The organism is Pseudomonas sp. GW456-E7, assembly GCF_059424105.1.
The window spans coordinates 1-83,284 of sequence record NZ_JBWKZB010000031.1; the positions used below are offsets into that span (position 1 = coordinate 1).

Here is an 83,284-nt window from a genome sequence, read left to right on the forward strand (position 1 = left end):
AGGCTCGCTCCCACAAAGGATCTGAGTCGTAAACAGATCAAATGTGGGAGCGAGCCTGCTCGCGAATAGCCGTACCGCGGTGTTATGCCTTAAGCGATCTGGCTCACTTCCCGCACCGGCTTGCCCTTCACCGGCGCTTCACCGGCCACATAGTAAGTGGCTGTGCTGCGCGGCAATGGCTTGCGACCACGGATCTTGTCGGCGATTTTCTCGGCCATCATGATCGTTGGTGCGTTCAGGTTGCCGGTGGTGATGATCGGCATGATCGAGGCATCGACCACGCGCAGGCCTTGCATGCCATGCACGCGACCTTCGCCATCGACCACGGCCATCTCGTCGGTGCCCATCTTGCACGAGCAGGACGGGTGGAACGCGGTTTCGGCGTGTTCGCGGATGAACTTGTCCAGTTGCTCGTCGGTTTGCACCTCGATGCCCGGACTGATCTCGCGACCACGGAAGGCGTCCAGCGCCGGCTGTTGCATGATTTCACGGGTCAGGCGGATGCCGTCGCGAAATTCCTGCCAGTCCTGCTCGGTGGCCATGTAGTTGAACAGGATGCTTGGGTGCTGGCGTGGGTCCTTGGACTTGGCCTGGATGCGCCCACGGCTTGGCGAACGCATGGAGCCCATGTGCGCCTGGAAGCCGTGCTCTTTCACGCCGTTGCTGCCGTTGTAGTTAATCGCTACCGGCAGGAAGTGGTACTGGATGTTCGGCCATTCGAATTCCGGACGGGTGCGGATGAAACCGCCGGCTTCGAACTGGTTGCTGGCGCCGATGCCGGTGCCGTTGAACAGCCACTCGGCGCCGATGGCCGGCTGGTTGTGCAAGAGCAGCGACGGGTACAGCGAGACCGGTTGGGTACAAGCGTATTGCAGGTACAGCTCAAGGTGGTCCTGCAGGTTTTCACCGACGCCCGGCAGGTCGTGGACCACTGGAATGTCGAGCTTGTTCAGCAGTTCGGCCGGGCCGACGCCGGAGCGTTGCAGGATCTGCGGCGAAGCGATGGCGCCGGAGCACAGCAGTACTTCCTTGCGTGCTTTGACTTCAACGCGCTCTTCAGCGTCGCCCACCAGGTAACGCACGCCGACCGCACGCTTGCCTTCGAACAGGATCTTGTCGGTCAGGGCGTGGGTGACGATGGTCAGGGTCGAACGCTTCTTGGCCACGTCCAGGTAACCACGGGCGGTGGAGGCACGACGACCTTTCGGTGTCACGGTGCGGTCCATCGGGCCGAAGCCTTCCTGCTGGTAGCCGTTCAAGTCTTCGGTGCGCGGGTAGCCGGCCTGCACGCCGGCTTCAACCATGGCGTGGAACAGCGGGTTGTTGCCGGCTTTCGGCGTGGTCACGCTGACCGGGCCTTCGCCACCGTGGTAGTCGTTAGGGCCGATGTCACGGGTTTCCGCCTTGCGGAAATAGGGCAGGCAGTCCAGGTACGACCAGTCTTCCAGGCCTGGCAGTTTCGCCCAGCCGTCGTAGTCCATGGCGTTGCCGCGGATGTAGCACATGCCGTTGATCAGCGAAGAACCGCCCAGGCCCTTGCCGCGACCGCACTCCATGCGACGACCGTCCATGTGTGGCTCAGGATCGGTTTCGTAGGCCCAGTTGTAGCGACGGCCTTGTAGCGGGAACGCCAGGGCGGCCGGCATTTGCGTGCGGAAGTCGAAACGGTAGTCCGGGCCGCCCGCTTCGAGCAGCAGGACGGTGACGCCGGCGTCTTCGGTCAGACGGGTCGCCAGGGTGTTACCGGCCGAGCCGGCACCGATGATGATGTAGTCGAATTCTTGGGACATTGAATGCACCCTCTTTGAAGTTGGTTCAGGTCGCCTGTCGCCTGGACGCCGCGCAACCTGTGGCGAGGGGGCTTGCCCCCGTTCGGCTGCGCAGCAGTCGTAAAATCTGCGACTGCTTTCTATCTGAAGACTTGCGGTGTCTGGAGAGGGGGCTGCTTCGCAGCCCAACGGGGGCAAGCCCCCTCGCCACAGAGACCTCGCAGTGCTTAGAACACCGAGACGTAATCGCCCAGCTCGACCTGTACCGATTTGATGCGGGTGAAGTTGTTCAGCGAGCTGATGCCGTTCTCACGGCCGACACCCGACTGCTTGTAGCCGCCAACCGGCATCTTCGCGTCGGACTCGCCCCAGGCGTTGATCCAGCAGATACCGGCTTCCAGTTGGTGAATCACGCGGTGCGCGCGGTTCAGGTCGCGGGTGACGATACCGGCGGCCAGGCCGAATTCGGTGTCGTTGGCGCGACGGATCACTTCTTCTTCGGTTTCGTAGGTGAGGATCGCCATCACCGGGCCAAAGATTTCTTCACGGACGATGGTCATGTCGTCGGTGCAGTCGGTGAACACGGTCGGGGCCACGAAGGCGCCTTTGGCGAAGTCGCCGTCGGTCAGGCGCTCGCCGCCGCACAGTACGCGGGCACCTTCTTCCTTGCCCTTGGCGATGTAGCCCAGCACGTTTTCCATGTGGGCGAAGCTGACCAATGGGCCGAAGTTGGTGTTTTCGTCTTCAGGGTTGCCGACGCGGATGCGCGCAACGCGCTCAACGATCTTGGCTTCGAAAGCAGCTTTCAGGTGGGCCGGTACGAACACGCGGGTGCCGTTGGTGCACACCTGACCGGAGCTGTAGAAGTTGGCCATCATCGCGGTGTCGGCAGCGCGATCGAGGTCGGCGTCGTCACAGATGATCAGCGGCGACTTGCCGCCCAGTTCCATGGTCACTTCCTTGAGCGAAGAGCTCGAAGCGCTGGCCATGACTTTCTTGCCGGTGTCGGTGCCGCCGGTGAACGAGACTTTCTCGATGCGCGGGTGCTCGGTCAGCCAGGTGCCGACTTCACGGCCGCTGCCGGTCAGGACGTTGAACACGCCGTTTGGCACGCCGGCTTCGGTGTAGATCTCGGCCAGTTTCAGGGTGGTCAGCGAGGTGACTTCGCTTGGCTTGAAGATCATCGCGTTACCGGCCGCCAGGGCTGGCGCGGATTTCCACAGGGCGATCTGGATCGGGTAGTTCCACGCGCCGATACCGGCCACGACGCCCAGCGGCTCGCGACGGGTGTAGACGAACGAGGTGGTGCGCAGCGGAATCTGCTCGCCTTCGATGGCCGGAACCAGGCCTGCGTAGTACTCCAGCACATCAGCGCCGGTGACGATGTCAACGTAGCGGGTTTCGGAGTACGACTTGCCGGTGTCCAGGGTTTCCAGGGCGGCCAGTTCGTCGTTGCGCTCACGCAGGATTTCCACGGCGCGACGCAGGATGCGCGAACGCTCCATGGCGGTCATGGCAGCCCAGATTTTCTGGCCCTTTTCGGCGCTGACGACGGCGCGCTCGACGTCATCGAAGGTGGCACGTTGTACTTTTGCGAGGACTTCACCGTTAGCCGGGTTGATGGCTTCGAAAGTGGCGTCGCTGCTGGCGTCAGAGTAAGCGCCATCGATGTAGAGTTTTTGCAGTTCGAAACGGGCCATAAAGTCCTCGCAAGTGCATCAGTGATTGGCGCGGTCCGGTGGTTGAGCGTTCTGTGTGCTCTAACTCACCTGCTTGGCCAGTTGGAAATCCATGTATTCGTAAGCGATCTGGTGCGCCTGCCCGGTGTCGAAAGCATCTCCCGACAGCGCGCCGCGCAACCACAAACCGTCAATGAGGGCTGCCAGGCCACGGGCTGCACTGCGCGCATCGTCGAGCGGCAGTACGCGGCGGAACTGGCAGCACAGGTTGGAATACAGACGGTGATCGTTGATCCGCTGCAACCTGTGCAAAGACGGGTGGTGCATGCTGGTGGCCCAGAAGGCCAGCCAGGTTTTCATTGCCGGGCCATTGACCTGGCTGGCGTCGAAGTTGCCTTCGATGATCACCTGCAGATGCGCCCGCGGGCTTGCATCTGTCAGCGCCTGACGGCGTGCGGTGACGTTCTCGCTGAGGACACTCATCAGGTACTGCGCCGTGGCAGCGATCAGGCCGTTCTTGTCCTGAAAGTAATGACTGATGATGCCATTCGAGACACCGGCCAAACGGGCGATCAGCGCAATGCTGGCGTCCCCCATTCCGACCTGGTCGACCGCCAGCAATGTGGCTTCGATCAACTGTTGGCGACGGATGGGTTGCATACCGACCTTGGGCATCTTGCACATCTCCTTAGGCCTTCCGGCAGACGTCAAACGACTACCGGCTTGAGGGCCAGTCTATTTTGTTTTGATTGAACGTTCAATCAACAAAGAATAAGATCTGCGACAAATCGTCGCTGCCTACAGATTTTCCCAACATGTAGCGGCGGAAAAAATGACTTCCGAAACTGCTCGAAACCTACGCGCTGTGGCGCTCCAGGGGTTTCGGGCTTTTTTCGGGGTGTCTTTATATCACCCGCCGGTCGGCTGCCCACTAACCGATTGGTCGGGTAACTCGTTTGCCTTGCGTTCTTCTCTCGCACTGCCCGGAGCATCTGTGCCATGAGTTCTGCCTCGCTAATAAAGACCCCACCGCAGAAGGTGTCGGTCAACGGTTGGGTGTTCTACACCTCGACCGCGTTGATTCTGTTGTTGACCGCCATTCTGATCATCGCCCCGCAAGAGGCCGGCAGAATGCTGGGTACGGCGCAAGCCTGGTTGTCCCGCAGCTTCGGCTGGTACTACATGGTGGTGATTGCCGCCTATCTGATTTTCGTCGTCGGCCTGGCGTTTTCGTCCTACGGCAAACTCAAGCTGGGCAGCAAGGACGACACCCCGGACTTCAGCTACGGCGCCTGGGCGGGGATGCTGTTCTCCTCGGGTATCGGCATCTCGTTGTTGTATTTCGGCGCGTCCGAACCGCTGGACCACTACTTCAACCCGCCGGAAGGCGTGGCTGGCAGTAACCTCGCGGCACGTCAGGCAGTACAACTGACGTTCCTGCATTGGGGCCTGCACGGCTGGGCGATTTACGCGCTGGTCGGTTTGGCGGTGGCGTACTTTGCCTACCGCCATAACCAGCCGCTGGCATTGCGTTCGGCACTGTATCCGCTGGTGGGTGAGCGCTGGGTCAAGGGCGCGGCCGGTCACGCGGTGGACGGCTTCGGCATGTTCGTGACCCTGCTGGGTCTGGTGACCAACCTGGGGATTGGTTCGCTGCAAGTGTCGTCGGGCCTTGAAAACCTGTTCGGCATGGAGCACAGCAACACCAACCTGCTGATCGTGATCATCGTGATGAGCACCGTGGCGACCATCGCCGCTGTGTCGGGCGTGGAAAACGGCATCCGTCGTCTGTCCAACCTGAACATCGTGCTGTTCAGCGGCCTGCTGATTTTCGTCCTGCTGTTCGGCCCGACCCTGCACCTGCTCAACGGCTTCGTGCAGAACGTCGGCGACTACCTGAACGGCGTGGTGCTGAAGACCTTCGACCTCTATGTGTATGAAGGCGACGCCGAGAAGTCCGACCGCTGGTTGGGCCTGTGGACCCTGTTCTACTGGGCCTGGTGGATTTCCTGGGCACCATTCGTGGGCATGTTCATCGCACGTATTTCCCGTGGTCGCACGGTGCGTGAACTGGTGGCCGGCGTACTGCTGATTCCGCTGGGCTTCACTTTGGCGTGGCTGTCGATCTTCGGTAACTCGGCCCTGGACCTGGTGATGAACCATGGGGCGGTGGAGCTTGGAAAAACGGCGCTGGAACAGCCATCCATGGCGATCTACCAGTTGCTTGAGCATTACCCGGCGTCGAAGGTGGTGATCGGCGTATCGATTTTCGTTGGTTTCGTGCTGTTCCTGACCCCGGCGGATTCCGGCGCGGTGATGATGGCCAACCTGTCGTGCAAGGGCGGTACCGTCGATGAAGACGCGCCGCACTGGCTGCGGATCTTCTGGTCGGCGGTGATCACCCTGGTGACCATCGGCCTGCTGTTCGCCGGTAACTTCGAAGCCATGCAAACCATGGTGGTGCTGGCCGGTCTGCCGTTCTCGGTGGTGCTGGTGTTCTTCATGTTCGGCTTGCACAAGGCCATGCGCCAGGACGTGCAGATCGAACAGGAGCAAGCGGAGCTGGCGGCGCGCGGTCGTCGTGGTTTCAGCGAGCGTTTGACCCAGTTGGACCTGCAGCCGAGCCAGTCGGTAGTGCAGCGCTTCATGGACAAGCAAGTGAGCCCGGCGCTGGAAGATGCGACGGCGCAAATGCGTGCTCAAGGCCTGCAGGTTCAGACGCTGCTGGGCAAGTCCAAGCGTTGCATGGGCGTGCGCGTCGAGATGGAAGAGGGCAACCCGTTTGTCTACGAAGTGAGCCTGGATGGCTACCTGGCTACGCCGACTGAATCGGCACAGTCGGATGAGGCGCGTCAGCGCTTCTATCGCGCCGAGGTTTACCTGCATAACGGTAGCCAGGACTACGACTTGATGGGTTTCACCCAGGATCAGATCACCCGTGACGTGCTCGATCAGTTTGAAAGCCATCGGCAGCTCCTTGGCCGGGTTTACAGCTAAAGCTTGGGTCTGCGGTGTACGGAATGCACCGCAATCCCTGTGGGAGCGAGCTTGCTCGCGATAGCGGAGGGACAGTCAACACTCATGTTGAATGTTAAGCCCTCATCGCGAGCAAGCTCGCTCCCACAGGTTGTTCACCGTACATATGGGAGCGGGCTCGCCCGCGAAGGGGTCATCAGCATCAACGCTGCATTACCCGATACCCCATAAACAAAAACGCCGCGATTCTCTCGCGGCGTTTTTGTGTCTGTTGCCTTACCCCAGGTTCTTGCCGAGCAGTGCGTGATACAGCTCGCTGTCGCCCAGAATCCCCACCACCTTGTTGTTGTCATGCAGCACCAGCTTGTTGCCGGTCTGATAACGAATCTGCAGCGCATCGCGCATGCCGATGTTCGAGTCCACCAGGGTTGGTCGACGACCCAGGCCTTCAACGGCCTGACCCGGTATCCAGTTCTGCAAGTCCAGTGCAGACCCGTTCTGGCGAGCGCCCTTGATGGTGTTGCCTTCGGCCAGGTCCAGCCACGAATCACCGCCTGGATCCAGGCACACCGAACCGTTGATGCGCTTGCAGTTGTCCAGGGTGCGCATCAGGCTGCGGCCGCACAGTACGTTCAGCGGGTTGGTGTGGGCCACGAAGGTCCGCACGTAATCGTCCGCCGGGTTGAGGACGATTTCTTCCGGCTTGCTGTACTGGATGATCCGGCCGTCTTTCATGATCGCGATACGGGAGCCCAGTTTCAGGGCCTCGTCGAGGTCGTGGCTTACGAACACGATGGTCTTGCTCAGCTTGCGTTGCAGTTCCAGCAGTTCGTCCTGCAGACCCTGGCGGATCAGCGGGTCGAGTGCCGAGAACGGTTCGTCCATCAGCAGGATGTCGGCGTCCATCGCCAGGGCACGGGCCAGGCCCACGCGTTGCTGCATACCACCGGACAGCTCGTTGGGTTTCTTGTTGCGCCACTGGGTCAGGCCCACCAGCTCAAGCTTGTCGTCCACCAGTTTGCGTCGTTCCTTCTCGGGCCGACCCTGCATTTCCAGGCCAAAGCTGATGTTCTCGCGAACGGTCAGCCAGGGCATCAAGGCGAACTTCTGGAACACCATCGCGATGCGTTTGGTGCGCATCATTTTCAGTTCGGCCGGGGTGCAGGAGGCGATGTCGATCTGCTTGCCTTCGTGCTCGACGAACAACTTGCCACGGCTGACGGTGTTCAGGCCGTTGATGCAGCGCAGCAGGCTGGACTTGCCGGAGCCGGACAGGCCCATCAGTACGCAGATTTCACCTTTCTCGATATCCAGGCTGGCTTTTTCAACACCGACGATCTGCCCGGTCTTTTTCAGGATTTCGTTGCGGGTCATGCCCTGATCCAGCAGCTTGAGCGCCTCGCGTGGATCTTTGGAGAAGATAACGTCAACGTTATCGAAGCGAATAATGCTCATGCGTCACCCCCTACCTTGGCGTCGGGTTGTTTGCAGATACGGTCGAGCATGATCGCCAGCAGTACGATCGCCAGGCCTGCTTCGAAGCCCAGGGCGATATCAGCAGTGTTCAGTGCGTTGACCACCGGTTTGCCCAAACCATCGGCGCCCACCAGTGCCGCGATCACCACCATCGAAAGAGACAGCATGATGCACTGGGTGATGCCTGCCGCGATGCTTGGCATGGCGTGGGGCAGTTCGATTCGCGAGAGCAACTGACGCCGGGAGCATCCAAAGGCCTTGCCGGCGTCCATCAGTTCTTCCGGAACATCGCGGATACCCAGGTAGGTCAGGCGGATGGGCGCGGCAATCGCGAACACCACCGTCGAAATCAGGCCCGGGACCACACCCAGACCAAAGAGGGTCAGGGTAGGAATGAGGTATACGAAGGTCGGTACGGTCTGCATCAGATCGAGTACCGGACGCATTACAGTATAGAACATCGGCTTGTGCGCGGCGACGATGCCCAGGGGCACACCGATGAGCACGCAGACCAGGGTGGCGAACAACACCTGGGCCAGGGTTTCCATGGTTTCCTGCCAGTACCCCAGATTGAGGATCAGCAGAAAGGAGGCAACGACAAACGCGGTCAGGCCCCATTTGCGTTGAATGAAGTGTGCCAGTAGAGCGATCAGGCCGATCAGCGCCAGCGGGTTGAACCAGGTCAGCGCAAACGTCACGCCGTGGATCATCGTTTCCAGTGTCACGGCGATTGCGTCGAAGGTGTTGGCGCCGTGTTGCGTCAACCATTCAACGAAGCCCGCGATGTACTGGCCTAGAGGTATTTTCTGATCAATCAGCATGGTAGTGAACGTCCGCATGCAAGGAAATAAACAGCCCGGACGGCGTGAGCCGTCCGGCATAAGCGATGCTCTCTAATTCAAGGCTGTGCGAGCTTGGCTTTCACGGCTTCCAGGCCAGGTTTACCGTCAGTGGTGGTCACGCCAGCGAGCCAGGTATCGAGCACCTGTGGATTCTTTTTCAGCCAGGCCTTGGCGGCCGCGTCAGGCTTCATCTTGTCGTCCAGGATGTTGCCCATCAGTTCGCTTTCCATGTCGACCGTGAACTCCAGGTTTTTCAGCAACTGACCGACGTTGCTGCATTCCTCGGCGTAGCCCTTGCGGGTGTTGGTCGCCACGGTGGCGGCGCCAAAGTCGGGGCCGAAGAAATCGTCGCCGCCGGTCAGGTATTGAATCTTGAAACGCTTGTTCATCGGGTGCGGCGCCCAACCCAGGAACACCACGGCGGTGTCACGTTTCTGCGCGCGGTCGACCTGCGACAGCATGCCGGCTTCGCTGGACTCGACGACCTTGAAGCCCGCGTCCTTGAGGCCGAAGGCGTTCTTGTCGATCATCGACTGGATCAGGCGGTTGCCGTCGTTGCCAGGCTCGATGCCGTAGATCTTGCCGTCGAGTTCTTTCTTGAATTTGGCGATGTCCGCGAAGTCATGCAGCCCCTTGTCATACAGGGCTTGAGGGACGGCGAGGGTGTATTTGGCGCCCTTGAGGTTGGTACGCACGGTTTCCACGGTGCCGGCATCGCGGTAGGCCTTGATGTCGTTTTCCATGGTCGGCATCCAGTTCCCCAGGAACACGTCCATGTTCTTGCCGTCGGCCAGCGACTTGTAGGTCACGGGCACGGAAATCATGGTGGTCTTGGTCTTGTAGCCGAGGGCGTTGAGCACGACGCTGGTCGTCGCGGTTGTCGCGGTGATGTCGGTCCAGCCGACATCGGAGAAGTTTACGGTATTGCACTGCGCCGGTTCTGCGGCTTGCGCCAGAACCGGCAGACTAAGCATGGCGGCCAACAACAACGACGGGGAACCTTTCATGGATGGACTCCTTGGTGTTTTTTTTGGCAGTGTTCCGACTGGACCACCGCACTTATAGGTTGCGGTTGGATGGCGTTCTGGAGACAGCTCTACCACGGCGCCTTGCAATCGAGTCGATATGATCATGTACCAGTGAAAATCTGACGCCTACAGGGCGCGTCGTATCCAGTACAGGGATGGTCGCATCCAGTGTCGGTGACGTCGTTTACAGATTTTTTCAGCCCTTTTTCCCCCTCTGAACCGCAAAAAAACGGCGAAAACACGGCGTAAAAGACACGCGGCGTTGGTGGGCATGAGTGCGTCGGTTAGAGACGTCGAACAACACGATAAAAGCTTGATGATGCGGTCATCTCGGCGGATTGCAGCTTCAGCGTAGCAGCTCCGTCACCCTGCGCTTTGGCGTGCGCAGTGGGCCCATTCAGGAGTTCGGCAGTCATGGCTATCAGTGTTTTCGACCTGTTCAAAATCGGCATCGGCCCTTCCAGTTCGCACACCGTGGGGCCCATGCGGGCGGCGGCGTTGTTTGTGCAGGGCTTGCGCGAGCGGGGGCTGCTGGAACAGGTGCGGCGTGTCGAAGTCCAGCTGTTTGGCTCGTTGTCGGCCACCGGCATCGGCCACGGCAGCGACAACGCGGTGATCATGGGCCTGATGGGCGAGTGGCCGGATGCGATCGATCCGTCGCAAATCGGCATCCGTATCCAGGCCCTGCGCGAAACCCACACGCTGTTGCTCGACGGTCGCCTGTCGGTGCCGTTCGTCTGGGCTCGGGACATGCGCCTGATCGACGAAAACCTGCCGTTCCACCCCAACGCCATGACCCTGGTTGTCGAAGGCGATGACGGTGAATTGCATCGCGACACCTACTATTCGGTCGGCGGCGGTTTTGTCGTCGATGAGGCACAAGCTTCCAGCGGTGTCGTGGATCTGGATCGCACCGTACTTCCTTATGACTTTTCCAGCGCCGCCGAGCTGTTGCAGCTGTGCAAGAAGCACAACCTGCGCGTGGCGGAATTAATGATGGCCAACGAGAAAGTCTGGCGCAGCGAAGAGGAAATCCGCAGCGGCCTGATGAAGCTCTGGCGCGCCATGCAGGATTGCGTCGAGCAGGGCCTGAAACACGAAGGCATCCTGCCCGGCGGGCTGAACGTGCGCCGCCGCGCGGCCAAGCTGCATCGCAGCCTGCAGGAGCTGAACAAACCCAACGTGATTGGCTCGACCTTGAGCGCCATGGAATGGGTCAACCTGTTCGCCCTGGCGGTCAACGAAGAAAACGCCGCCGGCGGGCGCATGGTTACGGCACCGACCAACGGCGCGGCGGGGATCATTCCGGCGGTGCTGCACTACTTCATGAAGTTCAGCGAGGCCGTGACCGACGCCAATGTCGTCGACTACTTCCTCGGTGCGGCGGCGGTAGGCATCCTGTGCAAGAAGAACGCCTCGATCTCCGGTGCTGAAGTCGGTTGCCAGGGCGAAGTCGGTTCGGCCTGCGCCATGGCGGCCGCCGGGCTGGCGGAAATCCTTGGCGCCACGCCAGAGCAACTGTGCAACGCGGCGGAGATCGGTCTGGAACACAACCTCGGCCTGACCTGTGACCCGGTGGGTGGACTGGTCCAGGTGCCGTGCATCGAGCGCAACGCGATTGCTGCGGTGAAGGCGATCAACGCCGCGCAGATGGCGTTGCGGGGCGATGGCCAGCACTTTATTTCGCTGGATCGGGTGATCCGCACCATGCGCGACACCGGTGCCGACATGCATGACAAATATAAGGAGACATCGCGGGGTGGGTTGGCGGTGAGTGCGGTGGAGTGTTGAGACCGCGTCGACCCCATCGCGAGCAAGCTCGCTCCCACAGGTTTTGCGTCGGTCACAAAAATTGTGTTCACCTTGATCCCTGTGGGAGCGAGCTTGCTCGCGATAGCGCCAGACCAGTCAAAACTGCGCGCTAAGTGAACACCCGGATTAAAACGCGCCTCCTTTTAGCGCGTCGCTCACAGATAAATTGTCTTGCCACTGATCGAGGGCCAACCAGCCCTCGACCGCTCGTCACCTGTGCCTGCGGTGACACTCCTTTCCAGTGCGGCGCAACGCCGTTCCCACAAGTGCTACCGAATTGCTCACCGCTCGTGAGTCCGGGCGCTTGCCAGTCCTGATGGCCATTTAAATCCCCACGCCTTGCAAGACATATATAGACACATTCCGACGTCGTTTTTAGGAGTTATTGAACGCACATTCAAAAATAGGCATGGCAATTGCTCTGTCATTACAAAGCCCGTCTCCCACGCGAGAACGATGGCAATAAAAAGAGCCTCCGCCTGAGGCCATCACCCGCTTTGTGTGAGGAGATACCGCGATGACGACGTTCAACTCCGGGGCCCAACCCCAGAACCGTGCGCCTCAATCCATCGGCTTTCTGCTGCTGGACAATTTCACGCTGATTTCTCTGGCCTCCGCAGTGGAACCCCTGCGCATGGCCAACCAGTTGTCCGGTCGCGAGCTGTATCGGTGGACCACCCTCACCGTCGATGGCGGCCAGGTCTGGGCCAGTGACGGCCTGCAGATCACCCCCGACGCCTCCATGCACAAAGCCCCGCCAATGGACACCGTCATCGTGTGCGGCGGTATCGGCATCCAGCGCACTGTGACCCGTGAACACGTGTCATGGCTGCAAAGCCAGGCTCGCCAGTCCCGCCGCCTCGGCGCGGTGTGCACCGGCAGCTGGGCCCTGGCCTGCGCCGGCCTGCTCGACGGCTTCGATTGCAGCGTGCACTGGGAATGCCTGGCAGCGATGCAGGAAGCTTTCCCGCGTGTAGCCATGAGCACCCGCCTGTTCACCCTCGACCGTAACCGTTTCACCAGCTCCGGCGGCACCGCGCCGCTGGACATGATGCTGCACCTGATCAGCCGCGATCACGGCCGTGAACTGTCGGCGGCTATTTCGGAGATGTTTGTCTACGAGCGCATCCGCAACGAGCAGGATCACCAGCGTGTGCCGCTCAAGCACATGCTCGGCACGAATCAGCCAAAACTGCAGGAAATCGTTGCGCTGATGGAGGCCAACCTCGAAGAGCCGATCGATCTCGACGAACTGGCCGTCTATGTCGCGGTATCCCGTCGCCAGCTCGAACGTCTGTTCCAGAAATACCTGCACTGCTCGCCGTCGCGTTACTACCTCAAGCTGCGCCTGATCCGCGCCCGGCAACTGCTCAAGCAAACGCCGATGTCGATCATCGAAGTGGCGTCGGTGTGCGGTTTTGTTTCCACGCCGCACTTCTCCAAGTGCTACCGCGAATACTTCGGCATTCCGCCGCGTGACGAGCGTGTAGGCTCCAACACTACCCAGCAAGTGGCGATGATGCCGTTGCCGCAAGCCTTGGTGCTGTCGCCGTTGTCCGGGCCGTTGTCGGCGCTGAGCCAGGCGCGTAATGAGTCGACGTTTGCCAGCGTAAGGCTTTAAACCGAGGCGCTGCCTTCGCGAGCAAGCCCGCTCCCACATTGGAATGCATTTCAACTGTGGGAGCGGCGGTGCGGCGATCCGACTTGCTCGCGAAGGCTTTTTATCGGCCTGTGTGGCTCTGCTGATACTCCGCCAACGCTGGCAACAACTGCTTGTCGATCGCCTGACGCACCGCTGGCAGGATCGTCGCGCTGCTGGTGTACATCTGCTTGACCATGGTCCGCAGGGTCATCGCCCGTACATCGTTCAAACCCCGTACAGCACACTCGCAGGCCTGCTCGGCGGTGGCGCCGGTGGGCACCTCGAATCCCAACGACTTGAGCTGGCCCAACAGGTCTTCCTGGTCTATCAAATCGGCGTGCATCATGACGCAATCCTTCTTCAGGGAACGGTGTCGTGGCTCGATTCTGGTAGGGCCACGCAGTAGCGGCAAGGGCGAATTGTCGCAATGGCCGCAATGGCTATGAACAGGTCGTTTTCGACTAACTTGCCGTGCGCAGGAGTGGGCACACTGGCCTCAGCTCGCTTCACGAAGGTTTGGTCACCCTCGCACGGCAGCTCCTCAACAGTACCCTCTGCCTCGATCCTGTCACGGCTTGATCGGGGCTTTTTTTGGTCGGTTGAAAAGCAAAAGATCGCAGCCTTCGGCAGCTCCTACATGGATCGTGTTTCACCTGTAGGAGCTGCCGAAGGCTGCGATCTTTTAGAGGCTTAACGCTGCAACACCAGAATCCGCGACAACAACTCATCCCGGTCGACATAGCAACCCTGGAAGTGCCGCGCCCCGGTGGCGGGGTCGAAGGCGTTGCGGGCGTGCAGGGTGCGGCGGTTGTCGAAGCACCACAGCTCACCGGGATTGAGCCGCTGCATCAGGCGGAACCGGGGTTCGCGCGTCATCGCGATAAAGCGCCGGTAGGCGTGATAGAGCCTGGGCATCTGTTCCACCGAGGTGTCGAACGGTCCGCGCAGAAAGTTCGCCATGCGGATTTCCGATACCTGCCCCAACGTATCCAGGGCGATGATCGGCGCGAGGCAGCGGTAGTCGCTGTGGCGGTCCTTGTTGCGAAACTCCACGGGGATTTCGCAAAGGCTTTTGAATGACTCCGGGTCTTCTCGGCGCAGCGCATCGGCGATGGCAAAACCGTCGACAAATATGCTTTCGCCGCCCTCGGCGTCATTGACCAGGCAATGCAGGAATTGCAGCCCCGGTTGCAGCTCTCGGGTCGGCAAATCACTGTGCAGCGGCAGGTTGAAAGCGGTGTAGGCGTTGCTGTCGGCGTCGGCCTTCGATTGCACGTTGAACAGCACGCCGAAATTGCTCTCGCGGATGAAGGAAATCCGTTGCGCGATCAGCTTCAGGGAGCCGGGTTCGGTAGGCACGCCACGAACCTGGGTCAGGCCGACATCGCGAACCGCCAGCAGCCATTGCAGCAACGCCTGCGGGTCGTTCATCAGTGCTTGATATTCGAATACCGGCAACTGCAAATCGCTGTGCCAGAGCCTGGCTTTGGGCTTGCGTGCCAGGCGTTCGGCGCGGGATTCATCGTCATAGGCGTGGGCGCGCAGCCAGCCGGGATCGAAGCGGCTGGCGTGGCCATCCTGCCAATCCACCGACAGGCTGCCATCGGTGTCGATGTGTACGGCGTCAGGCATCAGGTCTTGAGCCACATCGACGATTTCCAGTACTTGCTCGCGGGTCACGGTGTAGACGCATTGCGGGCACGGGCAGTTGTCCCGCAGCCATTGATGGTGGAAAGGGCTGACGCGATCGTCGGCCCACTTCACCAGAACCCGGTCCGCCAATGTCTGCACGCCAGTCAGCGCGCTGATCAACGGATAGGTACGAAAGTCGGCAAATGCAGCGGCGGTGTTCATGGCGATCTCCTTGTTATTTTTTTGGGGGTAATGCGATCACTCGGCCAATGTACCCGGGCGTTGGCAGGTCCGCCTGTTCGGCGACGATGGCTTGCAGCCGATTCAAGGACTGTTCGCTGAACGGGGCCGAACGGGGTCCGGCGAGATCCACGTGCAGCAGCATCTGTTCATTACCGGCGAGCTCCTTGTCATCTCCGACCAGATGCAGGCTGTGATAGAGGTGCAGGCGTTTGCTGTCGTGGGCGATGATCTGGGTGTGCACTTCGACTTGGGCGTCGAGTTTCACTTCGTGCAGGTAGTTGAGGTGCAGTTCGAGAGTGAACAACGAGTTGCCGCTGGCTTCCCGGCTGTTGCTGTCCAGGCCCAGGCGATCCATCAGGGCGTCGGTGGCGTAGCTGAAAATCAGCAGGTAGAAGGCGTCGCGCAGGTGGCCGTTGTAGTCGACCCAGTCGGGGATGATGGTGGTTTGGTAGGTGGTGAGGGTGGGCATGGTTCAGGTTCCGATAATAGTGGTGACTGGGCTACCGCTTTCGCGAGCAAGCCCGCTCCCACATTGGAATGCGTCCCCCTGTGGGAGCGGGCTTGCTCGCGAAGGGGCCAGACCTGCTGGCCCATCAACTGACGGTCTACTCGCTGAAGGCCATCCCATGCTTCTCTTTGGTGGTCTTCACCGCCTCCAGCACTGCCAGCAGGCAGTCATCACGATAGCGCTCCAGTGCCGAAATGCTGTGTTTACCCAGTTGATCGCTGGTGCCCTCGACCACGTCGTCGATCAGTTTGTCGGTCAGTTCCGGCGCCGGCAGGTAGGTCCACGGCAACTGCAATGCAGGGCCGAACTGCGCCATGAAGTGACGCATACCGGCATCACCACCGGCCAGGGTGTAGGTCAGGAAGGTGCCCATGAACGACCAGCGCAAGCCTGCGCCGAAACGAATCGCATCGTCGATTTCACCGGTAGTCGCCACGCCGTCGTTGACCAGATGCAGCGCCTCACGCCACAGCGCTTCGAGCAGGCGGTCGGCGATGAACCCCGGCACTTCCTTGCGCACGTGCAACGGGCGCATCCCCAAGGATTCATAGACCTTCATCGCCGCTTGCACGGCTTCGGGCGCGGTGTTTTTACCGCCGACCACTTCGACCAGCGGCAGAAGGTAAACCGGGTTGAACGGGTGACCGACCACGCAGCGCTCCGGGTGCGTGGCGCTCTCGTAGAACTCGCTCGGCAGCAGGCCGGAGGTGCTGGAGCCGATCAACGCATTGGGCTTGGCCGCCGCGCTGATTTTGCTGTGCAGGTCCAGTTTCAGCTCAAGGCGTTCCGGGGCACTTTCCTGGATGAAGTCAGCGTCGCGAACGCATTCTTCGATGGTCGCGACAAATCGCAGGCGGTCCTGCGATGCACCCGGCGCCAGGCCTTGTTTCTCCAGTGCGCCCCAGGCGTTGGCGACGCGTTTGCGCAGGGCTGCTTCAGCGCCTGGTGCCGGATCCCAAGCCACTACGTCCAGGCCATGGGCGAGGGCGCGGGACACCCAGCCGCTGCCGATGACACCGCTGCCCAGGGCGGCGAAGGTTTTGATTTCGGTGATGAAGCTCATGGTCAATTCCTGAATTTGGCTCGGAAAAAAACTGTGGGAGCGAGCTTGCTCGCGATGGCGGTATTCCTGCCGCAGATGATGCTTCGGATGTACCGATGTCATCGCGAGCAAGCTCGCTCCCACAGGGGGAAAGATGTTGTGAATTAACCGCGCTGGGTCAGGCCCATTTTCTTGCGGCCTTCAGCGGGAGTGAGGACGCGGGCGCCGAGGCGGCTGAGGATTTCCGTGGCGCGTTCGACCAGTTGGCCGTTGGTCGCCAGCACGCCCTTGTCCAGCCACAGGTTGTCTTCCAGCCCGACCCGCACGTTGCCGCCGAGCAACACCGCTTGCGCCGCCATCGGCATCTGCATGCGACCGATACCAAAGCCGGCCCAGACCGCGTCGGCCGGCAGGTTGTCGACCATGGCCTTCATGGTGGTGGTGTCCGCCGGGGCGCCCCACGGGATGCCCAGGCACAGCTGGAACAATGGGTTGTCGAGCAGGCCTTCCTTGATCATCTGCTTGGCGAACCACAGGTGGCCGGTGTCGAAGATTTCCAGCTCGGCCTTCACGCCCAGCTCTTGAATGCGTTTGGCACCAGCGCGCAGCTGGGCCGGGGTGGAAACGTAAATGGTGTCGCCGTCGCCGAAGTTCAGGGTGCCGCAATCGAGGGTGCAGATTTCCGGCAGCAGTTCTTCGACGTGGGCCAGACGGGTCAGCGGGCCGACCAGATCGGTGTTCGGGCCGAATTCCATCGGATTTTCGCCGGCACCGATTTCCAGGTCGCCGCCCATGCCGGCAGTGAGGTTGACGATGATGTCCACGTCCGCCTCGCGGATACGCTCCATCACCTCGCGATACAGCGCCACATCACGGCTGAACTTGCCGGTTTGCGGGTCACGTACATGGCAGTGAACCACGGTGGCACCGGCCTTGGCGGCTTCCACGGCGGCAGCCGCGATTTGTTTCGGGGTGACCGGCACGTGTGGGCTCTTGGCGGTCGTGTCGCCAGCACCGGTGAGTGCGCAGGTGATGATGACGTCGTGGTTCATTTGGCGGTTCCTTACAGGCGAGTTTTTGGTTTTGGCCAGGCGTGGTGGTCCCGTTCGCAGCCCGTTTGGGCTGCGATACGGTGGTGGGTTCGGGTTTATTTACTGGTCAGTTGCAGGTTTTCAGCGGCCGGTTTGCCATCGAAGGTAGTGACGCCTTCAAGCCAGCGTTTTTTGTCCTGCGGGTGATCCTTGAGCCATTGTTTGGCCGACTCGAGAGCGTCCTTGTGGTCCAGCAGTGGCTGCATCATCCGGCTCTCGTCTTCGGCGGTGAACGTCAGGTTGCTCAGCAGGCGACCGATGTTCGGGCATTGCTCGGCGTAGGTCGGCGCGGTGACGGTCCACACGGTTGCCTTGCCTTCGTTCGGGCCGAGGGCGTCGTCGCTGCCGGTGAGGTAGGTCATTTTCACGTTGACGTTCATCGGGTGCGGCGCCCAGCCGAAGAACACCACGGCTTCGTTGCGACGCACGGCGCGGTCCACCGCGGCGAGCATGCCGGCTTCGCTGGACTCGACCAGCTGGAACTTGCCGAGGCCGAACTGATTCTTGGAGATCATCGCCTTGATCTGGGTATTGGCGCCCGAGCCAGGCTCGATGCCGTAGATCTTGCCGCCCAGTTCTTTTTCGAATTTGGCGATGTCAGCGAAGGTTTTCAGTCCCTTGTCGGCGAGGTAGGTCGGCACGGCGAGTGTCGCGCGGGCGTCTTGCAGGCTTGGCGCTTCAAGCACCTTGACCTGCTTGGCATCGACGAACGGGGTGATGGTCTGGGTCATCAGCGGGTTCCAGTAGCCGAGGAACAGGTCCAGACGCTGGTCGCGGATCCCGGCGAAGATGATTTGCTGGGAGGCGCTGGTTTGTTTGGTGCTGTAGCCGAGGCCATCGAGCAATACCTGGGTCATGGCACTGGTGGCGATCACGTCGGTCCAGTTCACTACACCCATGCGCACGTTCTGGCATGCGGCGGGTTCGGCGGCCATGACACTGGCGCTCAGTAACGCGGTACCACTGAGTGCAAGAACACAGCTGCTGATCAGTCGTTTCATTCTCAGGTTCCTCGGCAGTTCGTTTATTGTGAGTTCCGGTGTCTGATGCGCCGGTGATGCCAAGTTACGCAGCAAAGCACCGATGAAAGCGCACTGCGGCGACCAGCTCTTGCACTGCAGCGACCTGCGCTCTTGAAAGCCGCTTGCAACTGGCGTATCAACATCCTCACGCTGCCCGCCCTCTCGTTACCTGGCCTCTTGTTACCTGCTAAGCGAGTGCGCTCCATGTCCCAGGATTTCTACTTCTTGTTGATGCCGGGTTTCTCGGCCATCGGATTCATCTCGGCCATCGAGCCGTTGCGGGTCGCCAATCGCTTTCGTGGCGAGCTTTATCGCTGGCATGTGCTGAGCGCCGATGGCGGGGCAGTGCTGGCCAGTAACGGTATGTCGGTCAACGCCGATGCGGCGCTGGAGCCGCTGAAGAAGGGCGCGACCTTGTTGGTGGTCGCCGGCTTCGAACCTCTGAAATTCGCCACCCCGGCGCTTGAGCATTGGTTGCGCCGACTGGACAACGAAGGCGTGACCCTTGGCGCCATCGACACCGGCAGTTTCATCCTCGCCGAGGCGGGTTTGCTCGACGGCCATCGCCTGACCCTGCACTGGGAAGCCATCGACGCCTTCAAGGAGTCTTATCCACAGCTCAGCGTCACCCAGGAATTGTTCGAGATCGACCGCCGGCGCATCACCTCCGCTGGCGGCACCGCCTCCATCGATTTAATGCTGGATTTGATCGCCCAGGCCCATGGCCCGGAACTGGCGATCCAGGTCAGCGAACAATTTGTACTCGGCCGTATCCGCCCGCGCAAAGACCACCAACGCATGGAAGTCGCCACGCGCTATGGCATCAGCAACAAGAAACTGGTGCAGGTGATTGGTGAGATGGAACAGCACAGCGAACCGCCGCTGAGTACGCTGGAGCTGGCGGAATCGATCAAGGTGACGCGGCGGCAGTTGGAGCGGTTGTTCCGGTTGCACCTGAACGACACGCCGAGCAATTTCTATCTGCGACTGAGGCTGGAGAAGGCGCGGCAACTGCTCCGTCAGACAGACATGAGCGTGCTAGAGGTGAGCATTGCCTGCGGGTTTGAGTCGCCGTCGTATTTCACCCGCAGTTATCGGGCGAAATATGAGCGATGCCCGCGGGAGGATCGACGTACCGCTAAAGCGTAAAATCAAAAGATCGCAGCCTTTGGCAGCTCCTACATGGGGTCCTCCTGTAGGAGCTGCCGAAGGCTGCGGTCTTTTGATCTTGGCGGTATTACTTCTTCAACAGCGCCGAACAAGCCGCTTTAAACGCCTCATGCTGATACTTGTTCAGCGTCTGCGGCAGCTCGACATTGAAATTCTTGCACTGCGCCGTGATGGTCTGCGGCGACAGCAAGGTTACATCGCAATTCTCCAGTAACTGGAAAACCCCTTCGATCTTGAACGTGGTCGGCCCACCGGCGAATTCGCCCTTTTTGCTGCGCTTCTTGATCGCGATGCGGTCGATGGAATTCTCACGGACAAACGAAGCGACCTGAGCGGCGAACACTTTGACGTTGGCGGCTTCGTCGTCATCGTCCAGGGCAATTTTCTTGGTAGCGAGCGCGAGATGGCTCAGCGTCTGACCGTCCAGCGTGGCCACGGCGATGATCGCTTCGCTGCCTTTGATTTCGATGCCGCAGACTTTCATGTTGAATCCCTTTACTGGCTGAAGCGTGCAGCTTACAGCTCAAGTTGAGTGGCGAATGGATCATTCCTGCCCAATCGACTCCAAAAACTCCGACCGTTCATCACTCATCCGCGCAATGCAGTCGTTCTGGGCAATGGTGAAAGCCTTGCTGCCACTCGTGGCCGGGAAGGCTTCAACGGCGCAGTCGGCATCCCGGGTCTTCAGCCATTGCTGTTGGGCGGCCTTGAGCTTGGCGGTGATGTCGGCCAGTTGCGACGGGTTTTTGCCGTATTGCGACTGCATGCGGTCGTTCAGGCCCTGGAGGTTTTCCTTGAGCAGGTCTTCGGCGCTGGTTTTGCTGAAGGCCGAGCACTCGAGGGTCTGGACGTCGTTTTCGACTTTATCGCACGGGTTGTCGTCGGACTCCTCCGCTGCGTGTACGCCGGTCGCAATCAATGCCAAAGCCAGAAGGATGGATTTCATTCAGGTCGCCGCTCTATTCCAGTGATGCAGCGAATTCTGGCCCATGCCGAGGGCCTTGAACAGGTCGCTGATTGTGTCTGGCGACGACCCTTTGTCGCGGATTGACGCTTTCGGCAAACCCCCTGTCGTTTTTGCACCCGGTCGCCGAGGCACCGAGGCATATGCTGGCCCCAAAGCGCCGGCAGACGATTCGGCGCATGAATCGCTAATAAGGGGACAGCCTGATGAGCCCAGCCGAATTGCACGCCGACAGCATCGTTATCGACGGGCTGATTATTGCCAAGTGGAACCGTGAACTGTTCGAAGACATGCGCAAGGGCGGTTTGACCGCAGCCAACTGCACCGTGTCGGTGTGGGAGGGCTTTCAGGCCACCGTCAACAACATTGCCGCGAGCCAGAAGCTGATCCGCGAGAACAGCGACCTGGTGATGCCGGTGCGTACCACCGCCGACATCCGCAAGGCCAAGGAGCAGGGCAAGACCGGCATCCTCTTCGGCTTCCAGAATGCCCATGCCTATGAAGACCAGATCGGCTATGTCGAGGTGTTCAAGCAGCTCGGCGTGGGCATCGTGCAGATGTGCTACAACACCCAGAACCTGGTGGGCACCGGTTGCTACGAGCGTGATGGCGGCCTGTCGGGCTTCGGTCGCGAAATCGTCGCCGAGATGAACCGCGTTGGCGTGATGTGCGACCTGTCCCACGTTGGCTCCAAGACTTCCGAAGAAGTCATCCTCGAGTCGAAAAAGCCGGTCTGCTACTCCCACTGCCTGCCGTCGGGGCTCAAGGAGCACCCGCGCAACAAGTCCGATGAAGAACTCAAGTTCATTGCCGACCACGGCGGCTTTGTCGGCGTCACCATGTTCGCGCCATTCCTCGCCAAGGGTATCGACTCGACCATCGACGACTACGCCGAAGCCATCGAGTACGTGATGAACATCGTCGGCGAAGACGCCATCGGCATCGGCACCGACTTCACCCAGGGCCATGGCCAGGACTTCTTCGAATACCTGACCCACGACAAGGGCTACGCCCGCCGCCTGACCAGCTTCGGCAAGATCATCAACCCGCTGGGCATCCGCACCGTGGGCGAGTTCCCGAACCTGACCGAAACCCTGCTCAAGCGCGGTCACTCCGAGCGAGTGGTGCGCAAGATCATGGGCGAAAACTGGGTAAGCGTCCTCAAGGACGTCTGGGGCGAGTAAGCCACTGCACCTCTGAATCCTTTCCCCCGGCCGCCCGCGCCGGGGGCAACACCAAAATTTTTCTGGAGTTAAGTTTCCATGGCCAAGATCGCCCCGCAATTGCCAATCGAAGTCGACAGCGAGACCGGTGTCTGGACGTCCGACGCCCTGCCGATGCTGTATGTGCCACGGCATTTCTTCGTCAACAACCACATGGGCATCGAGGAAGTGCTGGGCGCTGAAGCCTATGCTGAAATTCTCTACAAGGCCGGCTACAAGTCCGCCTGGCACTGGTGTGAAAAAGAAGCCGAATGCCATGGCCTGGAAGGCGTCGCGGTGTTCGAGCACTACATGAAGCGTCTTTCGCAGCGCGGCTGGGGCCTGTTCAAGATCCAGGACATCGACCTCGACAAAGGCACCGCCAGCGTCAAGCTCGAACACTCGGCGTTCGTCTACGTGTACGGCAAGGTCGGGCGCAAGGTCGACTACATGTTCACTGGCTGGTTTGCCGGCGCGATGGACCAGATCCTCGCCGCTCGCGGCAGCAAGATCCGCACCGTGGCCGAGCAAGTCTACGGTGGCTCCGAAGAGGGCCACGAAGACGGCTTGTTCATCGTCAAGCCGTTGTAAGTCGAGGAACCCGCCATGGCTTTCGAAGCAATGTTCCAGCCGATCCAGATCGGCAAACTGACCATCCGTAACCGCGTGCTCAGCACCGCGCACGCCGAGGTTTATGCCACCGACGGCGGCATGACCACCGATCGGTACGTCAAGTATTACGAAGAGAAAGCCAAGGGCGGGATCGGCCTGGCGATTTGCGGCGGTTCGTCCGTGGTGGCCATCGACAGCCCGCAGGAGTGGTGGAGTTCGGTCAACCTGTCCACCGACCGCATCATTCCGCACTTCCAGAATCTGGCCGATGCCATGCACAAGCACGGCGCCAAGATCATGATCCAGATTACCCACATGGGCCGTCGCTCGCGTTGGGACGGCTTCAACTGGCCGACGCTGATGTCGCCGTCGGGTGTGCGCGAGCCGGTGCACCGTGCCACTTGCAAAACCATCGAGCCGGAGGAAATCTGGCGGGTGATCGGTAACTACGCTCAAGCGGCTCGCCGCGCCAAGGCCGGTGGCCTGGACGGTGTCGAGCTGTCGGCGGTGCACCAGCACATGATCGACCAGTTCTGGAGCCCGCGGGTCAACAAGCGTACCGACGAATGGGGCGGCACCTTCGAAGGCCGGATGAAGTTCGGTCTGGAAGTCTTGAAAGCCGTACGCGCCGAGGTCGGTGACGATTTCTGCGTGGGCATGCGCATCTGTGGTGACGAGTTCCACCCGGACGGCCTGTCCCACGAAGACATGAAGCAGATCGCCAAGTATTACGACGACACCGGCATGCTCGACTTCATCGGCGTCGTAGGTTCGGGTTGCGACACCCACAACACCCTGGCCAACGTGATTCCGAACATGAGTTATCCGCCGGAGCCGTTCCTGCACCTGGCGGCCGGCATCAAGGAAGTGGTCAAGGTTCCAGTGCTGCACGCGCAGAACATCAAGGACCCGAACCAGGCCACCCGTATCCTGGAAGGCGGTTACGTCGACATGGTCGGCATGACCCGCGCGCACATCGCCGACCCGCACCTGATCGCCAAGATCAAGATGGGCCAGATCGACCAGATCAAGCAATGCGTCGGTGCCAACTACTGCATCGACCGTCAGTATCAGGGCCTGGATGTGCTGTGCATTCAGAACGCCGCGACTTCTCGTGAATACATGGGTCTGCCGCACATCATCGAAAAAACCACTGGCGTGAAGCGCAAGGTGGTGGTGGTCGGTGCCGGTCCTGCCGGGATGGAGGCCGCCCGCGTGGCCGCCGAGCGTGGCCACGACGTGACCCTGTTCGAGAAAAAGGAGTTCATCGGCGGGCAGATCACCACCGCATCGAAAGCCCCGCAACGGGACCAGATCGCCGGTATCACCCGCTGGTATCAACTGGAACTGGCACGGTTGAAAGTCGACCTGCGCCTGGGCACCGCGGCTGACGCGCCAACCATCATGGACCTGCGTCCGGACGTGGTGGTGCTGGCTGTCGGCGGTCATCCGTTCATCGAGCAGAACGAACACTGGGGCGCGGCTGAAGGCCTGGTGGTCAGCAGCTGGGACATCCTCGACGGCAAGGTTGCACCGGGCAAGAACGTGCTGGTCTACGACACCATTTGCGAGTTCACCGGCATGTCGACCGCTGACTTCATCGCGGACAAGGGCAGCCAGGTCGAGATCGTTACCGACGACATCAAGCCGGGCGTGGCCATCGGGGGTACATCGTTCCCGACTTACTACCGCAGCATGTACCCGAAAGAAGTGATCATGACCGGCGACATGATGCTGGAGAAGGTCTACCGCGAAGGCGACAAGCTCGTAGCGGTACTGGAAAACGAATACACCGGCGCCAAAGAGGAGCGGGTGGTTGACCAGGTGGTCGTGGAAAACGGCGTGCGTCCGGACGAAGAAATCTACTACGCGCTGAAGGAAGGCTCGCGCAACAAAGGCCAGATCGACGTCGAAGCCTTGTTCGCGATCAAGCCGCAACCTTGCCTGGAACAGAGCGGCGACGGCTACCTGCTGTTCCGCATTGGTGACTGCGTGGCCCAGCGTAACGTGCACGCGGCGATCTATGACGCGCTGCGGTTGTGCAAGGATTTCTAAAGGCTGCACTTGACCCTGTGGGAGCTTCACCATGTTGAACACCCTTCTTCCAATCCTGTTGTTCGCAGCCCTGGGCCTTGGTGTCCTGGGCGCGTTGCGGCGGGTGGCCATGTGGCGCCGGGGCCGGGCTTCGAAAGTCGACCTGATCGGCGGCCTGTTCGCCATGCCCAAGCGCTACATGGTCGACTTGCACCATGTGGTGGCGCGGGACAAATACATTGCCAACACCCACGTCGCCACGGCCGGCGGTGCGGTGGCGTCCATCGTGTTGGCGATTCTGGTGCATGGTTTCGGCCTGCATAACCGCTTCCTCGGCTATGCGCTGCTGCTGATGTCGGCGGTGATGTTCGTCGGCGCGATCTTCGTTTACCTGCGTCGGCGCAACCCACCGTCGCGTCTGTCGAAAGGCCCATGGATGCGCCTGCCGAAAAGCCTGCTGGCGTTCTCGACCTCGTTCTTCCTGTTGACCCTGCCGGTGGCGGGCATCCTCCCGGAAAACTTCGGCGGCTGGCTGTTGGCAGCGATTCTCGGGGTTGGCGTGTTGTGGGGCGTGTCGGAACTGTTCTTCGGCATGACCTGGGGCGGGCCGATGAAGCACGCCTTTGCCGGCGCCTTGCACTTGGCCTGGCACCGCCGCGCCGAGCGCTTTGGTGGCGGCCGTTCCACCGGTTTGAAGCCGCTGGATCTTAGCGACCTGAGTGCGCCATTGGGCGTGGAAAAACCCAAGGATTTCACCTGGAACCAATTGCTCGGCTTCGATGCCTGCGTGCAGTGCGGTAAATGCGAAGCCGCGTGCCCGGCCTTCGCCGCCGGCCAGCCGTTGAACCCGAAAAAACTGATTCAGGACATGGTCGTCGGCCTGGCCGGTGGCACCGATGCCAAATTCGCTGGCAGCCCCTATCCCGGCAAAGCGATTGGAGAGCACGCTGGGAATCCGCATCAACCGATCGTCAACGGACTGGTGGACGCCGAGACCCTGTGGTCGTGCACGACTTGCCGCGCCTGCGTCGAGGAGTGCCCGATGATGATCGAGCACGTCGATGCCATCGTCGACATGCGCCGTCACCTGACCCTGGAAAAGGGCGCGACCCCGAACAAGGGTGCCGAAGTCCTGGAAAACCTGATCGCCACCGACAACCCGGGCGGCTTTGCGCCAGGCGGGCGGATGAACTGGGCGGCGGACTTGAACCTCAACCTGCTCAGCGAAAAGAAATCCACCGACGTGCTGTTCTGGGTTGGCGACGGCGCCTTCGACATGCGCAACCAGCGCACCCTGCGCGCCTTCGTCAAAGTGCTCAAGGCGGCGAAAATCGACTTCGCCGTGCTCGGCCTCGAAGAACGCGACAGCGGTGACGTGGCCCGGCGCCTGGGCGATGAAGCAACGTTCCAATTGCTGGCCAAGCGCAACATCCAGACCCTGGCCAAGTACAGCTTCAACCGCATCGTCACCTGCGATCCGCACAGCTTCCACGTGCTGAAAAACGAGTACGGCGCCTTCGACGGCAACTACCTGGTGCAGCACCACAGCACCTACATGGCGGAAATCATCGATGCTGGCGCGCTGAACCTCGGTCAGCACAAAGGTGACAGCGTGACTTACCACGATCCGTGCTACCTCGGCCGCTACAACGGCGAATACGAGGCGCCGCGCCAGGTGCTGCGCGCGCTGGGGATCGAAGTGAAAGAGATGCAACGTTCCGGTTTCCGCTCCCGCTGCTGCGGCGGTGGCGGCGGTGCGCCGATCACCGACATTCCGGGCAAGCAACGCATTCCTGACATGCGCATGGAAGACATCCGCGAAACCGGTGCCGAACTGGTGGCCGTGGGTTGTCCACAGTGCACCGCGATGCTCGAAGGCGTGGTCGAACCCCGACCGCTGATCAAGGACATCGCCGAACTGGTGGCCGACGCGTTGCTCGATGACGCCGCGCCCGCCAAGACACCCGTCAAGCGCGAACCTGCGGAGGCCCACTGATGAGCGACATTATTCGCCGCGACCCTCGGGCCGAATGGATCGCCCGCAACCGTCTGCATCCATTGCACGCGGCCATGCAACCGGCGCAGCACAGCTGGATGGGGCCTAACGGTGTCATCCGCAAGAATCCCCATGGCATTGGCTTTATCGGTCCCAATGGCATCAAGCGCATCGACCGCAGCGGCGCCCAGCAGGGCGGGACGACTAAACGTTCAGCCGCGGTTGAAGTGCAATTGCCATTGCATCAGGTGGCCGCGCCGGCGTTTTACATCAGCGTGGTGCCGGACATGGTCGGTGGCCGCTTGAGCAGTCACGACCGCGACCTGCTGGGCCTGGCCCATCAACTGGCCGGCAAGGACGGCGCGGTGCTGGCCGTGGTGTTCGGCGAGCACAAGGAAAGCGCTTTTGCCACGGCGGGCGTCGACCGCCTGCTGGTGTTGGAAGGCGAAGCATTCAACGGTTATGCACCGGAGCAACGGGTCCAGGGCTTGCGGGCTGTGGATAACCAGTTCAGCCCGCGTCACTGGTTGTTGCCGGACAGTCGCACCGGTGGCGGGGAACTGGGTCGGCGCTTTGCCGCCGCCCTGGGCGAACGCCCGGCCACACGGGTCTGGCAGGTCAAGGATCAGGAGTGCATCGGCCGCGCCGGTGCCGGTCTGCAAGACCTTGCCCGTCCGTTGGCGCGCTTGATTCTGGCGGCTGCCGAGTGCGCCGAACCGGTCAGTGAAACCCGTCATGAAGCGTTGCCGGTGGAGTTATCCACAACCGTGGCGCGCAGCCTGTCGCGGATTGAAGACCTGGGTGCGGTAGCGGTGGACCCGGCCGCGATTCCGATGGCCGAGGCCGAGTTCATTTTCTCCGGCGGCAACGGGGTCAAGGACTGGGGCCTTTTCCACAGGACCGCCGAAGCCCTTGGCGCGACCGAAGGCGCATCGCGGGTGGCGGTGGACGACGGCTTCATGGCCCGCGACCGTCAGGTCGGGGCATCCGGTACCTGGGTGACTGCACGGGTCTATGTGGCCGTGGGGATTTCCGGGGCGATCCAGCACCTGCAGGGCATCGGTGCCTGCGACAAGGTGGTGGCGATCAACCTCGACCCTGGCTGCGACATGATCAAGCGTGCCGACCTCTCGGTGATCGGCGAGAGTGCGGAGATTCTTCAAGCCTTGATCGAAGCGGTAGAGGCTTACCGCAACGACGCCAAGCGCGATGCGGCTTAAGGGAAGGAAAGGGTTATGAGCACGAAAATCATCAGCCTGGTGTCCATCGGCGCCCACCCGACGTCCGGTCGGCCGCGTCGCGCGGAACAGGATGCGCGGGCGGTGGAACTGGGCCTGCAACTGGCTGGGGATAACTTGCAGGTGCTGCATGCCGGCGACATCGCCGAGCCTGCGCTGCGCGCTTACCTGGGCATGGGCCTCGAACAGTTGCATGTGCTTGAGCAACCCGAGGGTGCCGATGCGCTGCCGGCACTGACCGAGTATCTGCGCGATGCCGGTGCTCAGGTGGTATTGACCGGCAGCCAGGCGGAAACCGGTGAAGGCTCGGGCATGTTGCCCTTCCTGCTGGCTGAAAGCCTGGGCTGGCCGCTGGTGGTGGGGCTGGCACAGGTCGAGTCCATCGATGGCGGTTCGGCGCTGGTGCTGCAAGCCTTGCCGCGCGGTCAACGTCGTCGGCTGAAGGTGCGCCTGCCGTTTCTGGCAACGGTGGACAACGCCGCGCCCAAGCCTCGCCAGAGCGCATATGGCCCGGCCCGACGCGGCGTGCTGCAAGCGCAGGACGTTGAAGTCGTCGATGATGAACTGCTTGCAGTCGCCAGCCTGCAACCGGCCAAACCACGGCCCAAGCGCCTGAAAGTGATCAAGGCCAAGAGCGGCGCCGACCGCATGAAAGCCGCGACGGCCAAGGCCAGTGGTGGGGGCGGGCAGGTGCTCAAAGGCGTGACGGCCCAGGCCGGCGCCGAGGCCATCCTCAAATTGCTGATTGAAGAAGGTGTGGTCCGCTAACGCTTTCTGTAGGAGCTGCCGCAGGCTGCGATCTGTTGATCTTGTTTTTAATAATCAAGGTCAAAAGATCGCAGCCTGCGGCAGCTCCTGCATGTGGATCGGATAAATCTGGCAGAGAAAAAACAATGGCAGTTGAATTTCGTTCGGCAGTGCGCGCGGATGCGCGTGAGATTGCGCGGTTGTTTCAGATTTCATCCGAGGGCGCTTCAGATTACATCTGGAGTCAGATCGCAGAACCCGGCCAGGATCTGTTGGATGTCGGCGCCATTCGGTATGCCCGCGACAGCGTGGATTTTTCCTACCAGAACTGCCTGATTGCCGAGGCCGATGGCCAGGTCATTGGCATGATGCACAGTTACGCGATGCGCCACGATCCACTGGCGGTGCCGACGACCGACCCGGTACTGGCGCCTTATGCCGACATGGAAGTGCCCGACACCCTGTATATCTCCAGCCTGGCCCTGCATGAAGGCTGGCGTAACCGGGGGCTGGGCATGCAGTTTCTCGCCCATGCTCAAGAACGGGCCGACCGACTGGGGCTCAATGGCCTGAGCCTGATCGACTATGCCGCCAATACCGGTGCCCGGCGTTTCTATGAAAGGCACGGCTTCACAATCATCAAGACCTGTCGGGTCACACCTCACCCGATGATCCGCGTCACGGGAGACGCTTATCTCATGCACAGGCCACTCTCAAGCTGCTGATCGAAGAGGGCGTGGTTCGCTGGTTTGAAAACAGCGCAAGCAGAGTGCTGGCGAGCAAGCCCTTACCCGGATTCGTTCTAGGGTGTTTGTGGAACAGAGGCCGCAGGAGTGGGTGCCACCTGTACGGGTGGTGGCACCGTCGGCGGTGCCGCTTGCTGTTCCACCGGTGGGGGCAACGGCTGCCAGGTGGCATCCGGTTGCTGCATCGGTGGTGGCAGCGGTGCACTCAGGGTGCTGGAGCCGCCACTGGATTTGAGTGTGAGGCTATTGCTCGTATCACGCAGGATCATCCCTTCGGTGGAACTGCGCGCCTCGGTGCCGCTGTGGAAGGTGCTGACCTGGGAGATCGGCAGATCCAGATTGCGTTCGATTCGGGGGGTGAGCAGCAGGATGATTTCGGTCTTCTGCTGGGTGCCCAGGTTGGTACCGAACAAGGTTTTGCCTAGCCAGGGGATATTGCTCAGCCATGGCAAGCCAGACCCCTCATCAATGTCTGCCGTGCGGATCAGCCCTGAGACCACCTGGGTTTCATTGTTGCGTGCCGTCAGCATGGTCTTGGTGGAACGGGATCCCAGCTCAAAGGTGGCCGGAACATTTTCCGAACCAGGGATACGTTTGGTGATGTGGCTCATTTCTACAAACAGATCGAGAGTGATTTCGTCGGCCAGGCTGATATTGGGCTGCACTTCGATTTTCAGACCCACGTCCTGATAGCTCACTGACGAGGTGCTGATCTGGTTGGCGGTAGTGGTAGTGATGACGGGGATCTTGTCACCGATATTGACCTGAGCCTTCTCGCGGTTTTTCACCCGAACCCTTGGGTTGGCCAGCGTCACGGTGTTACCGCTGCGTTGTAGCAGGTTGATTCGTGCTGAAGTACTCCCGGTGTCCAGCAAAATGTTATCGCCATTGATCCCCCGCAATGCGCTGATGGGCGTGCCGGCGAGACCTTCAGGCAAGTTGGCAAAGTTGCCCACCGACAGGCCGATGCTTTCCGGGTAGGCGATCCCCAGGTTCTGTTCGTCCGCCAGGCTGACTTCGAGCACCTGAATATCAACGGTCACTTCCGACTGGGCGATGTCGATGGCCTCCACCAGCTTTTCGACGGCGCTCAACGTGTCGAGACCATCGCGCACAATCACTGCATTGAGGCGTTCGTCCACCAGTACTTCCTTGGGCTTGAGCAACTGTTTGATTTCGGCGGCGATCAGCTTCGGGTCGCTGTGGCTCAGGTAGAAGGTGCGCACCGCCAGCTCACGGTATTCGCGATCTTTTTCCGGCCGTGAGGGGTACACCAGGATGGTGTTGGCGTTGAGGATTTTCTTCTGCAGTTGCTGGGTTGCCAGCAGCAGGTTGAGTGCATCTTCAGGGGTGGTTTTGGTGGCGGTCATGCTGGCGGCGGCATTGGGGTTCACGTCCTTGTCGATGACGAAGTTGACCCCGGACACGCGGGCGATGGTCTCGAAGATCGCCGCCAGGCTCTGGGAACTGAATTCCAGGCTCACGGGTTTGCGCATGGCTTCACTGAGGTCGGGGCTCAGGTTGTCGGCACTCACCAGCTCGCGGGTCAGGGCATTGCGCAGCTCCAGGGCCGCACGATAGTTGGGTTTTTGCGCGATGATCTGGCGCACCAGGTAGAGGGCTTCTACCGGGTTACTGTCTTTGATCGCAAAAGCCCGAGCCAATTGCGGGCGCAGTTGCGTCATCATCTGGATGCTCTGGATTTCCTGGCGGGCGCCGAGGTTGCCGGGGTCGTACTTGAGGATGGTTTGCATCGCCGCGATGGCCGCGGCGTCATCACCGCGCATCAACGCGGCACTGGCCTCGCGGCTGTATTGGGCGACCAGTATTTCCAGCTTGCTGAAGTTGGCGGTGCGCAAGCGCACGTCTTCGGGATTTTCCTTGGCTTCGGCTTGCAGCAGTTCTACCGAATCCACGATCTGTCCTTTCTGGCGCAGTTCGTCGCTTTGCTCGATGGCGCGTTGCGTCTCGCAACCGGTCAGCAGGATCAATCCAAAGCTGCAATGAACTAATGTGCGCGTTGACATGAGCGTTCTCTTTGTCCCGTCACGGGTAGGTACCCAGGTGTAAAGTGCTGACGTGCTTCATGGGCAAGTACGTCAGCACCACGCGGGTGTCAGTCAATTTGTCCAGTCGGTAGTCTTTGTCGAGCATGCCGCCAGGCCGAATCCGGCCTGGTACCGTGCATTGGTTGCACAAGGTGTAATGGTTGCCGTTGCCTCTGAGCACGACGATCTTGGCCTGGTTTTGATAGCGCCATTGCGCACTGACAACGAACGGCAGTGGTGGCGGTGTCGGTATCGGGTTGCTGACGACCGAGGGCGCAGGAGGTGGCTGCCAGGTTTGTATCGGGAACACGTCCACCACGGTGCCGGGTTCAGCCACTCGTGTGTTCTTTGGCTCAGGCGCAGGAGGGGTGGGCACTCCGGGCGCGACTGCGGCGGGGGATGCTGGCGTGTCGGGACTGCCCGTCTGATCCTCCCAGAACAACCAGCCGCAACCGAACAGGGTGAGCAGCAGCAAGATCCGCAAATAGAGTGGCACTTTCATTCAATCACCCCCAATACGCTTAATTTGAGGTTGATGGTCAGTTGTGCAGCGTCGATCGCCTTGCGCTCCAGCCTGAGGTTTTCGATACGTACCGCCGGCTCTTGCACCACGGCGGCCAAGGCCTGACGTAAGGCTGGATAAGTCCCGGCCAGAGGGATTTCGATGTCCAGGCGTTGAAGTTCGCTATCGCCCGGCGTGGAGTAGGAAAGGGTGGTCTGATCGATACTGAAACCCTGTTGCTGAATGAGCGTCAGGATCTTTTCCAGGCGAATGGCGAAGGCCTGGGCACTGGGTAGTTTTTCTACCACTGCCGGCTCAGTGACCTGCACGTCTTGAGGGCGTTCGGCGATAGCTGCCTGCAGCTCCTGGCGACGCAGGGCGTCCTGCTCAAGGGACGGGGCAATCAGTGTCAGTTTGATCACCAGTGTGCCGGCCATGGCCCCAATGGCGAGCACACCCCAGAAACCGAGAGTCTGCTGCCAGTGCACCAACCGCCAGCGCAGGCGTGGTAGCCATTGAGCGAGGCCGGGAAGCTGACGAGTCAGACGCTTCATCACGGCCTACCCGCCGCCAAGGGTAAGCTTGACCAGCACCGGCCGTGCCGGATCGTTGGTCTTGCGGTTGCTTTGTTGCAGGCTCACGTGAACACCCTCCAGGTCCTTGAGCCGCTCGACAAAGCGAAACGCGTCGCCCAGTACCCGAGCTTCCAGTTCCAGGTTCAACAGTTGGGCTTGGGTATTCACCTCCAGATGAGTCAGGGCTATGTCGCTGGACCATGCCTGGCCCAAGGCATCGAGCAGTGGGAAAGGCGTGACTGCTTGCTGGCTGAAGATCACCAGCTGTTCTTTTTGCTCGGGCGAGAGGTGGATGGCCGCTTGAATCAGTTGTTCCTGTTGTCGGGCCAACTGGATGAATTGCTGCTCCAGTTCGTCGGTCTGTCGCTGCTGATGCTGCATCTGTTGCCAGTGTTCCCACGTCGTGAACATCACCATCAGGGTGATCAGCCAGAGCAATGCCACAAGGGGGCGGCGGGTGGTGCCGGGGTGCAGGAAATCGATCATCGGCGAGCGCGCAGCCCGCAGGCGTTGCCAGCGGTTCTGCAGATTCATGGTGCCGGCTCCATCAACCAGGGGTGGGGTGGTCCCAGCCAGTGTTCTGGAGGCTCAATGGGGCGAGGGGTGGCGACAAAGGATGCGGGTGCGTGTTGTTCAACCAGCAGGTTTGCGGTGAACAGGTTATCGCTCAAAAGGCTGTCGGGAGCGGTGTGTATCAAACAGACCTGGCTGATTGCCCCATTTTGCATGTATATGCAACCGAGGGCGCGGGCTTCAGGCACCGCCAACACACAGTCGCCAGGCAACTGTATGCGGTAATGCTGCAGGGCTGCCGTCAACAAAGGTGCACAGGTTCCCAGGGGCAGGGCCTTGAGTTTGAACAGGCTGCGCAAGTCTTCCAAAAGGTCCAGAGGGATGGCCACCGCAAGGCAGCTGTGACCGAAGCCAGCGTGGGCAACCTGCACCTGCCAAGGGAGCGGGTCAATGCCGGTCTGCTGGTTGAAGCTCGCCCGGGCGTAACCTTGCCAATCGGCCAGGCTGTACAGGCCGGCCTGCCAAGGCAGCATCCAGTAATGCACGTGTGGAAAACCGAGCAGCACCGTGACCCGGTCCAGATAACGTAGTCGTCCTCGTGGTGCCTGCTCCAGCAGGGTGGCGCAAGCACCCAGGGGCTCGCCATCCTGGTGACTGCGCCAGACGGGTCCCGTTTTCCAGCGGGGGCGAGCAGCCCAGGTGGCGCCGGAGCTGTGCAGCAACACCACATGCTCAATACAGAGAGATGACACGGTGAATTTCCTTGAGTGTGGTGTGACCGGCGGCAGCGCTCGCCAGTGCGATATCGCGGATAAACAGGTGGCCGGATTGCTGCGCCAACTCTCGCAGGGCAGACGCCGAACTGCGTTGCAGCAATCCCTCCTTGATGCTGTCGGTGACAGCCAACACTTCGGCCAGGGCCAATCGCCCGCGATAGCCGGTATGGCGGCAGGCTTCACAACCTTTGCCGATCCGGTAGCGGCCTTTCTTCAAGTGCAGGTGCGAGAGCTTCGCAAGTCGCGTCAGCTCGGCGTCGGGCTCGACTTCCACAGCGCATTCTTCGCATATGCGTCGTACCAGTCGTTGTGCGACCACGCCGTTCAGCGCCTCGACAAAGCTGGCCGGCTCCACGTCCATGTAGATAAATCGCTCCAGTACGCTGAAGGCGCTGTTGGCATGCACCGATGACATCACCAAGTGCCCGGTCAGGGCAGCCTGCACGGCAATGCCGGCCGTCTCGCCGTCGCGGATCTCCCCCACCAGAATCGTGTCCGGGTCATGGCGCAGAATCGAGCGCAGACCGCGGGCGAAGGTCAGACCCTTTTTGTCATTGACTGGAATTTGCAACACGCCCGGTAACTCGTACTCCACCGGGTCCTCGATGGTGATGATTTTTTTCTCGCCGGTGTTGGTCTCCGACAAGGCGGCATACAGAGTGGTGGACTTACCGCTGCCGGTCGGTCCCGTCACCAGCAACATGCCGTAGGGTTCGCTGGCGAGGGCGCGGATACGCTCGATGGTATCGGCGGCCAGCCCCAGGGCATCGAGGCTCAGCGATTCCCCCCGCTGCGACTTGTCGAGGATGCGCAGCACGGCATCTTCCCCGTGGATACTGGGCATGATCGATACCCGGAAATCCACCTCGCGAGCCTGAATTCTGGCTTTGAAACGACCGTCCTGAGGCACCCGTCGTTCGCCGATATCCAGCTCTGACAAGACCTTGATTCGCGACAGTGACTGCTCGGCCATGTCCAGCCCGGCGGCCTGTCCCATCTTTTGCAGTACGCCGTCGATGCGGTACTTGATCTCCAGACCCTGAGGCGTGGTTTCGACGTGAATATCGCTGGCGCGACTTTGCAGGGCATCGAACAACATCGAGTTGACCAGGCGCACCACCGGGTTGTCGTCGAGGGCGATGCTGCTCAGGGATATTTCCTGGGCGGTCTCCATGACTCGGGCATTTTCGTCGTCTTCGCCGAAGGGTTGCATGACCCGTTGGCTGGTTTCGGCGAGGGTCAACTGCTCTTTCACCGCACCCGGCAAGCTCATGGCCAGTGGCAGTGGCTGCAACGTTTTCGAAGACTGAATCCAGCGACGGCTGGCCAGTGAAAACGGATCCCCCAAAACCAGACAAGGTTCACCTTGCCAGTCCACCACCAGCACCTGATGGATCAGCGCCTGGGGCAGTGGCAGGAGGTCGAAGCGCCAGTGGTTGGCGAGATCCGGCGGCTCGATGGCCTTTAAGCCCAGCCGGGTGGCAAGCGTCTGCAATTGCTCGGGTGCCTTGCCCAGGGTCTCCAGCAAGTAATTGGCTAGCGATAGCCCTTGCTGTTCGGCCAGTGCCTGCCATTGCCGGATTTGATCACTCATGGCTTTTTATCCCTGGATTGAGCCCGCAAGCTCGAAAATCGGCATGTACAACATGAACACAATCAGCCCGATCAAGCCGCCGACCACCAGCATCAGCAGCGGTTCGAAGACCTTGCTGAACAATTCGATGGCCCGTTCGAGCGCTTCGTCGTGAAATTGCGCGATGCGCTCGCACATCGCCGCCAATTCACCGCTTTGCTCGCCCACCCGCAACAGGCGTTCAGCGACAGCGGTGGTCAGTTGATGGCGTGCCAGAGAAGTCGACAGCGGTTGACCGGCCTGGATGTCGGTCATGGCCTGGCGCAGTGCGCCCTGGCGCTCACTGGGCAGCAGAGCTCCGGACAGCTCGATCGCCGTGACCACTGGCATCCCGCCCATCAACAGCATGCCGGCGGTACGATAAAACCGGGCGAGGATAAACAGCGTGCGTTGGGCACCCAGGCTCGGAATTTTCCAGAATAGTGTGGCGGCCCGGCGCTTGAAGGCAGCGCTGCGCAACAGCAGCACCAGGCCGGCGACAGCAGCCAGGGCGCCAAGCATCAGCTCCATCCCACGCGCTTGCACCAGTGCGCCCCACCAAACCATGAACCGGGCCGTGGCCGGCAGATCGGCTACCGCATCGAACACCGAGGCAAATCTGGGGATCACAAAAAACAACAGGAACAGCAGGACCAACGCCCCGACACTCAGTACCACCAGGGGATACATCAGTGCACCGCTGACGCGCTTCTTCACCGTTTCCAGATGCGCCTCAAAGTGGTGATAACGTCGCAGGGCGACGGACAACTGGCCGCTGTGCTCCGAGGAAGCCACGGTGGCGATCAACAGTGAAGGGAACGTCTGTGGCTTGAGCTGCATCGCCCGGGACAGTGCGTTGCCTTGGTACATCGATTCCAGCAGTTCACTCATGACCTGCCGATTGACGCCGGGCTCCGCCTTGTCGCGCAAGGTTTCCACTGCTTCTACCAGCACCAGGCCGGCGTCCAGCAGTACCACCAGTTCCTGGATGAACAGGCCCAGGGCAAATTTTGTGCGACGGCTGGGCAGTTTCAGCTCACGACGCGCTTGCACAGAGATGATCTGCGTACCGTCGTCCTGCAGTTGCCGGCGTGCCTGCGCAAGGTCCGGAGCCTGGATGCGCAGGGTCTGCAAATGGCCATCGCGGATGATGCGCGCTTCGAAGTCGCTCATGGTGTCTGCCCGGCCAGTTGTTGGCGGCGTCGCTGCAGTTCGCCGTAGTAACGCCAGACGGTGGCGGCGTAGCGCGAGCGCCGGGCATCGCGCCCGGGGCGCGTACCGGCGTTATAGGCGCCGACGGCTTGCCAGTCGTAACCTTTCTCGCGGATGAACCCGGCGAGCACCCAGGCTCCGACGATCACGCTGGTGCAGGGTTGAGTCAGCAGGTGTTGTTCGGTAATGCCAAACTGCGCCAATGCCGGCAAATGGCGGCTGTTGATTTGCATCAGGCCGATGTCATGGCTGCCGTCGCTGTTGAGATTGCGGGCGGACGGGTTCAAGCCCGACTCAACCTTGGCGATGGCGTAAAGCAATAATGGGTCTATGTGGTAACGGCTGCCCGCCAGTTGCCAACAATTGGCGTGTGCGCCGTTGATCAAAAACAAAGCGCCCAGTGCGAGGACGAAAGGGTGCATGTTCATTGACCAAACACGATGTCAGCGTTAGTCCCTTCGCCGCCTGCCTGGCCATCGCGCCCAAGGGAGATAATTTCGACCTCGTGGGCTGCGCCGGGGTTTTTGAACAGATAGGGATTATTCCACGGGTCTGGTGGTGCGCCTTTGGGCAGATAAGGGCCATGCCAATTGGGTTCGGAGGCCGGGCGTTCGGTCAGCGCTTTCAAGCCCAGGGCTTCGCTGGGGTAATGACCGTTGTCCAGGCGGTACTGATTCAAGGTATCGCCCAAGGACTTCATCTGGCCTTTGGCGGATTGCACCTTGGCCAATTCAAGTCGATCGAACATCTTGGGGCCGACGTAACCGGCGAGCAGGGCGATGATCAGCAGAACAACGAGCAGTTCTAATAGGGTGAAGCCCTGTTGTGAGTGTGAGGCAGTACGAGGTATCGATAGCGAGCGCATGGAAATACCCTGTTGGGAGTGCCAAGGTAAAGTGGTTGTGCGTAACTCTCCCGGCCCGTAATGACACAGGCACCGCCGGTAGAGCTACGTCACGGTATTTAAGGTGTTGCTGATTTCGCTTTATCTTGAAATTTTGTACCTGTGATTGGCTGTGAAACAGTAATTTTTTTATGGGTAATTGCACTAACTTATTGCTTCTTTAAAACGCGCCGCACAATAAAGCGCGGCGCTTGCCTGGTAGAAACTACTGGGAATGTAGTTAATCGATTTTGTCCCAGGCATCTGTCCAGTCACTACCTACACCTGGCTCGTAATGGGGCGGTGATTGCGAACACCACCCACTCGCAGTACTGCCTTTGCATTGATAGTTTGCACCTTTGTTCGAAACTTTCTCATTAGGGGCATATGGAGGTGTTTTGTTCTTTACATAAGGGGGATAACTGCCGCTGTCGGCCGGATTAATGATCACCTTCAATTTGGCTTGGTGGGATGTTTTGTTCTGCCGATCGACTACGGTCAACAGTACAGTGTGTTCTGCCGGTACTGTGGAGGGGAAGGCTTTGAATGTGACTGTGTCGGCATTGATTGTTCCGGTATCTCCAGCGGGTGTCCAATTAAAGTCCAACTTGCCGTTGTACCCGACTGAGGACTTGCCAGAAAAGGTATAAGTCTGTCCTGACACCAATGAGGTTGGGCCGGTAATCCTTGCTTCCGGGGGCGTTGGATTGACAGGCGTCTCACCACCACCGGAGATGATGGACATGGCTTTGGTGTAAGCCTCTTTGGTTGCATAAACAGAGTTGGCGGCAGCGTTGGTGGTGTTGAAGACCACATTGCTGCCGTTTTTTTCACCTATTTTGGCGATGTTCGAGCCCACTTGCTCAGCCACCTGACGACCCCAGACATTCTGGTTCAAGTTGCTTTGGTCGATCGGGTGGGTGATATTAACGATTTCCTTGGCGGCAGGCGTATCGTCCATGATGCGGAAGTGCACGGAGTCCCCAGGCTTGAGGCGATCCATCCCGGAGGCAATAAATGGACCCAGATCATGCAGTGGATCAGGTGTCCCACCACTGGCAATGGTGATGTCGCTACAGTTGTAGAAACCTTCGCCAGCCGGATCTTTGCGCTGCCACCGGGTAAAAAGTACGGCGTCACCCGAACGACCTTGCGGAATTTTTACGTCGAACTCGAAGTAAGCATTCGCATCAACCTTCGGACGATGCTCGCCCCAGTTGGTGCGGACGTCATCCTTAGTCAACTGTGCTTCATAGATTAAGTCCAGGTCGCTCCACTTCAGTTCCGTCGTCGCAGCGTTATAGCCGGGTTTACTGAGGTAAATTTTCACGAAGCTGGGTACATGAAGCGCTGTGCCAATAATGCGCACCGGCGTTTCGCCATTTACGGGCCTTATGGTTGTTTTGTGCCACGTGGCCAAAGGTAAATTCAGACCATTCTTATTTTTTTTGTCAGCTGCCGAGCAGAGTTCGCCATCCGGTATCGATTCTTCGACAGTGCTCTGATCGTTATAGTCTTTGATCTCCTTGGACACTTCGTTCCATTGCTGCCCCGGATATGTTCCGTTCACTTCATGCACAGCTTTACAGGCCGGATCACTGGAGCCTCCCCAGAAGTCTGGGAGCGCACGGCAATACACCTGTCGTGAAGCGGGATCATCCACTGCACCATGGGCCCAGATCAGCGTGGGTACCAAGAACGCCGCCATCGCCCACCCAAGCAGGTGTCGAATTTTTTGCTGTAAATTCTTCATTTTTGTGTCCACCTTCAATTCAGATAAACGTGTTCCGAACTGCATGGAACAATCAGGGTAAGTTGTTGCGGTAGGCTTTATCCGGTTGGTTGAGCTCCATGGGGCGTGACGCTTTTTGGAGGGTTACTCTGTCCAGGGCCATACAGAAACATCCACCCTTGATAACTGCCTTGTCCTGAGAAGCTTTGGTTTTCCCTTGAAAAGTTACTTTGCTTGAAAGGGGTTCCCTTTGCGGTGCTGTAGACGCCCATGATGGTGTCGCCCGGGCCCGGGATCAGGCCCCACTCGTTGGTACCGAGCAGAGGGTCCTCATAGACCCGGCGCAAGTAGCGTTGAATGGTGGGCAGGCGGCGGTCCAGTACCAGGTCGTCGAGGGTTTTGGGAAAGGTTTTGCCATGCTCGTAATACAGGCCGATGGCCCGGCGAATTTCTCCGCCTCGGGCCAGGAGCTCCAACTCACGCTCGCGTTGCATCACGCTGGACCAAAGCGTGCCCGCCTCCAGCAGCATCACCGCGACAATCGCCACTGAAACCTGCATGCCTATGAACACCGAGCCTCGTTGGTGCTGCCTACTCGTCTGCATAGGGGGTTCCGTCAGTACGTTGGCCTGAAGCACGAATGCACCCTTTGTTGGTCATAGTGCGGGTGTTGTCGTTGCTAGAGATCTTTTCGTGTGCTCGCGTGTTTAATAGAAATTCTCGAGCATTAGATGGCTCAATATTTTTTTGAACAGTCGAAGTGTATTTTTCCATTGGCATACTTATTTCGCTCTACTTGGAGTGAGCTCGAAAACTGCAGAAGTTAAATCCGGTAATAAATAGATACGCCAAGCGAGCATCTGCCACCAGCTGTTAGAAATAACAGTTACGACGAACGGTCGTGTGCAGATAAAAAGGAAGATAGGGCATCGCGACGGGGAAGTTATTGAACGCCTGGTGCCTATTATAGGCGCTCGAGTTAGTGCTTTTTACCAATCTGAATAAGCCGTTCCGTCATTGGCTTGACCTGTGGCACCGCTGCGCACATCACCCAGGCCGTGCTCATCGGATGCTTGTAGTTGCCAGGTATCACGCTTGCCGGTAAGGGGGTCGAGGGGGATTTCCCGCAAGTAACGACGGCTTACGAGTTCCTGGAGTGAGTCGGGGCTCTTGCCGTGATCTTCACGATATTGGTCCAGCGACTGGCGCAGTGAAACCAGGTTATGCCTGAGCACGGTTTCCTGGGCCTTGGTGTGTTGGCGAAAGTATTGGGGAGTGACGAGCGTCATGAGGGTGGCAATGATCGCCATGACCACCAGCAGTTCGATCAGGGTGAAACCACGCAAGTTGTTGCTACCATTGACTGTAAGGCGTTCCATTTAAACTCTTCCGTTGGCTGCGGGATGAAACGTCAAATACATCTTCTCCCTCGGATGGGTTGTCGGGACTGCTTCGGTAACTGCGCGATTGCCAGGTATCAATCGGTGAAAGTTCAGGGCACTCGCACACCGGGTCGCGGGGGATACGACGCAAAAAAAATATCTTTTGGCCTTTGATATCACTCTTGTCCGTGACGCCCTGGACTAATGCTTGCAAATTGGGAGGGTAACCACTGGCACTGATGCTTTGTTCAATGCGCTTGTCATCTGCGGCTTCTTTATAAGAATCAATCGCCCGCCGTATTTCCCGCAATGAACGTTGCAGTTCGAGTTCCCGGTCGCGTTGTCCCATCACCGCCGTCAGCGGATAAGCTACTGTCGAAAGAGTGGCTAGCAGAGCCAGCGTCAGTAGTAATTCAATCAGCGTAAAACCTTTGGCGCAGTGATGGCGAGGCGCTATCAATGATAGCTTGCCGTGCCACATCACCGTTTAACCTCCATGCCTGCCAAGGACTTCTTCAATAACCCAGGCCATTGAAATTAACTGCTCGCCTGAGTGTAGAACAGGTTTTGATAGGACAAGTGCTACTTGAGATGAAAGGTGCAGACCTCAGATTCCAAGCCTCGTACTGCAACTGCCAACGCGGTGAGCTACAGTTTTCATGCGCTGTTTAAGGGTGCAGCACGGTTTCGGGATCATTCAGACATTCAGCGCATACTTATAAAACCCGGTTTTTATGAGTGGGCTGGATATGAAGGCGTTCTGTCGGTGCCTGATGTTCGTTGCAGGTTTCATGTGTTTATCGCCGGAGTTGATGGCTGCCCCCAAGGCAAAAACTCCTGACAACCCTGCTGCGCTCGATCCGGATTTTTATCAGTGGATAACCTCCGAGCAGGGACAAAAGGCGTCTCTGACGCAGCTGCGACAGCAATGTGACAAGGTGCTGGACGCTGCGAAGAACCTCAGCTGTTCCGTCTCCGTCTTCGCCAGAATGCTGGAGGCCAAAGCCGCCAACCAGATCCCCGAATACTATCTGGCGATCAAGAAAAAACATGCACGAGCGATCGAGGCCAGCGCCGATCTGAAACCACTGTTTTCCATGTTTGGCCACCAATCGCTGGCGATCCTGGCGGCGGTCGGCAACTTTTCCATAAAGGGTTCGACACAGCATGAAGTGCTGCGCATCCATCCGCAGGCCAACGACGCTTATGTCGCTGGCGAGGTGCTGCCCTTTATTGATGTCGATGGGCCCAATGGTGCTTCGGCGCGTTTTGTTGTGGATACCGGCGCACCGCAAACCCGGGTCAACATCGACACTGCGAAACAGATGGGCATCAGGTTGTTGCCCGATGCTCAGTATCGCTACAGCACCTTTTATGGCGAAAAGGGCCTGGCCGCCAGGCTGGGCATTCTCCGGTCACTCAAAGTCGGCACCCGCGAGTTCAGGAATGTCCTGGTGTTTGTCAGCGACCGGGATAACTTGTTGGGGCTGGACCTGATCAGCAAACTGGGGCGCTTGAAGATCACCAGAAGCGCCCTGGAGCTCAATCCTGCGCCTGCCAGGCGCTGCGATGCGTTCATTGCCTTCAATCGCGTGGATCTCAACCAGCGGCTGGTGGTTGCCGCACAGCTGGATCGCCGGACAACACAGGCCATCATCGATACAGGAAATGTCGACTACCTGACGTCCGCATTACCTGGCAGGCAGGTCAATGCCATGCAGGCACTGACACCGGGAAGCTCGAACGGTTACACCGGCGGCGACAAGCACTTTCAACGCTTCGACGGCGTATTGGTCATGCAAGGCAACATCATGGCGGTCAGCTACAAATACTACCCGGGCTTCACCATCCCGCCGTCGCTGCTGGACGGGCAATACGTGCCGTCGATATTGCTCGGTTGGCGCGCCTTCAAAGACTTTGAATTGAACCTGGATCTGGACTCAGGTCGCTCATGCTTCAATAAGGTCTGAACGCGTTGGTGTTTACCCACAATCCCTGTTGGTGGTTCTGTGGATAACATGTTCGCCCCTCGCTACGGCCCATGTAAATCAAGCCCTGTAAGGCGTAGTTCAAAAAACAACCAGCCTGGTTCGTGGTTTTTCCAAGCTTTTTCAAGGGGATAAGTGCTGCTGTTAACCCAGACTTGCCCCCAATCTCTGTTGGCGCTTCTGTGGATAAGATGTTTGCTATCGGCTGCAGGCCTTGTAAACAGAGGTGTACAGGCATCTGATCATAAAATGATCAAAAGGCGGTTTTGCATCGTCGGCTTTCACGCAAACGCTGGATTTTTCAAGGTTTCAGCGGTTTTCCACAGAGCCTTCCAAGTTAACCCCAAAGTCTGTTGGCGCTTCTGTGGATAAGGTGTTTGCCATCCTCTGAACGCCATGCTGGGCGTGGCTTTCAGGCTTTAGATCAAAAAACGACCAGTCCATCCGTAGAAGCAGGCTTCTGGATAAGTCACGGTTTTTCTTTGGTTTTTGTGAAGAAAATTTCCAGCATATCCACAGTTGTCCCCAATAGCTGTGGGTGGAGATGTGGATAACTTGTTTGCGGAAGGCTGGGAGGTGCGGCGGGCATAGGTCTGAACGAGATAGGTCATATTTCGTACAGTTCTATGAATGGCGGGCAAGCCCCCTGTAGGAGCGAGCCTGCTCGCGATGGACGTCAACGATAACGTTGGCAACCTGACACCCGGCGGCGTTCTCAGGCTCATCGCGAGCAAGCTCGCTCCTACAGGGAGTGGATTTAGCCTTGTACTGGAACGCCTTTAAGGTAAGGCGCAGGCTCGGCCCCCAGGTTGCTCAACAGGCGCTCGCTGTACCAGTCCACGAAGTTCACCACGCCGAACTCATAGGTCTTGGAGTACGGGCCAGGCTGGTAGGCGGTGGAGTTGATGCCGCGCTGGTTCTCTTCGGCCAGGCGACGGTCCTGGTCGTTGGTGGCGTCCCAGACCTGGCGCATGCGCTCTACGTCGTAGTCCACGCCTTCGACCGCATCCTTGTGCACGATCCACTTGGTGGTGACCATGGTTTCCTGGGCGCTGATCGGCCACACGGTGAACACGATGATGTGATCGCCCATGCAGTGGTTCCAGGAGTGCGGCAGGTGCAGGATGCGCATCGAGCCCAGGTCCGGGTTCTTGATGCGGCCCATCAGCTTGGCACAGCCCTGTTTGCCGTCCATGGTCATCGACACAGTGCCCTTGAGCAGCGGCATGCGCACGATGCGGTTGCGCAGGCCGAAGCTGGCGTGGGCGTACGGGATCTTCTCGGCTTCCCAGGCGGCGGCGGAAGCGGCCACGTGGTCCTTGAACGCCTGGTCGGCGCGTGGGTCAGTGACGTCGTCCCATTCCAGCAGGGTTTTCAGCAGTTCCGGGTGCGATGCGTTGCAGTGGTAGCACTCGCGGTTGTTCTCTAGCACAAGCTTCCAGTTGGCCTTTTCCATCAAGGTGGTGGTGATCGCCACCTTGGTGTTCTCCATGTCGTACGGTTCCATGTAATGGTTCAGCGTCGACAGGAAGTCATCAATGGCTGGCGGGTTTTCCGCCAGGCTGATGAAGATGTAGCCGCCGGCAGTCTTCACGTTCACCGGTTTGAGGCCGTACTGATTCATGTCGAAGTCGGCGCCCATCTCGGTGCCGGCGAACAGCAGGCGACCGTCGAGTTCGTAGGTCCACTGGTGGTAGTGGCAAACCAGCTTGGCGACCTTGCCCTTTTCGCTGGTGCACAGGCGCGAGCCACGGTGGCGGCAGACGTTATGGAACGCGTGGACCACGCCTTCGGCGCCACGGATGACGATGATCGGGTTCTTGCCGATCTGCAGGGTCAGGTAGTTGCCCTTGGTGGGGATCTCGCAGGTCATGCCGGCGATCAGCCACTCTTTCTGAAAGATTTCCTGCATGTCGATATCAAACAGGCGCTCGTCGGAGTAAAACGGCTGCGGCAGCGAGAACGTGCGCTCGCGCTCCTGCAGCATTTGCGCGGTGGCCTTGCGTGCGGGTTCCAGCGGATCGCCCAGGCTCAGGGTAGTAGTGACGTCCATCGTTTTATCCTCAAGGCCATCTGCGTGGCCGGCGAAAGTGGCTAATCAGGGGTTGCTACGCAAGGTGTAAAGAATGTGTCTTGGTATGGGGCGAGTGTGGGGCCGGCGCTGGCCAGAACCTTATCCATGGGCGACATGGTGCAATCTGTTCCCGACGCGCAAGCCCCGGTCGTTGGGGGCTGGTCGCGATAAGCATGTCAATGTCGCAGATAGGTAAATGGGTGATCCGCGCTATACGCAGAATCGCCAACATGAAGGCCGACAGTCGGCCGTGGAGATCAGCATGTCCAACAGCTTCCTGAATCCGGTAACCACCCAGACCTGGGCCAATGGTCGACACATCGTCCGTTGCGTCAAAGTCATCCAGGAAACCTGGGATGTGCGCACCTTTTGCTTTATGGCCGACCAGCCGATCCTGTTCTTCTTCAAGCCGGGGCAGTTTGTCACCCTGGAGCTGGAAATCGAAGGCCAGCCGATCATGCGTTCGTACACCATTTCCAGCTCGCCGTCGGTGCCGTACAGCTTTTCGGTGACCATCAAGCGCGTGCCGGGCGGCAAGGTCTCGAACTGGCTGCACGACACCCTGCACGAAGGCCAGGAGCTGGCGGTGCACGGCCCGGTCGGGCTGTTCAATGCCATGGACTTCACCGCGCCGAAGGTGCTCTACCTCAGCGGCGGCGTGGGTATCACGCCGGTCATGTCCATGGCGCGCTGGTTCTACGACACCAACGGCAATGTCGACATGGTGTTTATCCACAGCGCCCGTTCGCCTAAAGACATCATCTACCACCGCGAGCTGGAGCACATGGCGTCGCGGATCGAGAACTTCAGCCTGCACCTGATCTGCGAGAAGCACGGCATGGGTGAGCCCTGGGCCGGTTATCGCGGTTACCTGAACCACAGAATGCTTGAATTGATGGCGCCTGACTTCCTTGAGCGCGAAGTATTCTGCTGCGGCCCGACGCCTTATATGAACGCGGTCAAGCGCTTGCTGGAAGCCGCAGGTTTCGACATGTCGCGTTACCACGAAGAATCCTTCGGTGCGACCCCGCCAGAGGCGCGCGCCGATGCGGTGGAGCACGCCGAGCAGGCCGCCGAGGCACCGGAAGTCGACGCCGCGGACCTGCACCAAGTGGAGTTCACCGCCTCCGGCAAGAGCATCCGCGTGGCCCCGGGCGAGACCGTGCATGCGGCGGCGGCCAAGGTCGGCCTGATGATTCCGAAAGCGTGCGGCATGGGCATCTGCGGCACCTGCAAGGTGTTGAAGCTGGGTGGCGAAGTGGAGATGGAGCACAACGGCGGGATCACCGAGGAAGACGAAGCCGAAGGGTTCATCCTGTCGTGCTGCAGCGTGCCGAAGGGCGACGTGCGCATCGAATTCTGACAGCCGCGAATCCTCTGTAGGAGCGAGCCTGCTCGCGATGGACGTCAACGATGACGCTGGCAACCTGGCACCCCGCGGCGTTCTCAGGTTCATCGCGAGCAGGCTGGCTCCTACAGGGGAGGGTTTTAGTCAATAAACAGGTCTGTCATCAGCTTGTCGCTGCTGTCGGGCGCGAACCGATAGTGTTCGAACTCGGTCGCGCCGTGTTCCCGCAGTATTTCCTCATCAATCAACAACCGCCCGGTCAGGCTGCGGTTTGTGCTGCTCAGAATCACATGTGCCGCATCCGCCATGATTGCAGGCGTTCGCGCATGCTTGAACGATTCCTTCGACCCCAACTGAAACTCGATGGCCGCGGTGGCAATCATCGTCTGTGGCCACAGCGAGTTGACGCTGATGCCGTAATTCCTGAATTCCTCACTCATGCCCAGGGTCAGCATGCTCATGCCGTACTTGGTGACGGTATAGGGGCTGTATTGGGCGAACCACTTGGTGGCCAGGTTCAGCGGCGGAGACAGGTTGAGGATGTGGCCGCCGGACTTCTTCAGGTACGGCAGCGCAGCCTGGCTGCACAGCAGTACGGCACGGGTGTTGATCTGGTGCATCAGGTCGAAGCGTTTCAGTTCAAGGTGCTGGACTCCGGTCAGCTTGATTGCCCCGGCGTTGTTGATCAGCGCGTCGATACCGCCGAAATGTTCGTTGGCCCGGGCCAGCGCCTCACGTACGGCATCCTCTTCACGTACATCCACCTGCAAGGCTAGCGCCTTGCCGCCTGCGGCTTCGACTTCCTTGGCCACGCTGAAAATCGTGCCCGGCAGCTTGGGGTGGGGGGCGGCACTTTTGGCGGCGATCACGATGTTGGCCCCATCGCGTGCGGCCCGCAGCGCTATCTCGCGGCCGATGCCGCGGCTGGCGCCGGTGATGAACAGGGTTTTGCCTTGCAATGACATGCTGACGCTCCAGATTGTTGTTATGTGAGCGGATCGGCTCGACAAACAATGTAGACGAAGTCTCGCAGGCGTCGGTTTGAGGGAGGGTTTCTGGAGGTTTCAATCCGCAGCGACTGCGGCAAGTGGAGGCCATTGTGGCGAGGCGCAAAGCACCTCGTCACAAAGGATAAGGGTGTAAATCAAGTCGTTATCAATCGATGATGTGGGCTGTCGGAGCCATCAGTTTTTCTTCAGTAGTACAGCGTTATTTCGAACCCGTTAATTTCATCCCCCGCGTATTCTTTGTGCCTGATCTGGAACTCGTTAAACCTAATTTTAACGGTGTCGCCGATGTGGGCATATTTGTGAACTTCCTCCCAGCTGACTAAAACGGGAGCAGAAGGGCTTTTGGAGTCGCTTTTCAGGAGTTGGACCAAGGTTTTATCTTTCATTTGGATTGCGCTCTCTGGAACTCGGTTTTCCTATCGAATGTTCGACAGGCCATAGTTCCTGAAATACTGCGAAGAATCATTTTCAGGTCGGCAAAACCTACACTGGCGAAATCCAGATCTGGAACTGTAAGAAATACCAGGGCCGACAAACGGCAGGCGAAACTCTGTAGCGCCCGCCGCTGGCAGTAGCAATTTCAGGCGCTCATCACTTCACGAATGTCTTTCGCCAGCTCGCGCACGCGCGCTTCTTCGGTATCCCACGAGCACATGAAGCGTGCGCCGCCGTTGCCGATGAAGGTGTAGAAACGCCAGCCCCTGGCGGTCAGGGCAGCGATGGCCGGTTCCGAGAGTTGCAGGAACACGCCGTTGGCCTGCACCGGGAACATCAGCTCCACGCCAGGAATGTCGCTGACCAGTTCGGCCAGCAATTGCGCGCAGCGGTTGGCGTGGTTGGCGTATTTGAGCCAGGCGTCGTTTTCCAGAATGCCGACCCAGGGTGCCGACAGGAAGCGCATCTTTGAAGCCAGCTGCCCGGCCTGTTTGCAGCGGTAATCGAAGTCTTCGGCGAGTTTGTGGTTGAAGAACAGAATCGCCTCGCCCACTGCCATGCCGTTCTTGGTGCCGCCGAAGCACAGCACGTCGACGCCGGCCTTCCAGGTCAGGTCGGCCGGGGAGCAGCCGAGGAATGCGCAGGCGTTGGAGAAGCGTGCGCCGTCCATGTGCAGGTTCAGGCCCAGCTCCTTGCAGGTGGCGCTGATGGCGCGGATTTCGTCCGGGGTGTAGACGCTGCCGACTTCGGTGGCCTGGGTCAGGGTCACCACGCGAGGTTTCGGGTAGTGGATGTCCTGGCGCTTGAGCGCGACCTCGCGGATCGATTCCGGGGTCAGCTTGCCGTTTTCAGTGCGGGCGATCAGCAGTTTGGAGCCGTTGGAAAAAAACTCCGGGGCGCCGCATTCGTCGGTTTCGACGTGAGCGGTTTCCGAGCAGATCACGCTGTGGTAACTCTGGCACAGCGAGGACAGCGCCAGCGAGTTGGCGGCGGTGCCGTTGAAGGCGAAAAACACTTCGCAGTCGGTTTCGAACAGTTTGCGGAAATCGTCGGACGCGCGGGCGGTCCATTCGTCGTCACCGTAGGCGCGCTGGTGGCCGTGGTTGGCCTGTTCCATGGCCGCCCAGGCTTCAGGGCAGATGCCGGAATAGTTGTCGCTGGCGAATTGTTGGCTCTTGTCGGTCATGGCCTGCTTCCGTGGTCGAGATGCCTATGGTGAAGCGTCCCGTGGTCAATGAGGGTGCGCTCTGTACCCAAGATCGTCAGGTGGAGCGCACAGGATGTCGCTGTGGGGAAAATACAGTGTCGAAGGGCAATTATGCACGTGATCATGCACAAGACCATGCACTTGAAGCAGCGCGACGGGGCACTGGATATGCTCAAGTGGCTGGCGCTTTTGAGCATGCTGCTCGATCACCTGCGATATGTCGGTTATTCCGCCGATTGGTTGTATGTGCCGGGGCGCCTGGCGTTTCCGTGGTTCTGCCTGGCGATGGCGGCCAATCTGGCGCGCGAGCGGACAACGACGACCGGTGGCCAGTGGCGCTATCTGGGGTGGTTGTTGCTGTTTAGCGCGGTGAGTGAAGTTCCCTACCGGATGTTCATTCCCCATCCCGACACCTTGAACGTGCTGCCCACCCTTGCCCTGGGCTTGCTGGTGGTTCGTGGCTGGCAGCAGCCAGGGCTTGCATCGCGGCTGCTGGCAGCGGGCGCATTGGTGCTGGCGGGTATTTTCTCAGAGCGACTGATGTTCGGTTTCTTTGGCGTGTTGTTGCCGTGGGTGATGCTGCTGGTGTTTCGACGACCTTGGTATTTCGGGCTGTTGGCCGGGTTGGTCTGTGTGGCGGCCAATCAATGGCAGGTGCTGTATCACGCGGCACGGCTGGGCAACCACGCGGCCATTCCGGCCATCGCCGCTTGTCTGATTGCGCCATGGCTCGGACTGTTCTTGTTGCGACACGTCCATGACGTAAAACCACCCCCGATGCGCCGCTGGGCGTATGCGCTCTATCCCCTGCATTTCCTGGTGTTGCTCGCAGTGCGACAGGCCATCGCCTGACCTGTGGGAGCGAGCTTGCTCGCGATGGCGGCGGGTCAGTCGACATCAATGTTGAATGTGATGCCGCTATCGCGAGCAAGCTCGCTCCCACAGGGGATCTGCGCTGGATCGACGGTCGTGTTTGGCCTGCCATTTCTTCCCATGTCGTAAACGCACCTTTGCGTGGCGCCCGTAGGCATTTGACGACTCCAAGCCAGTCATACCATCGCTACCAAAGGGCACTGCCGAAAAGCCAGTGCCTCACCGAGACGAATGGCGCACCGCCGCCGCTGGGAGAGACGCGATGTTCAGCAAGCAAGACCAGATCCAGGGTTACGACGATGCACTGCTGGCGGCGATGAATGCCGAGGAGCAACGTCAGGAAGATCACATCGAGCTGATCGCGTCGGAGAACTACACCAGCAAGCGCGTGATGCAGGCCCAGGGCAGCGGCCTGACCAACAAATACGCCGAAGGTTACCCGGGCAAGCGCTACTACGGTGGCTGCGAGCACGTCGACAAGGTCGAGGCCCTGGCCATCGAGCGCGCCAAGCAACTGTTCGGCGCCGATTACGCCAACGTCCAGCCGCACTCCGGTTCCTCGGCCAACAGCGCCGTATACCTGGCCCTGCTGCAAGCCGGCGACACCATCCTCGGCATGAGCCTGGCCCACGGCGGTCACCTGACCCACGGCGCCAAAGTGTCGTCCTCGGGCAAGCTGTACAACGCCGTGCAGTACGGCATCGACACCAAGACCGGTCTGATCGACTACGACGAAGTCGAGCGCCTGGCCGTCGAGTGCAAGCCGAAGATGATCGTTGCCGGCTTCTCGGCCTACTCCAAGACCCTCGACTTCCCGCGCTTCCGCCAGATCGCCGACAAGGTCGGTGCGCTGCTGTTCGTCGACATGGCTCACGTTGCCGGTCTGGTCGCTGCCGGTCTGTACCCGAACCCGCTGCCGTACGCCGACGTGGTCACCACCACCACCCACAAGACCCTGCGCGGTCCGCGTGGTGGCCTGATCCTGGCCAAGTCCAACGAAGAAATCGAGAAGAAGCTCAACGCGGCAGTTTTCCCGGGTGCCCAGGGCGGCCCGCTGATGCACGTGATCGCCGGTAAGGCGGTGTGCTTCAAGGAAGCGCTGGAGCCCGGCTTCAAGGCTTACCAGCAACAAGTGATCGACAACGCCCAGGCCATGGCCGGCGTGTTTATCAAACGCGGCTACGATGTAGTGTCCGGCGGTACCGACAACCACCTGTTCCTGGTCAGCCTGATCCGTCAGGGCCTGACTGGCAAGGACGCGGATGCCGCCCTCGGTCGCGCCCATATCACTGTGAACAAGAACGCTGTGCCGAACGATCCGCAGTCGCCGTTCGTGACCTCCGGCCTGCGCATCGGCACCCCGGCGGTGACCACGCGCGGCTTCAAGGTGGCCCAGTGCGTCACGTTGGCCGGCTGGATCTGCGACATCCTCGACAACCTCGGCGATGCCGATGTCGAGGCCAATGTCGCCGAGCAAGTGGCAGCCCTGTGCGCGGACTTCCCGGTTTATCGCTGAGTGCGGTTTTGGAGTAAATGACTATGCAACGCTACTCGGGCTTCGGCCTCTTCAAACACTCTCTCAGCCACCATGAAAACTGGCAGCGCATGTGGCGCACACCGACCCCGAAAAAGGTCTACGACGTGGTCATCGTCGGCGGTGGCGGGCATGGCCTGGCCACGGCTTACTACCTGGCCAAGGAACACGGCATCACCAACGTGGCCGTGGTCGAGAAAGGCTGGCTGGGCGGCGGTAACACCGCGCGCAACACCACCATCGTGCGCTCCAACTACCTGTGGGACGAGTCGGCCCACCTGTACGAACACGCGATGAAACTGTGGGAAGGCCTGTCCCAGGACCTGAACTACAACGTGATGTTCTCCCAGCGCGGCGTCTACAACCTGTGCCACACCCTGCAGGACATCCGTGATTCCGAGCGTCGGGTCAGCGCCAACCGCCTCAATGGCGTGGACGGCGAATTGCTCGATGCCAAGCAAGTGGCCAACGAGATCCCGTACCTCGACTGCTCGAAAAACACTCGCTACCCGGTAATGGGTGCAACCGTCCAGCGTCGCGGCGGCGTGGCCCGTCACGATGCCGTGGCCTGGGGCTTTGCCCGGGCCGCCGACGCCCTTGGCGTGGACCTGATCCAGCAGACCGAAGTGATCGGTTTCCGCAAGGAAAACGGCGTGTGCATCGGCGTGGAAACCAACAAGGGCTTCATCGGCGCCAAGCGCGTCGGCGTGGTGACTGCCGGTAACTCCGGGCACATGGCCAAGCTCGCCGGTTTCCGCCTGCCGATCGAATCCCACCCGCTGCAAGCGCTGGTGTCCGAGCCGATCAAGCCGATTATCGACAGCGTGATCATGTCCAACGCCGTGCACGGTTACATCAGTCAGTCCGACAAGGGCGACCTGGTGATCGGCGCCGGTATCGACGGCTACAACGGCTACGGCCAGCGTGGTTCGTACCCGGTGATCGAGCACACCATCCAGGCCATCGTCGAGATGTTCCCGGTGCTGTCGCGTGTGCGCATGAACCGTCAGTGGGGCGGCATCGTCGACACCACCCCGGATGCCTGCCCGATCATCTCGAAAACCCCGGTACCGAACATGTTCTTCAACTGCGGTTGGGGCACCGGCGGCTTCAAGGCCACACCGGGCTCGGGCAACGTGTTTGCCGCAAGCCTGGCCAAGGGTGAAATGCACCCGTTGGCCGCACCTTTCTCCATCGACCGTTTCCACAACGGTGCGCTGATTGACGAACACGGCGCTGCTGCCGTCGCCCACTAACAGGAGAAATTTCCTATGTTGCATATCTTCTGTCCTCACTGCGGCGAACTGCGCTCCGAAGAGGAATTCCATGCATCCGGCCAGGCGCACATCCCGCGTCCTCTGGACCCGAACAGCTGCACCGACGAGGAGTGGGGCGACTACATGTTCTTCCGCGACAACCCGCGCGGTCTGCACCACGAGCTGTGGGATCACGTTGCCGGTTGCCGTCAGTACTTCAACGTCACCCGCGACACCGTGACCTACGAGATTCTCGAAACCTACAAGATCGGCACCAAGCCACAATTCACCGACAAGACCGATAGCCCGAAAGCGGCCAGTACGGCTCTGGGAGAGAAGGTATGAGCCAGATCAATCGCCTGTCCAACGGCGGACGGATCGACCGCAACAAAGTCTTGAGCTTCACCTTCAACGGCCAGAACTACAAAGGCTTCGAAGGCGACTCCCTGGCCGCTGCACTGCTGGCCAACGGCGTCGACATCATCGGTCGCAGCTTCAAGTATTCCCGTCCGCGCGGCATCTTCGCCGCCGGTGCCGAAGAGCCGAACGCGGTGCTGCAGATCGGCGCCACCGAAGCCACGCAGATCCCGAACGTGCGCGCCACGCAACAGGCGCTGTATCAAGGCCTGGTCGCCACCAGCACCAACGGCTGGCCGAGCGTGAACAACGACATGATGGGGATTCTCGGCAAGGTCGGCGGCAAGCTGATGCCGCCGGGTTTCTACTACAAAACCTTCATGTACCCGCAATCGTTCTGGATGACCTACGAGAAATACATCCGTAAGGCCGCTGGTCTTGGCCGCTCGCCGACCGAGAACGATCCGGACACCTACGACTACATGAACCAGCACTGCGACGTGCTGATCGTGGGCGCTGGCCCTGCCGGCCTGGCGGCTGCACTGGCGGCTGCGCGCAGCGGTGCCCGTGTGATTCTGGCTGACGAACAGGAAGAGTTCGGCGGCAGCCTGCTCGACTCCCGCGAAAGCCTCGACGGCAAGCCCGCGACCGAGTGGGTCGCCAGCGTCATCGACGAACTGAAGAACACCCCGGACGTGCTGCTGTTGCCGCGCGCCACCGTCAATGGCTATCACGACCACAACTTCCTGACCATTCACGAGCGCCTGACCGATCACCTCGGCGACCGCGCACCGATTGGCCAGGTGCGTCAGCGCATCCACCGGGTCCGTGCCAAGCGTGTGGTGCTGGCGACCGGCGCTCACGAGCGTCCACTGGTCTACGGCAACAACGACGTGCCGGGCAACATGCTCGCCGGCGCCATCTCGACCTACGTGCGTCGTTACGGTGTGGCACCGGGCAAGAAGCTGGTGCTGTCGACCAACAACGACCACGCCTACCGCGTTGCCCTGGACTGGCTCGATGCCAGCCTGCAAGTGGTGGCCATCGCCGACGCCCGCAGCAACCCGCGTGGTGCGCTGGTGGAAGAGGCGCGTGCCAAAGGCATCCGCATTCTCACCGGCAGCGCCGTGATCGAGGCCCGTGGCAGCAAGCGCGTGACCGCTGCCCGTGTGGCCGCCATCGACGTCAAGGCCCACGCCGTGACCAGTCCTGGCGAATGGCTTGAATGCGACGTGGTGGCCAGTTCCGGTGGTTACAGCCCGGTGGTCCACCTGGCTTCGCACCTGGGTGGCAAGCCGATCTGGCGCGAAGACATCCTCGGTTTCGTACCGGGTGAGGCACCGCAGAAGCGTGTATGTGTCGGTGGCATCAACGGTGTCTTCGGCCTTGGCGATTCCCTGGCTGACGGTTTTGAAGGTGGCGCCCGCGCCGCTGCCGAAGCCGGGTTCCAGACGATTGAAGGTGTGTTGCCAAAAGCCCTGAGCCGTCTCGAAGAGCCGACCCTGGCGCTGTTCCAGGTGCCCCATGAAAAGAACACCGCACGGGCGCCGAAGCAATTCGTCGACCTGCAAAACGACGTCACCGCTGCCGCCATCGAACTGGCGACCCGCGAGGGCTTCGAATCGGTCGAGCACGTCAAGCGCTACACCGCACTGGGCTTCGGCACCGATCAGGGCAAGCTCGGCAACGTCAACGGCCTGGCCATCGCTGCCCGCTCGCTGAACGTGACCATCCCGCAGATGGGCACCACCATGTTCCGTCCGAACTACACGCCGGTGACTTTCGGCGCCGTGGCCGGTCGTCACTGTGGGCACATCTTCGAGCCGGTGCGTTACACCGCGCTGCATCAATGGCACCTGAAAAACGGCGCCGAGTTCGAAGACGTCGGCCAGTGGAAACGTCCGTGGTACTTCCCGAAATCCGGTGAAGACCTGCACGCCGCGGTCAAGCGCGAATGCAAAGCCGTGCGCGACAGCGTCGGTCTGCTCGATGCTTCGACCCTGGGCAAGATCGATATCCAGGGCCCGGATGCGCGCGAGTTCCTCAACCGCGTCTACACCAACGCCTGGACCAAGCTCGACGTGGGCAAGGCGCGCTACGGCCTGATGTGCAAAGAAGACGGCATGGTGTTCGACGACGGCGTGACGGCCTGCCTGGCCGACAACCATTTCGTCATGACCACCACCACCGGCGGCGCGGCTCGTGTGCTGCAGTGGCTGGAGCTGTACCACCAGACCGAATGGCCGGACATGAAGGTGTACTTCACCTCCGTCACCGACCACTGGGCAACCATGACCCTGTCCGGGCCGAACAGCCGCAAGCTGCTCAGCGAAGTCACCGACATCGACTTGAGCAGCGAAGCCTTCCCGTTCATGACCTGGAAAGAAGGCCTGGTCGGCGGTGTGCCGGCGAGGGTGTTCCGGATTTCGTTTACCGGTGAGCTGTCGTACGAAGTCAACGTGCAAGCCGACTACGCCATGGGCGTGCTGGAAAAAATCGTCGACGCCGGCAAGAAGTACAACCTGACACCGTACGGCACCGAAACCATGCACGTGCTGCGGGCCGAGAAGGGTTTCATCATCGTCGGTCAGGACACTGACAGCTCGATGACCCCGGACGACCTGAACATGGGCTGGTGTGTCGGTCGCACCAAGCCGTTCTCGTGGATCGGCTGGCGTGGCATGAACCGTGAAGACTGTGTGCGTGATCAGCGCAAACAGCTGGTTGGCCTGAAGCCGATCGATCCGACCAAATGGCTGCCGGAAGGTGCGCAACTGGTGTTCAACACCAAGCAAGCCATCCCGATGACCATGGTGGGGCACGTGACTTCCAGCTACCTGCACAACTCCCTGGGCTATTCGTTTGCCATGGGCGTGGTCAAGGGCGGGTTGCAGCGGATGGGCGAGCGAGTGTTCGCACCGCTGGCCGACGGCAGCGTGATCGAGGCGGAAATCGTTTCTTCGGTGTTCTTCGATCCTAAGGGTGAACGCCAGAACGTTTGATGGCTTCAAGACTTGTGAGTGGGCAATGACACCGAGTCGGCCCATTCGCGAGCAAGCCCGCTCCCACAGGGGAATGCGGTCGAATGTGGGAGCGGGCTTGCTCGCGAAGGCGGCGGAGCAGCCACCACAAGGGCCGGAACCAACAGAATTCAGAACAGGTGCTTTATGACCGCAGCCAATGTTTACCAACAACGCCCAACCTCCGGGGCCAAGGCCGAGTCGTCGTTGCATCATGCCGACCTCGCCAGCCTGGTGGGCAAGGGTCGCAAGAACGCCGGCGTGACCGTGCGTGAGAAAAAACTCCTCGGCCACCTGACCATTCGTGGCGACGGCCACGATGCCGCGTTCGCCGCCGGTGTGCACAAGGCCCTGGGCATCGAATTGCCGGGCGCACTGACCGTCATCGTCAAAGGCGAAACCAGCCTGCAGTGGATGGGGCCGGATGAATGGCTGCTGATCGTGCCGAGCGGTGAAGAGCTTGCCGCCGAGCAGAAACTGCGTGAAGCACTGGGCGATCTGCACATTGCAATCGTCAACGTCAGCGGCGGCCAGCAACTCCTCGAACTGAGCGGCCCGAACGTGCGTCAGGTGCTGATGAAGTCCACTAGCTACGACGTGCACCCGAACAACTTCCCGGTGGGCAAAGCGGTCGGCACGGTGTTCGCCAAGTCGCAACTGATGATCCGTCACACCGCCGAAGACACCTGGGAACTGCTGATTCGTCGCAGCTTCTCGGACTACTGGTGGCTGTGGTTGCAGGATGCTTCTGCCGAATACGGGCTGAGCGTGCAAGCCTGATCACCACCTTCCTCTGTGGGAGCGAGCCTGCTCGCGATGGACTTGAGAGCGACGCGTTAAATCAGGAAGTACGCGTCATCGTTGACGTCCATCGCGAGCAGGCTCGCTCCCACAGATGGGTGCTTTGTTTACAGATCTCACAGGAGTCACCGCACCATGAGCCGCGCCCCAGACACATGGATTCTGACCGCCGACTGCCCCAGTGTCCTCGGCACCGTGGACGCGGTGACCCGCTTTCTGTTCGAGCAGGGCTGCTACGTCACCGAGCACCATTCCTTCGATGACCGGCTCTCGGGCCGTTTCTTCATTCGCGTGGAATTCCGTCAACCCGACGGCTTCGACGAGCAATCATTCCGCGCGGGGCTCGCCGAGCGCGGTGAAGCCTTTGGCATGATCTTCGAACTGACTGAACCGAACTACCGGCCGAAAGTGGTGATCATGGTCTCCAAGGCCGATCACTGCCTCAACGATTTGCTTTATCGCCAGCGCATCGGCCAATTGTCGATGGACGTGGCCGCGGTGGTCTCCAACCACCCGGACCTCAAGCCACTGGCTGACTGGCACCAGATTCCGTACTACCACTTCCCGCTGGACCCGAACGACAAGCCGTCGCAAGAGCGTCAGGTGTGGCAGGTGATCGAAGAGTCCGGTGCCGAACTGGTGATCCTTGCGCGCTACATGCAAGTGCTGTCGCCGGAGTTGTGCCGCAAGCTCGATGGCAAGGCGATCAACATCCACCACTCCCTGCTGCCGGGTTTCAAGGGCGCCAAGCCCTATCACCAGGCCTACAACAAGGGGGTGAAGCTGGTGGGCGCCACGGCGCATTACATCAACAACGACCTTGATGAAGGCCCGATCATTGCCCAGGGCGTCGAGGCAGTGGACCACAGCCATTACCCGGAAGACTTGATCGCCAAGGGGCGGGATATCGAAGGGCTGACGCTGGCGCGGGCGGTGGGTTATCACATTGAGCGTCGCGTGTTTTTGAATGCCAACAGGACGGTGGTCCTGTAGCGATTTCGATATCGCCAAGATCGCAGCCTTCGGCAGCTCCTACAGGGGTATGCGGTCATTGTAGGAGCTGCCGAAGGCTGCGATCTTTTGATTTACCGAGCACTTAACGCGCTGCCTGCCTGGGCGACGCGGTTCCATAAAAACAACAGCGAGGTGAAAGCATGTCTGGCAATCGTGGTGTGGTGTATCTCGGCGCTGGCAAGGTCGAAGTACAGAAGATTGACTATCCGAAAATGCAGGACCCGCGCGGTCGCAAGATCGAGCACGGGGTCATTCTCAAAGTGGTTTCCACCAACATCTGTGGTTCCGACCAGCACATGGTGCGCGGGCGTACCACGGCGCAAACCGGCCTTGTGTTGGGCCACGAAATCACTGGCGAAGTGATCGAGAAGGGCAGTGACGTCGAGAACCTGAAAATCGGCGACCTGGTGTCCGTACCGTTCAACGTGGCTTGCGGGCGCTGCCGTTCCTGCAAGGAAATGCACACCGGCGTGTGCCTGAGCGTCAACCCGGCCCGCCCGGGCGGTGCCTACGGTTATGTCGACATGGGCGACTGGACCGGCGGCCAGGCGGAATACGCCATGGTGCCGTACGCCGACTTCAACCTGCTGAAACTGCCGGATCGCGACCGGGCCATGGAAAAAATCCGTGACCTGACCTGCCTCTCCGACATCCTGCCGACCGGTTACCACGGTGCCGTGACTGCCGGCGTTGGCCCGGGCAGCACTGTGTACATCGCCGGTGCCGGTCCGGTCGGTCTGGCGGCGGCCGCATCCGCTCGCCTGCTGGGCGCGGCGGTGGTGATCATCGGTGACGTCAACACCGTTCGCCTGGCCCATGCCAAGGCCCAGGGCTTCGAGATTGCCGACCTGTCCCTGGACACGCCGCTGCACGAACAGATCGCCGCACTGCTGGGCGAACCGGAAGTGGATTGCGCCATCGACGCCGTCGGCTTCGAAGCCCGTGGCCATGGCCATGACGGCGTGAAACACGAAGCCCCGGCCACCGTGCTCAACTCGCTGATGGGCGTGGTGCGTGTGGCCGGCAAGATCGGCATTCCCGGCCTCTACGTGACCGAAGACCCGGGTGCTGTCGACGCTGCCGCGAAAATGGGCAGCCTGAGCATCCGCTTCGGGCTGGGCTGGGCCAAGTCCCACAGCTTCCACACCGGCCAGACCCCGGTCATGAAGTACAACCGCGCGCTCATGCAAGCGATCATGTGGGACCGTATCAACATCGCCGAAGTGGTGGGCGTTCAGGTGATCAGCCTGGACCAGGCTCCGCAGGGTTATGGCGAGTTTGATGCGGGCGTGCCGAAGAAGTTTGTGATCGATCCGCACAAGATGTTCAGCGCGGCGTAAGTTTTCACGCAAAATGAAACGGCGACCTTCAGGTCGCCGTTTTTTTAGGGGCAAAAGATCGCAGCCTGCGGCAGCTCCTACAGGGGAACGTATTGATCTTTTGATCTTCTGCTTTCACGTTGCCGCCAACGCCCCTTGGTACAGCACCGGCCCTGTCGGTTGCCCGGTCGGCGAGCCGCCCTTCGGTTCAAGGCTGACCGCCAGCGCAATCGGCTTGCCGATCAGCGCTATCTGCGTCTCGCTCAATTCGACTTTGCCTTTGCCGTTCGGCGGAACCACGCCGAGGGAAATCGGCTTGCCGTCCGCCGGTATCGCCCACAGTTCCAGGCTGCGATCCGGCCCGATGGCGGCCAACGCCAGTGGCTCGACTTGCAGGTAATCCTCGTGGACCAGCACGCGCAACGCCGGTTGCGCGTCGGCGCTCACCAGCGTGGCGCTGTAGCGGGCGTCGTCGGGGAGGTAGAGCACACCGAGCGTCACTGCGACCAGCAGCGAGAAAGCCGCCGCCGTCACTCGCAGCCAATTCCAGAACGGACGCTTCTCTGGCACGTGCAGCACTTGTGGTTCGATCCGCGCGGTAATGCCTTGCCAGACGCGGTCCGGCACCGGCTGCTCCGGCAGGGCATCGGTCAGGCTGACCAGGCTTTCCTGCCACTGTGCCAGTTCTGCGCGCAAGGCCGCATCTTCCAGCAACAGCTGTTCGAAACGCCGGCGCGCGGTGGCAGGCATCAGGCCGATGGCATAGTCGGCGGCGAGGGCGCGGCGCAGGGTCGGGGTTCGATAGTTCATGATTCAAGGCACCTGCGCAGGCGTTCCATGCCGCGGCGGATCCAGGACTTCACCGAGCCCAGCGGTGCGGCCAGGTGTTCGGCCAGTTCGGAACACGACAGTCCCTGGAAATAGGCGACGGTAATCGACTGGCGCTGCATGCCTTCGAGGCTGTCCAGGCAACGGTTCAAGGCGCTGGCTTCGCGGGCACTGTCCAGTTGCTCGTGGGCCGATGGGCTTTCATCCACGAGTCTCTGTTCTTCGAGATCGCTCAATGGCCGATCGCGGTGTTTGCGCAACTGGTCGATGGCCTGGTGACGGGTGATGTTGATCATCCAGGTCAACGGCGCCGACAGGTGCGCTTCGTAGCGTGATGCATTGTTCCAGATGCGCACGAAACTCTCTTGCAGCACCTCTTCGGCCAAGTCCGGACGACCCATGAAGCGCAGCGCTACCCCGTGCAGGCGCGGGCCGACGCTGCGGTATAGCGTCTCGAAGGCGCGGCGGTCACCCAGTGAACACTGGGCCAGCAATTGCCTGAGCTGATCGGCGTCGGCGATGGGAATGGCGGTTCTCCCGGAAAGCGGGTCAGGGGGCCGGTTGCAGGCAGAGGTTAGTTCACGGCGTGCAGTTGTTCCATTCACGGCGAACACCTCGGGCGGACCGCCGCCCCCGATGTGCGAGGGCGGCGGCACGGCTCAGCTTTTCGGCATCAGCACTTTGTCGATGACCTGAATGACCCCATTGGACTGGTACACGTCGTAGGTGGTGATGTCAGCGACGTCGCCCTTTTCATCCTTGATGGTGATGTTGTGCGGACCGTTCATCATGACCCACAGTTTGCCGCCGGCCACCGTGGTCAGTTCGGCCTTGCCGCCGCCTGCCCTGATTTTCTCGGACAGGGTCATCATGTCGAGTTTCCCGGCGACCACGTGGTAGGTGAGGAGGTGGGTCAGCGTGGCCTTGTTGGCCGGCTTGAGCAGGGTGTCGACGGTGCCCGCGGGCAGGGCGGTGAAGGCCGAATTGACCGGGGCGAACACGGTGAACGGGCCTTTGCCCTTGAGGGTGTCAACCAGGCCGGCGGCTTTTACAGCGGCGACCAGGGTGGTGTGATCGGCGGAGTTCACTGCGTTATCGATGATGTCCTTGCTTGGCAGCATGGTCTGGCCGCCGACCGTGACGGTGTCGCGGCCCATGTCCGCCGCTTGCACGGTGTTCAGGACGAGTCCGCCACCAAGGGCCAGGGTCAGCAGGCTGGCAATCAATGGCGTTTTGATCGAAGTGCGTTTCATGGTGATGATCCTTGTGATGAGAATCGGCCAGGGGTGTCTGTCCGTGCTTGATATACGCAGGCAGGGTGGAATTGGATGCAGTGGATCGCTATTTGCCACGACACCGACCCTGTAGGAGCTGCCGGAGGCTGCGATCTTTTGATCCTGGCGATATTGAATTTGCCAAAGATCAAGATCAAAAGATCGCAGCCTCCGGCAGCTCCTACAGGGTCGGGAACAATCCTTGAAGGCGTCAGTCCAATGCACAGTTTTTCGCCGCCCATTGCCGGGCGGTGTTCATCGAGGATGTCTGAATGAAGATTTCACGCGGTTTTGCACTGGCATCGCTCCTGACCCTGGCGGCCAGCCCGGCTTTTGCACAGTTCAACCTGAGTGATGCAGCCAATGTCATTGCCGGCATGAAGGGCGATGACGCGGCCGAGACCGCCGCACCGACGCCGCAGACCGCCGATTTGCTGAGCACCCTCAGTGAATTGGACATCACTCCAGAGCAAGCCATCGGCGGCGCCGGGGCCATGCTGGGCCTGGCGAAGAACCAGTTGAGTTCGACCGACTACGCGCAATTGGCCAAAAGCGTGCCGGGCATCGACATGCTCTCGGGCGGCGGTGAATTGGGCGCGCTGGCCGGCCTGCTCGGCTCCAGCGGCAAGGCTGCAGGGCTGGATAACGCCCTGGGCAACGTCAAGGACACCAACGACTTGAACAACGCCTTCAGCGCCCTGGGCATGGACAGCGGCATGATCGGCCTGTTCACCCCGGTGCTCTTGCAGTACCTCGGTCAGCAGGGCGTCGGTGGTACGCTGCTGAGCAGCCTGGGCAATATCTGGGGCGCTGGCGCCAGCACCGGTAGCTGATTCAGTAGCGCTCGGCGCGCAAGGCGTCGATGCGCCGGTCCTTCTCGATCCAGAGCTGGTTGACCCAGTTCTGGATCTTCTCGCGAAACACCGGATCGTTTTCGTAATCGCCCTGCCACAGCGCCGGGTCGAGTTCGCGGGTCTTGATGTCGATGATGACCCTGGGCACATTGCCGCTGATCAGGTCCCAGAACCCCGGAATCTTCTGCTGCGGGTAAACCACCGTCACATCGAGAACGGCGTCCAGCTGCTCGCCCATTGCCGCCAGCACGAATGCCACGCCGCCAGCCTTTGGCTTGAGCAGGTGAGTGAACGGCGACTGCTGTTGAGCACTTTTCGCTGCGGTGAAGCGCGTACCTTCCAGATAGTTGACCACCGTCACCGGTTGGCGCTTGAACAGCTCGCAGGCCTTTTTGGTGATCTCCAGATCCTTGCCCGCCAGCTCCGGGTGTTTGGCCAGGAACGCCTTGCTGTAGCGCTTCATGAACGGGTAGTCCAGCGCCCACCACGCCAGGCCCAGGAAGGGCACCCAGATCAGCTCTTTCTTGAGGAAGAATTTGAAGAACGGCGTGCGCCGGTTCAGCGTCTGGATCAGCGCCGGGATGTCGACCCAGGATTGATGGTTGCTGATCACCAGGTACGAGGTATCGCGGCGCAGATCTTCACCGCCACGGATGTCCCATCGGGTGGGGATGCAGACGCGGAAAATCAGCTTGTCGATTTCCGACCAGGTTTCGGCGATCCACATCACCACCCAGGAGGCGTAATCGCGAAAGCGCCCGGGCAGGACCAGTTTGAGCAAGGCAAACACCATCAAGGGTCCGATCAGGACCAGGGTGTTGAGCAACAGCAGCAGTGTGACGAAACAGCCGGTGAGCAGGCGGCGCATAAAGAACTCTTGCAAGCGTTTGGGCGCGCCATGATAAGCAGCTTCGGGCGACAGGCCAAATCGCTATGACGAATGCTTCACCTGGGTGGCGGTAGGCTGGATACCCTCGTCCCTGTAGGAGCTGCAGAAGGCTGCGATCTTTTGACTTTGTCTTGAAGATCAAAAGATCGCAGCCTTCTGCAGCTCCTACAGGGCGTTGATCTTCAAATATCTGCGAACGAATTCAACGGCCACGGTCTAAAATTCCGCTGCCCATCCTTCAAGGAAGCCCTACGTGAAATCGCTCCTCGCACTGCTTTCCCTCCTGGCCCTGCCGGTCATGGCCGCCGAGCCGACCCTGTACGGGCGTTACGAATACATCGCCCTGCCGGAAATCGGCGGGCAGGTCCTCAAGGCGAAAATGGACACCGGCGCCCTGACCGCATCCCTGTCGGCCAAGGATATCGAAACCTTCAAGCGTGACGGCGAAGACTGGGTGCGTTTCCGCCTGGGCACCAAGGATGCGGGCAACCAGGTCTACGAACACAAGGTCGCGCGCATCAGCAAGATCAAGACCCGCTCCGAAGAGGACGAGGAGGACAACGAAGTCGTCGCGCCGACCAAGCGTCCGGTGGTCGATCTGGAGCTGTGCCTGGGGCACGTCAAGCGCACGGTCGAGGTCAACCTGACAGACCGCAGCAGCTTCAACTACCCGTTGCTGATCGGCGCCAAGGCGTTGCGCGAATTCGGTGCGGCGGTGAACCCGGCACGGCGGTTTACCGCGGACAAACCCGATTGCTGATTGACGGGGTGTGAGGCTTGGGGCACCGTTCGCCCACATCCCTGCCGGGCTCGGACGCCATGCCTCATATCCTGATTGTCGAAGACGAAGCGGCCATTGCCGACACCCTGATTTTCGCCCTGCAAGGCGAGGGCTTCACCACCACGTGGCTGAGCCTCGGCGCGGCGGCGCTGGAGCATCAGCGTCAGACCCCGGCGGATCTGATCATTCTCGATATCGGCCTGCCGGACATCAGCGGCTTCGAAACCTGCAAGCAACTGCGGCGCTTCAGCGAAGTGCCGGTGATGTTCCTCAGTGCCCGGGATGGCGAGATCGATCGCGTCGTGGGCCTGGAAATCGGCGCCGACGATTACGTGGTCAAGCCGTTCAGCCCGCGGGAGGTGGCGGCGCGGGTCCGGGCAATTCTCAAACGCATGTCACCCCGCACGGTGAGCGAACCGTCGACGACGCTGTTTCGCATCGATAGCGACCGTGTGCAAATCAGTTATCGCGGTCAACTGCTGACCCTTACCCGCCATGAATTCCGCCTGTTGCAATGCCTGCTGGAACAGCCCGAGCGCGTCTTCAGTCGCGAACAGTTGCTCGATGCCCTGGGCGTGGCCGCCGACGCCGGTTACGAGCGCAGCATCGACAGCCACATCAAGAGCGTGCGTGCCAAGTTGCGACGGGTGAAGGCTGACGCCGAACCGATCCAGACCCACCGCGGCCTTGGCTACAGCTACAGTCCGGGACACAGCTGATGCCGCTGGGAATCCGGTTTTTCCTGGTCTACGCACTGTTCATCGGCCTGACGGGCTACTTTGTGCTCAACACGGTCATGCAAGAGATCCGCCCCGGCGTTCGCCAGTCCACCGAAGAAACCCTGGTCGATACCGCCAACCTGATGGCCGAGATCCTGCGCGATGACTTCAAGGCCGGCACCCTCAATCAGAACCGCTGGCCGCAACTGCTCAAGGCCTATGGTGAGCGCCAACCGGCGGCGAAAATCTGGGGCTTGGCGAAGAATCAGGTCAACCACCGCATCTACGTCACCGACGCCAAGGGCATCGTCGTGCTGGATTCCAGCGGGGCGGCGGTGGGACAGGATTACTCGCGCTGGAACGACGTCTACCTGACCCTGCGCGGCGAATACGGCGCTCGTTCCACCCGCGGTGACCCGAACGATCCGGGGTCTTCGGTGATGCATGTCGGTGCGCCGATTCGCGACAACGGCCAGATCATTGGCGTGGTCACCGTGGCCAAGCCCAACAGCTCGTTGCAGCCTTATGTGGATCGCACGGAACGCCGGTTGCTGGCGTATGGCGCCGGGCTGATCGGTCTCGGTTTGCTGTTCGGCGCGTTGTTGTCCTGGTGGCTGAGCCGCGCCCTGCGCAGATTGACGGCGTACGCCCAAGGCGTCAGTGCAGGCCGGCGGGTTGAAGTGCCGCATTATCGCGGTGGTGAGCTGGAACAATTGGCCACGGCGGTGGAGCAGATGCGCACGCAGCTTGAAGGCAAGGCCTACGTCGAGCGTTACGTGCACACACTGACCCACGAGTTGAAGAGTCCGCTGGCAGCCATTCGTGGCGCGGCGGAACTATTGCAGGGCGAGATGCCGCCGGTCCAGCGGCAGCGTTTCGTCGGCAACATCGACAGCGAAAGTGCGCGCATGCAGCAGTTGATCGAGCGCTTGCTGAATCTGGCGCAAGTCGAGCAGCGTCAGGGGCTGGAAGAACGCGTCGACGTGCCGCTGGGGGCTTTGGTGAGTGAGTTGCTGAGTGCTCAGGCGGCGCGAATCGAAGGCAAGCAGTTATGTGTGGAGCAAACCATTGCAGCGGATCTGACCGTGACCGGTGAGCCATTCCTGTTGCGTCAGGCGCTGGGAAATCTGCTGGAGAACGCTCTGGATTTCACCCCGGCTTGTGGCTTGCTGCGATTCAGTGCCACAAAGATCGGTGAGCAAATCGAATTCAAGCTTTTTAACCAGGCCGAGGCGATTCCCAACTATGCGTTGCCGCGCTTGAGCGAGCGCTTCTACTCACTGCCGCGTCCGGACAGTGGGCGAAAAAGCACAGGGTTGGGGCTTAACTTCGTTGAAGAGGTGGTCAAGTTGCATGGTGGGGCGATGAGTGTCGGTAATGTCGACTGTGGTGTAGAGGTCACGTTGCGCCTGCCTTAGGACCGAGTCGCGGCCATCGCGAGCAAGCTCGCTCCCACATGGGATCTCCCGCGAACACAAAATATATGCGAACCGAAGATCAAATGTGGGAGCGAGCTTGCTCGCGATGGGGTCGGTCAAGTCTCCACATAATCCCCACATTTCTCCCATAAAACCCCCACACAGCCACGCCAGACTTTCCCCATCCAAAACAGGGAGAGTCCCATGAACCGTAGCCTGACCCTAAAACTCGGGGCGATTGCCCTGTTGATTCTGTTGTTGCTGATCCCGCTGCTGATGATCAACGGTGTGATCCGCGACCGTCAGCAACTGCGCGACGGCGTGCTCGACGACATCGCCCGCAGTTCCAGTTTCAGCCAGCAGGTGAGCGGTCCGTTGCTGGTGGTGCCCTATCGCAAAGTGGTGCGCACCTGGAAGACCCGTGAAAAAACCAACGAGCGTTATCAAGACATCAGCGAAGAACGCGGTCGTCTCTACTTCCTGCCGGAACGCTTCGAGCTCGACGGCCAGGTGCAGACCGAGTTGCGCTCCCGGGGGATTTACCAGGCGCGGCTGTTTCATGCCGACAATCGCATCAGTGGGCTTTTTTCGCTGCCGGCGCGGCTCGGAATCAAGGAAGACTTTGCCGATTACCGGTTCGACCAGCCGTTTCTCGCCGTTGGCATCAGCGACATCCGTGGTATCGAAAATGCCCTGAAACTCGAGCTCGACGGCCAGAGCCTGGACTTCATTCCCGGTAGCCAGGTCGGCTGGCTGGGTGAGGGCGTGCACGTGACACTGCCGGCGCTGAACACCGAACAGGCCGCGGAGCTGACTTTCGGTTTTAACCTGCGCCTGCAAGGCACGGGCGTGTTGCAGGTATTGCCGGTGGGTAAAACCAGCACCGTCTCGCTGAGCGCCGACTGGCCACACCCAAGCTTCATCGGCAACTATCTGCCGGCCCAGCGTAACGTCACCGATCAGGGGTTCACCGCCAACTGGCAGGCGTCGTTTTTCTCCACCAATCTGCAGGAGGCCTTGAGCAGCTGCGTCACCGGCGGTGACTGCGCAGCCTTCAGCGGCCGCAGCTTCGGCGTGAGCTTTATCGACCCGGTGGACCAGTACCTGAAAAGCGACCGGGCGATCAAATACGCACTGCTGTTCATCGTCCTGACGTTCGCCGGCTTCTTCCTCTTCGAAGTGTTGAAAAGCCTGGCCGTGCACCCGGTGCAATATGCGCTGGTGGGGGTGGCCCTGGCGTTCTTTTACCTGCTGTTGCTGTCGCTGTCCGAGCACGTGGGTTTTGGGCTGGCCTATCTGTTGTCGGCGGCGGGCTGCGTGTCGTTGATCGGTTTTTATGTGTGCCATGTGCTGCGTAGCGTCGTGAACGGGTTGAGTTTCTCCACGGGACTGGCGGCGTTGTACGGCCTGCTTTACGGCGTGTTGAGCGCCGAGGATTACGCGCTGTTGATGGGCTCGTTGCTGCTGTTCGGCTTGTTGGGCGTGTTCATGGTGCTGACGCGCAAGCTGGACTGGTACGGGATCGGGCAGAAAACGGCCAAGCCGTTGGACTTCGATATTGGAGCGGTGCAATGAACCGGTCGGTGGGGTTGCGCGAGGATCAGCGCTGGGGCGAGGTGTTGGTGACGCGGATTTTGCAGTGGTTGCCTGATGAACCGCGTTGGTATTTTCGCGAGCAGGCTCGCTCCCACAAGGGTTCTCCAGTGAATACAACATTTGTACGCACCGACGACCTACTGTGGGAGCGAGCCTGCTCGCGAAGCGGCCAGTACAGCCGGCGAAGTCCTAAGCCTTCGGCATCGTCGCAATCATCGAAGGCCGCTGACTCACCTCGAAGTACCACGCCGCCAGTTGCGGATTCGCCGTGCGCCAATCCAGATCCGGGTGGCGCAGGTCGAGGTAACCCAGTGCACAGGCCACGCTGATCGCAGCCACATCGAAGTGGCTGGTCAGCTCGGCAATCGCGTCCTTTTCCAGCAGGGCCAGGGCGCGGCGGATCTTGTCGCGCTGGCCGTCGAGCCATTCGTCCCAGTGTTTCTCCGGGGCACGCAGGGCGACTTCGTAGCGCACCAGCACGGCCGCATCCATGATCCCGTCGGCAAGGGACGCGAGGGTCAGGCGCCGCCAGCGGGCCGAGCCTTCGCGGGGGATCAGCGGGTTGCCGACGTGCTGCTGATCGAGGTAGTCGAGGATGACCCGGCTGTCATGGATGACATTGCCATCGGCCAGGCGCAGGGCCGGGATTTTGCTCAGGGGGTTGTCGTCGATCAGGACCGGGTCCGGGGTCACCGGGGTGAGGACGCTGGTCTGCAGCGCCACGCGGTCCTGTTGACCGGTTTCGTGCAGCAGCACCATGACTTTGCGAACGAAGGGAGAGAGCGGGTTGTGGTACAGGGTCATGCTCGGGGCGGACATGGCAGCGTCTCGATCGGTGGCAGAGTCGGGCAGCATAGCGTGTTGGGGCGATTGCTCAAGATGGCCCCCACTGTAGGAGCGAGCTTGCTCGCGATGGACTTGAGAGCGCCGCTGGGTGTCAGGTTTCCCGCGTTATCGTTGACGTCCATCGCGAGCAAGCTCGCTCCTACAGGGGGTCAGCGGCGTTGCAGGAGGCCGCGCAGGGCCAGCACAGCCGGGATGCCCAGCCCCACCCAGCTCAGTGAATCCCACACACCATCGCCGAGCAACGCGGCGAACAGCCCTGCCGCGCTGAGCACCGCGATGACGGTGGGAATGGCAAAGACCTTCCAGAAATTCGACTGCCGGGGCTTCATGCCACGTTCTCCGCTTTTTCCAGCACAGGCCTGGCAGCCTTGCGCCGCACCACCCACAGGTAGACTCCGCTGCCGAGCACAATGATGGTCAGCACATCCAGGGTCGCCCAGAGGATTTGCATCGGCATGCCGCCGTAGTCGCCGAAGTGCAGCGGCTGCGACATGCCCATGGCATCCATGTACCAGGGCCGCTCGGCCACGGCGGTGACTTGCAGGGTGCTGGCGTCGATCAGCACCGGTGTCAGCAGGTGCGAGGTCAGGTGCGTGCTGCCTTTCATGAACACCGCGTAATGGTGCTCGCTGGAAAACCGCGTGCCGGGGAAGGCGATGAAGTCCGGTTGCATGCCCGGTGCGACGTCCTTGGCGATGTCGAGCAGACGGGTGGCCGGCGCCAGTTGCGTCAGCGGTGGCGCATCGCGGTACGGCGCGACCATCGCGCTCAGGCTGTCGTTGCGCCAGGCGGCAATGATCAGGTCGGCGCAGGCACTGATCACGCCGGTCACGCCGACCACCAGGGCCCAGGTCAAGGTCACGACGCCGATCAGGTTATGCAGGTCGAGCCAGCGCAGGCGGGTGGATTTGTCCTGGCGCACGGTGGCGAACTTCAGGCGGCGCATGAATGGCAGGTACAAGACGGTGCCGGAGACGATCGCCACCACGAACAGAATCCCCATGAACGCCAACAGCAGTTTGCCCGGTAAGCCGGCAAACATGTCCACGTGCAGGCGCAACATGACCATCATGAAACCACCGTTTGCCGACGGCATCTCCAGGGCCTCGCCGGTACGGGCGTCGAGCATGAAGGTGTGGGACGAATTGGGTTCAGTGCCGGCGGTGGGGGCCATGATCGCAATCGCGGCATTGGGCTCGTCGTCCTCGAAGCCGAAATACTGCATGACTTCGCCAGGGCGATGCTTTTCAGCCGCCGCTACCAGTTGCTGCAAATCAAGCAGCGGGGTGTCTGCCGGCATCTGCTTCAGCTCGGCTGCATCACCGAGGAGGTGGTCGATCTCGTGATGGAAGATCAACGGCAGGCCGGTCAGTGCCAGCAGCAACAGGAACACCGTGCAAATCAGGCTGGTCCAGGTATGAACAGCGGACCAGCGGCGAATTGTTTTACTTTTCATTTCATAGCCTTCAGAAAAACCAAAGCCGTCCTTTGGGGACGGCTTGGTCATAGGGCGTGTCAGCTCAAACTGTTACCACTTGTACGTTGCACTGGCGACGACACTGCGCTGGTCGCCGTAGTAGCAGTAGAAGCTGTCGCAAGTCGAGATGTAGTCCTTGTCGAACAGGTTGGTTGCGTTAACGGCCAGCGAAGCGCCCTTGAGGCTGTTGTCCAGGCGGCCGAGGTCGTAGTGTACCGCGGCGTCGAACACCGTGTAGGCGTCGGCCTTGCCCAGCCAGGTGTTGGCCTCGTCGCCGTAAGTGTTGCCGGTGTAGCGCGCGCCGGCGCCGATGCCGAAACCGTCGAGCACCCCGTTGTGCCAGGTGTAGTCGCCCCATACCGATGCTTGCTGGTTAGGCATCAGTTGCAGGCGATTGCCCTTGAACGCGCCATCTTGCACTTCGGACTTGGCCAAGGTGTAGGCGGCGGTGACCTTGAGGTTTTCGGTCACGTCGGAAACGGCTTCCAGCTCCAGGCCTTTGACTCTCACTTCACCGGTCTGGCTGGTGACCGTCACGTTGCCCACATTGTTGGTGACGGCAACGTTTTTCTGGGTCAGGTCATACACAGCGGCCGTCAGCAGTGTGTTGCTGCCCGGTGGCTGGTACTTGATACCCAGTTCCCACTGCTTGCCTTTGGTCGGCTTGAACGAATCGGTTGGCGAGGCGACGGCATTGCTGGCCGGCTGGAACGATTCGGCGTAGGACAAGTAAGGCACGAAGCCCGAGTCGAACACATAGCTGATCGCCGCGTTGCCGCTGAAGTTCTTGTCGCGCTGAGTGTTGGTGGCATCGCCCTTGTTGAAGAATTTGGTGCCGGTATGCACCCAGTCTTCACGACCGCCGAGGGTCAGGCGCCATTGGTCGAGGGCCATTTGATCCTGGACGTACAGACCGGTCTGGTAGGTCTTCTGGTCATAGTCATAAAACGCCGAGGAGCGTGGTGGACGGGTGATCGGCAAGCCATAGACCGGATCGTTGACGTTGATGGCCGGTGCGGTGCCAAAGATCGAGGTGTAGTTGGTGTTGCTGCGCTGGTGGTCCAGGCCGATCAACAGCGTGTGATTGATGTCGCCGGTGGCGAAGTCGGCCTGGAGGTTGTTGTCCACGGCGAACTGGCTGATGTCTTCGTCGACATTGGTCGTGCCGCGCCCGGTGTTGCCTTCATCGTCTACGACAAATCCGATGGAGGGAAAGTAGCTGTTGACGGTCACCGTCTGGAACGACAAGTCTGACTTGGTGTAGCGCAGGTTCTGGCGGAACTGCCAGACATCGTTCAAGCGATGCTCGAAGGCATAACCCAGTGCGTAATAGGTGCGGTCGTAGAAATCGTAGTCCGGATCACCCAGGTTCTTGTGGTGCGAGATCTTGCCGAAGGGCATGTCGATCTTGGTGCCCTGAATCGGATAGAACTGGCTGGTAACGCCGGTATCGTCACGGGTGAACTGCGTCAGCAGGGTGAAGCGGGTGTCTTCGTCGATGTTCCAGGTCAGGCTTGGCGCAATGTTGTAGCGCTTGTCATTGATATGGTCGATCTGGGTGCCGCCGTCACGCACCACGCCGCTCACGCCATAGAGAAACCGGCCTTCGTCGTCTATCTTGCCGGTGCTGGCGAAGTTGATCTGGCGATGGTTGTCGCTGCCGTATTGCAGCTGGATTTCGCTGCTGGCTTCGGCGCTCGGGCGACGGCTGACCATGTCCAGCAGGCCGCCTGGCGGGGTCTGGCCGTACACGGACGAGGCCGGGCCCCGCAGCAAGGCCAAGCGGTCGAGGTTCCAGGTTTCCTGTTTCGGGTTGGCGTATACGCCTTTTGGCAGGGGCAGGCCGTCGAGGAATTGAGTCGGCTCGAAACCACGCACGCGCAGCCAGTCAGCGCGGGTGTCGCTGCCGTAGCTGCTGGCGGTGATGCCCGGCAGGTAGCGCACGGCGGCGTCAAGGGTATGCGCGTTGCGGTCGTCCATCTGCTCGCGAGTAACGACCGAAATCGAGCGCGGTACCTCGACCAGCGCGGTATCGGTCTTGGTGCCGGCGGCGGTGCGCTTGGCAACGTAGCCTTGCACCGGGCCCCAGGCGCTTTCAGCGTCTTCCACACCAATCACGCTGGTTGCCGGCAGAGCCATCACGCCCTCGGGCACGGCCGCCAGGCTGTAGGTGCCGGCACTGCTTTGCTCAAGTTGCAGCCCGGTGCCACGCAGGGCCTCGCGCAGGGCGCCAGCGGCGTCGAACTGGCCGTTGACTGGCGCCGAGGTTTTGCCTGCCGCCAGGGATGGGTTCAACGACAAGGCCAGGCCGGCCTGGCTGGCGATCTGGTTCAGGGTGCTGGCCAGTGGTGCGGCTGGCAGGTTGTAGGCGCGAACGCTTGCCGCCTGCTCAGCGGCGACCAGTTGGCTGCTGGCCATAGGGGTGCAAAGGGCAACGGCGACCGCCAGCAAACTGGGGCGCAACAGGGTGTTCAGCGAACGGGACATACAGCGGCTCCTGAATGGAAACATTTCTCAATTGCCTGTGTGCCGAACGAGAATCAGAAAGTGATAGGGCTGGATGGAAATAATTTTTATTCAGCTATTCAATAAGCACTGAAGGGTTTCAGGCGTGCGCCTCTGTGGCGAGGGGGCTTGCCCCCGTTGGGTCGCGAAGCGGCCCCCGCGATTTATCAGGTAAACCGCATTTGCGGTTTGGCGACTGCTTCGCAGCCGAGCGGGAGCAAGCTCCCTCGCCACAAAGGGGCTGTGTGCGGGTTCAGGGCTTTGTTTCGGCCTTGGCTACTACCTTCACCCACCATTGCGTGTGCTGTTCGATCTGCACGGGCAGGGTCGGCAGCAGGGCATTGAGCGCCAGGTCGGTGTCACGCAGCGGGAAGCTGCCAGTGATGCGCAGGTCGGCCACTTCCGGCGCAACGCCGACGTAACCGGTTCGATAACGGCCGATTTCATGCACCAGATCTTCCAGCCGCGTGTTGTCCACCACCAGCATGCCGCGGGTCCAGGCATCCGCGCCGAAGTTGACGGCCAGAACCGGACCCAGGCCGTTATTGCGGAGCAACACCTGCTGGCCTTCGCGCAGAATCTGTTCATCCGGGCTGGACTCGGGGTGAACCGCCACCGCCGACTGCAACACACTCAGGCGTGTGCCTTCTTCTTCACGCTTGACCAGAAACCGCGTACCCAACGCACGCATGCTGCCTTCACGGGTTTCGACGATGAACGGCCGGGGATCGCCATGACCGGTTTCAACCAGGATTTCGCCTTCCTGAAGCACGATGCGCCGCTGCTTCTCATCGAAGCGCACATCCAGGGCACTGTGGGTGTTGAGATTGACCAGCGTGCCATCGGCCAGGCGCAGGGTGCGCTGCTCGCCAACGGCGGTGCGCTGGTCGGCCAGCCAGTAATCGATCGGCAGGTAACGTGGCCCGGCAAATAGCGCCAGGCCGATCACGGCTACCACGCTCGCCACGCCCTTACCGAGCTTGCGCACCCGGCGGCGGATGCCTTCGCGCGATTGCAGCAGGGCAGTGCGGGCCGGGCCATTGGCTGCGCTGAAGCGTTGGTCGAGCATGCCCAACTGGCGCCAGGCGCGGGCGTGCTCTTCGTGGGCGGCGTGCCACTTGGCGAATTCTTCGCGCTCTACCGGGTTGGCGCCATCCATGGACAACTGCCAGGCAATCGCTGCGTCCAGCACGTTGGCCGATACCGGTTTGGAACCGAGCGGGTTCATGTCGGCTCACCGTACAGCGCGATGTAGCATTGGCGAATGCCCTGGGCCAGGTACTGGCGCACCCGCGGCACCGATACCCCCAGGCGCTCGGCGATTTCTGCGTGGCCAAGACCGTCGAGACGGTTGTAGAGGAACGCCGCCCGAGCCTTGGTGGAAAGTTTGCCGAGCAAGCGGTCGATGTTTTTCAGGTCTTCGAGGATCATCTGCTGTTCTTCCGCCGACGGTTGTTCGGCTTCGGGAATCAGCATCAGTTCGGTGAGGTAAGCCTGCTCCAGCGCGGCGCGACGGAAATAATCGAACAGCAGGCCCTTGGCGATGGCCACCAGGAATGCCCGCGGTTCGCGTGGTTCCTTCAGTTCCTCGCGGCCCAGCAAGCGCACGAACGTGTCCTGGCTCAGGTCTTCGGCCCGCTGTGGGCAGGCGACATTGCGTCGAAGCCAGGCCAATAGCCAACCGCGATGGTCGCGATATAACGCACCGACGAGCTCACTTTGAGGGCTTGGGACTGACGACACGCAGCATCACCGCTTGGGAAGTGTTAACTAACGAGAATTGTTCGCGATTGTGGCAGAGGCCCGGGAGGTCCGCAATCGGCGTTGGTCGGGAGACCGCGTCATCGTTCATCGCGGGCAAGCCCGCTCCCACAGGGGGGGGCGGTACTCCTGTGGGAGCGGGCTTGCCCGCGATGAGGCCAGAGCAGGCGCCGAAGACTAGAAGGACGGTGCTTGTTGCCGACGCTTCCACTGACTCAATCGCTGTTGCAAATTCAGCGGGCTATGAATCTGCTGCTGCCGTGCGCGGCTGAACAGGATCAGCGCCAGTTCGGCCGTGGCCAGGGCGTCGGCGCTGGCGTGGTGACGTTCGAAGACTTCGAGCTTGAACCAGTCGATCCAGTCGTCCAGCCCGGCCTCGCGAAAGTGCGCCTGGGGGCATAGCAGCGGTGCAATGTCCGCCACGTCCAGAAACGGATGCTGCAACTTGAAACCCAGGTGATCTTTCAGCGCACGGCCGAGCATGTGCTGGTCAAACGGCGCGTGGAAGGCCAGTACCGGGCTGTCACCGAGGTATTCCATCAGGTCCACCAGCGCTTCTGCGGGATCGCTGCCCGCCGCAATGGCGCTGGGGCCAATGCCGTGGATCAGCACGCTGGGGCCGAGTTTTACTTGCGGATATTGCAAGGTGCGTTCGAACTGCTGGCGAAAGTCGATGGCCCCGTCCTCGATCGCTATCGCGCCAATCGAAAGCACATGGTCCTTGTTCAGGTTCAGCCCGGTGGTTTCCAGATCGAGCACCACCCAGCGCTGCTCACGCAGGCTGCATTCGCCCAAGGCGGCAGCGGCAGGCAAGCGTTCCAGGCGATGTTGCAGGTCGGCGGGCAGGGTGGGACTCGGCGGGCGCAGCCAGGAAAACAGGCTCATAACTGATACCGCAAGGTCAGGCTGCTCTGCAGGCGTTGGGCCTGACGCAGGGACTCACGCAGGATGCGCCGGTCCAGATGATTGAGGCTGTCGGGATCGACCCGGTTCGAGTAGGGAAAATTCTCCCGGGTCTGTAATTGATGTTGCTGCATGCGGGTTTGCTGAATGAAGTGATAGGCCTCTTCGTACGCGGCGCCGTTCAGGGGTTCGATGACCTCTTTGGCGACCAATTGGCGAAAACGCTCCAGCGTGTTGTTGGCCTCGATGCCATGGGCCAGGGCCAGCAGTCGGGCGCCATCGACAAAGGGTGCCAAGCCCTGGATCTTCAGGTCCAGGGTGGCTTTCTCGCCATTTTTGCGCGTCAGCACGAACTCGCGCAAACGCCCTACGGGCGGGCGATTGCGCAGCGCATTCTCGGCCATCATGCGCTGGAACAAACGGTTGTCGCCGACCTGATCGAGAATGCCCCGACGCAGCTGCTCGCAGCCTTGCTCGCTGCCCCAGACCACGCGCAGATCGAAATAGATGCTCGAGCCCAGCAGGTTCTCCGGGGTGGCCTCGCGGATGAACGCTGCAAAGCGCCGCGCCCATTCGGCCCGGGACAGGCACAGCTCGGGGTTGCCGGCCATGATATTGCCCTTGCACAAGGTGAAGCCGCACAGCGCCAGGCTCTGGTTGATCTGCTGGGCGATGGGCAACAACTTGCCGCGAATCTCGGCGGCATGGGCCGCATCCCTGGCTTCGAAGAGAATGCCGTTGTCCTGATCGGTGTGCAGGGTCTGCTCGCGACGGCCTTCACTGCCGAAGCACAGCCAACTGAATGGCACGCCGGGATCACCTTTTTCGGCGAGGGTCAGTTCGATTACCCGGCACACGGTGTGATCGTTGAGCAGGGTGATGATGTGGGTGATCTGCGTCGAAGACGCGCCATGGGCCAGCATGCGCTCGACCAGTTGGCCGATTTCGCCCCGCAGCGCCACCAGGTTTTCCACCTTCTGCGCGTTGCGGATGGTGCGCGCCAGGTGCACCAGGTCGACCCGTTGCAGGGAAAACAGATCGCGCTCGGAAACCACGCCGCACAAGCGTTGGTCCTTGACCAGGCAGACATGAGCGATGTGACGCTCGGTCATGGCAATCGCCGCGTCGAATGCACTGTGATCCGGCGACAGGAAAAACGGCGCCCGGGTCATGTGCCCTTCGATGGCTTCGTTGAAATCACTGCTGCCGTTGGCCACGGTCTGACGCAGGTCGCGCAGGGTGAAAATCCCCAGTGGCGCTTTGAGTTCATCGACCACCACGATGCTGCCGACCTGTTGTTCGTGCATCAACGTCACGGCTTCGCGCAAGGGTGTCTGCGGTGCGCATGACACCGGGTGGCGCATGGCCAATTCGCCCAGTCGGGTATTGAGCGAATATTGGGTGCCGAGGGTTTCCACGGCTTTTTGCTGCACTTGCTGGTTGACCTGGTCCAGCAGGCTGCTGACGCAGCGCAGGGCGAAGTTGCGGAAGGTGTCCGATAGCGAAAACAGGCGGATGAACGCCGGCTTGTTCAGTTGCAGGCAAAAGGTGTCTTCACCGGCGAGGTGCTCGGTACGGGTCGCCCGTTCACCCAGCAACGCCGCGAGGGGAAAACATTCACCGGTGGTGATCTCGAAGACCGTTTCGGTGCCACCTTTTGCCGTATCCGGACGCTCGCCCACGACCCGGCCTTGTTTGACGATATAGAAGTGCTCGACCGGGCCGTCGGCGGGTTTGATGATGCTCTCGCCAGGGGCGTAGAAACGCAGGTGACATTGCTCGACCAGATACGCCAGGTGCGCGTGCTCCATCTGGTTGAAAGGCGGGAAGCGCTGAAGGAATTGCAACGTGCCCTGGATGTTCTGCAACACCGCGGTTTTCCCTGCCTGTGTGAAGGCGTCCGCTTTACTCATAACCATTACCGCAGTCTTTTTTTGAATTGTTGTAGTCGGATGACCTGGACATGGTCGACCCCTGTAGCCGGGGTGCCCATTGGACGTAAGTCTAGGTAGGCCGTTAGCGCCCTGAAATGTCGGAAAAATCCTACGCAAGTGTGCGAAAAACCTCTCGGCCCCCCTATTGGAAAATTATCTGTCGGAGTGCACATTGGTGGTCAGCTTAGCGATGTCTCATAACTGTGCTAGGGAATTGAATTGAACATGTAGAGAACGCCATGTCCGACCACGATATTTTGAGTGATGCCGAGCGCGAAGCGCTGAGTGCCGTCATGCTGGAACCTGACCTGCCACCGCAACGGGTGCTGATCGTCGATGACGATAAGGACGCCCGGGAGCTGCTGTCAGAGATCCTGGCGCTGGACGGTATTTCCTGCATAACAGCAGCCAGTGGCAAAGCGGCACTCAATATCCTGGTGGCTGAGGCAGAAATCAAAAAGCCCTCGATCGGACTACTTATCACCGACCTGCGGATGGGCCATGTAGATGGGCTGGAGCTGATCCGCCAGGTACGCGAATCGGTAAGGGCGGCGTTGCCGGTCATCATCGTCTCGGGCGATGCCGACGTAAAAGATGCGATCGCCGCGATGCATTTGAGTGTGGTGGACTTTCTGCTCAAGCCGATTGAAGCCAGTGATTTGCTGGTACTGGTAAAACACGAATTGGGCATTAAATAACGGATCTCCTGTAATTGTTAATTACAGGTTCGATTTGTTTTGGTGGGGTTAACTTGTAATTAAGTTTATCTGATTGGTCTGCGAAAAAGCTGCTCACAAATAGCTTGTTTCTTCTTTCGGTTATTCAGTTATCGTTCGGTTCTTGCAAACCAATGCAGGCATTTATTTGATGCTGTGCCTGGTTTAATAAAATCTGTCGTAGCACTATCCAGGTTGCCAGTTTGGCACTCCGCTTTTTAGTGGTTTGAGTACGCCGATGGTCGTCGTGTATTCAGTCTGCGGCTAGTTTCTGCAAATAAAATGCCGACAAAGGTCATTACTCTTCCTGGATTGTGTGGTTGTGTGTCGCAATGAGGACGATATGATAAAGAAAATTGAATTTCGCGATCTTGTACTTATTATCGGTGTGACAGTCATGTGGGGCAGTAATTATACTGTAATTGATATCAGTCTTGACGGTATCGATCCATTCATACTGACAGCGTTGCGCTTTACATTCTGTGCATTGCCATTGGTGTTCTTCATCCCGAAACCGAAGGGTGTCAGTACTTTTGTAACTATAGTCTACGGTTTGTTGTTTGGTATCGGAATGTGCTGGCTGATGAACTATGGCATGTTTCTTGGTGTCAGTGCCGGCGTGACCTCTTTGCTCTTGCAATTCAGTGCATTTTTCACGGTCATCTGGGGAGTATTGCTGTTTGGGGAGAAAATGACGGGAATACACGTGGCGGGTATTCTCATGGCGTTACTGGGGCTGATGTTTATTATTCATGTAACGGACGGTTATGCCGAAAGCTTTGGCCTTTTCCTGATACTCCTCGGTGCATTGTTCTGGAGTTTGTGCAATGTGCTGGTCAAGAAAAGCAAGGTGGTTGATATATTTTCCTTTGTCGTTTGGTCGAGTCTGTATGCAACACCGCCTCTCTATCTGATGACTTACTGGGTCAAGGGGGCAGCCCCCTTCCAAACGTTGCTAACGGACATAACTGCTCCGGTGCTGGTGTCTGTCCTGTTTCAGGCCTATGTGGCGACGGTATTCGGATATTGGGTGTGGAACCGAATGATTGAGAAGTATCCGGCGAGCCAGGTTGCACCGTTGTCAGTGATTGTTCCGATATCGGGTATTTTGACCTCATGGTATGTACTCGACGAACCCATTGGTGGCGAAAAACTGTTTGCTCTCATCATCACGGTCCTTGGAATTGCCTTGTTCATGAATGCATCGAGAATAGGCCGCCACATCGCTGCAAACGCGTTGCGTTTCAGGGGATAGTTCTGCATTTGCAGGAAGCAGAAACAAAAATCCCCCGGTTTTTCAACCGGGGGATTGCTGTGGAGTGAGCTGGATTACAACCCGTTCTTCGCCTTGAACTCGCGACGACGACGGTGCAGGACCGGCTCGGTGTAGCCGTTCGGCTGTTTGGTGCCTTCGACCACCAGTTCGACCGCCGCCTGGAAGGCGATGTTGCTGTCGAAGTTCGGGGCCAGCGGACGGTACAGCGCGTCGCCGGCGTTCTGCCGGTCAACCACCGGCGCCATGCGCTTGAGGCTTTCCATGACCTGCTCTTCGGTGACGACGCCATGGCGCAGCCAGTTGGCGATGTGCTGGCTGGAAATACGCAGCGTGGCACGGTCTTCCATCAGGCCGACGTCATTGATGTCCGGCACTTTCGAACAGCCGACGCCCTGGTCGATCCAGCGCACCACGTAACCGAGAATGCCCTGGCTATTGTTGTCCAGTTCGTTCTTGATCTGTTCGGCGGTCCACTGCGGGTTCACCGCCAGCGGGATGGTCAGGATGTCGTCCACCGATGCATGGGCACGTTTGGCCAGTTCGGCCTGACGGGCGAACACGTCAACCTTGTGGTAGTGCAGTGCGTGCAGTGCCGCGGCAGTCGGCGAAGGTACCCAGGCGGTGTTGGCACCGGCCAGCGGGTGAGCGATTTTCTGTTCGAGCATCGCTGCCATCAGGTCCGGCATGGCCCACATGCCTTTACCGATCTGCGCGCGACCTTGCAGGCCGGTGCTCAGACCGATATCGACGTTGGAGTTCTCGTAGGCGCCGATCCATTTCTCCGCCTTCATGTCCGCCTTGCGCACCATCGGGCCGGCTTCCATGGAGGTGTGGATTTCATCGCCCGTGCGGTCGAGGAAACCGGTGTTGATGAACACCACGCGCTCGCTCGCCGCCTTGATGCAGGCCTTGAGGTTGATCGTGGTACGACGCTCCTCGTCCATGATCCCGACTTTGAGGGTGTTGCGCGGCAGGCCCAGCACGTCTTCGATGCGACCGAACAGCTCGTTGGTGAACGCCGCTTCCTCAGGACCGTGCATCTTCGGCTTGACGATGTAGATCGAGCCGGTGCGGGTGTTTTTGCGCGAAGTGTTGCCGTTCAGGTTGTGCATCGATGCCAGGCAAGTCACCAGGCCATCGAGAATACCTTCCGGCACTTCGTTGCCTTGACTGTCGAGGATCGCGTCGATGGTCATCAGGTGGCCAACGTTGCGCACGAACAGCAACGAACGACCGTGCAGGCTCAGTTCACTGCCATCAACCGCGGTGTAGGTGCGGTCGGCGTTCATGGTGCGGGTAAAGGTCTGACCGCCCTTGGCGACGTCTTCCGACAGATCGCCCTTCATCAGGCCGAGCCAGTTGCGGTAGATCACCACTTTGTCATCAGCGTCGACGGCGGCAACCGAGTCTTCGCAGTCCATGATGGTGGTCAGTGCGGCTTCCATCAGGATGTCTTTGACGCCGGCCGCGTCGGTCTGGCCGACCGGGGTGCTGGCGTCGACCTGGATTTCGAAATGCAGGCCGTTGTTTTTCAGCAGGATCGCGGTCGGTGCAGCGGCATCGCCCTGGAAACCGATCAGTTGAGCGTCGTTGCGAAGGCCGGTGTTGCTGCCGCCTTTAAGGGCGACCACCAGTTTGCCGTCGACGATTTTGTAGCCGGTGGAATCGACGTGGGAGCCGGCCGCCAATGGTGCCGCTTCGTCGAGGAAAGCACGGGCGAAGGCGATGACCTTGTCACCGCGCACCTTGTTGTAGCCTTTGCCTTTTTCCGCGCCGTTGGCTTCGCTGATGGCGTCGGTGCCGTAGAGCGCGTCGTACAGCGAGCCCCAGCGGGCGTTCGAGGCGTTGAGCGCAAAGCGGGCGTTCATCACCGGCACCACGAGTTGCGGGCCGGCCATGCGGGCGATTTCGTCATCGACGTTTTGCGTCGTTGCCTGGAAATCGGCCGCTTCTGGCAGCAGATAACCGATGTCTTGCAGGAAGGCTTTATAGGCCACGGCGTCGTGCGGTTGACCAGCACGCGCTTGGTGCCAGCCGTCGATACGAGCCTGGAAATCATCGCGTTTGGCGAGTAGGGCTTTGTTCTTCGGCGCCAGGTCATGGATGACCTTGTCGGCACCGGCCCAGAACTTATCGGCGGTGAGGCCGGTACCGGGAATGGCTTCGTTGTTCACGAAGTCGAACAGGACTTTGGCGACCTGCAGGCCACCGACTTGAACGTGTTCAGTCATTGCTTGCCTCACTCTGCTCAGCTATTTCGCTTTTCAGCTCTTCAATTTAACAATGAAGCCTTTGGCCATTTAAACCACAAACCCCTTTGCCAGTACATGCCCATGACGGGCGGCTGGGTTGGGACCAATCAACGGCTTGGGGCCTTGCTGACAGGGCTTTCAGGGTTGCGAACGGGCCGGCGGCAGACATCGATCCAACGTTATGTAGTGCGCGCTGCGGCATACTACATGATGAATTGCGGATGTGAAAATTAGACTAATCACGTCGTTCTGCGACCCCATGACGCATTGCGGTCACGGCGCGGAACAGGATGTTCTCAAAAAACCAGTGGATTGTTCCAGTTAAATATCAAAAGTTGTACACGATTTGTTGGGTCGGTCAGATCGGCGGTGCCTTCATTCGCGAGCAGGCTCGCTCCCACAAAGGCCCGCGCAACCCTTGTGGGAGCGAGCCTGCTCGCGAAGGCGCCTGACCTGTCGGCGCAGGTCCAACCCTTGCCTATACTTGGTTCTCTGTCACAAAAATCATGACCAGAGGGCTGCGCCATGGACCACCTCGTACTCACCGTTTTCGCACCGGACAAGCCCGGGCAAGTCGAGCGCATTGCCCAATGCATTGCCGAGCACGGCGGCAACTGGCTGGAAAGCCGCATGTCGCGCATGGCCGGACAATTCGCCGGCATTCTGCGGGTGGGCGTGCCGGCCGAGGCCTATGACGAATTGGTCGATGCCCTGCAAGGCTTGTCCACCCAGGGCATTCGCGTACTGATCGCCGAAAGCAGCATCGAACAATCCTGCACCTGGAAGCCGATCGCGATGGAACTGGTGGGCAATGATCGCCCGGGAATCGTGCGTGACATCACACGTTTGTTGAACGAGCAGGGGGTGAGTCTGGAACGGTTGGTTACCGAAGTGCGCCCGGCACCGATGAGCAGCGAGCCGTTGTTCCATGCCGAAGCGATTCTTGCCGTGCCGCTGACGCTGTCGCTGGACGTCCTGCAATCGCGCCTGGAAACCCTGGCCGACGATCTGATGGTCGAATTGGTGCTGCGCAGTGAGCCCTGATCAGGTTATCCAAGTTAAACGTGCACCGGCCTGTGGATAACCTGTAGAGACACCCCGCCAGGCCACGCCGACCGGGGTTCTTCAGGATCTGATCAAAAAACCAGCAGTTTCAGCCACTTGCGCACAATCGGCGGGGATCACGCTGTGGATAACCTTGGGAAGGAATGATGCAGGCCACGGAACTCGTGGCCTGTAGAGGTTTGTATGTTTTTTGATCAGCTGCGACGACGCAAACTCAGCCATGCATCCACGCTGTAAACCGCCAGACCGGCCCAGATGAACATGAACGCTACCAGGGTGCTGGACGACAGGTGCTCGCCAAACAGCAGGACTGCTTGCAGTAGTACCAATGTCGGCGCCAGGTACTGGAGAAAACCCAGTGTCGTGTAGGGCAAATGCCGTGCAGCCGCGTTGAAGCAGACCAGCGGCACCAGCGTGACCGGCCCGGCCGCCACCAGCCACCAGGCTTCTGACGTGGTCCAGAACTCGACCTGAGCGCTGTGGGCGGTCGGGTTGAACAGCAACCAGGCAATGGCGATCGGCACCAGCATCCAGGTTTCCACCACCAGCCCGGGCAGTGCCTTGACCGGTGCCTGCTTGCGAATCAGCCCGTAGAAACCGAAGGTCAGTGCCAGCACCAGCGATACCCACGGCAGGCTGCCGACTTGCCAGACCTGTTGCGCCACACCCACAGCCGCCAGACCGACGGCAATCCACTGCATGCGCCGCAGCCGTTCGCCAAGGATCAGCATGCCCAGCAACACGTTCACCAAGGGGTTGATGTAGTAACCGAGGCTGGCCTCCAGCATGCGGCCGTTGTTCACCGACCAGACGTAGGTCAGCCAGTTGGCCGCGATCAGCGCACCGCTCAGGGCCAGTATCGCCAGGCGTCGCGGGTTCTCCCGCAGCTCGCGCCACCAGCCGGGATGCTTCCACACCATCAGCAGCAAGGCGCCGAACAGCGCCGACCACAACACCCGGTGGATGATGATTTCCACGGCGGGCACGCTGGCGATGGCTTTGAAGTAGAGGGGGAAAAGTCCCCAGATGATGTAGGCACTCAGACCCAGAATGTACCCGCGACGCGGGTTGGCGGCTTGCATGCAGAATCCTTGCTTAGGCAGCTAACAAAGTAGGGATTGTAAGGAGATTCGTCTGCGAATGTCCTGCCTGAATAGGTAGGTCATTTGTGAACACAGAACCTGTGGGAGCGGGCTTGCTCGCGAAGGCGGCGTGTCAGTCGACATCAATGTTGAATGACACGCCGCC

Annotated in this window: 73 protein-coding genes; 29 read left to right on the top strand and 44 right to left on the bottom strand. The window is 60.2% G+C overall.

What is annotated here, in order from left to right:
• Positions 1-89: 89 nt before the first annotated feature.
• From betA to betI, 3 genes are all read right to left on the bottom strand, one after another.
• On the bottom strand, positions 90-1,790 hold the full coding sequence (gene betA / locus AC07YV_RS19270) for a choline dehydrogenase (RefSeq protein ID WP_102700681.1): 1,701 nt from the start codon (positions 1,788-1,790) through the stop codon (positions 90-92).
• Between the two features lie 206 nt (positions 1,791-1,996).
• A complete protein-coding gene (gene betB / locus AC07YV_RS19275) occupies positions 1,997-3,469 on the bottom strand; it encodes a betaine-aldehyde dehydrogenase (protein ID WP_102700682.1) in 1,473 nt (490 codons plus the stop codon).
• Positions 3,470-3,529: 60 nt separating this feature from the next.
• Positions 3,530-4,123 carry a transcriptional regulator BetI gene (betI, locus tag AC07YV_RS19280; RefSeq protein WP_007975486.1) on the bottom strand — a complete coding sequence of 198 codons (594 nt, stop codon included), beginning with the start codon at positions 4,121-4,123 and terminating at the stop codon, positions 3,530-3,532.
• A gap of 381 nt (positions 4,124-4,504) precedes the next feature.
• Between betI and AC07YV_RS19285 the strand changes: the two genes are divergently transcribed.
• The gene (locus AC07YV_RS19285; protein ID WP_240629017.1) at positions 4,505-6,445 is read left to right on the top strand and encodes a BCCT family transporter; all 1,941 of its coding nucleotides are present in this window, start codon (positions 4,505-4,507) and stop codon (positions 6,443-6,445) included.
• Between the two features lie 255 nt (positions 6,446-6,700).
• Here AC07YV_RS19285 and choV read toward each other — a convergent pair whose 3' ends face one another.
• From choV to AC07YV_RS19300, 3 genes are all read right to left on the bottom strand, one after another.
• A complete protein-coding gene (gene choV, locus AC07YV_RS19290; RefSeq protein ID WP_007975488.1) occupies positions 6,701-7,879 on the bottom strand; it encodes a choline ABC transporter ATP-binding protein in 1,179 nt (392 codons plus the stop codon).
• Complete coding sequence (gene choW, locus AC07YV_RS19295; protein WP_102700684.1) at positions 7,876-8,721, bottom strand: choline ABC transporter permease subunit; 846 nt, start codon at positions 8,719-8,721, stop codon at positions 7,876-7,878. The genes choV and choW overlap by 4 nt, the downstream gene beginning before the upstream one ends.
• 77 nt (positions 8,722-8,798) lie before the next feature.
• The gene (locus tag AC07YV_RS19300; RefSeq protein WP_102700685.1) at positions 8,799-9,749 is read right to left on the bottom strand and encodes a choline ABC transporter substrate-binding protein; all 951 of its coding nucleotides are present in this window, start codon (positions 9,747-9,749) and stop codon (positions 8,799-8,801) included.
• Positions 9,750-10,184: 435 nt separating this feature from the next.
• On the opposite strand from AC07YV_RS19300, the gene AC07YV_RS19305 reads away from it, so the two are divergent.
• Together AC07YV_RS19305 and gbdR are read left to right on the top strand one after the other, a co-directional pair.
• Positions 10,185-11,561: an L-serine ammonia-lyase gene (locus tag AC07YV_RS19305; RefSeq protein WP_007975491.1), complete on the top strand. Its 1,377-nt coding sequence runs from the start codon at positions 10,185-10,187 to the stop codon at positions 11,559-11,561.
• 538 nt (positions 11,562-12,099) lie between these two features.
• Complete coding sequence (gene gbdR / locus AC07YV_RS19310) at positions 12,100-13,203, top strand: choline metabolism transcriptional regulator GbdR (protein ID WP_007975492.1); 1,104 nt, start codon at positions 12,100-12,102, stop codon at positions 13,201-13,203.
• Positions 13,204-13,303: 100 nt separating this feature from the next.
• Here the strand turns inward: gbdR and AC07YV_RS19315 are convergent, their stop codons facing one another.
• The 6 genes from AC07YV_RS19315 to AC07YV_RS19340 form a co-directional block, all read right to left on the bottom strand.
• Positions 13,304-13,570 (bottom strand): hypothetical protein, encoded by a 267-nt coding sequence (locus AC07YV_RS19315; RefSeq protein WP_007995656.1) that lies wholly within the window; start codon positions 13,568-13,570, stop codon positions 13,304-13,306.
• Between the two features lie 344 nt (positions 13,571-13,914).
• Positions 13,915-15,078, bottom strand: a complete 1,164-nt coding sequence (locus AC07YV_RS19320) for a gamma-butyrobetaine dioxygenase (RefSeq protein WP_102700686.1) — start codon at positions 15,076-15,078, stop codon at positions 13,915-13,917.
• A 13-nt stretch (positions 15,079-15,091) separates the two neighbouring features.
• The gene (locus AC07YV_RS19325; RefSeq protein WP_102700687.1) at positions 15,092-15,568 is read right to left on the bottom strand and encodes a thioesterase family protein; all 477 of its coding nucleotides are present in this window, start codon (positions 15,566-15,568) and stop codon (positions 15,092-15,094) included.
• 136 nt (positions 15,569-15,704) lie between these two features.
• Positions 15,705-16,670 carry an L-carnitine dehydrogenase gene (locus AC07YV_RS19330; RefSeq protein ID WP_102700688.1) on the bottom strand — a complete coding sequence of 322 codons (966 nt, stop codon included), beginning with the start codon at positions 16,668-16,670 and terminating at the stop codon, positions 15,705-15,707.
• Between the two features lie 143 nt (positions 16,671-16,813).
• Complete coding sequence (cdhC, locus tag AC07YV_RS19335) at positions 16,814-17,701, bottom strand: 3-dehydrocarnitine:acetyl-CoA trimethylamine transferase CdhC (protein ID WP_008019488.1); 888 nt, start codon at positions 17,699-17,701, stop codon at positions 16,814-16,816.
• Positions 17,702-17,796: 95 nt separating this feature from the next.
• A complete protein-coding gene (locus AC07YV_RS19340) occupies positions 17,797-18,741 on the bottom strand; it encodes a choline ABC transporter substrate-binding protein (protein ID WP_007975498.1) in 945 nt (314 codons plus the stop codon).
• Positions 18,742-18,966: 225 nt separating this feature from the next.
• On the opposite strand from AC07YV_RS19340, the gene AC07YV_RS19345 reads away from it, so the two are divergent.
• The gene (locus AC07YV_RS19345; protein WP_102700689.1) at positions 18,967-19,911 is read left to right on the top strand and encodes a GlxA family transcriptional regulator; all 945 of its coding nucleotides are present in this window, start codon (positions 18,967-18,969) and stop codon (positions 19,909-19,911) included.
• 88 nt (positions 19,912-19,999) lie between these two features.
• Here the strand turns inward: AC07YV_RS19345 and AC07YV_RS19350 are convergent, their stop codons facing one another.
• The gene (locus AC07YV_RS19350) at positions 20,000-20,416 is read right to left on the bottom strand and encodes a DUF3010 family protein (protein WP_102700690.1); all 417 of its coding nucleotides are present in this window, start codon (positions 20,414-20,416) and stop codon (positions 20,000-20,002) included.
• A gap of 60 nt (positions 20,417-20,476) precedes the next feature.
• Entirely contained in the window at positions 20,477-20,878 is a 402-nt protein-coding gene (locus tag AC07YV_RS19355) for a lysozyme inhibitor LprI family protein (RefSeq protein ID WP_102700691.1), read from the bottom strand.
• Positions 20,879-21,102: 224 nt separating this feature from the next.
• Between AC07YV_RS19355 and AC07YV_RS19360 the strand changes: the two genes are divergently transcribed.
• From AC07YV_RS19360 to AC07YV_RS19390, 7 genes are all read left to right on the top strand, one after another.
• The gene (locus AC07YV_RS19360) at positions 21,103-22,080 is read left to right on the top strand and encodes a dipeptidase (protein ID WP_007975504.1); all 978 of its coding nucleotides are present in this window, start codon (positions 21,103-21,105) and stop codon (positions 22,078-22,080) included.
• 78 nt (positions 22,081-22,158) lie between these two features.
• Complete coding sequence (locus AC07YV_RS19365) at positions 22,159-22,689, top strand: DUF5943 domain-containing protein (RefSeq protein WP_007975505.1); 531 nt, start codon at positions 22,159-22,161, stop codon at positions 22,687-22,689.
• Positions 22,690-22,704: 15 nt separating this feature from the next.
• Positions 22,705-24,765, top strand: a complete 2,061-nt coding sequence (gene dgcA / locus AC07YV_RS19370) for a dimethylglycine demethylation protein DgcA (RefSeq protein WP_007975506.1) — start codon at positions 22,705-22,707, stop codon at positions 24,763-24,765.
• A 31-nt stretch (positions 24,766-24,796) separates the two neighbouring features.
• On the top strand, positions 24,797-26,740 hold the full coding sequence (gene dgcB / locus AC07YV_RS19375; protein ID WP_102700693.1) for a dimethylglycine demethylation protein DgcB: 1,944 nt from the start codon (positions 24,797-24,799) through the stop codon (positions 26,738-26,740).
• Positions 26,740-27,960 (top strand): electron transfer flavoprotein subunit alpha, encoded by a 1,221-nt coding sequence (gene etfA, locus AC07YV_RS19380; RefSeq protein WP_102700694.1) that lies wholly within the window; start codon positions 26,740-26,742, stop codon positions 27,958-27,960. The genes dgcB and etfA overlap by 1 nt, the downstream gene beginning before the upstream one ends.
• A 15-nt stretch (positions 27,961-27,975) precedes the next feature.
• Positions 27,976-28,746, top strand: a complete 771-nt coding sequence (gene etfB / locus AC07YV_RS19385) for an electron transfer flavoprotein subunit beta (protein WP_102674517.1) — start codon at positions 27,976-27,978, stop codon at positions 28,744-28,746.
• 125 nt (positions 28,747-28,871) lie between these two features.
• Positions 28,872-29,450: a GNAT family N-acetyltransferase gene (locus AC07YV_RS19390; protein WP_102700695.1), complete on the top strand. Its 579-nt coding sequence runs from the start codon at positions 28,872-28,874 to the stop codon at positions 29,448-29,450.
• Between the two features lie 77 nt (positions 29,451-29,527).
• Here the strand turns inward: AC07YV_RS19390 and AC07YV_RS19395 are convergent, their stop codons facing one another.
• The 13 genes from AC07YV_RS19395 to AC07YV_RS19455 all read right to left on the bottom strand — a co-directional run bounded on the left by AC07YV_RS19395 (position 29,528) and on the right by AC07YV_RS19455 (position 41,187).
• Complete coding sequence (locus AC07YV_RS19395) at positions 29,528-31,498, bottom strand: secretin GspD/PilQ domain-containing protein (RefSeq protein ID WP_102700696.1); 1,971 nt, start codon at positions 31,496-31,498, stop codon at positions 29,528-29,530.
• 19 nt (positions 31,499-31,517) lie between these two features.
• Positions 31,518-32,021, bottom strand: coding sequence for a hypothetical protein (locus AC07YV_RS19400; protein WP_102700697.1), 504 nt, complete (start codon positions 32,019-32,021; stop codon positions 31,518-31,520).
• On the bottom strand, positions 32,018-32,575 hold the full coding sequence (locus tag AC07YV_RS19405) for a GspMb/PilO family protein (protein ID WP_102700698.1): 558 nt from the start codon (positions 32,573-32,575) through the stop codon (positions 32,018-32,020). Before AC07YV_RS19405 ends, AC07YV_RS19400 begins: the two co-directional genes overlap by 4 nt.
• 6 nt (positions 32,576-32,581) lie before the next feature.
• A complete protein-coding gene (locus AC07YV_RS19410) occupies positions 32,582-33,130 on the bottom strand; it encodes a hypothetical protein (RefSeq protein ID WP_102700699.1) in 549 nt (182 codons plus the stop codon).
• Positions 33,127-33,861 carry a hypothetical protein gene (locus AC07YV_RS19415; RefSeq protein WP_494990341.1) on the bottom strand — a complete coding sequence of 245 codons (735 nt, stop codon included), beginning with the start codon at positions 33,859-33,861 and terminating at the stop codon, positions 33,127-33,129. The genes AC07YV_RS19410 and AC07YV_RS19415 overlap by 4 nt, the downstream gene beginning before the upstream one ends.
• Complete coding sequence (locus AC07YV_RS19420) at positions 33,842-35,479, bottom strand: GspE/PulE family protein (protein WP_102700701.1); 1,638 nt, start codon at positions 35,477-35,479, stop codon at positions 33,842-33,844. The genes AC07YV_RS19415 and AC07YV_RS19420 overlap by 20 nt, the downstream gene beginning before the upstream one ends.
• A 6-nt stretch (positions 35,480-35,485) precedes the next feature.
• On the bottom strand, positions 35,486-36,670 hold the full coding sequence (locus AC07YV_RS19425; protein WP_102700702.1) for a type II secretion system F family protein: 1,185 nt from the start codon (positions 36,668-36,670) through the stop codon (positions 35,486-35,488).
• A complete protein-coding gene (locus tag AC07YV_RS19430) occupies positions 36,667-37,131 on the bottom strand; it encodes a transglycosylase SLT domain-containing protein (protein WP_102700737.1) in 465 nt (154 codons plus the stop codon). Before AC07YV_RS19430 ends, AC07YV_RS19425 begins: the two co-directional genes overlap by 4 nt.
• Positions 37,132-37,133: 2 nt before the next feature.
• Positions 37,134-37,574: a type II secretion system major pseudopilin GspG gene (gene gspG, locus AC07YV_RS19435; RefSeq protein WP_102700703.1), complete on the bottom strand. Its 441-nt coding sequence runs from the start codon at positions 37,572-37,574 to the stop codon at positions 37,134-37,136.
• Between the two features lie 259 nt (positions 37,575-37,833).
• Positions 37,834-39,390 carry a lytic polysaccharide monooxygenase gene (locus AC07YV_RS19440; protein WP_494990342.1) on the bottom strand — a complete coding sequence of 519 codons (1,557 nt, stop codon included), beginning with the start codon at positions 39,388-39,390 and terminating at the stop codon, positions 37,834-37,836.
• Positions 39,391-39,422: 32 nt separating this feature from the next.
• A complete protein-coding gene (locus tag AC07YV_RS19445; protein WP_494990343.1) occupies positions 39,423-39,884 on the bottom strand; it encodes a type II secretion system protein in 462 nt (153 codons plus the stop codon).
• 429 nt (positions 39,885-40,313) lie between these two features.
• Positions 40,314-40,703 (bottom strand): type II secretion system protein, encoded by a 390-nt coding sequence (locus AC07YV_RS19450; RefSeq protein WP_102700704.1) that lies wholly within the window; start codon positions 40,701-40,703, stop codon positions 40,314-40,316.
• Complete coding sequence (locus AC07YV_RS19455; protein WP_102700705.1) at positions 40,678-41,187, bottom strand: type II secretion system protein; 510 nt, start codon at positions 41,185-41,187, stop codon at positions 40,678-40,680. The genes AC07YV_RS19450 and AC07YV_RS19455 overlap by 26 nt, the downstream gene beginning before the upstream one ends.
• A gap of 331 nt (positions 41,188-41,518) precedes the next feature.
• Here AC07YV_RS19455 and AC07YV_RS19460 point away from each other — a divergent pair, with 331 nt between their 5' ends.
• The gene (locus AC07YV_RS19460) at positions 41,519-42,676 is read left to right on the top strand and encodes a retropepsin-like aspartic protease (protein WP_494990344.1); all 1,158 of its coding nucleotides are present in this window, start codon (positions 41,519-41,521) and stop codon (positions 42,674-42,676) included.
• Between the two features lie 775 nt (positions 42,677-43,451).
• On the opposite strand, the gene gbca is transcribed toward AC07YV_RS19460, so the two are convergent.
• Complete coding sequence (gene gbca / locus AC07YV_RS19465) at positions 43,452-44,747, bottom strand: glycine betaine monooxygenase oxygenase subunit (protein WP_102700707.1); 1,296 nt, start codon at positions 44,745-44,747, stop codon at positions 43,452-43,454.
• Positions 44,748-45,030: 283 nt separating this feature from the next.
• Here gbca and gbcB point away from each other — a divergent pair, with 283 nt between their 5' ends.
• Positions 45,031-46,131 (top strand): glycine betaine monooxygenase reductase subunit, encoded by a 1,101-nt coding sequence (gene gbcB, locus AC07YV_RS19470; protein ID WP_102700709.1) that lies wholly within the window; start codon positions 45,031-45,033, stop codon positions 46,129-46,131.
• 125 nt (positions 46,132-46,256) lie between these two features.
• On the opposite strand, the gene AC07YV_RS19475 is transcribed toward gbcB, so the two are convergent.
• Together AC07YV_RS19475 and AC07YV_RS19480 are read right to left on the bottom strand one after the other, a co-directional pair.
• Positions 46,257-47,081: an SDR family oxidoreductase gene (locus AC07YV_RS19475; RefSeq protein WP_102700710.1), complete on the bottom strand. Its 825-nt coding sequence runs from the start codon at positions 47,079-47,081 to the stop codon at positions 46,257-46,259.
• A gap of 625 nt (positions 47,082-47,706) precedes the next feature.
• Positions 47,707-48,747 carry a threonine aldolase family protein gene (locus AC07YV_RS19480; protein ID WP_102700712.1) on the bottom strand — a complete coding sequence of 347 codons (1,041 nt, stop codon included), beginning with the start codon at positions 48,745-48,747 and terminating at the stop codon, positions 47,707-47,709.
• Positions 48,748-48,879: 132 nt separating this feature from the next.
• On the opposite strand from AC07YV_RS19480, the gene AC07YV_RS19485 reads away from it, so the two are divergent.
• The 8 genes from AC07YV_RS19485 (at position 48,880) to fdhA (ending at position 58,963) form a co-directional block, all read left to right on the top strand.
• Positions 48,880-49,620 (top strand): TraX family protein, encoded by a 741-nt coding sequence (locus AC07YV_RS19485; protein ID WP_494990345.1) that lies wholly within the window; start codon positions 48,880-48,882, stop codon positions 49,618-49,620.
• Between the two features lie 283 nt (positions 49,621-49,903).
• On the top strand, positions 49,904-51,157 hold the full coding sequence (gene glyA / locus AC07YV_RS19490; RefSeq protein ID WP_015097125.1) for a serine hydroxymethyltransferase: 1,254 nt from the start codon (positions 49,904-49,906) through the stop codon (positions 51,155-51,157).
• A gap of 23 nt (positions 51,158-51,180) precedes the next feature.
• A complete protein-coding gene (locus AC07YV_RS19495) occupies positions 51,181-52,431 on the top strand; it encodes a sarcosine oxidase subunit beta (protein ID WP_102700713.1) in 1,251 nt (416 codons plus the stop codon).
• A gap of 15 nt (positions 52,432-52,446) precedes the next feature.
• Positions 52,447-52,776, top strand: coding sequence for a sarcosine oxidase subunit delta (locus tag AC07YV_RS19500; protein WP_007980417.1), 330 nt, complete (start codon positions 52,447-52,449; stop codon positions 52,774-52,776).
• Positions 52,773-55,790 carry a sarcosine oxidase subunit alpha gene (locus AC07YV_RS19505; RefSeq protein WP_102700714.1) on the top strand — a complete coding sequence of 1,006 codons (3,018 nt, stop codon included), beginning with the start codon at positions 52,773-52,775 and terminating at the stop codon, positions 55,788-55,790. Before AC07YV_RS19500 ends, AC07YV_RS19505 begins: the two co-directional genes overlap by 4 nt.
• Before the next feature lie 165 nt (positions 55,791-55,955).
• Positions 55,956-56,588, top strand: a complete 633-nt coding sequence (locus tag AC07YV_RS19510) for a sarcosine oxidase subunit gamma (RefSeq protein ID WP_102700715.1) — start codon at positions 55,956-55,958, stop codon at positions 56,586-56,588.
• 156 nt (positions 56,589-56,744) lie between these two features.
• Positions 56,745-57,602 carry a formyltetrahydrofolate deformylase gene (purU, locus tag AC07YV_RS19515; protein WP_015097122.1) on the top strand — a complete coding sequence of 286 codons (858 nt, stop codon included), beginning with the start codon at positions 56,745-56,747 and terminating at the stop codon, positions 57,600-57,602.
• Positions 57,603-57,763: 161 nt separating this feature from the next.
• Complete coding sequence (fdhA, locus tag AC07YV_RS19520; protein ID WP_007980407.1) at positions 57,764-58,963, top strand: formaldehyde dehydrogenase, glutathione-independent; 1,200 nt, start codon at positions 57,764-57,766, stop codon at positions 58,961-58,963.
• A 114-nt stretch (positions 58,964-59,077) separates the two neighbouring features.
• Here fdhA and AC07YV_RS19525 read toward each other — a convergent pair whose 3' ends face one another.
• Genes AC07YV_RS19525 through AC07YV_RS19535 form a run of 3 tightly spaced genes read right to left on the bottom strand, consistent with a single transcriptional unit; the run spans position 59,078 to position 61,023 of the window.
• Positions 59,078-59,752, bottom strand: coding sequence for an anti-sigma factor (locus tag AC07YV_RS19525; RefSeq protein ID WP_102700716.1), 675 nt, complete (start codon positions 59,750-59,752; stop codon positions 59,078-59,080).
• Complete coding sequence (locus tag AC07YV_RS19530) at positions 59,749-60,375, bottom strand: RNA polymerase sigma factor (RefSeq protein ID WP_102700741.1); 627 nt, start codon at positions 60,373-60,375, stop codon at positions 59,749-59,751. Before AC07YV_RS19530 ends, AC07YV_RS19525 begins: the two co-directional genes overlap by 4 nt.
• 54 nt (positions 60,376-60,429) lie before the next feature.
• Positions 60,430-61,023, bottom strand: a complete 594-nt coding sequence (locus AC07YV_RS19535; protein ID WP_102700717.1) for a fasciclin domain-containing protein — start codon at positions 61,021-61,023, stop codon at positions 60,430-60,432.
• Between the two features lie 293 nt (positions 61,024-61,316).
• Between AC07YV_RS19535 and AC07YV_RS19540 the strand changes: the two genes are divergently transcribed.
• Positions 61,317-61,877, top strand: coding sequence for a DUF2780 domain-containing protein (locus AC07YV_RS19540; RefSeq protein ID WP_102700718.1), 561 nt, complete (start codon positions 61,317-61,319; stop codon positions 61,875-61,877).
• A 1-nt stretch (position 61,878) separates the two neighbouring features.
• Here AC07YV_RS19540 and yihG read toward each other — a convergent pair whose 3' ends face one another.
• Positions 61,879-62,766: a 1-acylglycerol-3-phosphate O-acyltransferase, YihG family gene (gene yihG, locus AC07YV_RS19545; RefSeq protein ID WP_102700719.1), complete on the bottom strand. Its 888-nt coding sequence runs from the start codon at positions 62,764-62,766 to the stop codon at positions 61,879-61,881.
• Between the two features lie 274 nt (positions 62,767-63,040).
• Between yihG and rloA2 the strand changes: the two genes are divergently transcribed.
• The 4 genes from rloA2 (at position 63,041) to creD (ending at position 67,280) form a co-directional block, all read left to right on the top strand.
• On the top strand, positions 63,041-63,547 hold the full coding sequence (gene rloA2, locus AC07YV_RS19550; protein WP_102700720.1) for a retropepsin-like aspartic peptidase RloA2: 507 nt from the start codon (positions 63,041-63,043) through the stop codon (positions 63,545-63,547).
• 59 nt (positions 63,548-63,606) lie between these two features.
• Positions 63,607-64,287: a two-component system response regulator CreB gene (creB, locus tag AC07YV_RS19555; RefSeq protein ID WP_102700721.1), complete on the top strand. Its 681-nt coding sequence runs from the start codon at positions 63,607-63,609 to the stop codon at positions 64,285-64,287.
• Entirely contained in the window at positions 64,287-65,705 is a 1,419-nt protein-coding gene (gene creC / locus AC07YV_RS19560) for a two-component system sensor histidine kinase CreC (protein WP_102700722.1), read from the top strand. Before creB ends, creC begins: the two co-directional genes overlap by 1 nt.
• 204 nt (positions 65,706-65,909) lie before the next feature.
• Positions 65,910-67,280 carry a cell envelope integrity protein CreD gene (gene creD, locus AC07YV_RS19565; RefSeq protein WP_102700723.1) on the top strand — a complete coding sequence of 457 codons (1,371 nt, stop codon included), beginning with the start codon at positions 65,910-65,912 and terminating at the stop codon, positions 67,278-67,280.
• Between the two features lie 210 nt (positions 67,281-67,490).
• On the opposite strand, the gene AC07YV_RS19570 is transcribed toward creD, so the two are convergent.
• The 8 genes from AC07YV_RS19570 to AC07YV_RS19605 all read right to left on the bottom strand — a co-directional run bounded on the left by AC07YV_RS19570 (position 67,491) and on the right by AC07YV_RS19605 (position 76,712).
• Positions 67,491-68,120: a glutathione S-transferase gene (locus AC07YV_RS19570; RefSeq protein WP_102700724.1), complete on the bottom strand. Its 630-nt coding sequence runs from the start codon at positions 68,118-68,120 to the stop codon at positions 67,491-67,493.
• 176 nt (positions 68,121-68,296) lie between these two features.
• The gene (locus tag AC07YV_RS19575; protein ID WP_056726593.1) at positions 68,297-68,476 is read right to left on the bottom strand and encodes a hypothetical protein; all 180 of its coding nucleotides are present in this window, start codon (positions 68,474-68,476) and stop codon (positions 68,297-68,299) included.
• Positions 68,473-69,603, bottom strand: coding sequence for a PepSY-associated TM helix domain-containing protein (locus AC07YV_RS19580; protein WP_102700742.1), 1,131 nt, complete (start codon positions 69,601-69,603; stop codon positions 68,473-68,475). Before AC07YV_RS19580 ends, AC07YV_RS19575 begins: the two co-directional genes overlap by 4 nt.
• Positions 69,604-69,675: 72 nt before the next feature.
• A complete protein-coding gene (locus AC07YV_RS19585; RefSeq protein ID WP_102700725.1) occupies positions 69,676-72,111 on the bottom strand; it encodes a TonB-dependent siderophore receptor in 2,436 nt (811 codons plus the stop codon).
• 271 nt (positions 72,112-72,382) lie between these two features.
• Entirely contained in the window at positions 72,383-73,357 is a 975-nt protein-coding gene (locus tag AC07YV_RS19590) for a FecR domain-containing protein (RefSeq protein WP_102700727.1), read from the bottom strand.
• Positions 73,354-73,872: an RNA polymerase sigma factor gene (locus AC07YV_RS19595; protein ID WP_102700728.1), complete on the bottom strand. Its 519-nt coding sequence runs from the start codon at positions 73,870-73,872 to the stop codon at positions 73,354-73,356. The genes AC07YV_RS19590 and AC07YV_RS19595 overlap by 4 nt, the downstream gene beginning before the upstream one ends.
• A 195-nt stretch (positions 73,873-74,067) precedes the next feature.
• On the bottom strand, positions 74,068-74,775 hold the full coding sequence (locus tag AC07YV_RS19600) for a 3'-5' exonuclease (RefSeq protein ID WP_102700730.1): 708 nt from the start codon (positions 74,773-74,775) through the stop codon (positions 74,068-74,070).
• On the bottom strand, positions 74,772-76,712 hold the full coding sequence (locus AC07YV_RS19605) for a DUF294 nucleotidyltransferase-like domain-containing protein (protein WP_102700731.1): 1,941 nt from the start codon (positions 76,710-76,712) through the stop codon (positions 74,772-74,774). Before AC07YV_RS19605 ends, AC07YV_RS19600 begins: the two co-directional genes overlap by 4 nt.
• Positions 76,713-76,966: 254 nt before the next feature.
• On the opposite strand from AC07YV_RS19605, the gene AC07YV_RS19610 reads away from it, so the two are divergent.
• Both AC07YV_RS19610 and AC07YV_RS19615 read left to right on the top strand, forming a co-directional pair.
• Positions 76,967-77,425: a response regulator gene (locus tag AC07YV_RS19610; RefSeq protein WP_102700732.1), complete on the top strand. Its 459-nt coding sequence runs from the start codon at positions 76,967-76,969 to the stop codon at positions 77,423-77,425.
• 361 nt (positions 77,426-77,786) lie between these two features.
• Positions 77,787-78,698 carry an EamA family transporter gene (locus tag AC07YV_RS19615; RefSeq protein WP_102700733.1) on the top strand — a complete coding sequence of 304 codons (912 nt, stop codon included), beginning with the start codon at positions 77,787-77,789 and terminating at the stop codon, positions 78,696-78,698.
• Positions 78,699-78,772: 74 nt separating this feature from the next.
• Here AC07YV_RS19615 and AC07YV_RS19620 read toward each other — a convergent pair whose 3' ends face one another.
• Positions 78,773-80,950 carry a malate synthase G gene (locus AC07YV_RS19620; RefSeq protein ID WP_102700734.1) on the bottom strand — a complete coding sequence of 726 codons (2,178 nt, stop codon included), beginning with the start codon at positions 80,948-80,950 and terminating at the stop codon, positions 78,773-78,775.
• A 546-nt stretch (positions 80,951-81,496) separates the two neighbouring features.
• Here AC07YV_RS19620 and AC07YV_RS19625 point away from each other — a divergent pair.
• Positions 81,497-82,015, top strand: a complete 519-nt coding sequence (locus tag AC07YV_RS19625; RefSeq protein WP_102700735.1) for a glycine cleavage system transcriptional repressor — start codon at positions 81,497-81,499, stop codon at positions 82,013-82,015.
• A 215-nt stretch (positions 82,016-82,230) separates the two neighbouring features.
• Here AC07YV_RS19625 and rarD read toward each other — a convergent pair whose 3' ends face one another.
• Entirely contained in the window at positions 82,231-83,118 is an 888-nt protein-coding gene (gene rarD / locus AC07YV_RS19630; RefSeq protein WP_102700736.1) for an EamA family transporter RarD, read from the bottom strand.
• Positions 83,119-83,284 lie beyond the last annotated feature (166 nt).

Bases quoted from the DNA above. Each gene is read 5' to 3' on its own strand.
- AC07YV_RS19625 (WP_102700735.1), top strand. From the start codon at position 81,497: ATGGACCACCTCGTACTCACCGTTTTCGCACCGGACAAGCCCGGGCAA.
- AC07YV_RS19355 (WP_102700691.1), bottom strand. From the start codon at position 20,878: ATGAAATCCATCCTTCTGGCTTTGGCATTGATTGCGACCGGCGTACAC.
- AC07YV_RS19505 (WP_102700714.1), top strand. From the start codon at position 52,773: ATGAGCCAGATCAATCGCCTGTCCAACGGCGGACGGATCGACCGCAAC.
- choV (WP_007975488.1), bottom strand. From the start codon at position 7,879: ATGAGCATTATTCGCTTCGATAACGTTGACGTTATCTTCTCCAAAGAT.
- AC07YV_RS19420 (WP_102700701.1), bottom strand. From the start codon at position 35,479: ATGAGTGATCAAATCCGGCAATGGCAGGCACTGGCCGAACAGCAAGGG.
- fdhA (WP_007980407.1), top strand. From the start codon at position 57,764: ATGTCTGGCAATCGTGGTGTGGTGTATCTCGGCGCTGGCAAGGTCGAA.
- AC07YV_RS19315 (WP_007995656.1), bottom strand. From the start codon at position 13,570: ATGATGCACGCCGATTTGATAGACCAGGAAGACCTGTTGGGCCAGCTC.
- AC07YV_RS19365 (WP_007975505.1), top strand. From the start codon at position 22,159: ATGGCCAAGATCGCCCCGCAATTGCCAATCGAAGTCGACAGCGAGACC.
- AC07YV_RS19525 (WP_102700716.1), bottom strand. From the start codon at position 59,752: ATGAACTATCGAACCCCGACCCTGCGCCGCGCCCTCGCCGCCGACTAT.
- AC07YV_RS19405 (WP_102700698.1), bottom strand. From the start codon at position 32,575: ATGAAGCGTCTGACTCGTCAGCTTCCCGGCCTCGCTCAATGGCTACCA.
- AC07YV_RS19540 (WP_102700718.1), top strand. From the start codon at position 61,317: ATGAAGATTTCACGCGGTTTTGCACTGGCATCGCTCCTGACCCTGGCG.
- etfA (WP_102700694.1), top strand. From the start codon at position 26,740: ATGAGCGACATTATTCGCCGCGACCCTCGGGCCGAATGGATCGCCCGC.
- dgcA (WP_007975506.1), top strand. From the start codon at position 22,705: ATGGCTTTCGAAGCAATGTTCCAGCCGATCCAGATCGGCAAACTGACC.
- AC07YV_RS19300 (WP_102700685.1), bottom strand. From the start codon at position 9,749: ATGAAAGGTTCCCCGTCGTTGTTGTTGGCCGCCATGCTTAGTCTGCCG.
- AC07YV_RS19340 (WP_007975498.1), bottom strand. From the start codon at position 18,741: ATGAAACGACTGATCAGCAGCTGTGTTCTTGCACTCAGTGGTACCGCG.
- AC07YV_RS19615 (WP_102700733.1), top strand. From the start codon at position 77,787: ATGATAAAGAAAATTGAATTTCGCGATCTTGTACTTATTATCGGTGTG.
- AC07YV_RS19460 (WP_494990344.1), top strand. From the start codon at position 41,519: ATGGCTGCCCCCAAGGCAAAAACTCCTGACAACCCTGCTGCGCTCGAT.
- glyA (WP_015097125.1), top strand. From the start codon at position 49,904: ATGTTCAGCAAGCAAGACCAGATCCAGGGTTACGACGATGCACTGCTG.
- AC07YV_RS19320 (WP_102700686.1), bottom strand. From the start codon at position 15,078: ATGAACACCGCCGCTGCATTTGCCGACTTTCGTACCTATCCGTTGATC.
- AC07YV_RS19575 (WP_056726593.1), bottom strand. From the start codon at position 68,476: ATGAAGCCCCGGCAGTCGAATTTCTGGAAGGTCTTTGCCATTCCCACC.
- AC07YV_RS19445 (WP_494990343.1), bottom strand. From the start codon at position 39,884: ATGCAGGTTTCAGTGGCGATTGTCGCGGTGATGCTGCTGGAGGCGGGC.
- yihG (WP_102700719.1), bottom strand. From the start codon at position 62,766: ATGCGCCGCCTGCTCACCGGCTGTTTCGTCACACTGCTGCTGTTGCTC.
- AC07YV_RS19345 (WP_102700689.1), top strand. From the start codon at position 18,967: ATGTCCCAGGATTTCTACTTCTTGTTGATGCCGGGTTTCTCGGCCATC.
- gspG (WP_102700703.1), bottom strand. From the start codon at position 37,574: ATGCGCTCGCTATCGATACCTCGTACTGCCTCACACTCACAACAGGGC.
- rarD (WP_102700736.1), bottom strand. From the start codon at position 83,118: ATGCAAGCCGCCAACCCGCGTCGCGGGTACATTCTGGGTCTGAGTGCC.
- creC (WP_102700722.1), top strand. From the start codon at position 64,287: ATGCCGCTGGGAATCCGGTTTTTCCTGGTCTACGCACTGTTCATCGGC.
- AC07YV_RS19510 (WP_102700715.1), top strand. From the start codon at position 55,956: ATGACCGCAGCCAATGTTTACCAACAACGCCCAACCTCCGGGGCCAAG.
- AC07YV_RS19430 (WP_102700737.1), bottom strand. From the start codon at position 37,131: ATGCACCCTTTCGTCCTCGCACTGGGCGCTTTGTTTTTGATCAACGGC.
- etfB (WP_102674517.1), top strand. From the start codon at position 27,976: ATGAGCACGAAAATCATCAGCCTGGTGTCCATCGGCGCCCACCCGACG.
- creB (WP_102700721.1), top strand. From the start codon at position 63,607: ATGCCTCATATCCTGATTGTCGAAGACGAAGCGGCCATTGCCGACACC.
- AC07YV_RS19440 (WP_494990342.1), bottom strand. From the start codon at position 39,390: ATGCAGTTCGGAACACGTTTATCTGAATTGAAGGTGGACACAAAAATG.
- cdhC (WP_008019488.1), bottom strand. From the start codon at position 17,701: ATGAACCACGACGTCATCATCACCTGCGCACTCACCGGTGCTGGCGAC.
- AC07YV_RS19455 (WP_102700705.1), bottom strand. From the start codon at position 41,187: ATGTGGCACGGCAAGCTATCATTGATAGCGCCTCGCCATCACTGCGCC.
- purU (WP_015097122.1), top strand. From the start codon at position 56,745: ATGAGCCGCGCCCCAGACACATGGATTCTGACCGCCGACTGCCCCAGT.
- AC07YV_RS19450 (WP_102700704.1), bottom strand. From the start codon at position 40,703: ATGGAACGCCTTACAGTCAATGGTAGCAACAACTTGCGTGGTTTCACC.
- AC07YV_RS19410 (WP_102700699.1), bottom strand. From the start codon at position 33,130: ATGAATCTGCAGAACCGCTGGCAACGCCTGCGGGCTGCGCGCTCGCCG.
- choW (WP_102700684.1), bottom strand. From the start codon at position 8,721: ATGCTGATTGATCAGAAAATACCTCTAGGCCAGTACATCGCGGGCTTC.
- AC07YV_RS19400 (WP_102700697.1), bottom strand. From the start codon at position 32,021: ATGAAAGTGCCACTCTATTTGCGGATCTTGCTGCTGCTCACCCTGTTC.
- AC07YV_RS19475 (WP_102700710.1), bottom strand. From the start codon at position 47,081: ATGTCATTGCAAGGCAAAACCCTGTTCATCACCGGCGCCAGCCGCGGC.
- gbca (WP_102700707.1), bottom strand. From the start codon at position 44,747: ATGGACGTCACTACTACCCTGAGCCTGGGCGATCCGCTGGAACCCGCA.
- AC07YV_RS19610 (WP_102700732.1), top strand. From the start codon at position 76,967: ATGTCCGACCACGATATTTTGAGTGATGCCGAGCGCGAAGCGCTGAGT.
- betB (WP_102700682.1), bottom strand. From the start codon at position 3,469: ATGGCCCGTTTCGAACTGCAAAAACTCTACATCGATGGCGCTTACTCT.
- betI (WP_007975486.1), bottom strand. From the start codon at position 4,123: ATGCCCAAGGTCGGTATGCAACCCATCCGTCGCCAACAGTTGATCGAA.
- AC07YV_RS19580 (WP_102700742.1), bottom strand. From the start codon at position 69,603: ATGAAAAGTAAAACAATTCGCCGCTGGTCCGCTGTTCATACCTGGACC.
- AC07YV_RS19500 (WP_007980417.1), top strand. From the start codon at position 52,447: ATGTTGCATATCTTCTGTCCTCACTGCGGCGAACTGCGCTCCGAAGAG.
- betA (WP_102700681.1), bottom strand. From the start codon at position 1,790: ATGTCCCAAGAATTCGACTACATCATCATCGGTGCCGGCTCGGCCGGT.
- AC07YV_RS19535 (WP_102700717.1), bottom strand. From the start codon at position 61,023: ATGAAACGCACTTCGATCAAAACGCCATTGATTGCCAGCCTGCTGACC.
- AC07YV_RS19360 (WP_007975504.1), top strand. From the start codon at position 21,103: ATGAGCCCAGCCGAATTGCACGCCGACAGCATCGTTATCGACGGGCTG.
- AC07YV_RS19425 (WP_102700702.1), bottom strand. From the start codon at position 36,670: ATGAGCGACTTCGAAGCGCGCATCATCCGCGATGGCCATTTGCAGACC.
- AC07YV_RS19350 (WP_102700690.1), bottom strand. From the start codon at position 20,416: ATGAAAGTCTGCGGCATCGAAATCAAAGGCAGCGAAGCGATCATCGCC.
- AC07YV_RS19330 (WP_102700688.1), bottom strand. From the start codon at position 16,670: ATGAGCTTCATCACCGAAATCAAAACCTTCGCCGCCCTGGGCAGCGGT.
- AC07YV_RS19605 (WP_102700731.1), bottom strand. From the start codon at position 76,712: ATGGTTATGAGTAAAGCGGACGCCTTCACACAGGCAGGGAAAACCGCG.
- AC07YV_RS19585 (WP_102700725.1), bottom strand. From the start codon at position 72,111: ATGTCCCGTTCGCTGAACACCCTGTTGCGCCCCAGTTTGCTGGCGGTC.
- AC07YV_RS19325 (WP_102700687.1), bottom strand. From the start codon at position 15,568: ATGCCCACCCTCACCACCTACCAAACCACCATCATCCCCGACTGGGTC.
- AC07YV_RS19620 (WP_102700734.1), bottom strand. From the start codon at position 80,950: ATGACTGAACACGTTCAAGTCGGTGGCCTGCAGGTCGCCAAAGTCCTG.
- AC07YV_RS19570 (WP_102700724.1), bottom strand. From the start codon at position 68,120: ATGTCCGCCCCGAGCATGACCCTGTACCACAACCCGCTCTCTCCCTTC.
- AC07YV_RS19305 (WP_007975491.1), top strand. From the start codon at position 10,185: ATGGCTATCAGTGTTTTCGACCTGTTCAAAATCGGCATCGGCCCTTCC.
- AC07YV_RS19480 (WP_102700712.1), bottom strand. From the start codon at position 48,747: ATGACCGACAAGAGCCAACAATTCGCCAGCGACAACTATTCCGGCATC.
- AC07YV_RS19390 (WP_102700695.1), top strand. From the start codon at position 28,872: ATGGCAGTTGAATTTCGTTCGGCAGTGCGCGCGGATGCGCGTGAGATT.
- creD (WP_102700723.1), top strand. From the start codon at position 65,910: ATGAACCGTAGCCTGACCCTAAAACTCGGGGCGATTGCCCTGTTGATT.
- gbcB (WP_102700709.1), top strand. From the start codon at position 45,031: ATGTCCAACAGCTTCCTGAATCCGGTAACCACCCAGACCTGGGCCAAT.
- AC07YV_RS19600 (WP_102700730.1), bottom strand. From the start codon at position 74,775: ATGAGCCTGTTTTCCTGGCTGCGCCCGCCGAGTCCCACCCTGCCCGCC.
- AC07YV_RS19590 (WP_102700727.1), bottom strand. From the start codon at position 73,357: ATGAACCCGCTCGGTTCCAAACCGGTATCGGCCAACGTGCTGGACGCA.
- AC07YV_RS19485 (WP_494990345.1), top strand. From the start codon at position 48,880: ATGCACGTGATCATGCACAAGACCATGCACTTGAAGCAGCGCGACGGG.
- AC07YV_RS19395 (WP_102700696.1), bottom strand. From the start codon at position 31,498: ATGTCAACGCGCACATTAGTTCATTGCAGCTTTGGATTGATCCTGCTG.
- AC07YV_RS19495 (WP_102700713.1), top strand. From the start codon at position 51,181: ATGCAACGCTACTCGGGCTTCGGCCTCTTCAAACACTCTCTCAGCCAC.
- gbdR (WP_007975492.1), top strand. From the start codon at position 12,100: ATGACGACGTTCAACTCCGGGGCCCAACCCCAGAACCGTGCGCCTCAA.
- dgcB (WP_102700693.1), top strand. From the start codon at position 24,797: ATGTTGAACACCCTTCTTCCAATCCTGTTGTTCGCAGCCCTGGGCCTT.